A 100,965-nucleotide genomic window follows, 5' to 3' on the forward strand; every position below is an offset into this window, starting at 1 on the left:
CGGCATCTCAGCGAAGCGTACGCGATTCACGCCCGCCGTAAACGGCGGGATTCTCTCGCTGTATCAAGATAGCTTCCGTTCTCGAGCGATGCGGCCGGGAGCGAGCTACCGGTTCGGCGTCCACTCCTCGCAGGCGTCCATGTCGTCCATGGCCGTCTCGTGGCGGGCACAGTAGGGGACCATTCCCTCCGAGGAGCGAACGTACTCGAAGTGTTCGCAGTTCCCGCAGTAGCGGTCCGTCGGCTCGGTCGGGCCCGTGGACTCGGATTCGACGATCTCGGCGTCGCCCCCCTCGAGCGGCGAGGAGATGTCCGAGGCCGCCGAGCCGCCGTCGCTGGTCGCAGCGCCGACGGTTCGCCCGGTACCGCCGGTCGATCGCGACGCGGTCGCCGATCGGGTCGTAGTCCGGCCGTCGGCCGGGGCCTCCTCGTAGGACAGCGACGTGCCGTCCGCGTCGGCGTCCGCGTTGGTCTGTGTCTCGACGTCACCGTCGGGGGTCCCACCGAGGAAGCCGATCCCGCCCAGGCCGCCGTCATCGTTGCTCTCCTCGACTTCGACGACGGTCCTGTTGTGGCGGGTGACGTTCATCTCGAGGTTCCCGCCGGGATCGTTGCGCCGTTTGAACGTAGCGACGGCGGCGAACAGACACCAGATCGCGGGGAGGAGTCCGAGCAGGTAGACCACCGAGACCTCGAAGGTCAGTTGCTGGCCGTAGTTCCGCCAGTGGTGGGGGTAGGCGTACCAGAAGAGCGCGACCCCGAGCAGGCAGAGGCTCACGCTGATCGCGGCCGCGGCCTGCACGCGACGGCTGGCCGGCAAGACGATGAAGACGCCGACGAGGGCCGTCGGGACTGCGAGGCCGGCCAACACCCCCGCGGCGCGGACGGTCGCGTACTGGGCCGCCATCCCGCTCGAGAGAGCGGTTGCGTATCCGCCGACGAGGTCGGTCGTGGCCGCAAGGACGGCCACGACGGCCAGGATCGCACCGAGGATCACGAGCGTCGTGCCGGCGTACAGCCGGCGACTCGTCACCCCCGATGCGGTCCCGTCGTAGACCTCCGTCAGGCTAGTCATACGAGCCCGTTCGATGTCCTACCACAAAACGATACGTCAGACACCTTTCGGATCATAGAGGGATCGAGGGTCGTCGACGGATCGGCGGGTATTGTACGGAGTGGGTATCCAGCCGGGTCGCCAGGTGGCCATCCCGATCGCACCGCGTTCTGTCGACCTCCCATTACGGCCGTGTACCCGCTCCCGTGACCCGTGGAAGCGAAAGCTTGAATCACTGCGCTCGCAAACGACTGGCCATGAGCGACGACGACGAGGACGCGGAGCCAGCCGTTGAACTCGGATCACACACGCCCGTCGAGGGCGCACCGCTTGCCCGCGTGAGTTCGCGGCTGACCTGGCCCAAGGAGAAAAGCGAGGTAGAGCGAATGGAGGGCGAGTCGGTCGTTCGGACGCCGGACGGCCCCCGCGAGCTATCGACGATCCTCGAGTCGGTCGACGAAACGTACTTCCAGCGCAAACGGGAGTTCGAGGGCCACGTCCGGGACGTGATCGGGACCGGCCCGATTCCGACCGCCGACGAGTAACACCGTGGGATCCGAGTCTGATCGACGCGCTGTGCGCTGGCTTCGCCAGCGGTTGAGCCTCTCCTGGGTACAGAAGTCGTTACTGCTCGGGGCGCTCCTGACGGCCCTGTGGATGCGGTTCGTCCCCGACGGACTGGACGATCGACTCCTCGTGGACGGCGTCCTCCTGATCGGTGGGCCGCTCGCACTGGGGCTGTCCCACGGACGACACGTCGGGTGGCGGGTCGACCGGACAGCGGTCAGGAACGCGGCCCTGCTCGGACTGTTCGTGTTGCCGTTCTATCTCGTCGGCTCGACGTTGCCGACGATCCGCGCGTACTACCCGATCTGGGAGACGTCGGCCGCGCCGGCCGCGTTCGTCCCCCACGCGATCAAGCTGTTCGTCCTCGCACTGGCCGCCGAGACCTACTATCGAGGGCTGTTGTGTGTCGGGGTCAGGGAACTGGGTTTCGGTGCGGTGTTCATCAGCCCCGTCGTCTACATGCTTCACCACACGTCGAAGCCGCCGATCGAGTTCCTGCTGTCGGGGCCGACCGACGTCCTGTTCGGTGCCGTCGACTACACCTCAGACTCGATTCTCCCCTCCGTGGTCGCCCACGGCGGCGGGCTCGTCTTACTGGACTGGTTGGTGATTCACGAGCCGCTGTTCGATCCGACCCTGGTCCTGAACGTCCTCGAGGCACTCCCGCTCCCGATCTAACGATCCTTTCGCCGCGGCTAACAGTACAGAACACCAACACTTATGGCCGCCAGCCGTGAGGATTGCGTATGGACGCCCGGACGACGTTTTTCGCCCTCCTCGTCTCCATCCTTGCCGGCGTCGCCGCCCTGTTGGTCCGCCCGCTGCTCGAGTACGTCCTCGGTGCCTGCCTGCTCGCGGTCGTCCTCCGACCCGCGTACGAACGGCTGGCACCGCGGCTCGGCGAGCGTCTCGCCGCGCTCGCACTGACCGCCTTCGTGATCGTCGCCGGCCTCGTGCCGCTCGCGCTCGTCTCGCTCGTCGTCGTTCGAACGACTGCCTCGACGTTCGAGAACGTCTCGATCGAGGGGGTTACCGCGTACGGGAGCGAGATGGCACGTACCGAACTCGGTATGGAAGCGGAGTCGGTGGCAGTCGTCGAATCGGCACTGCAGGAACGGGTTCAGGAGATGGGGTCCAACGTCGTAGACGTCACGCTCGAACAGTCGGTCTGGCTCCTCTCGACGGCCGTCGACGTCGCGATCGGAACGGTCGCGTTCGTGTTTTTGCTGTACTATCTGCTCGTCGACGGGCCCGCATTGCTCGCCTGGCTGTGCCGGACGGTCCCGCTCGAGTCGGCCGTCCTCGACGAGTTGTTCGCTGAGGTCCACACGGTCACGTGGGCAGTGCTTCGCAGTCACGTTCTCGTGGCGGTGGTGCAGGGAACGCTCGGCGGGATCGGGCTGGCTCTGCTCGGCGTGCCCTCCGCTACCGTCTTGGCGGTGGTCCTGTTGTTCGCGTCGTTCCTGCCGACGGTCGGTGTCTGGCTCGTCTGGGGACCGGTGACGATCGCCCACGCGACCGCGGACGGGCCGGCAAGCGGGGCCGTCCTGCTCGGCTATGGGCTCGTCGTGCTGGCCGTCGCCGACTACTACCTCCGATCGATCCTCGTCGATCGCCGGTCCGGACTCCATCCGGCACTGGCCTTGCTCGGCGTCATCGGCGGGGTTTCGCTGTTTGGCATCGTCGGCCTGTTCGCCGGCCCGGTGATCCTTGGCGCGTTCGGTGCCGCATTGCGGGTCGCGAACCGCCGTCTCGAGCCGGTCTCGACCGAGTCCGGAACCGAGATCGAACGGGAGTCTCCGATCGTCGAGACGGAGCGATAAACGCGCTCAGTCGGCGTAGTGGGGCTGCTCGCGCCGACTGGTCGTCGGCACGCCCAGACCGGAAAACGCCATCACGAACAGCACGAGCGGCGACAACAGCCCGAACAGGTAAAACGGCGCGTACTCGAGGGTCGGGACGCCGGTCGCGGAGGCCATGAAGACGCCGCCGGCGTGCCAGGGGAGCAAGGCACCGGTCGGCGTCCCGGCGGCCTCGACGGCCCGCGAGAGTTCCTCGCTGTCGAGGTCGAACTCCTCGTAGAGGTTCCGCAGCGTCAGCCCCGGCAGGACGATGCTCATGTACTGTTGTGCGGTCAGGACGTTGACGAGGATCGCCGACGCGCCGGTGCCGGCGATCAGGCTCCCGGAACTGCGGACGCCCTGCGAGAGGCGATGAGCCAGCACCGCGAGGACGCCGGTCCGCTCGAGGAGGCCGCCGAGCGAGAGCGCGGCGACGACGACGGTGATCGTCCAGGCCGAGCCGGTGAGCCCGCCGGTCGCGAGGAGGTCGTTCACGAGATCGGTCCCGGTTTCGGGAGCGGTTCCGCTCATGAAGACTTCCCAGGCGGCGACGAAGCCGGTGCCCTGAACTGCGATCGAGGTGATGACGCCGGCGAAGACGCCGGCGACGAGCGTCGGGAGCGCGGGGTAGCCATAGAGGGCCAGTCCGAAGGTGACCACGAGCGGCAGGAAGACGAGGACCGAGAGGTCGTACGCGCCCGCGATCGCGGTCTGGATCTCGACGACGCGGTCGGTCGGGATCTCGCCGGCGGCCTGGAGTCCGAGAACGGCGAACCCGGCCACGGAGAGGCCAAAGGCGACGGCCGTTCCCGTTCGCATGCGACGGATGTGGTCGTACAGCGGCGTGTTCGTCACGCCGGCCGCGAGGTTGGTCGTATCGGAGAGCGGGGACTGCTTGTCGCCGGCGTAGGCGCCCGAGATGACCGCGCCGACGGTCATCGGTGCGGGGACGCCCAGCCCCGCGCCGATTCCCACGAACGCGACCCCGAGCGTCCCGACCGTGGTCCACGAGGAGCCGATCGAGAACGCCACGACGGCCGCCAATATCGCCGCGACAGGCAGGAAGACCGATGGCGTGAGCAGTTCGAGGCCGTAGTACATCATCGCCGGGATCGTTCCCGCCTCGACCCAGGTGGCGATCAGCGCGTAGATGGTAAAGATTATCAAAAGCGCCTGGATCCCCATCAGGAGGCCGTTTGCGACGCCGTCGGAGAGTTCGGGCCAGTCGTAGCCGAGATAGATGCCGAACGCGCCGACGAAGACGATACTCCACAGCAGCGGGACGTGCGGATCGAGCCCGAGGACGGCCGATCCGACCCCGAGGAAGGCGACGACTGCGAAGACCGGAACGAGCGCGAGCGCGAACGACGGCCGCCGTTCGGGCGCGATGTCGTCGATCGTCGTCGGTGTGAAGTCGAATGTCATCGGCCGAGTTATGCATTTGGGGCATAAAAACTGAACGATTCATTACTACAGAGCATGCACAATGCTACCAGCGACCACATTCAGCAGCTGCTATAAGTCACGTTCACAGTTATTTTCGGGACGGCAGATCGAACGATGGGATCGCGTGCGCTCGCTCACATCGATACGAGAACCGCCCCGTGACGATCGCCGGTCGAGAACCGCGCTGTTCGGCGCTCAGGTTCGACTCGAGAAGGCGCTCAGGTTCGCCTGCAGTCCGGCCGCGAGTTCGGACTTGCGGCGCAGTCGGGCGAGCGACACCGGCAACTGCGTCGCGACCTCCGAGACCGCGTCGTGGAAGGTTTCGGCCTCGCCGTACTGGCCCTCGAAGGCGTTGCGGACGCTCTCGCGGACCTGCCAGACGCCGACGGGAGCCCAGTAGTCGTCGCTTACCTCCCGCAGGACGAGACACTTCGCCTGCCGGCCGATCGACTCGAGGTACTCCAACACGCCTAGCCGGGCCGCGTAGTAGGCACCGGCGGTCTCCTCGACGTAGCTCGAGCGGCCCTCGTACCCCTCCGAGGCGCTGGCCATCCAGAGGTCGTCTTCGGGGTTGGGGTTCCAGATGCTGCCCGGCGCTTTCATCTCGACGAGTTCGAACTCCCAGTTACCGGGCGCGAGGACGATCCAGTAGCGGTTACCGACGTATTCGTTGGCCCAGACCTGCACCTCGTCGATGCTGGGCGCGTTGCGGATGCGCCCGCGGAGGAACTTCCCGACGGTGTCGTCGACGGCCGTAATCGACCACCGCGTCGGGACGAGTCGGCGCTGTTTCGTCTGCCCGAGCGCGCCCGCCGAGAGGATCGAGTTGATCTCGTAGACGTCGAACCCCCGGCGATAGAGGTAGGTCATCGCCCCCTCGGCCTGCCAGTCGTCGTCCTCTAAGGTCTTCTTGACCGGCCGCGGAACGTGGGGGTTCTCGGTGAGATCCGCGTTCCGGGCGTTGGCTCGGGGACCGCGCGGCGTCGCCACGTCCGTTCCCGCGTCCAGTCCGAGGTCGGGCGTGTCGTCCAGTCCGATCTCGAGGTCGACCGGGCGATCGGCGATGGCGACCTCGCGCTGGACGCCGACGAAGCCGTCCCACGTGTCGTGGACCGAGGGGGTCAGCCGGCTCGCGATCGACGGCGAGTCGACGTTGGCCCGCTTGTTGGAGTTCAGGAGGCCGGTCCGGCGCTGGAGGACGTCATCGATCGCGTACCCCTGTCGGTACCAGTCGCCGTCGGTGACGTACTCCTCGGCATCGCCCTCGTTGCCGACCGGCGAGAGCAGCCCCACGGGGATATCGGGGTAGTTCGACCGCCCGACGAAGATCGAGGGCGCGGTCGAGCCCACGAGCGTATCGCCGCTCAAGGCGTCGTCGAACTTCCGTTCGAACTCCGCCAAGTGGTCCGTGATCGCGTAGGATTTCTCCTTCGCGAGGCGGCGACGCTCGGCCTCCTCGTCGGGCTCTAACTCCTCGATGTAGTCGTCGAGGCGCATTCAGTCGACGTAGGGCCGGCACCGGTTTGAATGTTCGTCGTTCGGGCCGGCGGTCGGCACGCTTTCGATGACGTGTCCGAACAGAATGTCAGAGGCAGAGGTTCGGTCGGGCGTCGAGTAACCGAACCTCATCCCAACCATCACACGGGGACATAAAATAGCCGCCAGCGTATTTTCAGGATCGGAAAACGCTACGGCGGGGTCGGACGCCGTTCCGAACCGATTTGTGGGGCATGGTATCGCTTGCCAGTCAACGAGGAACGTGGAAAGACAACCGTTAAAAACGGCGGGCGGGAAAGGATGGATATGAGTACGACCGACGACCGAGAGACGCGTTCCTGCGTCTCCTGTGGGCTCAACATCGCGGGCACGAACGCCGCCGCGTTCAAATGCCCCGACTGCGGCGAGCAGATCTACCGCTGTGCCAAGTGTCGCAAGCAGAGCAACCTCTACGAGTGCCCCGACTGCGGGTTCATGGGTCCGTAACAATGGGTAAGGTAGCCGCCAAAATCAAGGTCATGCCGGACAGCCCCGAAATCGACCTCGACGCGCTCCAGGAGCGCCTCGAGAGCGCCCTCCCCGAGGGTGCGAAGATCAACGGCGTCGAACGCGACGACGTCGCGTTCGGGCTCGTCGCGCTCTACCCCACCGTGATCGTCCCTGACGGTTCGGGCGGCACGGAGACCGTCGAGGAGAACTTCGGCGACGTCGACGGCGTCGAGAGCGTCGAAGTCGAAAACGTCGGCCGGATATAACCGGTCACTGGCCGATTTTCGGCTGTTTTTGTCAGTCGCGAGCCACGGCACCGTCGATTTCTCCGTCCGAGACGGGGACCGGCAGCGCTCGAGCCGACGCCGGCGAAAACGGTGTGAAAACGGACGACAGCGGAGCGGCAGTGCCGGGTTCGACCGCCCTTACTGCTCCTGCTCGCGGTTCGCACCGAGATCGGCCTCCGAGACGATCTCCGCGCCGATCGGCGAGAGGTCGACGGTCACGTCCTCGGTGACGGCCTTGCTGATCTCGTCTAGGTTCCCCGCGAGGACGGTCAACACGTCGTCGGGGTTCGCATAGAGCAGCATGTTCCCGTCCTGACCCTCCGCGACGAGTTGCGTGTCGTTCAATACGACCTGATCGTTCTGGATCGTCGCCGAAACGACCGGCAGCGCCGCGGGTTTGCCCGGTTCGTCGTCTTTGACCCTGCGGATGTGGACTTCGTCGAGGTCGATGACCTCCTTGTGTTTCTTGATCTGTTCGGCGCAGTTTACCATATCATTGAGCAGGGCCGTCCGCTTCTCGTTGCCGTGATCGCCGTCGAGACAGTGCTGGCAGACGCGGAGTTCGAGTCGCATTGGGCGTCCCTACGCGACCGACACCGATGAGAATTCCGCTTCGGTCCCTCGAGCCCCGTGTAACGACCCGATTCGGGTCCGATGCGGTCGCCTTACGCTCGCAGTTCCTCGTGGATCTCCCGAATCCGCTCGGTCCCCCGATCCACGTAACCGCCGTGAAAGCACACCACGTGGTCGATCTCGCGATCGGCCAGCCGCCCGACCGATTCGGTCGCCTGCTCCATCTCCGGCGTGAAGTGGGGTTTTGGCCCGGATAGCGGCTCGTCACCGTCCGCGACGAGCGCGTCGCCGGCGATCAGCAAGTTCCCCTCGGGGAGGTACAGCGAGACGTGGCCGGGGGCGTGGCCCGGTGTCGCCACGACCTCCATCGGCCCGGCCAGCGTCGGGAACCGAACGCCATCTGCTAGTTCGATGTCGACATCGGCCGGCGGATACCGGTCGCTGTCGCCCTTGATCGGTTCGCGCTCGCCGCACACGTACGGCGCTTCCGCCCGATGGGTCGCGACGACCGCATCGACGTCTTCGAGCAAGGCCGCGAGGCCGCCGGCATGATCGCCGTCGTGGTGCGTAACCAGAATCAGCCAGACGTCCGTCAGTTCGTAGCCGAGCGACCGCAGGTGCGTTCGAATCCCCTCGCGGGCCCCCTCCGGGCCGGCGTCGATCAGGATCGGACCGCGTTCGGTCTCGACGAGCGTCGGCGTGATGGTGATCTCCCGACCGCCGTACTCCACCGTCAGTGGCAGCACGTGGACGCCCGCGTCGCGTTCCTCCGTGGTCATACTCGAGTCGTCGACGGCGACCACGAAAGGGCTGTTCGTCTCTCTCCACCCGGTGCAGTAAATTCTAATTAGTAATAATTAGCAATAAAATATTTCAGAGCAGAGAGACGAGTATCGACAATGTCACGAGAGACGATGGCGTCCGCTCTCGAGGTCGAGTCGGATCCGTTCGCTGACGCGCTTGAACACACCCTTTCACTGGGCGTTCGACCGTGGGCCGACGCCTACGACGAGCGGATCGGCGACCGTGACCGGTCGACGTGGCTGTGGTTCGACGCGGTCGAACCGGCGTTCCGACTGTCCTGTGTCGACGACGGGGCCGGACAGCGCGTCCACGATGCGAAGGTCCTCGCGACGATGTTCATTACGGTCATCGACGATGTCGCCGAACGCCACGGCGACCGCGCGACCCTCGAGGAACTCCGCCTCGTGCCGTTCGACGCCCGGGCTGCCGACCCGTCGCGAGCGGATGTCGACGGCGACTACGTCCGGTTCCAGCGGGAGCTCTGGGACGCGCTCTGCAAGCAGTTTCGGGCGGGTCCGCGCGCCGCCGAGTTCGAGGCCCTGTTTCGGTTCGACGTTCGACAGGCGCTCCAGTCGGTCGACTACTCGGCGCTGCTGGCCCGCCAGCCCGGCCTCGCCAGCGAGCGCGAACTCCTGACCTACGACGTCTACAACATGATGCTCTTTCCGTTTGCCGATATCGACATCGCGAACGCGAGCGCGTTCGATCCGCGCGATCTCTCGACGCTCCGGACCGTCGTCGCTCACGGCCAGCGAATGGCACGGATCGGTAACTGGCTCGCTACCTGGGAGCGGGAACTCGCCGAAGGAGATTACAGTTCCGGCGTCACCGTCCGGGCTCTCGAGTCCGGACTCGTCTCACCCGCGGAGCTTCGGGCGCTCCGGAACGAGCCGACCGACGCGGCCGTCGCGGACGTGACCGAGCGGATCCGCGAGTCCGGTATCGAGACCGCCTTCGTCGAACAGTGGGACCGCGAGTTCGAGACCGCGCTCGACGCCTGCGGCGACGCCGAGTCGTTCGACGCGCGCGCCTACCTCGAGGGGTTCGAACCGATCTTCCGCTCGCAACTCGCCCGGCGGGCCCGGTCCGGGGAGTAGATACTCAAGCGAGTGCGGCGTCGATCGCGCCCTCGAGGTCGGCGATCAGGTCGTCGACGTGTTCGATTCCCACGGAGACGCGGATCAGGCTGTCCGAGAGGCCGGCCGCGAGCCGTTCCTCCCGCGGAATGGCGGCGTGGGTCATCGGCGCTGGCTGTTCGATCAGGCTCTCGACGCCGCCGAGACTCTCCGCGAGCGTGAAGATCTCGGTGTTCGAGACGACCTCGCTCGCTTGCTCGAGACTCGCGTCGAGTTCGAAGCTCAGCATGCCGCCGAAGTCGTCCATCTGCTCGGCGGCGATCTCGTGGCCGGGGTGGGACTCGAGGCCGGGGTAGTAGACCCGCTCGACGTCGGGGTGGTCGGCGAGCCACTCGGCGATCGCGCGGGCGTTTTCGCAGTGCCGATCCATCCGGACGGGCAGGGTCTTGGTGCCCCGGAGGACGAGGAAGGACTCGAAGGGGCCGGGCGTCGCGCCGACGGAGTTCTGGTAGAAGCCGAGTCGCTCGTCGAGTGTCTCGTCGTTGGTCAGGAGGGCGCCGCCGACGACGTCGGAGTGGCCGCCGAGGTACTTCGTCAGGGAGTGGGAGACGATGTCGGCACCGAGATCGAGGGGCCGCTGGAGGTACGGCGTCGCGAACGTGTTGTCGATCGCACACAGCGCGTCGTGATCGTGGGCGATCTCGGCCGCCCCCTCGATGTCGACGATCGACATGAGCGGGTTCGTCGGCGTCTCGAGCCAGAGCAGTGCCGTCTCCTCTCGGAACGCCGCCTCGATCTCGTCGAGGTCGGTCATATCGACGAAGGAAAACTCGAGGTCGTAGTCCTCGTAGACCTGCGTGAAGATGCGGTGGGTCCCGCCGTAGACGTCGTTGCCGGTGACGACGTGGTCGCCGGCCTCGAGCAGGTTCAGGACGGTGTTGATCGCGGCCATCCCGCTGGCGAAGGCCCGGCCGTACTCGGCGTTCTCGAGGCTCGCGAGGTTTTCCTCGAGATCGGTACGCGTGGGGTTCCCGGTACGGGAGTACTCGTAGCCGCGGTGGTCCCCCGGGGCGTCCTGCTTGTACGTGGAGTTCGCGTGAATCGGCGACATCAGTGCGCCCGTCTCGGAATCGGGCTCCTGACCGGCGTGGATGGATCTAGTCTCGATCCGACTGTCGTGGTCGTCGTCCATACTCCTACGAGTGCCCCGCGGTCGGATCACTGTTATGGACGCCGTTGCTCGCAGTCGGTTGCAGAAGCGAGGTCGCTTGTCCGCTCGCGGCTGCTCGAGGCGGTGACACCCCACAGAACCAACGCTACCGGCTTACTGGTTTTGCTCCTGTTCGCGTCGTCCCACGAACGTCTGGTATTTGAGATCGTCGTCACGCAGTTCCTCGAGGATACGCTCGACGAGGATCTCGTCGGGATCGTGCAGCCCCGAGACGCGCTCGGACAGTTCCTCGAAGCTCTCGAAGGGCTTTCGCTTTCGCTCGTCCAAGATGCCGTTGCGGAGTTTCTTCCCGATCCCCGGCAGTAGGTTCAGCTGGTGGAGCCGCAGCGTGATCGGCTGGGCGTCGTTGTAGAAGTCGACGAACCGCTGTTCGTTCTCCTCGACCAGATCCTGGACGACGTACTCGAGTTCCGACTGCGCGCCCGAGGAGAGGTCCTCGTACTCGACGCGGTGACACTCGGTGACGATGTCGCGCTCGGCGGCCGGTTCGACGACGACCTCGCTGCCGATCGTGAGTCGTTCGTCCTCGTCGAAGGCGACCTGATAGAGCTGAAAGTCCTCGATTCCGACGGCGTACCCTGCCGGAGACTTGGCGTACTGCGGTCGGCCGTCGTCCGACAGCCCGTGTGCGAGGTAGTCCAACACGACCGCCCGACGAACGTCCATCTCATCGCGATCAGCTTCGCTCATTGGTTTACGGTACGGCGAGGTCGTACTTAAAGAGTCGGCCCACTTTCACGACGTTGCTCGGGGGAACGGAAGGCGCGTGACGTCGCGGTCGGGGTCGCGGTGCGACGCCGTCGCGGTCAGTCGATGACGCCGAACCAGAGGACGATCCCGACGACGACGGCCAGCGTCCCCAGTGCCAAACTCGTCAGTTCGACGCTCGCCAGCAGCGCGAGGTTCGAGCCGATCGCGAGCAGCGGCACCCAGGGCACGCCCGGGACTCGGAACCGCCGCTCCCGGTCGGGTTCCTTCCGGCGGGACCGAATCAACGCGACGTTGACGAACACCAGCCCGCCCAAGAGCATGACGTCCGCGAAGTGAGCCAGCGACTCGAGGCCGAGCAGGGGGTCGTGGGCACCGCCGCCCCCGACCGGAGACGCGCCGAAGACGACGCCGAACAGCAGGAAGAAAACGAGGATGAGACAGCCGGTCAGCACCACCGCGACCGTCGGGACGCCGGACTGTGGGTTGATCCGCTGGACCCGCTCCGGAAGGTGATCGCGTCTGGCCATCGCCAACTTCACTCGAGAGCCGGCCAGCACGGTCGCGTTGGCGGCCGAGATCATCGACAGCAACGCGCCGACGATGAAGACGTAGAAGCCGGCGTCGCCGAGGTAATACTGGGCCGCCCGCGCCATCGCGACCTCGCCGCGTTCGGCGACGAACCCCGTGGCAGTGCCGGACGACGATAGCCCGGCTCGCTCGGCGAGAAACGAGAGGAAGCCGCCGTCGTTGATCGCAAGCACCACCACGACGATTACCAGGACATAGAGGACGGTGACGACGGCGATGCTCAGGAAAATCGCCCGGGGAACGGTCCGCTCGGGCGCTTCGATCTCGCCCTCGCTCGTGGCGATCGCTTCGAACCCGAAGAACGTGATGAACACGAGCGCCGAGGTCAGAGCGATGTCGTCGAACTGCGTGGCGTTCGCCGCGAGCGACGACGCAACGACGTCCGCGTCGAACGCGCTGAGACCGCCGACCAGGAACAGCCCGATAAGCGCGATCTTCAGCCCGGTCACGACGATCTGGAATCGACCCGTCTCCTCGGCACCGGCGAGGTTGACTCCGACGAGAACCGCGAGGACGACGACCCCCGGGATCCAGTACGGGAGCGCCTCGGGGAGCGCGATCTCGGGCCGTACGAATCGGGCGAACCAGTTGGCGAAACTCGCGAGGTAGAAGGCCGCGCTCGCGGGGTAGCCCAGAATCAGTAGCCAGCCGACCACGTACGACCAGTCGGAATCGAACACCTCGGCCACGTAGGCGTAGCCGCCGCCGTCGACCGTGTAGATGGTCGCGAACTCGGCGTAGGTCAGCGCGGTGAACGACGCCACGATCGCCGCCAGCCCGAACGAGACGATCGCCGCCGCGCCGACGTTTGCGACGGCGAGTCCCGAGAGGACGAAGATACCGCCGGCGATCATCGTTCCCGTTCCGATCGCCGTGGCTCCGAGAAGGCCGATGTCCCGTTCGAGCGAGTCGGTTTCGTGTGTCCCCATCGGTTCGGTCTCCGCCTCAGCGCTGTCCACGACCGACACCACCTACCCGGATTCCTCGTCCCCCTTCCACGGAAAGGCGACGGGAAATACCAGTCGACGGTAGTTACACGAGGATTGAAAACGACGCGGAAACGCGGCCTCGAGCGCTGACGCTAGTCGCGATCGTCGAACGCCGGTCGTCGCTGGCGGGACCGCTCCGAACGGAAACGGCGAACTGCGTTCAGGCGTACTGCGCGACGACGTTGAGAATCTCGTCGAGTTCGTCCCCCGACAGCGAGTAGCGCTGCTTTGCGTATACCGACCGGAGTTCGTCCCGGTCGCGCGGCAGGAGGTTGGCGATCTTGTACGCGGTCGGCTCGTCGACCTTCTCCAAGTCCTGGAGGTCGTCGACCAGCGCCTGGGCCTCCTCCGGCTCCAGGACCGCGAACCGGTTTGCGTGTTCGATCGCTCGCGCGAGTTCGTACCGCAGCTCGCGGTCCTCGTCCATCGCGCGTTCGGCTTCGATGTCGGCGAGCAGCTCCTTCGTCTCCGAGACCGTCAGGAACTCCTCGTCGACGATCTCTTTGAAGATCGTCATCCTGCTTAGATCCGGCTCTTTTCCTGGTTCTGTGCGCGCATGTGGGCCGCGGCGACGAGCAGGGTCTTGTCCTTGCCGCCGTCGTTGATCGCGACCTTGAAGACGCTACCCTGTTTGCCGACGACTTCGCCGGTGCGACCGTCGAATCGCGGGTGGAAGCGACCGTCGGCGACGCTTGGGTCGATCTTCAGGTGGACTTTCTCACCCTCCTCGTACTCCTGAATCGCGCGCTGTGGCGGCGACGTGCCGCGGTCTCGAGGATCGTTCGCGAGCTTTTTCCGGGTTCCCTGACGGGGGCCATTAGATTTCGGCATAGTCGTACGCCCGCTTTGTCCGGTGACGGTTATAAAACACACGTATTCCACCCACCGGTTTTCTCGGGCCGCGGTCGACGGCGCTGTCCGCGAACCCCGCCCGTTCACGGGCCGACGGCCCGTTGCACGTCAAGTGGGGACCGTTTTCCGCACTGCCAATGGGCGTCCGAGACGGTGCGTTTACACCCGGCCCGACCGAAGCGCCGGCAATGAGAGACCCAGACGGGCTGATCGCCCGAGCGGGCGTGCGGGGCGATCCGGACCGCGATCAACACTTCCTCGTCGACGATCGGGTGCTGGACCGGCTGCCGACCTACCTGGAAGCGATCGATGCGGACACGAGTCAGTTACTCGAGATCGGCGGCGGGACGGGGGCGCTGACCGATCGACTGCTCGCGGCCGGCGACGAGGTGACCGTCGTCGAGCGCGACCGCGACCTCGCCGAATTCCTGCGCGAGGAGTTCGCCGACGAGATCGCGGCCGGCGAACTGACCGTGATCGAGGGCGACGCCCTCGAGGTCGACCTCCCCGACTTTACCGCGTCAATCTCGAACCTCCCCTACGGCGTCTCGAGCGAGATCGCGTTTCGGCTCTTTCCGGAGAAAAAGCCCCTCGTGTTGATGTTCCAGCAGGAGTTCGCCGAGCGAATGGTCGCCGAGCCCGGAACGTCGGAGTACGGCCGGCTCTCGGTCTCGAGCCAGCACTATGCCGATGTCGAACTCGTCGAGTCGATCCCCAAAGAGGCGTTCGACCCACAGCCCGCCGTCCAGAGCGCGGTGGTCCGGGCGGTCCCACGCGAGCCCGATTACACGGTCGCGGACGAGGACTTTTTCCTGCGGTTCGTCAAGGCCGTGTTCACCCAGCGCCGGAAGACGGTCCGCAATGCGATCCGGAACACGGCCCACATCTCCGGACTCGGCGAGCCGGACGCGGTCGTCGAGGCGGCCGACGAGGAGCTGCTCCGCAAACGGCCCGACGCGATGGCACCGGCGGAGTTCGCCGCACTGGCCGGGCTCGCGTGGGACGTCGGCGAACCGGAGACGTAGTCTGCGAGATCGAGACGTAACGTCGGACGAGGCGGCTCGAGTCGGCCGTTCGGTGGGCCTACAGCGGCCACACAACCGGGGCGAAGTAACCAACGAATACTCAAAGCTGCACGGCCGAGAACTCGGGAGACGAACGCATGTCTGTACTGACGCGGCTCGACTGGCTCTCGGAGGTGTTTCCGACGGTCCCGCTTCGGCTCGCGGTGTCCCTCGTCGCAGTCGGGCTCGTCTTCGCCGTCCTGCTCTCGTACCGGCGGCTACACGGGCGCGTGGCAGAGCGAACGCGACCGCTATATGCGGATGTCGTCTCGGTGGCAGTACTGATCGGGGCCTGTGCGGTCAGCGCCGGCGTTGTTCTGGGCGTTTGGGACCGCACCGACGAGGTCCGCCAGCTCTTCGTGGGGCTCGACCCGGGTGGCGACACCGTTCCGCGGGCGGTCTTTTCGTTCATCCTGCTCGTACTGACCGTCATCGTCACGCGGTTCGTCCGACGGATCATCGAGGAGGTGATGGACTCGACGACCGCGGTCACCGAACACCAGCGCCAGATCACCCATCGACTCTCGCAGGTGATCATCTGGACCGTCGCGCTGGTCGTCATCCTCGGTATCTGGATCGAGGATCTGGGCAGCCTGCTCGTCGGGGCCGGCTTCCTCGGGATCGTGCTGGGCATGGCGGCCCGCCAGACCCTCGGGACGATGCTGTCGGGGTTCGTCCTGATGTTCGCCCGACCGTTCGAGATCGGCGACTGGATCGAGGTCGAAGGCGACGAGGGAATCGTTACCGACATCTCGATCGTCAACACTCGCGTCCGGTCGTTCGACGGCGAGTACATCATGATCCCCAACGACGTCATCGCCTCGAGCATGGTGACGAACCGCTCGAAGCGGGGCCGCCTGCGGATCGAGGTCGAGGTCGGCGTCGACTACGGGACCGACGTCGACCGGGCCGCGTCGCTCGCCGAGTCGGCGATCGGGGACGTCGACGAGGTGCTGACCGCGCCGTCGCCGCAGGTGGTCGGGAAGTCCTTCGGCGACTCGGCGGTGATCCTCGGCGTGCGCTTTTGGATCGACAAGCCGAGCGCCAGACGCTACTGGGAGGCCCGGACCGCCGCGATCGACGCGGTCAAGCGAGCCTTCGAGGACGAGGGGATCAAGATCCCGTTCCCGCAGCGGGAACTCTCGGGCCGCGCCGAGACCGGCGGGTTCCGGATCGCCGACGACGCCGACCGTGAACGGAGCGAGGAACACCGTATGCAAACACCGGAGGAACGATAGATGGGACTCGAGGAGCAACGCGACGTCGAAACGGACGTCTACCAACCGGCCGAGGACTCGCAACTGCTCGCCGAGGCGGTCTGTGAGCGACTCGAGGGGGCCGAGCGCGTCCTCGAGGTCGGCACCGGCTCGGGCTTCGTCGCCGGGCGGATCGCCGACGAAACCGACGCCCGCGTGATCGCGTCGGACCTGAACCCCCACGCCGTCCGGCAGGCCCGGGGCGAAGGCGTCGAGGCGGTGCGTGCGGATCTCGTCTCGCCGTTCCGCGACGGCAGTTTCGACGCGGTCGCGTTCAACCCGCCCTACCTGCCGACCGACCCGGAAAACGAGTGGGACGACTGGATGGAACACGCCCTCTCCGGCGGCGAGGACGGCCGGGCGGTCATCGATCCGTTCCTCGAGGCGGTCGGGCGGGTCCTCGCGCCCGACGGCAGCGTCTACCTGCTCGTGAGCAGCCTCACTGGGGTCGACGAGGTGGTCGAGGAGGCCGGCGAACAGGGTTTCAGCGCCGTCGCCGTCGCCGACGAGTCGTTCCCCTTCGAGACGCTGACGGTACTCGAGTTGCTCCGGTAGCGAGACCCGTCATCCGAAGATACTTTTCGACAGCCTGTGAAGTCCCCGCTCGATGGTCCCCACGAGACGAGCGTTCTTAGCGGGTGCCGGCGCCGCGAGCGCGGCGCTCGCCGGCTGCTCGATGCTCTCGAGCATTCGATCCCCAGCGCCCGACGAGCCGCCCCCGTCCGGGATCGACGAACCGATCGAGACGGATCGTCACGTCGCCGGCGCGACCGGCGACTGGTCGTCGTTCGGCTGTAACGCCGCCAATACCCGCGAAGTCGCCGACGGAAAGGCACCCGTCGACGGCGTCACCGAGCGCTGGCGGGTCGACGTCGCACAGCTCTCGTATCAGGCACCCGTCGTCGCGGGCGATCGAGTGTACCAGATCGACGGCGGAACGCTTCGGACCCTCGACGCCGCCGACGGCGCGGAGCTGTGGACGCACTCGGAGGCCGAGACGCCGCCGTTGGTCCGGGACGGCGTCGCCTACGTGTCGACGGGAACCGCGATTTACGCGCTCGAGGCCGGAACCGGCGATGAGTTGTGGAACCGTACGTTCGAATCGCGCGGGAGCGTGACGACGCCGGCGACCTACGCGGGACGGCAACTGATCTGTGGGGTCGGCGAGGAGGTCGTCGCGCTCGATCCCGAAGACGGGGCCGTCAGATGGCGTCGAGATGTTTTCGGGCAAGTGCTTAACCACGCGGCGTTTTTCATGGGATACGGAATCGTCGTCGCCACTGAGGCCGGACTGATCTATCTGCTCCGCGAGGACGGGATCGGCTGGCGGCGGTGGCAACTGCCGGCACGGCCGATGTGTCCGCCGAGCGCCGATACGGACTCGATATACGTTAACTGCGAGAACGGGACGACGTACGCGCTGATGGATGACGGGGATTCCGAGCCACGGATCAACTGGACGGCCGACACCGGCTGGGCCGACCGCGGTCTCGCCGTCGTCGACGGACTCGTACTCGTCGCGAACGGACGGGAACTCTCCGCCATCGACGCCGAATCCGGTGATCGCCACTGGGAACACGACATCGGCGACTGGCGACACACCGCGCCGGCGTACGGTCGGGACACCGTCTTCGTCGGCGGCGACCGCCTCTACGCGCTGGACCCGACTCCCGGTGACAGTCCGGACGGCGGCCCCGCGGCCCGGTTCGAGCGCGAGTTCGCGGGCCGCGTAGGTCCGGGGCCGGTCCTCGACGACGGGACGATCTACGTGGTCGCGGAAGTCGAATCGGAGACGTACGCCCTGCTGGCACTGGAGTGACGCCGCGACAGTCCATCGCGGCTCTCGGACTCGAGTCGGCTCACCGATCGGTCGGGGGCCGTCTCGATCCCGTTTCCGACGGTTATTCCACCGGTAGCCCCTGTGTGTCGGGTGTTTACGTCCACCTTGGAGTCCCTCGTGGGGAATCGGTCGAAACTCGAAAAAATAACCTCGGTGCATTAGATTGGATGGAAAATATTAAGCGTCGGTATAGCCTAGTCGGGGCTACGATGACTGAGTACGTTTCGACCACGCCGGGGCTGTATCCGCTCCCGGACTGGGCGAAAGACGACCTCTCGGATCTCAAGGGACACCAGAAACACGACCTCATCAGCGGCGACGAAGGTGAGGAAATCACCGCGACCTACGAGGAGGCCCGCGAGGAGGTCATCGGCGTCCAGACCGAGGCCGGTCTCGATCGGATCGTCGAGGGGCAACTGCGCTGGGACGACATGCTCGCGCACCCGCTGGCCGTCGCCGACGCGGTCGAGACCCGCGGGATCGTTCGCTACTACGACAACAACAACTTCTACCGGGAGCCGGTCGTCACCGACGACCTCGAGCCCACCGGCGACGTCGCCGCGGAACTCGAGGCGGCGACCCAGCTGACGGGCGGCGAGGACCTGCAGGCCGTCCTCCCCGGCCCGTACTCGCTGTTCGATCTCGCGACCGACGAGCGCTACGGCGACGACGCCGAGTTCCTCGCCACGATCGCCGACTTCCTCGCGGGCGAGGTCGAGGCCTTCCCCGATGTCGAGACGCTGTTCTTGCTCGAGCCCTCGCTGGTTGAGTCCGCGCCCGGTGACGGGCTGGACGAACGCGCCAGCGAGGCGATCGATCGAGTCGCGAGCGCGACCGACGCCGAGGTCGTCGTCCAGCCCTACTGGGGCGCACTCGAGGAGAAGGTCTACGCGCACCTGCTCGACGCCGATATCGACGCGGTCGGCTTCGACTTCGTCGCGAACCAGGACGACAACGTCTACAACCTCCAGGAGTACGGCGCGACCGACGACGTCGCGCTCGGGCTCGCCGACGGCCAGAACACGCTCGTCGAGGACCCGGAAGCGATCCGTGACCGGGTCGAGTGGGTCGAGGGCCAGCTCGGGGTCACCGACTTCGAGACGGTCTACCTGACGACCAATACCGAGACGTTCTACCTGCCCTACCGCAAGTACGTGGAGAAACTCGAGGTCCTTGCCGAAGCCGCGGACCTCGCGGAGGTGACCGCAGCATGACCAACGAGAACAAAGACCAGTTCCGACCGGCCGATCACGACAACGACCACTTCCTGCTGACGACCGTCGTCGGCTCCTACCCCAAGCCCAAGTGGCTCAACCGCGCGAAGGACCTGTACGAGGACGAGGACAGCGACTTCGACGAGGACAACTGGCAGGAAGCCAAAGACGACGCCGCCCGCCTGATTACGGCCGAACACGAACGCGCCGGCTTGGACGTCGTCGTCGACGGCGAAATGCGGCGCAACGAGATGGTCGAGTTCTTCGCCCACCGGATCGAGGGCTACGAGTTCAACGGGCCCGTCAAGGTCTGGGGCCACAACTACTTCGACAAGCCAAGCGTCGTCAGCGAGGTCGAGTACGACGACTCCTGGCTCGTCGACGAGTACGAGTTCACCGCCGATGCCACCGATCGACCGGTCAAGGTCCCGATCACGGGCCCCTACACGCTCGCGAACTGGTCATTTAACGAGGCCTACGAGGACGACGACGAACTCACCCTCGAGCTGGCCGACCTCGTCAACGAGGAGATCGAGAAGCTCGTCGACGCCGGTGCGCGCTACATCCAGATCGACGAGCCCGCGCTCGCGACGACACCGGACGACCACGCCATCGTCGGCGAGGCGCTGGAACACATCGTCGCGGACATCCCCGAGGAGGTCCGTATCGGGCTTCACGTCTGTTACGGCGACTACTCCCGGATCTACCCCGAGATCCTCGAGTTCCCCGTCGACGAGTTCGACCTCGAGCTGGCAAACGGCGACTACGAACAGCTCGACGTCTTCAAGGACCCCGAGTTCTCGAAGGACCTCGCGCTCGGCGTCACCGACGCCCACGTCGCCGAGGTCGAATCGGTCGAGCAGATCGAGGAAAACATCAAGAAAGGCCTCGAGGTCGTCCCGCCGGAACAGCTGGTCGTCTCGCCGGACTGCGGCGTGAAGCTGCTGCCGCGTGACGTCGCCTACGGCAAGATGGCGAACATGGTCCAGGCCGCCCGCAACGTCGAGGAAGACCTCGACGAGGGCAACATCGATATCGAGCGCGGCGCGCCGACGCCGGCCGACGACTGACAACTCGGCCGAACCGCGCCCCTTCTGTTTCCGCCGTCTCTCGTCCAGTCGAGGCCACCGGCACGGATCTCCGAGCCCTCCGATCAGGGGAGATCGATACCGGTGAGCCCCTCACTGCTCCCGACGACGATCGTTCCGTCGCGGCGCACGACGATCCCGTAGCCGAACAGGGTCAGCTCGAAGACCACGTCATCGGCCCCTCCCCCGTCGCTCCTGAGCGGTTCCTCGACGGCGAACGTGACCGACTCGGTCCTCGGCGCGTCGTCCGCGATCGCCGCGAGCGCCGCGGGCGGCACGTCCTGGATCGCGCCCGCGACGGTAAACGCGAGGACGTCGGGTCGCACGTCGGTCGAATCGGGGTCGTCGTCCGCTGACGGCTGGAGCGTCGCGATCCCGTCTGCGATATCGTCCGGGTCCGGCGTCGTGACGCCGATGTCGACGTCCTCGAGGCGAAGCGCCGCCGACGCCGTCAGATCGATCTCGACGGGATCACCCTCGGCCGACACGGCGACGCGAACGGGGTTCAACGTCGCGCCCTCGAACTGGGCGAGCAACGCCTCGGTCATCGTCAGTCTGCCCTGCAAGGTAAACTCGAGTCGGTCCGGCGGCTCCGTTTCGACGGTGTTCTCGGTCAATCGAACGCTTTCGTTGTCGGCGACCCGAACTGTGACACTCATTGGCCCCTCCTGACAGCCGGATACGTCCCCGACCGGGGAAACCGTATCGTGCGGTGCGGAAGTGATCCGGCCTCGCGACTGCCGACCCACGGCAAAGCGCTAACTATCGGGCCGATGAACGGCCGTCCATGACCCTCGAGGTCGGCGTCCTCGGCTATCGGTTCATGGGGAAAGCACACGCGAACGCGATGGCGCGGCTCCCGATGTTCTTCCCCGATGCACCGGCGATCGAACGCAGCGTGCTGGTCGGCCGCGACGAGGCGGCGCTGGAAGACGCCGCCGAACGGCTCGGCTTCGCCTCGATCGCGACCGACTGGCGCGACGTCGTCGCCGACGTCGACGTCTTCTACAACCTCGGCCCGAACCACGTTCACGCCGAGCCGTCGATCGCCGCCCTCGAGGCCGGGACGCCGGTCTTCTGCGAGAAACCGCTCGCACCGACGCTGGACGACGCCGAGGCGATGGCCGCGGCGGCCCGCGAAGCCGGCGACGACGTGCCCGCCGGCTGTGCCTTCAACTACCGGTTCGTCCCCGCGATCCAGTACGCCAAGACGTTGCTCGAGGCGGGCGACCTCGGCGAGATCCATCACGTTCGCGGGCGGTACTTACAGGACTGGCTGGTCGACCCCGACGCGCCGTGGTCGTGGCGCAACGACGAAGAAATGGCTGGGTCGGGCGCGCTGGGCGATCTCGGCGCGCACACGGTCGATCTGCTGCGATTCCTGGTCGGGACGGACGATCTCGCGGGGCCGATCGAGCGGGTCAGCGGCCACTTGGAGACGTTCGTGGAGGAACGACCGGTCGAGGACGCCGGCGAGGGCGGGGATCTGGAGACCCGCCCCGTCACCGTCGACGACGCCTACACCGCCCAACTCGCGTTCGCGAACGGCGCGATGGGCACCCTCGAGGGGTCGCGCTTCGCGACGGGGCACAAGAACGACCACACCATCGAGATCCACGGCTCGAGGGGGAGCCTACGGTTCTCGCTCGAGCGGCTGAACGAACTCGAGGTCCTCCGGGCGGGCGACCGGGGCTACGAGACGATCCTCGTGACCGACGCGGACGACCCCTACGTCGACCACTGGTGGCCGCCGGGCCACGTGCTGGGCTGGGAACACACGTTCGTCCACGAGAACTACGAGTTCCTGAGCGCGGTCGCGGACGGCGAGTCGTTCGCGCCGAGTTTCGCGGACGGGCTGGCGGCCCAGCGGGTCCTCGACGCGATCGAACGCAGCGACCAGCGGGGGGAATGGGTCGCACTCGAGTGAGTTCGGCCGTGGTCATTTCCTCGAGCGGTTCGGTAGGCGGTCGGCCTCGAGATAGGCAAGTTGTGTTTTGGGTCGGACCGCCACAGCCGACGTGCGGTGGCGCACGCTGTCGACTGCTCGAGTGAGAACGAGAGCAGTCGACGACACCGTGCGAGGGATGAGTGAACGCCGCCAGGCGTGAACGAATCGGTTGGGGAGGGTGTGGAGACTCCGTGCAGCCACGATAGCAGAACGACTCTCTTCTTCCCAACATCGCAGTCGATACGGACTTCCCTGCTATCGTGGCAACGGGGAATGACCACGTCCTCCCTAGCCGATTCGCTCTCACCTTTCAGTCGGTCGCTTATCCCTCACACAGAGTCGTGTCGCGGTTCGTTACTCACTCACCGCGACACAGCGCGCGTCACCGCACACCGTGTGGTCGGTTCGGCACGAGACGTCGCTCGCGGGCTTCGAAAACGGCAGTTCGAATCGTACGCCGACGAACTGCGTAACTCGAGCGGCCGACCGAGTTCGCAACCTATTCGCCGTGGCACCGCTTCTCACTGATCGATGGCGGCCTACGAGACGACGGTCGACGTCAGGACCGATGACCTCGGGCGCAGCGGCCACGTCAACAACTCGAAGTTCGTCGCTTACACCGACCTCGCGCGGGACCGCTACCTCGCGAGCCACGGCTACGGCCCCGACGAACTCGATCATCTGGTCGTCCGCCTCGAGGTCGAGTACGAGCGGGCGCTCGCGTCGCTGGACCCGGTTACCGTCGGAATCGACGTGACCGATGTCGGCGAGACGAGTGTCACCCTCGAGTACGAACTCCGGGACGCGGAGGGGGTCGTCGCGACGGTCACCACGGTGGCCGTCACGGTCGACGGGGAGGGCTCGATTCCGATTCCGGACCTGCTGCGCCGGGGGCTCGAGGCCGACCTCGAGGGAACGACCTGATACCGGCCACTGCGGGGCTCGATTGGTTTGTGGCCCGTCTCAGCGGTGACTATCGCTCTCGATCGTCCCGACCGTGTGGATCTCGTCGTAGCGGACACTGCCCGCGTCGAGCGACTGGCCGTCGATCTCGAGATAGCCCGGTTCGAACCCCGTCACGTCGCCGACGACGTCGGTCCCGTGGTCCTCGGTCCGTTCCTCGCTCCGGACCTCGACGGTGTCACCGATCTCGAAGTGGTCCTGCACGAGGGCTTTGATGCGATCCGTGTCGGCGTCCGGGGGAATCGTCAGGTCGGTCATCGTCCGTCGAGACGCCGACGGCCACGCGGGTAGTCGTTACACCGGTATTCGCAACCCCGCTTGCGGCGTCCGGACGGCTGTCGGGGGCCGGACGATCGTTTTTGTACGTTCAGGCCGAACTCTCGCGCCAATGAAGACGATCAAGGACAGCGTTCACGACCACATCCGGATCGACGGCGTCGCCCGCGACCTGCTTGACACGCCGGCACTCCAACGGCTGCGACGCATCAGCCAACTGGGCACCGTCTCGCTCGTCTACCCCTCGGCCAACCACACCCGCTTCGAACACAGCCTCGGCGTCTATCACCTCGCCTGCGAGGCCCTCGAGCAACTCGGCGTCGAGGGCCGGGAGGCCCAGCGGGTTCACGCCGCCGCCATGCTCCACGACGTCGGTCACGGGCCATTTAGCCACAACCTCGAGTCGCTGACCCACCGTCGGACGGGCCGGTATCACGACGATGTCCACGACCTACTGGCCAACGGGCGGGTCGGGGCGGTGTTGCGATCACACGGCTTAGCGCCCGATCGGGTCGCGGATCTGGTCGCCGGCGAGGGGCGGTTCGGACAACTCGTTTCCGGGGAACTCGACGTCGACCGGATGGACTATCTGGTACGGGACGCCCACCACACGGGGGTGCCCTACGGGACGATCGACCACGGCCGGCTGGTCCGGGAGCTGACCTTCGTCGACGGCGAACTCGTCCTCGCGGAAGGCAACGTCCAGACCGCCGAGAGCCTGTTGGTCGCCCGGGCGCTCATGAACCCGACGGTCTACAGCCACAGCGTCGCCCGCATCGGCAAGGCGATGCTCCGCCGGGCGGCCGAACGGTTGCTCGAGTCGCCCGAAACAGATGTCGATGCAACGACACTCCAGCGGATGGACGATCCGGATCTGCTCGTCGCGTTGCGCTCGTGTCCGGCGACGAGCGAGTTCTCCCGCCGTCTCGATCAGCGCGATTTGTTCAAGCGGGCGGTGTGGGCGGAGATGGACGACGTGCCCGGCGGAATCATCGAGGCCGATCACGGGACGATCCGAGAGTTCGAACGCGAGATCAGCGATCGGGCCGGCGTCGACCCGGAGCGGGTCATCCTCGACGTGCCGAGTCGCCCCTCGATGACCGAGTCCACCTCGCGGGTGATGGTCAACGGCGAGATCAGGCGATTGGACGAGCAGTCGCCGCTGGTCGCGGCCCTGCGGGCGTCCCAGTACTCCCAGTGGCGGCTCGGGGTGTACTCGCCGGCCGACTTGCGCGACCAGGTCGGCCGGGCCGCCGTCGACGTCCTCGGCCTCGACATCGACGGAGCCTTAGTCAGCGAGGTCCGGAACGGCGTGGACGCGACGCTGGACCAGTTCGTCGAGTAGCGGCGCATCTTCGCTCACTGGACTCGACGGAGTTCGAGACGACTCGAGCGACGGCGAACGCAGCCCCCGACCGATCTCGGGTCGGAACGGTTGAAAGGGCGGCTCCCGAACTGCCCCGTATGGAACGAACGGGAACGATCCTCCGCGGCCGCGAGTTCGAGCCCGTCGAGGGGCGGGTCGTGATCGGCGATGACGGCCGCATCGAGGCCGTCGAGGAGACGGCAGTCGAGAGCGACGATATCATTCTGCCGGCCTTTGTCAACGCTCACACCCACATCGGCGACTCGATCGCCAAGGAGGCCGGTGGCGGCCTCTCGCTCGAGGAACTGGTCGCGCCGCCGGACGGGCTGAAACACCGACTCCTGCGGGCGGCCTCGCAGGACGAACTCGCCGCCGCGATGCGACGCTCGCTGGGGTTCATGCAGCGGGGCGGCACGGCGGCCTGTCTGGAGTTTCGCGAGGGCGGCGTCGAGGGGGTTCGGACGCTCGAGCGGGCGATCGAAGGCCTTTCGATCGACGCGCTGTCGTTCGCGCGGGGGTCGATCGATGCGATGCATGCGGGCGATGGCTTCGGGGCCAGCGGGGCCAACGACGACAGCTTCGATCGGGAACGGACGGCGACCCGCAAGGCGGGCAAGCCCTTCGGCATCCACGCCGGCGAGGTCGATTCGAGCGACATCAATCCGGCCCTGGATCTCGATCCCGACTTTCTGGTCCATATGGTCCATCCCGAACCGGTCCACCTCGACCGGCTCGCAGACAGTGAGATTCCGGTCGTCGTCTGCCCGCGGTCGAACCTCGTCACCGACGTGGGGCTGTCGCCCTACGCGGAACTCAACGAACGGACGACACTCGCGCTGGGGACGGACAACGTGATGCTGAACTCGCCGTCGATGTTCCGCGAGATGGAGTTCCTCGCGAAGCTGTCGGAGCTGTCTGCCCCCGAGATCCTCCGGATGGCGACGGTCAACGGGGCCGAGATCGCCGATCTGGAGTACGGTTTGGTCGAGCCCGGGCGGGAGGCCCGCCTGCTGGTGCTGGATGGCGACTCCGATAACCTCGCGGGCGCTCGCGATCCGGTTCGAGCCGTGGTCCGGCGGGCCGGCGTCGACGACGTGCGAGAGGTTCTCTACGGAACGGGCGCGACCGCGGCCGGCGAAGGCGACCGCTGAGGGACGGTCAGTCCAGCCGTTCCGACGTCTCGGCGTGTTCCGACGCGAGTTCGACGTACCGGTCGGCCGTCGCCTGCAGGTGGGCGTCCTCGATCTCGGTCTTCGGCTCCGCGGGGGTGCCGGCGACCAGCGTGGACTCGGGGATCTCGGTGCCCTCGGTGACGACGCTGCCGGCGGCGACGACCGATCCCTCGCCGACGTGGGCACCGTCCAAGACGACCGCGTTCATGCCGACCAGCGCGCGCTCGGCGACGGTCGCGGCGTGGACGATGGCGCTGTGGCCGACCGTCGAGTACGGCGCGAGTTCGGCGTCCTCGTGGAGGACGGCGTTGTCCTGGACGTTCGCCCCCTCGCCGACGACGATCCGGCCATGATCCCCGCGGATCGTAACGTTCGGCCAGACGCTCGCCTCTTCCTCGATGACGACGTCGCCGATGACGACCGCTGCGTCGTCGACGTACGCGGAGTCGGCGACCTGTGGTTCGGTCCCGTCAAACGATCGTAACATGGCCGTTCCTGTCTCGAGGACGGTCTTCAACCTGCCCATCCCGACTCGCATGCACGCCGTCGACTCGAGCGGTCTCGACGTGAGGGAAATCGGCTCGACCGACCGGCTCCGAGCGCGCAGCGCCGTAAGGGGGACGATGCTGCCGACTCGCTGGATTCGTTCGTCGCGAGGCCCAATACGTTTTGGCAGTAGGGCTAATGCCGAGACTTCCCAACGTGGGGATGGCGACACGCCATCGTCGCACCGACGGCCGCGTGTCGCCTGTCATCCCCCCGAACCCACCCGCGGTTCGGTACTTCCCCTTTCCGTTTCGTCCCCTCCACTCACCCGTCCGCTGGCGCTACTCGTCGGGCAACCGCTCGGAGAGTCGGTCGAACCGCTCCCGGGCGGACTCCCGACGCGCCCCTTCCGCGTCCGCTCGGTAGGTCGCCTCGAGCAGCGTTCCGTCCGTCTCGACTCGAACGTCGAAGACGGCCCCCTCGTGGCGGCCCTCGGCCGGCAGGGTGTCGACGCCGACGACGAGTTCGTCGACGACTGTCGGCCGTCCGGCCTCCGTTCTGTCCCTGGGTTCCTCGCCAGGCACGTTCTCGGCCGCCCCGTCGTCGTCACCATCGTCCTCGAGCAACAACACCGCTTGCTCCCCGTCGACGATGCGGTCGAGGACCCCGGTGTAGGTTTCGCTCATCGGGGGAGCGTACGGGCGGGAGTGCTATCAAACGAGGGCCGGACCTCGTCGGCGCGCGGGCGCTCGCCTCCGTTCGGTTCTGTCGCGAGCGACGACTGCGCATCGGCTTTCCGCTCGAGCAGCGCTTCGGGATCGGTCGGCCCCTCGCGTTCGGTCGCAACGTCGATCTCACTGCCGTCGGTCGCGAGAACGACGGTCCCGTGGACGCCGGTCCAGTAGGTCTCGACGCCACGGTCGGCAAAGGCCGCCAGCACCTCGTCGTGGGGGTGGCCGTACCGCGAGTCGAGCGGACTCGAGACGACGGCCACCTCGGGGGCGACCGCGTCGAGGAACGGATCGGTCGAAGCGGTCGAGGAGCCGTGGTGGCCCGCCTGGTAGGCATCGGCGGCGAGGTCGTCGCCGCGTGTTTCGACCAGTCGGCGTTCGGCCCGCTCGGCGATGTCACCGGTTGTCAGGTAGGAAAAATCACCGTACTCGAGTGCGAGGACGACGCTGTTGGCGTCGGTGTCGTCACCGGTCCCGTCTTCGGGCGGGTTCAGGACGGTCGCCTCGAGGCCGTCGCTCTCGAGCGGGAGGGTATCGCCCGCCGCGACCTCGTACAGCGTCACGTTGTAGGCCTCGATCGCGTCGAGATACGCGTCGTAGGTCGCGGTCGTGTGCGGAACCCCGGAGTCGTAGACCGCGCCGACGCCCTCGCCGTTCGTCTCGAGGTACTCGATGACGGCGGGGTGGCCGCCGATGTGGTCGGCGTGGCCGTGGGTCGAGACCAGGTGGTCGATCCGGTCGATGTCGTGGGCCTGGAGGTAGTCGACGACCGTCGCACCGTCGTCGCGGTAGTCACCGGTGTCGATCAGGATCGTCTCGTTCGACGGCGTGATCACGAGCGTCGAATCGGCCTGCCCAACGTCGATGTGGTGGATCTCGAGGTCGCCGCCGGTACCGGCCGTGGCGGTCCCGTCGCCGTCCACGCCGCCGAACCCGCCGCTACACCCGGCGAGAACGAGCAGTCCCGCGACCACGACGACCGTGCTGGTTCGACCCATTCGTATCGTGACGGACGGCCACGGGGACAATGTGCGTTCGGACCCCTCCGATCACGGAACTGCTTGGACGGCTGACCGGAACGGGCAAGCGCCTACGGGGGCAAAACGGGAGTGGCGGCCGTGGAGCCGGACTGTCCTCAGAACGCGTCGCCCTCGAAGCTCGTCTCCGCGTGCAGCCCGTCTTTGAGCGCGTCGTGGACCTTGCAGAGTTCGAAGGCCCGCTCGAGGATCTCCTCGCCGGTGTCGTCGTCGACGTCGGCCGCGACGCGGATATCGAAGCTGATCGACTCGAGTTTGTCGTCGTCGTTGAGTTCGCCGTCGATGTCGATCTCGATCCGGCCGAGATCGTCGGCCCCGCGCTGCTGGCCGCCGACCCGCAACGCCGGTACGTAACAGGAGCCGTAGGCCGCAAGCAGCGTCTCGAGCGTTCCCGGGGCGTCCTCGCCGTTGGCGTCGATGGTCGTCTCGAAGTCGCGGATCTCGTTGGTCGCGCTGTACCCCTCGTCGGAAACGGTGGTGACCTGCTTCGCCATAGCACTCGAGTCGTCTACGAGCGATGGTGTAAACGTTTGGTCGTTGGCTCCGTGAGTCGGGATCGCGGCGTCTGGCCTGCACCTGCAGCGTGGATCGACTTGCCGGTCGCGGGCCAACGTCCGCGGACGAACGATGGTATCTCTCGACAGACGGTCGATCAACAGGCTCAGCGTCCTCTCGACGCTGATCGACAGCGCGCTGGAGTTTCGACGGGGGCGGCCGAAGAGCGGACTCCTGCTTCTCGGCGCCGCCGCGCTCTCCGCACGGCTCCCGGGCATCGGAACGGGCGCGTCGCTGGCCCTTCGAGCAATACGGCGGCTCCGCTAGCGGGTGATTCGATGGTCGATGTCACCGGTCACCTCGCGATGGCGCTGTTGTTCGCTGCCCCAGCGTGGCTCGTCTGGGGTCGCCGAGCGGCGCTTTCGTTCGCCGGCTTCACGCTGGTGACGGCCATGCTCCCGGACACCGATCTCGTCTTGCAGGGCGTTCTTCCGATCAGCCATCACGGCGTGACCCATACCGTGCTGTTCGTGGCGCTGAGTAGCGTCCTCGTCGGCGCGGTCGCGGCCCGCTATCTCACCGACTGGTTCAACGCTACCCGCTGGATCCGAAGCACCGACATCGGGAGCGAGGCGGTCTTCGTGTTCGCGACAGCGGGGCTGCTTACCGGCGGTATCAGCCATCTGTTTGCCGATGTCCTCTCCGCGCCGGACATCGCGCCTCCGCTCTCGCCGTTCTGGCCGGTCTATTCCGACCCGGTGATCGTCGACGTCATCTACTACGACTCGCCAGTGTGGAACTTCGGCCTGTTCGGCGTCGCCGTTGCCCTCCACTTGTTGCTCGTCCGGGACGATCGGTATCCGCTCGAGACGCACTACCGAATCGGAAGCACCGAGCCGTCCGCTACCGGTACTGACGACTGATTGCTCGGTCGGGCCAAGAAAAGGCGATCGCGGGTCGCATCGACCGACTCGCTCGTCGCGGCCCTCCGCTCAGCCCTCGAGTTCGAACGGCTCGTCGGCCTCGATCGTGTGGACCTCGGCGTCGCTACCGGTGCCCGTGACTTCGCTGGCGAAGTCGTCGGGGTCCTGTTCGATCGGCGGGAAGGTGTCGTAGTGCTGCGGGAAGGCGTGGTCGACGTCGAGCCAGTCGACGGCGACGGCGGCCTGCATCGGTCCCATCGTGAAGTGGTCGCCGATCGGGACGATCGCCGCGTCGGGCTCGAGATAGGGGCCGATGACGTCTTTCATCTCGCTCATCAGGCTGGTGTCACCGGCGTTGTAGATCGTCGTCGACTCCCCGTCTTCGACCTGCGTGGGCTTCGTGTCCGAGATGACGAAGCCGGCGGGCATGCCGGCGCTCATATCGTTCTCGGTCATGATCCCGTTGGTGTGGTCAGCACGGGTCATGGTGACGTAGGCGTCGCCACACTCGACGGTGCCGCCGAGGTTCATCCCCATCCCGCCGACGGCGTCCTCGAAGCCGAACTCGTCCTCGCAGTAGGAGACGAGTTCCGGCGTCGCGACCAGCGTCGCGTCCGAGAACTCGCCCGCGTGAGCGATGTGGTCGGCATGGCCGTGTGTCAACAGCACGTAGTCAGGCTGATCGACGTCTGCCGGCTCCAAATCCGTCTTCGGATTGTCGAAGAACGGATCGATCAGCAGCTCCGTCTCCCCCACGGTGACGTGCCACGTCGAGTGGCCGTGCCAGGTAAGTTCCATAGCATCCGCCCGATTCGGGCGAATGTAACTTAAAAGTGGGCGAGGCGGACGACTCCTCGAGCTGACGGCGTCGGCGATGTCGCGGTCAACGGGTGCCTGACCCACCATCGGGGACCGTCGGCCCGCCGTCCCCGAAGTGGACGATCACCATAATTTATGCCTCCGCTCTTGCTACGCCAGCAAGCCGCAGGCGAACTGACACACCACGCATGCGGCGGTGATCCCCGTGGCCGGCCCTGACGGGTCGTTGCGGGGATCACTGGCTTTCGGCAACTGCCGGTCGACCGGCGATGCCGTGGCGTTTTTTAGCTCCGGTCCGTACGGCGACTATGCTCGCGCTTACGCTCGAGGAGTTCATGGTAGAGTTGAACGACGGTGCGATCAAGAACGTCGGACCGAACAACAAGGCGGCGACGGCCAAGCTGTTCGACGTCGAGTCGGCCGAAGCGCGGGAGTTCGGCGACAAGCGCGTCAAGCTCGTCTTCGAGGACGAGGACGACAACGAGATCCAGATCTCGCTGTTCCCGGAGGACGTCCGTAAGCTGGTCGACGACGTCGAGGCCCTCGAGGAGGAGTCGCCGGTCTTCGACTGAGACGCTTTGCTGTCCCGATTTCCCGGTGGGACCACAGGGTGGTCGCGGTCCCACTGGCAATGACGGACAGCAGACCGTATGACGCCGGCCCGCGGACCGGGTTCGGCTGGCGAACGCATTCCGACAACCGTTTTAGGGCGAAACTGCTTGGTCCGAGTAGATGGGTAACTGTATCATCTGCGGCACACCCGTTGATGGCGAGATCTGCGAGAGCCACGAGGAGGACGCCGTATTCGAATTCCGCGGCACCGCCGCCTCACAGCTCACCCCCGGTCGGTACTACCGGGGTACCGTCGACGGCTACGCCGACTTCGGTGTCTTCGTCGACATCGGAGATCACGTCACCGGACTGTTGCATAGAAGCGAACTCGACCAGCGACTCGAGAGTCTCGACTGGGAACCGGGCGACGACGTCTTCGTTCAGGTCCTCGACGTTCGGGACAACGGCAACGTCGACCTCGGCTGGTCGATCCGCCAGCGCGAACGCGAGTTCCGCGGCAAGCTGATCGAAACCGAGGACGACGAGTTCCAGCCCGACGACCTCGAGGACGATGCCGACGCCGAGAACGGCGACGACGGCGCGACCGAGTCGTCGACCGACGACTCCGACGCCGCCGAAGAGACAGAAACGACGACGACCGACGACCGCGCCGCGAAGGCCGGCGAGTTGCAAGCCGCCGCCGAGGAGACCGAAACCGAAGCCGAAACGGTCGACGAGCAGCCCGCGGCCGCCGAGGCCGCCGGCGCTGTCACGAGCAGCGGCTCGGTCGCGACCGAGTCCGCCGCCGCCTCGACCCCGGCCACCGACGACGCGGCCGACGCCGAACCCGAGGCCGAGGACGAACCCGCGCTCAAGCGGACGACCGTCGAGGCCATCGAGAACCAGGTCGGTAGCGTCGTCCGCCTCGAGGGCGAAATCACCGGCGTTCGACAGACGAGCGGTCCGACGGTGTTCGAACTGACGGACGAAACCGGCAGCGTCGAGTGTGCGGCCTTCGAGGAGGCCGGCGTTCGCGCGTACCCCAACGTCGAGATCGACGACGTCGTCGCCCTCGAGGGCGAGGTCGAACACCACCACGGCGATCTGCAGGTCGAGACCGAATCCCTCGACGTTCTCGAAGACGACGACCGCGAGCGCGTCGTCGACCGCCTCGAGACGGCGATCGAACGCGAGGCCCGTCCGGCCGACGTCGCGCCGCTTGCCGACCACGAGGCCGTCGCGGCCGTCGAGGACGGCGTTGCCGACGCGGCGACCGCGATCCGACGTGCCGTCATGGAGGCGCGGCCGATCGTCGTCCGCCACGGTGCGACCGCCGACGGCTACGTCGCCGGTGCAGCGATCGAACGCGCCGTCCTCCCGCTGATCCGGGAGAAACACACCCGCGACGACGCCCAGTATCACTACTTCGAGCGCCGCCCGCTCGACGGCCGCGTCTACGACATGGACGCCGCCACGGGCGATGTCACCTCGATGCTCGAGGCCCGCGACCGCCACGGCGAGCAGCTGCCCTTAGTCGTACTGGTCGACGCCGGCTCGACCGTCGAATCCGTCGACGGCTACGACCTGCTCTCGCTGTACGACGCCGACTCGCTCGTGATCGACGACAGCCGAGCCGACCAAGAGGTCACCGACGCCGTCGACCTCGCCGTCGCGCCCTCGCTCGCCGGCGTCGACGTCTCGGACGTGACCTCGACGGCACTGGCGGCCAACGTCGCCGCCCACGTCAACGACGACGTCCGGGCCGATCTCCAACACCTCCCCGCGGTCAGCTACTGGGAGGACGCCCCCGAGGCCTACCTCGAACTCGCCCGCGAGGCCGGCTACGACGAGACCGGCATCTCCGAGCGCCGCGAGGCCGTCGCCTTGCAGGCCTACTACCAGTCCTACAAGGACAAGCGCGAACTCATCATCGACCTGCTGTTCGGCGACGGGGACACCGAGCGCCCCCGCGACGGCGACCTCGCCGCCCACGTCTCCGAACAGTTCCGCGACAAACTCGAGACCGAACTCGAGACGGCCCGCGAGAACCTCTCCGTGCGGGGCATCGACGGGGTCACCATCTCCGTCCTCGACACCGACGCCTTCACGCATCGGTACAACTTCCCGACCACGATCCTGCTGCTGGACGCGCTCCACCGCAGCGAACGCGACCGTGCCGACCCGCCGGTCGTCACGCTCGGCGTCGGCGACGACGAACTCCACGTCCGCGCGACCGAATCGGTCGACGTTCGCGAACTCGGCGATGCCATCGCCGAGGCAGTTCCCAACGGCGGCGTCACCGTCGTCGGCGGTCAGGACGGCCACGTCGAGTTCCTGCCCGGCGAACGCGATGCGGTTCGTGAGGCCGCGCTCGAGGCGCTCGGCGAGACGCTCGCGTAAGCCCCGTTCTTCCTCCGTCGTCCGCTTTCACCACGAGCGACAGCGACGCCGTTCCGTGAACGATCGATCGGGAGTCCGTTCGGCTCGCCGATCGGCGATCCCCTCGGACCACCAACGTATTTCCGCTCCACATCGAATGTATCCGTATGAGCGGACTCGAGGGGAGCAGCCACAAACCGGGCGATGACGATCCGTGGACCCGACTCCGTGAGAACGCCACCGGGATCGTCTCGTTGCTCGTGACGGCGATCTGGATGGGAGCGATGTTCACCGGTCAGGACTGGTGGCTCGCGGCGTTGCTCGTCGGTTATATCGCCGTCGTCCCGGTCGTCGCGATCCTGTTCGGCGACGAGGATGACATCGAGGAGTGGGCCGACGAGTTCCGTTCGTCGGCGGAGACCGAACGAACCGAGGCGACGACCGACACCGCGACGGACTCGCGTGACGCCCTCGAGACGCTGCGCGAGCGCTACGCCGCGGGTGAGTTGAGCGACGAGCAGTTCGAGCGCAAACTCGAGCGCCTGCTGGATACGGAGTCGCTCGAGGACGCCCGGGAGTGGACACGAGAGCGCGATCGGACCGGCGACGGGGTTCCTGAACGGGACCTCGAGTACGACCGGTGACGGGGGAGACGGACGGCTGACAGTCGCTTTCGGTCCGTCCGCGACGTCCTGCGATCGTACTGGGGACCCGTTCTAACGGTCCGGCTCAGTCGTCGGTCGGTTCGGCTTCGTCCGTTCGCTCGACGCGGTCGGGGCGTTCGACGGCGTCGGGATCGGGCCAGGTGACGCTTCCGAGGAACGGCACGCCGATCTGTTCGGCGGCCCGGGCGATCATGTGGGTGCCCGTCGGCACCGTCAGGAACAGGAAGCCGATCCCGATGAGGGCGGTCAGCCCCTCCGATCCGGGGCCGAACTCGACGAAGCCGGCCAGGAAGATCGCGGCGGTGCCGAGCGTCGTGGGCTTGCTCGTGGCGTGCATCCGGTTGTAGACGTTGGGCAGGCGAAGCAGCCCGATCGTCCCGACGGTCAGGAAGAAGACCCCGATGGCGATCAGGCCGACGACGACGGCGGTGTGGATCATTCGATCACCTCCCCGTCGGTGACGAACTTGGCGACGGCGACGGTCGCGATGAAGCCGATGATCGCCAGCACGAGGCTCACCGTGATGAAGAGGCCCCGACCGGTCAGCAGCGCGAAGAGGACGGCAATCGCGATGACGTTGGTCGCGATGGCATCGAGCGCGACCACTCGATCCGGGTTCGTCGGCCCACGGATCACCCGGTAGCCACAGGCGACACAGAGGCCACTGACGACCACGAGCGCGGCCCGGATCGCCGTCTCGAGGACGGCGGGATCGCTTTCAGTCATCGCCGACACCTCCCCGTTGGCGGTCCGCCGTACTGTCTCTTTCCCCGCCGGAGACGACGATCGGCCGCGGCTCGTCGTCGGGCGAGGCGTCCTCGGCGAATATCTCGAGCGCGTAGTCCTCCCAGGTACGGATCGGTTCGGCGATGGCCTCGGGGTTCCGGCCGTTGACGCCGTGGACGTACAGGGCGTTGGTCTCGTCGTCGTAGTCCAGGGTCACCGTGCCGGGCGTGATCGTGATACTGTTGGCGATGACCGTGACCGCGACGTCGGACTCGACACGCAGCGGTACCAGGATCACCTCGGGTTCGATCGGCATGCCCGGCGAGAGGACGCGGTAGGCGACGTCGACGTTCGCCCACAGGAGTTCCCGCGTGAACGCCCCCAGATAGAGCCCGGCGTAGGGGAGCGCACGAACCCCGCGGCCGAGATCGAGTCGCCGACCGTAGAGGCGGCGGAACACGTACGCGATCGGCAATCCGACGATCAGTCCCGAGAGGAAGCCCCGAAGCAGCGAGATCGGCGTCAGCGGCTGGCCGACGACGAACACCCACAGGACGGCGAAGACGACGCCGACGACCGGCCAGGTGCGAACCCGCATTAGTGATCACCCCCGCTCGAGCCGCCGAGGTCGCTCGCTTTCTGCGGGTCGACCGCGTCGACGTAGGTATCGGTGTCGAGGGCGGCCTCCGCGGCCGTTTCCGCGAACTCGTAGACGGGATCGAAGCCGACCCCGACCACGACGATCGTCGCCGCAAGGACCACGAGGACGCCCACTTCGACGGGATCGATCGTCGCCGCGTCGACGGCGTCGGTTCGAGCGCCCCAGAAGCTCCGGTTCCACATGCGAGTCGCGTACGCGATCGTCAACAGTGAGCCGACGAGCAGGAGGACGAGAACGGGGCCGGCCCCCGCCCGCGCCGCGGCGTCGAAGACGAGGAACTTACCGAAAAAGCCCGACAGCGGCGGAATGCCGACGAGCGCGAGCGAGGCGATAAAGACCGCGATGGCAAGCGGTGGCGACCGGCCCGCCAGCCCGCCCAGATCGGCGAAGCGGCTCGTCCCCGTCGCCGAGCGAACCGTTCCGACTGCGAGGAAGAGCAGTCCCTTCGCCAGCGTGTGATTCAAGGCAAACACCAACGCGGCGATGATCGCGAACTCGCGAAGCGTCGGGTCGACCGTCGACGCCGCGATCGCGACCGGAACGGCGATGAATCCGACCTGGCCGATGCTCGAGTAGGCGAACACGCCCTCCATGGTGTCGCGGCCGACGGCCCCGATGCCGCCCACGAGGATGCTGCCGGCGCCCATGACGAGCAGCGCCGCACCGACGAACGGCAGCGGCGAGTCGCCGGCGATCGTGGCGTCGACGACCGGTAGCGGGAGGTCGACGGCGACCTCGGCACCGGCGAAGACGGTAAAGGAAAGCCGGATGATCGCGTAGATGCCGACCTTCTTGGTCGCGCCGGCGAGCAGGGCGGTGATCTGGGGCGGTGCGGCCCGGTAGGCCGTCGGGATCCAGAACTGGAAGGGGACCAGCCCGGCCTTGATCGCGAACACCGACAGGAGCATGCCGAGCAGGCCGACGACGGGAACGGGCTCGAGGCCGTAGGCTGCCGGCTCGGCGAGCCGTTGGGCGAGATCCGCCATGTTGAGCGTGCCGGTCGTCGCGTAGATCCCGCCGACGCCGAGCAGGAAGACGGCGCTTGCAAGCAGATTGAGCGCGACGTACCAGAACGCGGCGCGGGTGTGTTGGGGGCCGCCGCTGTAGGCAACGAAGACGTAGCTGGCCATCAGCATGACCTCGAACCAGACGAAGAGGTTGAAGAGGTCGCCGGTGAGGAACGCTCCCGTCACGCCCAGCGCGAGGAAATGAAAGAGCGGGAAGTAGTAACTACGGCCCTCCCCGCCGGGGAGGTGTCTGGTCGAGTAGACTAGCGATCCGATGCCGAGGACGGCGACCATCGTCAGCATGAACGCCGAGAGGCCGTCCGCGACCAGCGTGATCCCGAAGGGGGCCGGCCAGTCGCCGACCTGGTAGGTCGCGATCCCCGGTGCCGACGGCGCGAGGACGATATACCAGTCGATCGCCGCCACCGCGAGCCCGTAGCCCGCGCCGGCTGCGAGGCTCACGGCCGCTCGAGCCCGGGGGTGGCGGCCGAGAAACAGCGTCGCGGCGGCCGCGACCAGTACGATCAGCATCGGCGCGATCACGAGCTGTGACTCGGTTCCGACCGGCGTCGCGGTCATCGTCGTCATCGTCATTTCCGATCACCCAGTTCCGTTACGTCCAACGTGTCGTGTTCCTCGTAGACCCGATACGACAGCACGAGCGCGAAGGCCGTCATGCCGAAGCCGATGACGATCGCGGTCAACACCAGCGCCTGGACCAGCGGATCGGCCGTCTCCGGGACGTGGTCCCCATGACCGGCGAGTACTGGCACCGAGTCGGCTGTCGCTGGCGCGATCCCGCCCATCGCCAGCAGGTAGACGTTCGCGGCCTGACTGATGATCGCCAGCCCCCAGACGACCCGGATCAGGTCCCGCCGCAGGAGCAGGAAGGTCCCGAGGGCAAACAGCGCACCGACCGCGGCCGCCAGAACGATCGCCGTCATTCGGCTCCCACCACCGAGAGGATCGTGAGCAGTCCGCCGACGACCACGCAGTAGACCCCGAAGTCGAAAGCCATCGCGCTCGCGACCTCGAGGTGGTCGTAGATCGGCACCCCCTCGAGCATGACGAACGTCTGGGTCAGGAAGGGCCGATCGAAGACCAGCGGGACGAGTCCGCTGAGGACCGCGATCGCGAACCCGTAGGCGAACAGGCGGCGATACGCCAACACGACGCGGTCCCGGGAGGGTTCCTTGCCGGGATCGACCTCGCGGCCGAGGACGCCCCGCTCCAGGAAGTCGAGTCCGAACGCCATGTAGACGATCCCGAAGGCCGTCACCGTGAGGACGCCGCCGATGAACCCGCCGCCGGGCAGGTTATGGCCCTCGAAGAACAGCGAGATCGCGACGACAAGGACGATCGGGACGATCGCCCGCGCGGTCGTCCGCATGATGACCGTCGTCACGCGTCCTCACCTCCGCTGGGGCCGCCGTCGGTGCTGGCGTCGGCGGCGGTCGGTCCGTCGCCGCTCGAGTCGGCGGGCGATCCGTCGTCGCCGGCGGGACTCGCGTCGCCGCGACCGCGCATGACGATCAGCGTCAGGATCGAGATCGAAGCGAGCGCGATCACGGCGAGTTCGCCGAGCGTATCGAAGCCGCGGAAGTCGACGAGGGTCACGTTGACGATGTTAGTCCCGCCGCCGCCCGGAACCGCCCGCTCGGCGTAGGCGCGGGCGATCTCGGTCGGCCCGTCGGGCCGAGCGTCGGTCGTGACGAGGATCGTCACGAACACGGTCACGCCGACGGCGACCGAGAGGACGGCATCGCGGGCGACCCGCCCGACCTCGATCTCGTAGCGTTCGGGGATCTCCTCGACGACCAGCAGGAAAATCACCAGCACGAGCGTCTCGACGACCAGTTGGGTCAACGCGAGATCGGGCGCGCTCGCGAGGATGTAGAAGATCGCGATCATAAAGCCGAGGATCGAGAGGGTGAGGATCCCGGCGATGTGGCTGTCGGCGCGTGCGACCGCGACCGCACCGACCACCGCCACGAGCAATACGAGGGCGATGGGGATCGTGACCTCGAGTCCGATCGTCGCCGGGACGATGGCACCGGCGGCCACGAACCCGGTGAGCGCGAGCGCACAGGTCGCCGCCAGCGTCCACGTCGCGTACGTCCGGAGATGGCCGTTGTGGACCCACTCGGCGAACAGCCGTCCCTCGTCGGTGAGTCCCTCGACGATGCGGTCGTACCACCAGTTCGCGCGGATCGGCGGGACCGCTGCCAGCCCCGCACGGATGCCGTCGTGGATCCGTCCGTAGGCCGGATACGCGAGGACGCCGGCCCCGATCGTGACCGCGCTCATGCCGACCGGCGTCGAGTACGAGGTCGGAAGGCCGACGTGCATCGCGTGGGGGTCGACCGCCGTCGCCTCGAGTCCCGACTGAACGACGAGATCGACCGCTCGCTGCGGGTCGACGCTGACGATCGCGGCCAGCAACGCGAGGACGGCCGGCGGGACGAGCAGGCTCACGTTCGGCCGGTGGACGTGGCCGAGCGCGTCGGGGCGCTCGCCGAAAAACAGCGAGAGGAACTTCAGCGAGTAGAGGACGGTGAAGATACTGCCGAAGACGGCGACGGCGGGGTAGAGCCATCCCAGGAGTCCGATTTCGTGGTAATGGCTCGCCTCGACAGCGGCCTCGAAGAGCAGCTCCTTGGAGTAAAAGCCGTTGAAGGGCGGAATACCGGCCATGCTGAGCGCGACGACGCCGGTGATCGCCGCCGTGACGGGGAGATCGTGACGGAGGCCACCCAACTCCCGGATCTCGCGGGTCCCCGCTTCGTGGGCGATGATACCGGCGACGAGAAAGAGCGCGGCCTTGAACAGTGCGTGGTTGAGGAGGTGGAACACACCGGTCTCAGCGCCGTAGACGGAGGTAAAGCCGAAGCCGGCGACCATCAGTCCGAGGTGACTCGCAGTCGAGTAGGCAAGCAGTTCCTTGATGTCGGTTGCGGCGACGGCCATGATCGCACAGACGGTCATCGTCGTCAGCCCGAGCGTCGCAAAGAGGAAGAGCCACTCCTCGCCGACGAGCATGGGTCGGACGCGACCGATGAAGTAGACGCCGACCTTGACCATCGTCGCCGAGTGGAGAAACGCCGAGACGGGCGTCGGGGCCGCCATCGCGTTGGGCAGCCAGAAGTGGACCGGCACCTGTGCGGACTTGGTGCCCGCACCGATCGCCAGCAGGCCGAGAACTGGGAGGAACAGGCCCCGCTCTCGCAAGGCATTGCTCATGGTCTCGGGGTTTTCGAGCATCGTGGCGAGGTCGAACGCGGCCCCCGGGCCGAGGACGTCGCCGGCGACGATCGAGAGCAAGAGGAGGCCGACGAGCAGGAACAGGCCGCCACCGACGGTAATGAACATGGCCATCCGGGCGGCGTACTGCGAGGAGTCGTCGGCGGTGTAGTAGCCGATCAGGACGAACGAACAGAGGCTCGTGAGTTCCCAGAAGAGGAAAATTGCGACCAGATCGGCGGCCAGCGCGACGCCGACGATCGAGCCCATAAACGCGAGCAGGGCGGCGTAATACCTCGGGAGACCGGCCTGACCGTGCATGTATGCGGGGGAGTACGTGAACACGAGCGCGCCGATACCGGTGGCAAGCATCGCGAACAGCAGTGCCCAGCCGTCCACGTAGAACTGGAGTGCGATATTCAGCGACGAGATCCACTCGAGGGAGACGCTGCCTTCGGTGCCGTACTGTGTGGCGAGCAGGCCAAACGACGCCAGCGAGACGACGGTTCCGACGAACCCGGTCGTTTCGCCGAAGAGACGGAAGACGAGCGGCGTCAGTGCTGCCGCGACGAACGGCAACGCGACCGCGGCGACGACGACCGCCAGGTCGGGAGACATTCGGTACGCCGAGGATAGGGTGAGACGTCCCTTAAGCGATTACCTTTCGGAAGCCCGACTGATAGACGGAACCGTTACACACGGACTGGACGTCGCGGTAGTAGCGGCCGGATCGAAGAGTCCGACACGCTTATTCGCGAACGGCGACCATTCGTACGTAGTGAGTACCGAGACGCCCGAACCGACCGAAACCGAAGCGTTCGAGCGGGTCTGTGAGACGCTCGTCGAGCGGATCCTCGCCGGCGAGATCGAGCGCGACGAGGTCGAGAAAGCGAAGCTCGAGGCCTGCTCGGAACACTCGGCACCCAAAGTGCCGAAGAACTCCGAGCTACTGGACTACGCGCCCGAAGAACACCGCGAGGACCTGGAAGCGGTGTTACAGCGCAAACCGGTCCGAACGGCCTCCGGCGTCTCGCCGGTCGCGATCATGACCTCGCCCGAGCGCTGTCCCCACGGAAAGTGTCTCTACTGTCCCGGCGGCCCCGACTCGGAGTTCTCGAGTTCCCAGAGCTATACGGGCGAGGAGCCCGCCGCCGCCCGCGGCGTCCAGAACGACTACGACCCCTACGGGCAGGTCACGCTCCGACTCGAGCAGCTGCGCCAGATCGGCCATCCCGTCGACAAGGTCGAACTCATCCTGATGGGCGGGACGATGACCGCTCGCAGCCACGACTACCAGGAGTGGTTCGTCAAGCGCGCCCTCGAGGCGATGAACGACTACGACGTCGACAAGGAGCCGGAGCCGGCTCAGGGCGTCAGCTTCGCCGAGGACCCCGAGGAGTACGAGTGGCAGTACCTCGAGGACGTCATCGCCGAGAACGAGACGGCCGACGTTCGCAACATCGGGACGACCTTCGAGACCAAGCCCGACTGGTGCGATCCGGAACAGATCGACCGAATGCTCGAGCTGGGCGGGACGAAAGTCGAGGTCGGCGTCCAGACGACCTTCGAGCGGATCAACCGGGAGATGCACCGGGGCCACGGCGCGCAGGCGTCGATCGACGCCAACCGCCGGCTCCGGGACTCGGCGTTCAAGGTCGGCTTCCACATGATGCCCGGCCAGCCCGGAATGAGCAAGGAAATGTGTCTCGAGGACTTCCGGCGGCTCTTCGAGGAGGAGCAGTGGAAGCCGGACTACCTGAAGATCTATCCGACGCTGATCGTCCGGGGAACGGCGACCTACGACTGGTGGCACAACGGCGAGTTCGAACCGCTGGGCAACGACGAGGCCGCGGAACTGATCGCCGAGATCAAGGACATGATTCCCCGGTACACGCGACTCCAGCGCGTCCAGCGGGACATCCCCGCGGACTTCATCGATGCCGGGGTCTGGAAGTCCAATCTCCGCCAGCTCGCCCGCAAGCGCATGGACGAACACGGCTGGTCTTGCGACTGTATCCGTTGTCGCGAAGCCGGGATGAACGACGAGGACGCCGAGAACGTCGACCTCGACGTGTTGACCTACGAGGCCTGCGGCGGCACCGAGCATTTCATCTCCTTCGAGGACTTCCAGAAGGACCTGCTGGTCGGCTTCTGTAGGCTCCGGTTCCCCAACGACCCTGTCCGCCCGGAACTCGAGAACGCCGCGTTGATCCGGGAACTGCACGTCTACGGCTCCGAGGTCGCCATGGGCGACGAGAGCGAGACGGATCAACATCAGCATCAGGGCTACGGCCGCCGGCTAATGAATCGCGCCGAGGACCTCGCGGCCGACGCCGGCTACGACAAACTGAGCGTCATCTCCGGCATCGGCGCGCGGGAGTACTACCGGAACAAACTCGGCTACCATCAGGACGGCCCGTACGTGAGCAAACGTCTCTAGGCCGTTCGTGTGTGGCCGGACCCGCTCGAGGGCCGATCGGGACCGCTGCCGGCCGCTCCGACTCCCGACTGCGACGAATCGAGACACGAAATCGCGTCGCGCTTCGCATTTTTCTGCGGAAATGATTCGTCTTCTGAACGCGAAAAATTTATTACCCTATATGGTGTATACTCGCGTGCCGACAATCGTCGGCACCGTTGTCATCCCCTCCACCCCCCATCCCACTCCGACAGCGGCACACCGCACTGTCCCGCGAGCGCGCCGGCACCCATCCCGTCGCTCGACTCCCCCTAGGGCGACACCGGCACGCTCGGTTTCCGTTCTCGCAGCTCGTTCAAGGCGACGCCACGCTGCCGTGATCAGTACGGCGGCTCCGTCAGCGGCTCGCGATTTCGCGCAGGTATCCCGTCCGAACCTCGTAGAGGAGAGCCGTCAGGAGGAGTCCGGTCCCGATCCCCCAGAACAGCCGCCGCTCCGCGTCGGTACCGGCGGTCCCGAACAGCAGACAGAGACCGCCGCCCAGCAGCAGGGCCATCCGGATCCGAGTCGGCGCCGGCACCGCCTCGTCGCCGGTGGCCGCCAGGTACAGTTGCGGCCCGACGATCGGGGATCGCGATCACCACCACGAACGCGTAGATCGGTCCCTCGAGGCCGAGGGCCGCACCGAGCAGGAAGGCGGCCAGACAGAGGGCGAACGCGACGGCGAGGACGCTATTTTCGCGGGAAACCATACGTTCATGTGGCTCCGGTGACGTATGTTTCCTTTGACCCGTAGGCCGGTGGACGAGACACCCGGTCAGACCGCGAGGACGGTGTCGACGAGCAGCATGACCGCGAAGCCGAGGACGAACGTCGCCGTCGCGGTGTCGGCGTAGCCGTGGCCGTGGCTCGAGGGGACCAGTTCCCGGAAGACGACGGCGATCATCGCCCCCGCGGCGAAGCCGGCGGAGAGGGGGAAGAGCCCGGAGACGACCGCGACGAGCGAGAAGCCGATTGCGGCGGCGATCGGTTCGGGGACGCCGCCCGAGAGCGTGGTATAGAGGAGCGTTCGGGGGGCGGAGACGCCGGCCCGGACGGCCGGCACCGCCATCGCGAACCCGTCGGGGACGTTCTGGACCGCGATCGCCGTCGCAATGGCGAGGCCGAGCGCCGTCTCGCCGCTCGCGAAGGCGATCCCCACCGCCAGCCCCTCGGGGACGTTGTGGATGGTGACGGCGCCGCCGACCAGTGCGGCGCGACGCAGGTCGTCGGCGTCGTCGCCGAGCGGTTCGAGGTCGCCGTCAGCCTCGGCCGACGGTAGCTCGCCGGCGGGGTCGAATTTCGGTCCCGTCCCTTCGACCCGTTCCCCGCGAAAGAGGAGATGCAAGTGCGGGAGAACGGCGTTGACGACCAGCAGGAAGCCGCCGCCGGCGAGGAGACCGGCGGTGACCTCGAGCGGCGACCCCATCTCGAGGCCGGGCAACACGAGGGCGAAGACCGCGGCTCCGACCATGATGCCGGCCGCGAGGCCGAGCGACCCGTCGTAGACGCGGTGGCTGATTCGGTCGGTGAGCAGGAGTGGTAACGCCCCGAGCCCGGTGGTACAGCCGGCGATGGTCGCGATGACGACGACTTCCTCGAGCGACGACATACGGGTTCTCTCCGAGGCCGGCTCGAAAACGGTTGCGGTCGGATACCGCGGCGCCCGTCCTCAGTCGATCGAAACCTCGAGTTCGAGCAGTCCCAGATGTGGCGGCGCACCGCCGCCGTTGGTCCGGAACTCCTGGGGCGTCGAGTTGACGACGCTGTAGAAATCGTCCTGACTGGTCGGCACGAGCGTGCTGCCGTCGTCGCGCTGGAGGAAGGCGGGCGTATCGGTTCCCTCGATGAGTTCCAGCTGTTCCTGCCAGTCCTCGTCGGCATAGATGAACGTGCCAAAGGAGAACCGGCCGGCGGCGAGGGCGTCGTGTTTCGAGAGGAACATCCCGGACTCCTCGGCGTTGTACTCCTCGTCGCTCACCCAGGCGATCGCCGCGATCCCCTCGGCCTGAAGGAGATAGAAGTCCCACGAGAGCGTCGCGTCGAAGACCGCCCAGACGCTTCGGGGGCCGACGGTGTGGAGTTCGACGCTGAACGCGGGCCGAAGTCGCTCACCTTCGGGCTCGGGGACGAACGTCGCGTCGTAGCCCGGCGAGCGAATGCCCCGATCGTGATAGACGACGCCGTCCATGTCGACGTCGGCATCGATCCGGTCGACGATCCCGCGGACCGTCGCGCCGCCCTGTTGCTCGAGATGATCGAGAAAGTCCGGGAACCGGGAGACGTCGGTCCAGGGCGGTTCCTCGCCCGCGCTCATCGGGTCGCCCCCCCGTTCGTGACCGTCCGCGTTCGGTCAGTGCCCCCTCGCAGTCGCGCGTTCGACTCACGGGTGACGCCACCCACGGCCTCGTACATGCCCCGTACTGAGTGCCCGCGGGGATTAGATGTTCCGACAGCGACCGACGGGTGGGACGGTCGCCCGTCCTCGCGGACGCTCGCCGACGCGATCGACCGTCTCCGGAGCGACATCCCTTTTTGACCGGGCCGGGCAGTGTGTAGTATGGATTCGAAGCGGGAGCTGACAAGCGTCGACCTCGCGGCCCTCGTCGGGGAATTCGGCACCTACGAGGGAGCGAAAGTCGACAAGGCCTACCTCTACGGCGACGATCTCGTCCGCCTCAAGATGCGGGACTTCGACCGGGGCCGACTGGAACTGATCCTCGAGGTCGGTGAGGTCAAGCGGGCCCACACGGTCGCCCCCGAGCGGGTGCCCGACGCCCCCGGCCGGCCGCCCCAGTTCGCGATGATGCTCCGGAACCGACTGTCGGGAGCGGACTTCGCGGGCGTCGAACAGTACGAGTTCGACCGCATCCTCGAGTTCGTCTTCGAGCGCGACGACGGCACGACCCGGATCATCGTCGAACTGTTCGGGCAGGGCAACGTCGCGGTCACCGACGGCGAGTACGAGGTGATCGACTGCCTCGAGACCGTCCGACTCAAGTCCCGAACGGTCGTCCCGGGCTCGCGCTATGAGTTCCCGGATACCCGGACGAACCCACTGACGGTCTCCCGCGAGGCGTTCGACCACGAGATGGACGACTCCGACACCGACGTGGTCCGGACGCTGGCGACCCAACTCAACTTCGGCGGCCTCTACGCCGAGGAGGTCTGTACCCGCGCCGGCGTCGAGAAGGGGCTGGACATCGACGACGCCGACGAGGACGTCTACGACCGGATCTACGAGGCCATCGAGCGGCTCGCGCTCGACATTCGCAACGGTAACTTCGATCCGCGGCTCTACTTCGCGGGCGACGACGAGGCCGACGGGGACGACGAAAGCGAGGGAACCGACGCAGGCGACGGTCCCGTCGTCGACGTCACGCCGTTCCCGCTCGAGGAACACGCGGACCTGCCCGCCGAGGGCTACGACTCGTTCCTGTCGGCCCTGGACGACTACTTCTTCCGGCTCGAACTCGCCGAAGAGGAAGAGCCCGATCCGACCGATCAGCGGCCGGACTTCGAGTCCGAGATCGCCAAACACGAGCGGATCATCGAGCAACAGCAGGGGGCGATCGAGGGGTTCGAGCAGGAGGCCGAGCAGCTTCGCGAGCGGGCGGAGTTGCTCTATGCCGAGTACGGACTCGTCGACGAGATCCTCTCGACGGTCCAGCAGGCCCGCGAGCAGGACCGCGCCTGGGACGAGATCAGGGAACGGTTCGAGGAGGGGGCCGACCGCGGTATCGCGGCCGCCGAGGCGGTCATCGACGTCGACGGCAGCGAGGGGACCGTGACCGTCGACCTCGACGGCGAGCGGATCGAACTGGTCGCCGATCGGGGCGTTGAACAGAACGCCGACCGGCTCTACACCGAGGCCAAACGCGTCGAGGACAAAAAGGAGGGCGCGCTGGCGGCCATCGAAAACACCCGCGAGGACTTAGAAGACGCCAAGCGACGCCGCGACGAGTGGGAAGCCCAGGACGCCGCGAGCGACGACGAGGACGAGGCGGACGACGAAGGGCCGAAACGGGACTGGCTCGCCGACCCCTCGATTCCGATCCGCGAAAACGAGCCCTGGTTCGATCGCTTCCGCTGGTTCCACACCAGCGACGACTACCTCGTGATCGGCGGCCGCAACGCCGACCAGAACGAGGAGATCGTCAAGAAGTACCTCGAGCCGGGCGACAAGGTCCTCCACACGCAGGCCCACGGCGGTCCCGTCACCGTGCTGAAGGCGACCGACCCGAGCGAGGCCTCCTCGAGCGACATTGAACTCCCCGAGTCGAGCATCGAGGAGGCGGCCCAGTTCGCGGTCTCGTACGCCTCGGTCTGGAAGGACGGCCGCTACGCGGGCGACGTCTACGCGGTCGACGCCGATCAGGTCTCGAAGACCCCCGAGAGCGGCGAGTACTTGGAGAAAGGCGGGTTCGCGATCCGCGGCGATCGGACCTACTACCGCGATACCCCGGTCGGCGCGGCGGTCGGGATCCAGTGTGAGCCCTACACGCGAGTGATCGGCGGCCCGCCGTCGGCCATCGAAGACCGGACGGAGACGACGATCGAACTCGAGCCCGGGCAGTACGCCCAGGCGGACACGGCAAAGCGACTCTACCGTCGGTTCCGCGAGCGCTTCGAGGACGAGTCGTTCGTCCGCAAGATCGCCAGCCCGGACCGGATCCAGCACTTCATGCCGCCGGGCGGTAGCCGGATCAAAGAGGAGTAGTCGCGCCGATCCGCACGCGATGGCCGCGGATCACCGTGTCGAGTAGGTGTCGGACCGGACCCCATCCTCGCCGTCGTCGAAATACCGGAAAATTCACCGTTGAATACGCGTGCCAACCCGCTCGAGGGACTGCTCCCAGTGACGCGGACGACTACTGCGAGACTTCGAGTGCGGGTTCCGTCGGCCGCTCGAGCGCCTCGAGATACGCTTCGGTGTCGAGGGCCGCCATACTGCCGGTTCCGGCGGCGGTGATCGCCTGTTGGTAGTTCGGATCGGCGACGTCGCCGGCGGCGAAGACGCCTTCGACTGCGGTCTCGGTCGTCGCGCGGCCGGCGTCGTCGGTTCGCGTGTGGAGGTAGCCGCTCTCGTCACGGTCGACGGCGGTTCCCGCGAGGAAGTCGGTGTTGGGCGTGTGTCCGATCGCGTAGAACACGCCGCCGACGTCGACCGTCTCGCGCGTCACGTCGGCGCCGTTCGCGGCTTGCTCGAGGGGATAGCCCTCGGGGTGCGAGACGAGCGTCGCGCCGGTGACACCTTCTTCTTGGGAGCCCCGCAGCGCCTCGAGTTCCGTGTTCCAGCGGAACTCGATGGTCTCGTTGTCGCGGGCACGGTCGGCCATGATCTCGGACGCGCGCAGTTCCTCGCGGCGGTGAACGACGGTCACGCTGTCGGCGAACTTCGCGAGGAAGAGCGCTTCTTCCATCGCCGAATCGCCGCCGCCGATCACGAGGACGTCGTCGCCGCGGTGGAACGCGCCGTCGCAGGTCGCACACGTCGAGAGGCCATACCCCATCAGTTCGGCCTCGTTTTCCGCGCCGACCCAGCGAGCGCTCGCGCCGCTCGCGACGATCAACGAACGCGTTCGCAGCCGATCGCCGTTCGAGAGTTCGAGTTCGAACGGCCGGTCTCCGAGCGTCGCGTCCTCGACGGTCCCGTGTTCGAATTCGGCACCGAAGCGCTCGGCCTGGTCCTTGCCGTTCCCGATCAGCTCCATCCCGCCGACGCCCTCGGGGAAGCCGAGGTAGTTCTCGACGTCCGTCGTCAGCGTCAGCTGGCCGCCCGGTTCGGGTCCCTCGAGTACCAGCGGCTCGAGGTCGGCCCGCGCGGCGTAGACGGCCGCCGAGAGACCGGCGATGCCGGAGCCGACGATCACGACGTTACGAACGTCCGCGGTCGCGTCGGTTGCCTCGTTCATTCGGTGTATCTCTCGATCAGGGCTCGGAGTCGGTTTTCCGGTAACACGCCGGACTGCTGTTCGACCTGCTCACCGTCCGCGAAGAGGACGAGCGTCGGCACGCCGCGAACGCCGAACGACCCCGCGAGCTGCTGGTGTTCGTCGACGTCGACCTTGGCGATCACGGCGTCGGTCGTGTCGGCCAGCTTCTCGAGGACGGGATTGAGCATCTGACAGGGGCCACACCAGTCGGCGTAGAAGTCCACGAGAACGACCTCGTGTTCCGCCGTGACGTCCTCGAGGTGACTTCCGCCGTCGATGTAGAGCGGTTCGTCCAGCGATCGTGCCGAAACGTCGTCGCGTGCATCAGTTGCCATCACCACTACGTATGGACCGACACCGCTTAAAGGTTTTGTACATAGTGTACAATATAGTGGCAGCTATTCTCGGGCGATCACTCCCGTTACACGGAGTACGTGGTTCGACGGCTGTGAGAAGTACATGCGTGGCCGTCTTCGGGATTGGCGGCGGGGTGAAAACCGGTTCCACCCCGTTCGGTTCGGTACGAGTAGTTTTGTGCATATACCTAACAACCGTTCGTTCAACGAGGCGGCCGCTCCGCGGCACTCGCGTCGAAGCGGGCGAAATACCCCGCTCGCGTCCCGACGCGACCGTTGAACGTCAATCCGCGTCGTTCGGCGCGGCGTCGTAGCCGTTCGAACCCGACGAAGTGCGGGTCGGGGAGCGATTCGCCGACGACGAGTCGGCCGTCAGGCTTGAGGACCCGCTCGAGTTCGTCGAGCGCCCGCTCCTGGTCGGGAACCTCGCCGAGGACCAGGACCAGATACGCGGCATCGAACGTGTCGTCCGGATACGGAAGCGCTCGTGCGTCGCCGCGGACCGGTTCGACGGGCAGGTTACCCGCCGCTCGCGTCCGCGTCCGGAGGTGTTCGACCATCTCCGATTGGACATCTACGGCGTGTACCGTCCCCGACGGCTCGACCGCCCGCGCGACCGTCCCCGTGTAGTAGCCCGTTCCCGGCCCGACCTCGAGAAGACGTTCTCCGGGCCGGGGCTCGAGTACGTCACACAGCCTCGAGCGAGTGATGACCGGACGCGGCAGATCGATCGCGTGGCGCTGGGCGTACGGACACGGTGACGGGTTCGACCGCCACCGGAGGGCGTATCCGAGTCCGGCGAGCAACACGAGCCCGAGCAGGGCGGCGACCGCTCGCGAGAGACGGCGAGAACTCATAGGAGTACAGTCTCCACGGACGGACTACTGTCTTCCCCCGAACCGACGCGAGCCCTGCGGGCTTGCCGTTGCTACCCCAACGACGATCACGATCGAAATCGACCGTCTACTATGTCCGACACGCTTCGCACGCGAACGGACGGCGAGTTCGACGACGTCGTCGCGGAAACGATCAACGCCCTCGAGGACGAAGGATTCGGCGTCCTCTGCGACATCGACGTTCGGGAGACGCTGCAGCAGAAACTCGACGAAGACTTCCGACGGTACCGGATCTTGGGCGCGTGCAATCCGGGGTTGGCCCATCGGGGACTCGAGGACGACCTCGACCTCGGGACCGTACTCCCCTGCAACGTCGTCGTCTACGACGATGACGGCGGCGTCGTCGTCAGCGCCGTCGACCCGCGACGGCTGATCGGCGTCACCGAGAACGACGACCTCGACCCGATCGGTGACGACGCGTACGAGCGCTTCGAGCGGGTTCTCGAGTCCCTGTAACACCGCGGTTCTAAGCGTACGGCACCACGATCTCCGCTCGTGTCGTGGCGCGTTCCGGTCGCCACTACCGGACCACGAGAACGGGAACCGGTGATCGTCGAACGACGGTTTCCGCGACGCTCCCGAGCAGGACGCGGGAGACCCCCTCCTTGCTGTGGCTGCCGATGACGATCAGATCGACCGATTCTTCCGCCGCCTGCGCGACGATGCGGTCATCCGGTTCGCCCGTGACTATGTTCGTTTCGAGACTGCGACCGTACTCGGTTGCGAGGTCCGTCGCTGTCTCGAGGACATCGGCTGCGTGTTCCTCCGCTTTTTCGGAAACGGGTACTTGCAGTTCCGGTCCCAGGAGTTGTGCCCACCGCCCGTCCGGCACCTCGATGACGTACAGCGCGATGACGGTCGCATCCGGGAATTCGTCGAAGGTCAATTCGAGGGCTTCCGTCGCCTGCGGCGTCCCGTCGTAGGGAACGAGAATTCGGTCGGCCATGACGAATGGTTCGACAACCCGGTATAAAGTCGTCACGCCGATCTCATGGCTGAAAAATAGATCTGAAGGGCGCTGTCGGACGTTCGCCGTGTCCTCCGTTCCGTGAACTTCGGTCAGTTTCGGCTCAGTCGCTGACGCGTCGAGGGGGACCTCTATAGTCAATGGCACCGAATCGCACGACAACGCTGTGATCAGTGTATCCGATCCAGCGGCTTCGACAGCAATGAGTGTCCGCTATCCACTGTGGCAGTACCACACTGAACGGAACGGGTGAAACCGGCCACGGAGTCGCCTGCTGACACCGTCTGGCAGTGATCCCGTGTCCGACGCTCGCCGGCGAATCAGGCCGCGCAGTTGTTGGGGCCGAGTTCGAGTTCCGTCGCCTCGGACTCGTCATCGGGGGGCTCCGTCCCCGTGTTGATCTCGATCACGCGCTCGTAGTTCGGCGGTTTTTCCGGGTCGTTCTCGACTATCCGATCTACGAACTCGTCTTCGTCCAATCCGAGCAATTCGAGATCGTCGCGGAGATCGCCCAGACGAGCGCCGATCAGTTCGCCCGGCGAACCGACCTCGTATCGGTTGTCCGCCGTGACGGATACGTGTCCCGGGAGGATTCGCGTCTCGTCCGGTAACTCGAGAACGGTGTCGTGGAGCGATTCGTACAGTAGTTCGGCGCCGTTGGCCGCGTCCTCGTCACCGAACTGAAGTTCCGTCCGGCCGACGGACTCGACGAACAGCGTGTCACCCGTCAGCAGCGCCTCACCGTCGACGAGATAGTTGACCATCTCGGTCGTGTGTCCCGGCGTCTGTAGCGTCTCGATTTCGACGTCGCCGAGGGCGATCGTCTCGCCGTCGGCGAGGGGTTCGTAGTCGTATTCGACGCCCCGCTCGCTCGCACGTTCGCCGAGATGGTAGGGAACGTCCAGCTCGGTCGCCAGTTTTCGCCCGCCCGAGATGTGGTCGGCGTGGACGTGGGTATCGAGGACGCGCTCGATCGCGAGTCCGGCCTCCTCGGCGGCGATCTTGAACTGATCCGTCTGTCGGGTCGGGTCGACCACGACCGCCGACTCGGCGGCCGTCGAGCCGACGACGTAGCCGAGACAGCCCTTTGCCCGGCGCTGTAGCTGCAGGACGACGAGATCCTCGTTTGCCGTCTCGACGGGAACGACCTCGAACACCTTGCTCCAGTCTTCCATCCCGCCTTTCACGACGGCCACGTCGTCGTAGCCGCGTTGCTCGAGTTCGAACCCGAACGGCGTCGACGTGAGCCCCTTCCCACAGATCGCGACGATCGAGTCGCCGTTGCTCGCTGCCTCGATGCGTTCGGTTTTCTCGTCACCGAACTCGTCGCGCGGGTCGAACGGAACGTTTTCGGCACCGTGAATCCGCCACCCCTCGTAACTGTCTTCGGGGCGCGTATCGACGAGCGTGAACGACTCGTCCGAGTCGATCATCTCCGCGAGCCGTTCGGGAGATAGTTGGGTCACCATTGGAATCACCTTGCAAGACTCATACTGCGAGCCCGTTGATAGGTATCGTCCCTGCACAGGCACCCTCGACGACCGGGACGGGGTTCGACCGACTCGAGGACGTGTCTCGCGGCCGATCGGCTCGCTTCGGGACACGCTTGGCCGCCGCTATCGGAGCCGCTGAAACGAATGACAACGCTGTCGTGCGGTCGGGTGTGCAACGATTGTCAGTGGCTACGAGACGATCCCGGCAGGTCGGTGGCGACGTTCCCGTTCCAGTGATAGTACGGCCTCCAATAATAGGGGGACTTTTAGCCAGCGCATCGTCGGGGACCGTATGCAGGACCCTCGATGGCTGCAACTGAGCGAGGACGAAATAAACGAATTCCTCGGTCGCGGCGGGACCGGCGTCATCTCCTTCGCCACGGATCCCGACGAACCACCGGTTTCGATCCCCGTCTCGTACGGGTACAGCGCGGACGTAAAGCGGTTTTACTATCGACTCTCGATCCCACAGGACAGCAGAAAGGAGGACCTCGTGGACAACCCCGTCTCCTTCGTGACACACGACGAGACCGACACCGGCTGGCGAAGCGTCGTCGCCACGGGACGGCTTTCGGATACGGCCGATGCGCCGTACGAGTCGACGGAAATTCAGGGGATGTGGGGGATCCAGATCCCGATCGTCGACGTGTTCGAGCGACCGCCGAGGGAGATGACGTTCCGCTATTTCAGCCTCGATCCGGACGAGATAACGGGGCGGAAAGAGGTCCGGACCGATGCGTAGCGAGCGGATGTCCATCAACGGCTCATACGGGCAACTGTCCCGATTCCCCGTGCAATCGCGGGACGGTCGGGTCTCGTCGGAACTGACGGACGGCAGTCCGTGTGATACGGTAACGCTGTTGGGCAGAACGGCGTGAAGATCGGGCGCTCTGCTGTGGCCGTCGCCGGTAGGCCGCGAATTGGCGACCGACTTCGTAGTGACTTCTGTCCGACAGTGTAAGCGACGGGCGTGTTCCGTTATCGGACAATCGTCACCGGGACTGGGGAGCGCCGCGTGACGGTTTCGGCCACGCTTCCGAGCAGGACACGAGTGACGCCGGACCGACCGTGACTTCCCATGACGATGTGATCGACGTCGTTTTCGTCGGCGTACTGGACGATCGTTCGAGCGGGCGGTCCAGTTTCGACCGCGGTGTCGATCGTGGTCGTCTCGAGAACTCCCGCTTCCTCCGCTCGGTCGCGCGCGTCTTCGCCGAGTTCGTTGCCCCGTTCGACGGCCTGATCGTGGATCTGTGGATCGTAGTAGCCGCCGCCCCCGTAGTCGCTGTAGACGCCAGCCATCGGATCGACGACGTGTAACGTCGTGATTCGCCCGCCGTCGTGATTCGAGACCGCGTGATCGAACGCGGCCCACGCTTGCGATGAGCCGTCCAACGGGACGAGTACGTGCGTTCCCATACGGGAGACACGTCAGCAACGCACAAGAAACCCGCCGGAAACGGCCCGCTCGCGATCGGTTCGAGCGCGACCGTCGAGGACTCGAGTACGGTCGCGTGACGGTCGTACCGACGAGAGAGTCCGCCGTCGTCACACTTGGGCCCCGAGACTAAGACGTCTCGCGTGGTCGGCCTAGCCGGTGTCCTCATGCCGATCGATGACTTAGCCCGCAGCGATGTCGTAACGGCCGCACCCGACGCGTCGGTCGCCGAACTCGCGGCGATGATGGACGAGGAGAACGTCGGGAGTATCGTGATCATCGACGACGATGCGCCGGTGGGTATCGTAACCGACCGCGACCTGACTGTGCGCGTCCTCGCCGACGGGGCCGACGCCGAGCGGACGGCAACGGACGTAATGACCGAGGATCCCTGTACGATCGAACGGGACGGCGGGTTCTACGAGGCGACGGATCTGATGGCCGAACACGGCGTGCGCCGCCTCCCGGTCAGCGACGGCGGCCAGCTCGTCGGCATCATCACGGCCGACGATCTGACGGAACTCCTCTCCGACGAGGAACAACAGCTCGCGGACGTCATTCGGGCTCAGCGACCCGAATACTGAGTCCCGGCGATCTGTGGCCCGTCACCGTTCGCCGTCGCGAGGCAACTCCGTTGGCGTGCGGCCGGCCTCGGTGACGACCGTGACACACCGACTCGTCCGCCGGTCGCTTGACGGTCGCCGGTGACGGCGTGTTCGACTGCCGATCGTCCGGCAGTTCCGAACGCTCGAGCGCCTCGGACGGCCTCCTTTTCGGAGCGCTTGTGTGTGCTTGGGACAAGTCTACTATCCGATTCCGTGGCCGGTGACGGCGCGCCCGCTTGCGACCGGTGCATGGTGAGGTCGCCGTAGACGACGGCCCGCTGACGAGCAGTGCTGCACCGAGTGCGATCGCCGGGTTCGCCGTCTCGCGGTTCCAGCGTTCCCGGTACGCCCCCGGTCTCGCGAACGGCAACCACGATCGAGCCGAGCAACAGCGCGGTGCCGGCGTCGATCTCGTGGTGGTTCCGTGCGGACGGCTGCACACTGTTTCGTCGATTGGACCAGACTCCACTTATCGGTCGCTACCCAAGGACGCACATGGACGAATACCACGGGAGTGACGGCGAACGAAGCGTGCCGCGTCGAACGATCCTCGCCGGATCGGCCCTCACCGGACTGGCCGCGCTGGCCGGGTGCCTCGACGGTGACGAGGCGAGCGGTCCCGACCCGGTCACGATCGAGGACGGGACGAACTGTGACAACTGCACGATGCCGATCGTCGACTACCCCGGACCGGTCGGGGAAGCGTTCTACGACGACGCCGAGGCGTTGCTCGACGAAGACCGTCCGGCACAGTTCTGCAGTTCCCTCTGTACGTACGCGTTCACGTTCGAACACGAGGACGATCAGGAGCCGAGCGTGACCTACGCGACCGATTACTCGAGCGTCGACTACGAGATCGATACCGACGGCGACGCGCCCGAAATCACCAGCCACGTCGAGGCGGACGACTTCGCGCCGATAACCGACCTCACGCTGGTCGTCGACAGCGAGGTCGAGGGCGCGATGGGGCCGTCGATGATCGGCTTTTCCGACACCGACGACGCGGACGCGTTCCAAGCGGACTACGGCGGCGACCTCTACGAACACGGCGACGTGAGTCGCGACCTCGTGATGTCGATGATGTAACGACCGATCCCGCGATCGCGTCCGAAACGACGGTTACCGATTCATCGCCGCGGTTGCGACGGCGAGGGAGCCGATCGTCCACACCGTGAGTCCGACCAGACTGGCCACTGGCGAGGCCGTCTGTGGCCCGGTTCCCGCCGCCGTTATCACGACGGTTTCGAAGACGAGTCCGCGGTACGCGCTGAGCGGACTCGCCGCGAGCGCGTAGACGAGCGACGACTCGCCCAGATAGCCGCTTGCGAGGCCGTAGACGAGCGCGAGATCCAGCCCGACCAACACGACGACCAGCGCGACGACGGACAGCGCGAGGGCGCTTCGCGTCCCGCTTACGAGCGCCGAGATCGCGATCGCGACGGCGAGGATCGATAGCGCGAACAGCGCGGTCAACACGACGAACCGCGCGAACAGGAGCGGGGAGTCGGCACCGGCGTGCGACGCGTACCGGCTGAACGGTTCCTCGCGACCGACGACGACCGCGCCGCCGACGAGCAGAAGCGACGCGACGACCGTCCCGAGGAGCCCGACGGCCCTGCCGACGAAGACGCCGACGACGTGTTCGCGCGGTGCGATCGGATACGTCTCGAGGACGTCGAGTTCGCCCCGTCGGCGGTCGCCGAGGATCGCCCGGTAGCCGAACGCGACGGCCACGATCGGGACGAGCAACTCGAGCGGGGTCAGGAGATCGACGATCGTCGGGACGTAGCCGGCCCCGACGCCGCCACCCACCCACGCGATTCCCAGCAGGACGGCTGCGAACGCCGCTCCGAGGAGGACGAACGTCCGGGTCCGGGAGAGGGTTCTGAGTTCGCGGACGACGACGCGTTCGATCCGGCGGGTCGGCTTCGGCGCACGGTCGGCCGACCCTGAGGGCTCGAAGTCGGTCTCGTCGTCGGTCGCCGTCGGCGAGTCGCCGTGTACCGAGCGTGGCGCGCCGGTCACGCGGTCTCACCCCTGACTCGAACACGACGGAGATCGCCGGTGATCGACGCCTCGTAGACGTTCTCGAGCGACTCGACGCCGAGGCGATCGCAAAGCGCCATCGGGCTCCCGCGTTCGACGACGGCGCCGTCGTCGAGGACGACCACCTCGTCGGCCGTCCGCTCGACGAGTTCGAGATCGTGCGAACTCACCAACACCGCGGTTCCGGTGGCGGCGAGTTCGTCGGCCACCGCGAACACGTGCTTGCTCATCCCCGGATCGAGTCCGGACGCGGGTTCGTCGAGGGCGACCAGCGGCGGGTCACCGATCGTCGCCTGTGCGATCCCGACGAGTCGCGTCATCCCCCCGGAAAGCGCCTCGACCCGACGCGTCGCGGCGTCTTCGAGTCCGACGCGCTCGAGTCGTGCCATCGCCTCGTCGCGTCCACCGCCGACGAGCGACGCGTAGAACGCGAGCGTTTCGCGGACGGAGAACCCGGGCCGAAACTCGGGCTGCTGAGGGAGATACCCGACCTCGCGGGCGGCCTCCGGCCCGTGATACGCGACGGACCCGCCGGTGGGTTCCTGGAGTCCGGCGAGCGTGCGAAGCAGCGTCGTCTTTCCGGTCCCGTTCGGACCGATCAGGGCCGTCACCGCGCCCGGTCGGACGGGGACGGATACGTCCTGTAGGATGGTCACGTCTCCGTACGCGAAATCGACGTTCGATGCCTCGAGTAGGGGTTGGGCTGTCGTCATGGTTCGATCGTGAGTGAGCCGTCACAAGCCGTGGCGCGGTCGGCGTACTCGGTCCGTTCGAGCAGTTCCGGGTTGTTCGGTTCGCACGCGGGTTCCGTGTCGGTGACACTACCCGTCCGCATTCCGGACACCGACGCTTCGAACCCCGAGAGCGCGTCGAGCGCCGGCGCTCGGGCGAGCGTCGCCGCGCCGTCGGTGCGGTGCATCCGGCCGTCGACGGTGTCGGTCGGTGAATACGACCGGGACGGCGGGTCGCCGTCCGCGATACTGGTGGCTCCTTGCCAGTAGTTCCCGCGACCGTCGTACGTCCAGACGCGCAACGGTCCGGCGCCCGCGGTGGCGTGGTCGTCGTTGCCGACGAAGTCGTTCTCGACGACCCGGTTCGTCGGCAGTATCACCCGATCGTTGACCCCGACCCGGTTCCCCGCGAAGACGTTTCGCTCGTAGAGCGAGCCGGACGCCGCAAGCTCCAGTCCGACATCGTTAGCTTCGAGGACGTTCTCGGCGACGTACGTGTCCGAACCGCCGATGTAGGCGCCGACCTGTGAGCCCCTGATCTCGTTGCCGACGACCGCGTTCCGCTCGGGCCCCGTCATGACGTAGATCCCCGTATCGATGACGCCGTTCAGTCGGTTGTCCGCGAGTAGCGTGCCGTCGGTGTGCATCAAGTGGATTCCCAGTAGGCTTTCGTCGATCGTGTTCTCCCGGATCACGATCCCCTCGGATCGGTACGCGTAGATCGCGTCCCGCCCGTCGACGATCGTCGTTTCCTCGATCACGCCCGGCGACCGGAACGCCATGATTCCGGCGAACCCGTCCTCCCACCGTTCGTTGCCGCGGACGGTCGCGTTCCGAACGACCGTCTCCGGGCTCTCACGAAGGATGATCCCGTTCGAGGGCGTCTCGATCGTCACGTTCTCGACCGACAGCCCTGCGGCGACGTGGGCCGAGATCCCGGCGTCCGCACCGGTGTAGTACGTCAGGAACTTCTCGTCCCAGGCGTCGTCGTCGATTGCCTGTCCGGGGACGTCCTCGGCACCGGAGGTCAGCGGCCCGACGCCGGTGATCTCGAGGTCACGGATCCCGACCCGCGGTTCGGTGACGGTCACGACCGAGCCGTTGCCGTCGCCGCTGATCGTCGGCGTTCCGTCCCCGGCGAGCGTGATCGGCCGGTCGATCTCGAGGGTCTCCTCGTAGGTCCCCTCGGAGACCAGAACCGTGGTGTTTGCGGGCGCTTCGTCGATGCCCGCCTGGACGGTATCGACGACCGTGACGTTGGCGGGATCCCCGTCGATGCGCTCCCGAACGACGTCGGCGTCCGCTCCGACGACGGTCGAGACCGGCCGATCGGTGCGGGCCTGCGTCGACTCGACGGTCGCATCGGCACGGCGGTCCTGCTCGGAAACGCGGTCGCGGACGCCGGTCACGTCGTCGGTGTCGAACGACTGCTCGAGGGTTTCGTCCCACGAATACACCTCGCCGCCGTGAGCCGTCGCGAACGCCGCCGCGTCCGCTCGGTCGGCGAACGAAACGACGGTCTCGCCCGACGGCGTTCGGGCCTCGCTGCCGACGACGAACCACGCGTCAGTGGCGTCGATCCACGGGAGCTGTCGGTCGGTGACCGGATATCCCTCCTCGTTCAACTCGACCGCCGCGTCGCCGTAGTCGGTGACGTACACCGCCAGCGGATAGCCAAAGCGCTGTTCGTGTCCGTCCTGCCGCTGGGCCTCGACGAACGTCTCGACGCCGTAGTAGCCGACGACGTACTGATACTGCGAGTAAAACGCCTGCGCTCGCGGGAGCGTGACGTTCTCGTCGAGTCGCTGTTCGTTCTCGAGCGTGAGCCCTACGGAAACGGTTTCGTCGAACGGGGCCGGTTCCGGGGGCGCCGGATCGGCGTCACCGACGAAGAGGCCACCGAGTCCGACGGTGCCAACGAGTACAATGGCAGCCAGTACGATCTCTCGAGACGGCCGGGACACAGGTATCCTTGGATCGTCGGCGAAAAAGCCCCTCTGGTCCGTCTATCGAAAGATCCCGGCAACAGCCGTGACACGGATCAGACGGAAGTCGGTTCCCTTCGGGGCGGCAGCTGCCCCCGGATTACGGATGTCCGGGTCCGGTCTCATACGGACCGTTGTCCGTCGGTTCCGGTGCAACGGCGACCGTCCTGCGGTTACACTGCGAACTCGGGACGACGGTCCGTGTGAGCGGGCGATTCCGTTACCACTCCGGTTGCAGGGACTCGAGCAGCCGATCGACTTCGTTCTCGGTGTTGACGGCGTGGACGGACGCCCGAATCGCGTTCGGGGAAGGGAGGTCCCGCAGGACGATCCCGTCGGCGGCCAGCCGCTCGACCGTCGCCGCCGGATCGTCGACATCGATCGTCACGAGCCCCGACTCCGGCGTCGACGGACTGAGCAGACGATCGGCGGGGACACCGTCCGCCAGTCGGCCGGCGAGACGGCGAACGCGGTCTTCGGTCTCGACGTCGTCGATCACATCGATCGCTTCCCGGAGCGCGACGTGCGGTGCCGGGTTCGCCGATCCGACTTCGAACCGGCGCGCGCCGGCCGCGTACTCGTAGGGGTCGGCCGACGGCGTCTCGACGCTTCGGTAGCCGACCGTCCGCGGCTCGAGACGCTCGGCGACGTCGCGGGCGACGTAGAGGAAGCCGCCGCCCCACAGCCCGAGCAGCCACTTGTGGCCGGCGGCAGCGACCGCGTCGGCACCCCACTCTCGGACGTCCATCGGCAACTGTCCGGGGACCTGCACGGCGTCGACGAGGGCGAGCGCACCGGCGTCGTGGGCGATATCGACCATGTCCGCCACGGGAAGCCGCGTCCCATGGGTCCACGTGACCGCGCTGAAGCAGACGACGCTGGCGTCCGCGACGGCCGCAGCGAAGCGCTCGAGATCGACGCGACCGGCCTCGGTCTCGACGACGCGAACCTCGACGCCGTTCCGCTCGAGGCGTTGCCACGGGAGGACTCCGGCGGGGTGTTCGAGGTCCGTCCGCACGACGACGTCTCCGGGCTGCCAGTCGATCGCGTTAGCGACGGCGTTGATCCCGGCCGTCGTACTCTCGGTGAGCGCGATCTCGTCCGCGTCGGCGCCGACGAACGACGCGACTCGCTCTCGAGTGCGGTCGAACGCTCGAAACGCCGTCTCGTAGGGGTGGTCCCCGATCGGCGACTCGTACTCGTGTTCGCGGACGAACTCGTCGGCAGCGTCGACGACGTATTTCGGACTCGGCCCGTGAGCGCCGAAGTTGAGGTAGGTCCCCTGCTGGAGGGCGGGGATATCCGCCCTGAGTTCGGCGGGCGTCGTCGTCGTACTCGGTTGCATACTACTTCCTACGGACTCGTGTGGTAATAATATTGGGTGTGGGGCGAAATACTACCATGGGCGGTCGGACGCGTCTTGACACTGGGTCTCGGTCACCGTCAGTCGGTCGTCGATCCGCCCGTCGTCCGTTCGAACAGCAGTCCGTAGTGATAGGGTGGGAGTTCGATCCGCTCCGCGAGGGAAAACGCCCCGCCGTCTAGCACGGCAGCGGCCGCGTCGTCGGGCGGCAACCGCAGGTCGGTCGGCGGTCCCCGCGGCTCGCCCGCGACGGTGGTCGTCTCGCGCGGCCGATCGTGCCAGTTGACGACGGCGAGGTACCCGCTCGGTCGGAGTGACTCCGCCGCCTCCTCGACGAACGCCCGTTTGTCGTCGATGCCATGGAACGTGTTCGCGAGCAGGACGACATCGACCCGCTCCGGGAGCAATCGGGCCATTCGCCGCGCGTCGCCGTGAACGGGGACGACGTTCTCGATTGCCTGGCGCTCGGCGAGGCGGGTACACTCCTCGAGCAGCGACTCCTCGAGGTCGAGCGCGTAGACCGGTTCGGGAGCCGTGATCCGGGCGGCGGGAAGCGCGAAGTAGCCGTTCCCGCAGGCGACTTCCGCGACCGTCAGGTCGGGGGCGATCCCCAGACGACGGAGCGTCGCCCCCGGCGTCGGCCACAGCCTTCCCCACCAGTCCCAGTCGGGCTGGCCCGTATTTCGAAATCGTTCCGCGTCCATGGGTGGGGTTACGAAGACGTGTCGACGCCCAGAATCCGGTACAGGAGACAGGTTCGAGTCAGCGCCGTTCCGACCAGGACGCCCCCGATCAACAGCGCGACGGCACCTACTGCCGTCCCGAACTCGAGCGCGCCGACGAGCGTTGCGACGCCGACGGCGGCCAGTACCGCACCGCCGACCGCACGGACGTTCCGGTCCATCGTTCCGATATTGTGCTTCATGTCCACAAGTACGCACAGAACACCCTTAAACGTTTCTCGACTTCCGAGTTCCGGCGAGCTGTCGTAGCCACTGAAACGGTTGCCACACCGATCGCAACACTGCCGTGCGGTCGGGTGGGCAACGACTGTCAGTGGCCACTATGGCCGGACGTCCGCCCCGTCGGCCGCGGCCGCCCACCGTTCGGGGAGGCGCGCGTAGATCGTCGCGTTGCCGACGAGCGCGTCGACGGTCGTGTACTCGTCGATCGCGTGGACGGTGTCCGTCCCGAGCGCGAACTCCACCGTCGGTACGCCGGCGTTGCGTAGTTTCTTCGCGTCGCCGCCGCCGGTCGCACTTCTGCGGTACACCCGCTCGCCGGTCGCCGCTTCGGCGCTCGAGGCGACGGCCTCGACGAGCGGGCTGTCGATCGGTTCGGCGGTGCCGACGCTCCAGGCAACGTCGGCGACCGTGACTCCTTCGCAATCGGCGACGCACTCCCGAATCTCCGAGAGGAGATCGGCGGTACATACGCCCGCGGTCACTCGGATATCGATCTCAGCGCGAGCCGTCTGTGGGACGCTGTTGACCGCGTCCCCGCCCTCGAGGACGCCGAGGTTGATCGTCGGGGTCTCGAATAGGTCGCGGGCGGTCTCGACACCCATCGTCGGCCCGTAGAACGCGATCGATTCCTCGAGGATCGGCTCGATCGCGGGATCGAGATCGAGTCGCCGCCGCCCGAATCGCTTTCGCAGCGTTCCGACCGCGTCGTAGAGGCGGTCGATCGCGTTCTCGCCCAGTACCGGCCGCGAGCCGTGTGCGGCCTCGCCGGTCGCCTCGAGCGTCAGCCAGATGCTGCCCCGATCGGCGACCGTCACGGAGTGGCGCCGCTCCTCGCAGGTCGGTTCGCCGATGACGCAAGCGTCGGCCTCGAGGCGGTCGTCCTCGAGCAGCGCCGGCAGCCCGGCATCGCCGCCGACCTCTTCGTCGCTGACGAACGCGAACGCGAGGTCGACTGGCGGTTCGATCCCCGTCTCCGCGAACGCGCGGATCGCGAACAACATCGCGGCGACGGCTCCTTTCATATCGGTCGCGCCGCGGCCGTAGAGTCGGTCGTCGACGCGCTCCCCGAGGGGATCGTGCGACCAGGCGCCGCTGTCGAACGGCACCGTATCGAGGTGCCCGTTGTACAGCAGCGTTCGGTCGCTCGCGCCCGGCAGCGTCACGAGGAGGTTCGGCTTCGCGGGATCGACCGCGACCCGCTCGACGTCGACCGGATACTGCGACAGGTGTTCCTCGAGCAGCGAGACGATCTCGCGCGTGTCGCCGGGCGGGTTCGCCGTGTCGATCGCCAGCAGGTCGAGCGCGAGGGCGGCCAGTTCCTCGCGGCGGTCGGCGACGAACGCCTCGAGTTCGTCGGTCATCGCCGTCACTCGAGGTTCCCCGAGAGGACTTTCGCCGCCGTCAGGATCGGGTCCCAGACGGGACTAAACGGCGGCGCGTAGGCCAGGTCCGCGTTCTGCAGTTCGGTCACGGTCATGTCGGCCGTCAGCGCCGTCGCGACCGTGTCGATCCGCTTCGCGCCGTCGCGACCGACGACGCTTCCCCCGAGGAGCCGGCCGGTGTCCCGATCGGCCAGCAGGGTGACGGTGAGTTCCGCGCCGTCGGGGTAGTAGTGTGCGCGCGACGACGCCGAGATCGTCACCGAAGCGGGATCGAAGCCCGCCTCGCGGGCCCGCTCCTCGTCGACGATTCCCGTCCGGGCGGCTCCCAGTTCGAACGCCTTCACGATGGCCGTCCCCGCGATGTCGCCGACCGGCGTGGGATCGCCGGTGACGGTCTGGCCGATCGCCCGGCCCGCGCGGTTGGCGGTCAGCGCCAGCGGCACGTGGTCCGGCTCCCCGGTCACGACGTGGGTCGACTCCGCGCAGTCGCCCGCCGCGTAGACGTTCTCGTCGTTCGTCCGACCGAACTCGTCGGTCGCGACCGCGCCAGTCGGCCCGCGTTCGATCCCGGCCGACTCGGCGAGGTCGGCGTTCGGGGCGACGCCCACGCCGACGATCGCGATGTCCGCGTCGACGGTGTCGTCCTCGAGTTCGACCCCGTCGATCCGCTCGTCGCCGACGAAGCCCGACACGGCGGTCTCGAGGTGGAGATCGACCCCCTGCTCGCGCAGGTGGTCTTCGACGACCTCGGCGACCGGCTCGCCGAACGGCTGGAGGACGTGGGGCAACATCTCGTAGAGGTGGACGTCGGCCCCGCGGGCCGACAGCGCTTCGGCCATCTCGATCCCGACGTAGCCGCCGCCGACGATCGCGGCGGTCTCCGGGCCCTCCTCGGTGACGTAGTCCTCGATGGCGTCGGCCTCGTCCATGTCGTGGATCGTGAACACGCCCTCGAGGTCGAGTCCGTCGAATGGGGGTTCGATCGCGCTCGCACCGGTCGAGACGAGGAGGTCGTCGTAGGACTGTTCGTACGTCCCGTCGTCGGTCTCGACCGTCACCGTCCGTCCCTCGCGGTCGATGTCGACGACCTCCGCGCCGGTTCGCAGGTCGATGTCCCGTTTTTCCCTGAACGCCTCGGGCGTCACGGTAACGAGATCGTCGAGGTCGTCGACCGCGCCTTTCACGTAGTAGGGCATCCCGCAGGCGGCGTAGGAGACCCACTCCCCTTTCTCGAAGACGATCACCGCTCGGTCGGGATCCTCGCGCTTTGCCTTGCTCGCGGCGCTCATTCCCGCTGCGTCACCGCCGATAACGACGAACGTCTCGTTCATATTCGGCGGTAGGGTCGCCGTGCGTAAAGTATTTTCCAAAATTCCCAATATTATACAAGTATGGTGGGCTATCCGAACGGGGTCTCCTCGAGCCGTCGCCGGACGGAACGCTCGCCCGCGAGGGCCGTCCAGAGATCGACGACGAACGCCGCCCATGCGGCGGCGAGCAGGAGATAGCCGCCGAGCGTGAGAAGCGATGCGACGCCGTCGGCCAGTGGCACGGCCGTCAACCAGAGGAGGAGCATCCCCGCGTTCGCGCTCCCGACCTGTATCCAGGACGGCTGTGGCCCCGTCTCGGCCGCCGTCGCGATCGCGTCGACGAACTCGACCGAGTCCCGTCCGGCCGCGACCGCGACGACCGGGAGGAAGGCCATCGCCAGTTGCAACAGCCAGCCGAAGACGAGTCCGTTGATCGCCGCGCGTTCGATCGCGGCGGCTGGGACGGCAGTCGGGAACAGCAACACGAACGGGGCGATCGGGACCGGAACCAGCAGCCAGAAATACGCGCCCAGCACGAGCGCGATCCGGCTGTCCCGCCGGCGCTCGCTGCGCCGGTACGTCCCGACGACGGACGCGAGCAGCGCGCCGGTCCCGACCACGTAGATCACCAGTCCGCCGATCGTGAGTTCGTGCCGGGCGGTCCACGGCCCGACGACCAGCCCCGCCGCGCCGATCGTGAGTCCCCAGTACGTGATCGTGCGAGCGCGAGGGAATCGACGGTCGGTCCCCAGCAGTTCCGGGAGTACCGTCAGGAGGACGCCAGCGACGACGAGCGCGAGGAACCCCCAGACGTTGGCGTGGACGTGCGCCTCGAGCGACCCGAAGTAACCCCCCGGTCCGTGAACGCCGAACAGCATTCCGAGCGCGGCCAGGATGCCGACGACCAGAAACCACGGTGCCGTTCGGAAGTACCGCGCCGAACCGGCGGTCGCGGTCGACGGCGACCGCAGCCGAACCACCGTCACCAGCAACGACAGGAGCGCGCTGAGAACGAGAATCGCACCGGCCCCGGCGGTGATCGTCGACCCCGTCGACATCCCCACCAGCAACAGCGGATAGCCGGCGTTCACCGACACCCATTGCAGCCATCGGCTTCGGCCGGCGGACGATCGCCGACCGGTCGAATGCGCCGCGACGAACGTCGGCAGGACGCCGAACACCGCCTGGGTCAGCCCGCCGATCGTAACGAAGTGAACCGTCACCCACCGGAGGCGGGGGAGCGGCTCGAGGAGTCCGGCCTCGACGGTCAGCGTTCCGATCGCGGCGAGCAGGCCGACCGTCAGGTACACCCCTGCCATGAGGATGAACGGATCGTTCCGCGTCTGCATGTTCATAGTTGTGTCACTACTCTCGTGTTCGCCTCCCCGTCGCGTAGGCGTTCGGCCGTACGGGTAGCCCCGTCGCGAACATATAGTTCTGCCATTAATATGTTAGCAGAGAACGTAAAAGGGAGCGACGAGTCAGGTCCTGTATGCCACGAGCCACGCTCTCGATCTCGTTGCCGGACGGGATCTGGATCCGAGACGTCTCGAGGACGCACTCGGAGGCGGTCTTCGAGATCGTCACCGCACTCGCGGGAGAGCAGGCGGGGATCGCACTACTCAACCTGACGACGGACGACCCGCTCCCGATACTGACGGCCATCGAGCAACGGTCCGACGTCGTCGACGTGGAACTGCTCTGGAAGCAGGAGGAGACGGCCCTCCTCCAGGTCGAAGCGACCAGTCCGCCGCTTCTCTTGCCGCTGTGGCAGGCCGGAGTACCGATCAGACTGCCGTTTTCGATCCAGAACGGCGAAGCCACGTGGGAACTGGTGACGTCCTCGTCGCGATTTTCGGCTCTCGGGGAGGCCCTCGAGGCCGCCGGGATCGAGTACACGCTCGAATCCGTCGCCGAAATCGGGACGACACAGGCGGACCGACTGCTCACGGACAGACAACAGGAGGTGATGGCGACAGCACTGGAAGCCGGCTATTACGCGACGCCGCGGGAGGCGACGTTGACGGACGTTGCGGATCGGTTGAACGTCTCGAAAGCGACGTGTAGCGACGTGCTACATCGGGCCGAGGGGAGCATCATCTCGTGGTTCGCCGACGAACAGTTCGGGCCGGCATCGGAGCCGCGATCACACCTCGAGCGGTGAACGACGGGAAGGGACGACAGGCGCGGCCGGTTCGGTTTCCGCGGGTTCGATTCAGGTGTCACAGTCCGAACAGCGGGTCCGAAACCGCAGTCCGATCCCGATCACGCCGAGCGTGACGAGGGTGACCGCCAGTTGCACGACCCCGCTGCTCGCGTTCCCGGCCGCGGCTCCGCCGGCGACGGCAGCGGTCCCGCCGACCACCAGACCGCCGGTTCCGAGACAACAGAGGCTCGCAACGCCCGCGAGTCCGAGAAGCGACCGTCGGGAGGCCGAGTCGGAGTCCATGCGTCGGTTTTCGATCAGGTGTGCGTAAATGTATTGGGGCGTTTTTCCGCCCTCGCGGACGGGACGGGGGTCTCGGAACGAGCGAAGCAGCGGACCGTCGATTCGGTGACTCTCGACGAGGCGTCGAGACCGTGCCCCGGTCGGGAGGCGGCCTCGACACGCCGACACGCGCCGAGCCGTTTTCGTGTGTGGAGACGAGCCGTCGAAAGGCATTTGTCTTAAACGCCCAATACTCCACACAATGGCGTTACCCATTGACCCGAGTCAGATCGATCCGGACGACATCGGTGCCACACAGACGACCCTCGAGATGGACCACGAGGAAGCCATCGAACACGTCCGCGAGGTGTTCACCGACGCCGGCTTCGGGGTCCCCGTCGAGTTCTCCCCGTCAGAACTGTTGAACGAGAAGGTCGACGCCGACCGCGACCCCTACTACGTCCTCGGGGCGTGTAACCCGGCAGTGGCCGACCGGGCGCTCGAGGCGACCGACGGGAAGATGGGCGGACTCTTCCCGTGTAACGTCGTCGTCCGGGAGGAAGCGCCCGGCCGCCAGCTGGTCTATCACGTCTCGATCATGCGGATCGCACGGCTCGTCGGGATGGCGCCGGACGATGACGAGATGGCCGATATAATCGCGGATACCGGCGAAATCGTCGACGACGCTTTCGAGGCCCTGTAACCGTGGGTCACCACACGTTCGACTCCGAGCGAGCGGACAAGTTAGAGGAAGCCGAGCAGCGATACCGGTTCGTGTCGGCCGAGGAACTGCTGTGGGCGCTCTCGCTGTCGCCGGACGATACGGTCGCCGACCTCGGGAGCGGGACCGGCTTCTTCACCGACGACGTCGCTCCACACGCTGGGGCGGTCTACGCGGTCGACCTGCAGGCGGCGATGCACGAGTACTACCGCGAGAAAGGCGTTCCGGAGAACGTCGATCTCGTGACCAGCGACGTGAGCGACCTCCCGTTCGACGACGGCGACGTCGACGCCGCGTTCTCGACGATGACCTACCACGAGTTCGCGAGCGACGAGGCGATCGCCGAGATCCGGCGCTCGCTCGCTCCGAACGGGCGACTCGTGATCGTCGACTGGGCGGCGACCGGCACCGGCGAGGCCGGTCCGCCGGTCGAGGAACGGTACAGTGCCGACGAGGCGGCGGATACGCTCCGCGCGGCCGGGTTCGAGATCGAACACGCGGCCGTCCGTCCGGAGACGTTCCTGTTGATCGCGACGCTCGAGTGAGCCGGCTGCTCACTCGAGCGGGTCGTGACTGGGAGGCACCCGTTTCAGTCCGTCACCTCGGGTGGTCCATCGGCTCCCGTCGCTCGAAGCCAGCCCTTGATCAGTTCGTTGACGTTGTGGAAGACGATCCCGACCGACAGGAGCGTCGTCGTCAGATAGACGACGAACCCGGGCGGGCCGCCGACCGTCGCGCCGAGGAGGCCGCCGGTGATCCCGACGACCGTCAGCTCGAGCCACGTCAGCAGGACTCGAGAGCCGAGCCGGGGTTGCCGTCCGGTCGTCGTCCGGTCGCCGGTGCGGCCGTCGTCGCGAGCCGCGGGTCGACCATCATCGCCGTCGGCTGCCATCAGTACGACTCACCCGTTTCGATCGGCCCGCTGAACACGGTGTAGAGGACCGCGAAGTAGACGAACACGAGCGGCAACAGGACGGCCGCGCCGACGGACATGAGATTGAGCTGCAGCGTCGAGACGATGGCCGTCTCGACCGTCAGTCCGGTCGCTCGATCGATGGACGGGTACATCAGGCCGGCGACGATGGCGACCAGCGCGAAGACCAGCCCCGCGGCCGCGCCGAACGCCGCGTAGTAGCGGTCCGCCCGCGTCGCCGCCGCGTACGCGCCGGCGAACGCGAGCGTCGCGAGGACGAGCGCCAGCACCGGTGCCGAGAGCAGGGCCGACCGCAACGCCGGTTCGACCGCGTACACGGAGCCGAGCGCCGTGACGACGAGGACGAGGTACGCGCCGAGCGCGCGGTAGCCGTCCGTCTCGAGGTCGTCGCGTAAGTCGCCTCGGGTCTTCAGTCGGAGGAAGGCCACGCCGTCGACGACGGTGAGCGCGACGACGGCGAGGCCGACGACAAGCGCCGGGAGAGTGACGATCGACGTCGCGCCGGTCACCCAGTTCGCGGTGAACATGCCCAGAAAGAAGGGGGCGGTGAGGCTGCCGACGACGAACGCCCGGCCCCACCAGCGCTGCCAGCCGTCGTCGTGGCGCTGTTCGTACATCTCGGGCGCGAGCCCTCGGACGATGAGCGCGCCCAGAATTGCGAACATCAACAGGTAGTGGCGGCTGAAGAGGTTGGCGTAGACCGACGGAAAGGCCGCGAACAGCGCGCCGCCGAAGACGACGAGCCACACCTCGTTGCCGTCCCAGAACGGCCCGATGGCCGCCAGCAACCGTTCGCGTTCGTCGTCGTCTTCGCGCGTCGCAAACAGCGCGCCGACCCCGAAGTCGAAGCCGTCCAGAAAGAGGAACATCGCGAGAATGAAAAACACCAGCCCGAACCAGAGGTCGGCCAGCGGGAGACCGAACAGCGGCTCGGTCGCGAGCGCGGCCGGCTCAGTCATCGGCGCTCACCTCCGACGCGGGCCGTTCCGACGCGTCCCGCGTCGCGAGGTCGTCCCCGTCCGGCGGACCGGCCCGAACGATGCGGACGACGACGTAGGTGTAGAGGGCCAGGAGGCCGAGGTAGACGATCGCGAACCCCACGAGCGTCACCGTCGCCTCGCCGGCGGTCAACCCCGGCGAGACGCCGTCTGTCGTCCGCAAAACGTCCTGGATGACCCACGGCTGGCGGCCGACCTCCGTGACGATCCAGCCCAGTTCGACCGCGACAATGCCGAGCAGCGTCGAGAGCATCAGGGCCTTGTGAAGGAGATCGTCCTCGAGGAGTTCGCCGCTCCACCAGCGGTAGCCGCCCCAGACGGCCAGCAGGACGAACCAGAACCCGAGCCCGACCATCATCCGGAACGACCAGAAGACGATCGCCACGGGCGGCTGTTTTCCCTCGAACTCCTCGAGTCCCTGAATCGTCGCCTGCGGATCGCCGCCGCTTGCGAGCCACGACGCGCCGCCGGGGATGCCGATGCCGAAGATCTCCTTGGCCCGCGGATCCAGCAGCTGGTCGAGGCTGGTCGGGAACGCGACGATGTACTCGGGGACGTAGGAGTCGGTCTCCCAGACGGCTTCCATCGCGGCGAACTTCTGGGGCTGGGTCTCGACGATGTGTCGCGCGTACAGGTCGCCGTGTAGCACCTGCAACGGCGCGGTAACGAGCAACGCGATGAGGCCGAACTTGAGCGTCGTCTCCCAGAACGCGACGTTCTCGACCGGGTACTCCCAGACGTGGTGTCTGAAGACGAAATACGCGCCGAGCCCGGCCATAAACAGCGCGACGGACTCGACGGCGGCGTTTTGCATGTGGACGAACATCCAGGGGAACCGGGGGTTGGCGTAGGCCGCGACCGGATCGACCAGTTCGACGATCGTGTGGCCGTTCGCCGTCGTCAACTCGTAGCCCCGCGGGGTCTGCATCCAGGAGTTGGCGATCAGGATCCAGACCGCCGAGAGCCACGTCCCCAGTCCGACCGCGACCGCCGACACCATATACAGCGCGTTCCCGACCCGCTCGCGCCCGAAGACGAAGATGCCGAGAAACGTCGCCTCGAGCATGAACGCCATCATGCCCTCGAGCGCGAGCGGGCCGCCGAAGAGTTCGCCGGCGGTCGTCGAAAACGCCGCGAAGTTGGTCCCGAACTCGAACTCGAGGACGATACCGGTCACGGTGCCGACAACGAAGCTGACGGCGAAGATCCGGGTCCAGAACCGGCGCAACTGCTCGTAGATCGGCTCGCCGGTGCGGATGTCCTTCCACGTGAAGTAGACGAGGAAGGGGGCGAGCCCCATGCTCATCACCGGGAAGATGATGTGAACGATCGTGGTGAGCGCGAACTGCAGCCGACTGCCGAGGACTGGGTCGATCATGGCTGTTGGGGTCGGAACCTGTTGTCGGTCGTCCGTCCGTTCTCGTGAACCGCGAGCGGCGTCGATTGGATCTCGGTCCTGCCGGGAAGTAGGGCTTGGGGTACGAACGTCGAAACAGCGCCTGACGCGGCCGTTTGCCGACGCAATGCCGATAGCCCGGACGACTACCGATCCCGTCGGACGGATGCCGGATCCGACGCCGTTCGGTGCTACGCGTCCCTGACCCGTTCGATCGCGTCGTCGAACCGTTCCGGCGGCTGGGCACCGGTGAGCGATCCCGCGGCTTCGGACTCCGGGTCGAAGACGACGAACGACGGCGTGCCCGAAATACCGAACTCGGTCGCCCGTTCCGCATCGGCTTCGACCGCGGCTTCGAACTCCGACCGTCGGTCCTCGAGACACGACTCGAGGGCGTCCGCGTCGACGCCGTCGACGGAACGGGTGTACTCGAGGAGGTTGTCCGTCGACGCCCACCCCGAGTTCTTCTCGCCCTGTTCGTCGAACACTGCCGTGTGCCAGTCCCAGTAGGCGGCCGGCTCGTCGTTTCGGACCTGCTCCCAGACGCACTTGCCGGCGACCGCGGCGGTCATCGAGTCCGCACCGAAATAGGGCACCGAGACGAAGACGATGCGAACGTCGCCCGGTTCGACGTACTCCCGAACGAGATGGGGGAGCGTCTCCCGCTCGAACTGCTCGCAGAACGGGCACTGGAAGTCGGTCCAGTAGTAGATCTCGAGCGGTGCCGCTCGCGAGCCCATGATCGGCTTGCCGCCGAGATCGACGCCGAACGCTGACGTCTCGTCGCTCGAGTGAAACGACGGGGAGAGATGCTGTGCGGTGTCGTCGGATCGCGTGAGATAGTAGGCGCCACCGGCGCCGAGTGTCACGACGGAGCCGGCGAGGAACGCGCGACGGGATGGCTGATCGAGTGACATCGGTGTTGCCGAGCGTTTCTGGTCCGTGTTCCTAACGGAATCGCCGATTTGCTGGGTCAGCAAATCGGAGTTGGTGATTTCAGGTCGTCTCCCGTCGATCCGATCGGATGACTATGCGCGCCGCGGGCCGGGAGTATCTGACGAACCTCATCGCAGCGGTCTCGTATCCGTTCGAAACGTGGCGGGGGACGATCGGTTTCGTTGCCGTCGCGGCCGCCACCTACGTCCTCTTACTCCTGAGTACGATGCCGGCGTTCTCGCTCCAGATGCTCGGCGACGGCCTCCACTGGTTCGAGTACGTCGTCGTCTCACTTACGGAGACGGTGTACCGCACCGACGGCTGGACCGGACTCGGAATCATCGTCCTCTACGCACTGCTGTCGGGGACCGCTGTCGTCAACGCCGTCACACAGCTGCGAACCGTCGGCGTCTCGAGTCTCGCCGACCTCTCCGGGATCGTCCCCGGACTTCTCGCCTCTGGCTGTGCGAGCTGTGGTGCCGGTCTCCTCGGTTTTCTCGGGTTCGCCGGAGGCCTCGCGACACTCCCGTACGACGGCGCGGCGCTTCGCGTCGCCGGGCTCGTGCTGTTGCTGTTCTTCCTCGGACGGGCGGGCCATCCCGAACGGTGTGCCATCGCGACGGAGGGGGCGAAATGACGGGCCGGGGATTCCTCCGACCGATCCGCTCGGATCGCCGGGCGATGGGGTACGGAGCGGCCGCTGGAATCGGCGTGTTCCTGCTGTTCGGACTTGTCACCGGCTTGCTCCCGAACCCGCTCTACGTTCGGATGGTCCCGCGGACGCCGATCGACTACCTGTTCCTGACGTCGACCGCACTGCTCGCCGGCGTGTACACCGCACAGCGGCTGGCGACCGAGCGAGTCGGACCCGGGCTCGAGGACGGCGACACGAGCGGCGAAGATCGCCTGGCGCTTGGCGGTCTCGTCGGCGGGTTTCTGGCAGTCAGCTGTCCGATCTGTAACGTCGTTTTGCTCGCGTTGTTCAGTTCCTCCGCGATCATGACGTACGTCGATCCGTTACGACCGGTTTTCGGGGCCCTCTCAGTGGTCCTGCTGCTCGGGCTGATCTACGTCCGCCACAGCCGGACGTGTCCGACCTGTGCCGTCTGATCGGTTTTGAACTGCGTTCGAACAGCCGTCGGCCCCGACGAGTCGCTATGACGGCATCTCACCGACGCCGCTCGAAGGGCAATACAAGACGGTTGCGGTGATTTGCCGGGTCAGCGAATCGTGGCCTATTTGCCGCTGAACGAGAGGGTCTCTCGTGTGCAACCCGGTGGTTCCTCGGACTCGGCGGCGATCTTCCAGCTCCTCGCGGACGAGTACGCACGGAAGATACTCCTCGCCGCCGATCGGGGCGGACCGAAGACAGCGAAGACGCTCAGCGAGGAGTGTGACGCCTCGCTGACGACGGTTTATCGCCGTGTGTCGACACTGCAAGAATACGACCTCATCGAGGAATGCAGAACCGTCGACGCGGACGGCTCTCACCGAAGCGAGTTCGAAACCACACTCGAGGAACTCCACGTCGACGTCACCGACGGACAGCTCTCGCTGACGATGGAGACACGCGACGAACTCGCCGACAACTTCACCGACCTCTGGCGCGGGATCCGGGGTGACGAGTAATGGACGCGTCGTTCCTCCTCGCCAAACTGATTACGCTCGCTTTGAGTCTCGTCGTCGCGTATCTGGCGTTTCACGGCTATCGCCGGAGCGGACGGACGCCGATGCTGTACGTCTCCGGCGGATTCGTCTTCATCGGTGCCGGGGCGATCTGTGAGGGACTCATCTATCACGTGTTCGGGACGACGATCGCGTCCGCTGCCCTCGTGCAGGCAGTCATCGTCTCGAGCGGGATGGGGCTCGTTTTGCTCTCGCTGACGAAGTGACGTTGCCCCGAATCTAGAAGAACAGTGCCGGCACGGTGTTCCGGAAGATGTTAAGCGAGATGACAAACAGGAGTCCGACGACGAACCAGTCGAACGTTCGCTCGTCGAACTCGAAGCGCCGGAGGTACGTACCCAGCAACAACCCGACGATGGTAACCACTGCGATCATCGAACCGAGCCAGAGCCGGTAGGTCGTCAGGAGATCGGTGAACAGCGCCATTTGGACGAGACGGACCGTAAAGATCGTCCCGAGTACCATCGACAGTCCGCCGATGTATCGCTCGGTGTCGCGTTCGAAGGTGTGGAAGTACGCCGGGAGGAGCGGCCCGAGGTTCGCGAACGCAAGCAGGAAGCCCTGAAAGAACCCGGCGGCGCCGAGGGCGAACGGGTGGTGGGCTTGCTCGACCGTGACGAAGTTCTGTACGAACTGAAAGGCCACGTAACCGAAGAGGACGAGACCGATGACGAACGCGACGATCGGGCCGACGCTGAACGTCGCGAGCGCCGCAACGCCGACGATGGTCCCCGCAATCGCGAGTACCAGCAGCGTCCACTCCTCGCGAACGAACGCCCGTCCCGTCCCGGTTTCGGCGATCTGGAACATGTTGAGCATCCACGGCGGGATCGCCAGGACGACGACGGCGACGGTCGGATCGATCACCGACGCGACGATCGGCGTCATGATGAGCGAGTAGCCGAACCCGGTCATGCCCTTGACGGCGCCGGCGACGATCGCGACCAGGACGATCCCGGCGAGCAACCCGACCGAAAGGTCGGACTGGACACCGTTCCCGACGTTCTCGAATCCGGGGAAGAAGACGACCGCGGCGACGAGAACGGCCACCGTCGCGCCGACCATCGTCACTTCCCGGTATCGGAACGCGAGGAGGTTGGTGAGAAACTGTTCGACGTCGACTCTGGATTCGGAGGCACTCATGCTAGTTCGAAGGTAAGTAGAGACGGCGCGTACCGTCGTTTGCAGTCAATTACCGGGCCCGACGTATTCGACTGTGCGATACGGCGAGATTCATCATCGCTCGAGTCACCGGTAGTCGACTACAGTCTCGGACCGGGCCTTCTCGAGGGCATTCACGGGCATTTCACGGAAATACCCGCGTCATAGATGGCAGAGATATTCACCGCCTCCTCCGCCGACGGCAGCCCGTCACCGTTGACCACTTCTCATCAGTGGCTCGGTCTAGCAAGAGCAACTAGTATTGTATGGTGGCCACAAAACACTGAAATGCGTTCGGGGCCTACCAACAGTGATGACCGACTCAACGCCGCCGGAGTCAACCGGCAACGGCCCCACGACCCGAAGCCCCGTCCAGTTGACCGACGGGACCGACTACGACGAACTGCTCGCGACACACGACCTCGTCTTGCTCGAGTTCGTCACGTCCGGCTGTGGTATCTGTGCGTCCATGGAGCCGGTACTCGGTGTGGTCGCACGCAGCGCACCGGGAGTCGTCGCGACGGTCAACGCCGGTCACGTCCCGGATCTCACCGCCGAATTCGACGTTCGGAGCGTCCCGACGCTCGTCGTCCTGCGTGACGGCGAGGCGGTCGCTCGCTTCGACGACGGCTTCCAGCAGGCCGACACGCTCGTCGACGCGCTCGAGACACACGCAGTGCAGTAACGCGGCCGCAGTCGGCCGACCGCTTCGCTTCTCCGTCGCCGTCTTCGGTCCCGACTCGAGACTGACGCGGTTCACTGGTCGGTCTCGTCGATGCGTCGAGCGACTGTCGTCGGACCGACCCGATCTTTCTCAGAAACGCCATACTTAGGCTATCGCGGATCTCGGTTCGTCGGTCGGATCCGTCGAGTATCGTACTCCCGACCGGAAAGTCCCGTCCCTTGTTTTCTCACGAGGGGCGTCCGCTGCCGGCGGCCGGACCGGAGACGGGGTCGAATCGAGCGTTCGATTGCTACTTCCGCTACAGCCGCGGGCTTTCGCGGGGCTACTGCTGTGAGAAGACACGTATAATTAGCGGATATCGACCGGGAGACGGTTAGCTCTGGGCAGGAATCTCGGTATCGGCCTCCGCATGTTCGTACTTGTCCTCGAACTCCTGGATGAGTTGCCCCATCTTCGCGTACCAGTCGTTTAGTTTTCGCTGCATGTCGTTTGCGATCTGGGTCGGATCCGTCGGGTAGTAGACGTGATAGTACCCGCCCTGATCGTAGTTGATCTGCTCTTTTTGGATGAACCCGCTCTTGAGCAAGCGCTGGATCGATCGGTACGCGGTCGAACGCTCGCGGTCGACCCGATCGGCGACCTCGTCGATCGTCAGCGCTTGCTCGCTCTCGACGAGGACGCGAAAGCAGTCCTTGTCGAGTTGCTTGAGTCCGTGGATACACTCCAGTAACCCCTCACACTCCATGTCCTGCTGTAGTTGCTCTGCCATCGAGTTTGCCATGTTACTATCCGATGATAGGGGCCGCATCGCTATAAGGGTTGTGTGAATATCGTGCAATCTCGATGAACTGCGATGAAACGCAACGAGCGGCGGAGAGCGTCCTCAGTCCGCCGACGGTACGGACGCGTTGGCCTGTGCGCGCATCTCCGTCACAGTGCTGTAGATCACGGCCCCGCTGACCATGAACGCCGAGAGCAGGATCAGGGCGAAGCCGACGGTGTTGAAGATCTCGATGGCGAAGTAGTCGCCGGCCTGCTGGAACGCCACGGCGATCGACCCGCCCAGGAGCATCAGTCCGAAGTAGACCTTGATGTCGTCTTCGTTGACGATGCTGGTCGCGGCCGAACCGATCCGAGCGCCCAGTGCGCTCCCTGCGAGCAGCGGCGCGACGATCGAGAGGTCGACGCCGCCTTCCATCCCGTAGAGGAACGACCCGATCCCGCCCGAGAACACGATCTCGAAGAGGTCGGTCCCGACCGCGACGGGAACGGGCACCCCGATGAGGTAGAACATCGCGGGCATCCGGATGAAGCCGCCGCCGACACCCAGGAAGCCCGACAGCAGTCCCGTCGCGAACGCGACGCCAAGGACCATCCACAGCGAGACCTGGATGCCGCCCGCGATCGTCATCATCGGCGGGACGCGGTAGGACTGGATCTTCTTCGCGATGTCGGGGATCGCGTCCGGATCGATCTCGTCGTCGGCCGCGTCGTGGTGGCCGCCACCGGACCCACTACTGCCGTCGTTTTTGAGCGCGTTCCGCGTGACGAACACGCCGATCGCGCCCAGCAGGACGACGTACGTGATACCGATGACACCGCTGGCGAGGCCGAGATCCTCGAGGTAGAACACCCCGATTCGCCCGACCTCGATACCGACCGATGTCCCGACGATCATCAACCCGCCGAGTTTGTAGTCGACTTGGCCCAGGTCGTGGTGCTTGAGCGTCGCGATGACTGCCGTCCCGAAGACGAAAGCCATCCCGCTCCCGACGGCGACTCTGGCGGGATACCCCATCACGAGCAACGCGGGCGTGACGAGGAACGAGCCGCCCATCCCGAAGAAGCCGAACAGGACGCCGACCATGAAGCCGAAGCTCACGAACAGTACGAGCGTCGTCAGTGCGATTCCAAACGGTTCCATTATGCGTGTTTGATCCGTTCAACGACCGGCGTTGCGACTCGCTCGAGCGCGCCGTACCCGACGTAGAGGACGAACGCCTCGAGGAGGACGGCACCGACGAGGGCGCCTGCCTGTACTGCTGACGAAGACGTGGCGAGATCGATCATCGGGATCGACCACCGCCGTTCGGTTGTGTACTTCTCATGGGTTTCTGCTCAGTACTGTCTACCCGGAGGACGACTATAACGCTTTTGGGAATTCCACACAATATTACTGCGATCTATCTCACGGCTATCCTACGAAGATATGCGAATAACTTACGAGAATATACGGGTCGGGCCAGGACCCATCCGTGCGGTTCGCGCGCGGTCAAAACGGTCGAATCGGGCGGTTCCATCGGTCACGCCCTTGTCGTCTTCTCGGTTGACACTTGCGGAGTTCGAGTCACTGTCCGCCCGTCCACGACCGCGTTGCCGACGCCGGTATTGGTAGCCGGAAACAATATAGTGTCGTCGGCCCTACGAGTAGTATGAAAGCGATCTGTGCGACCGACCTCTCCGCCGCCAGCGAGGCGACGATCGAGAGCGAGACCTGCCTCGAGTGTCTCGGCCGAATCGGCGTCGAGGAGATCCATCTCGTGACCGTGATTCCGTCGAACGTCCACGCGGGCATGCCCGGGATGAACTTCGAGAAACGCCGCGAACAGGCGCTCGAGCGCTACCGCCGCGTCGTCGAAGACGCGGGCTTCGATGTCGAGACGCACGTCGTCCGCGGGACGCCCCACCGACGAATCAACGGCATCGCCGAGGCCGTCGGTGCCAGCCTCACGGTCGTCGGCTCGCGCGGGAAGAGTCCGCTCGAGAACCGCGTCATCGGCTCGACCGCGCGCAACCTCGCGCGCACGACGGTCGTGCCGTTGCTGGTCAACCGGATCGAACGCGAGGCGGACGAGCCGGACGTCGTCCGCGAACACCTGTTCCAGCGGGTGCTGTACGCGACGGACTTCTCCGAGAACGCCGAGCGGGCCTTCGAGGCGTTCTCGTACCTCCGTCACGCGACCCAGGAGGCAACGCTGGTCCACGTCGAAACGCCGAAGGACCCGGGACTGTCGGAGGACGACGATCCCGAAGCGCGACTGACGGAGCTAGCGACGCGACTCGAGGACTGGGGGATCGAGACGCGAACCGTAGTCCGACGGGGCGATCCCGCCGACGAGATCCTCGCCGCGGAGGCCGAGTACGAGCCGACTACGACCCTCGTCGGCTCGCGCGGGCACAGCCGACTCCGCCGACTGTTGCTCGGGAGCGTCTCCGAAGACATCGTCGCACGGGCGGACGGGAACGTCATGCTGATCCCGCCGAACCGAGCGGCCTGACCGGCGATCCGAAACCGAGCCCGGCTTGCCATGCAGCGACACGAGTGCCGACGCGACCTCCGTCGCCGTCGCCTCGCGGGTACCGCCGTCGTCCCGTCCTCGAGAGCGGTAGCGACGACGTCGAACCCGACAGCGACGGCAGACGGGCGAGTGACCGGTCGTCGGCTTCTCCCACTGCCAGGAGCCACACGTCCACGCCGACAGCGGCGACTCACGCCCGGTGAACGCGGACGGCCCGAACTCGCTGTGAGAGGCGGGGTGACCAGTTATCCCGTCGTTCGTCCCAGCGCTTTCGCGAGTGCGAGCAGAAAACCGATTCCGGCCTGAGTATCCGGATCGCGCAGCGCTTTGGCGACGCCGACCGGACCGACGGGGTCCGCAGGCTCGGCCCCGGCCTCGCCGACGGCCTCGAGCAGGTCCCCGAGCGTCCGAGCCACGTCGTCGTCGGCCGCCGTGTCGGCCACCTCACCGAGACGTGTTCCGGTCGCCGCGAGGTCCGTGACCATGTCGTCGTCCATCGCCGACGACGCGAGCGCGAACAGGTCCGCCAGCGCCAGCAGGTCGTCGAGCGTCCCCGACCGCTGGAGGCGAGCGAGCGTCTCGATCGCGTCGGCCAGGTCGTCGGCGTTCTCGCCGGTCGCCTCACCGAGGCGCGCGGCGTCGGCTGTCGCCAGTCCGTCGGCTGCCGCACCGAGGTTCGTCGCCGTCCCGGCCACCTCCTCGACCATCCGGTCGTCCATCGCGGCGGTCGCGAGATCCGCCGTATCGAGCAGTTCGTTGACGACCCCGAGGCGCTCGATGAACCGTGCGACCTCGTCGGGGTTTTCGGCGACGAGGTCCTCGAGCGGCGCTGCGTCCTCGGCGGCCTCCGGCGCGGGTTCGGATTCGGACATCTACAGCAACCCCCGTGCGGTGAGCCAGTAGGACTCGTTGTAGCCGAGCTTCGCCCAGTGGAGCGGTTTCGACGGTTCGCGGACGTACGGTTCTTCACCGTACTCGAACTCGATGAACGTCGCCTCGTCCATGCCGGCCTCGAGGAAGCAGACGGTCTTTCCGTCGTAGGTCGCAGTCGGCGTTTCCCCGCGGGCGCGGCTGGCGATCCGATCGGCGACGGCGCCCGCCTCGTAGTGGGCGACGCTGCCGGCCTTGCTCGTGGGAACGTCCGCGACGTCACCGATCGCGTAGACGTCCTCGGCCGCCGTCGCCTCGAGCGTGTGCCTGTCGACGTCGACCCAGCCGTCCTCGCCCAGCCCCGCGTCGATCACGAGATCGCTGCCCCGGTGGGGTGGAATCGCCACGAGCAGGTCGTACTCGAGTTCGTCGCCTTCGACCGTCTCGATGACCTCCGCGTCGGGGTCGACCTCGTCGACGTTGAAGAACGTCTCGAGGGCGATGTCGCGTTCCTCGAACAGGTCGGTCGCCCAGTCGGCGACCGACTCGAGGCCGTGGGCGCGGTTGATCGGGTACGTGTAGGTGATCTCGATGTCCTCGCGCCGGCCACGCTCGCGGAGCCAGTCGTCGACCATCAGCGGGAACTCCACGGGCGCGGCCGGACACATGTGTGGGACGCCGACGACGCTCAACACGAGGTGGCCCTCGGTGAACTCGGCGAGTTCGTCTCGGAGTCGCGTTGCGCCGTCGGGGCCGTAGAAGTGATGGCCGCCCTCGGCGAGTCCGGGGACGGCCTCGGGCTCGAGGTTCGCGCCGGTCGCTAGCACGAGCTGGTCGTAGCGCAGCGATGCCGTCCGGTCGGCCAGCGACAGGCGATTCCGGTCGGTATCGACGCCGACGACTTCGTCGATCGTCAGCGAAACCCGGGAGTCGACCAGGTCCTCGATCGGCCGTTTCGCGTCGTCGACCGTCTTCTTCCCGAACGGCACGTACAGGAACGTCGGCTTGTAGACGTGGTTCGGATCGGCCGTGATCAGTCGGACCTCGACCGTGCCGGCCTCGATTTCGGACTGTAGCTCGTCCGCGAGTCGATTCGCGAGGACCGTTCCGCCCGTTCCGCCGCCGACGATAGCGATTCGGTGCATTTCAGTTGACCTCCAGGTAGATGCTCCAGTACTCGTCGCGCTCCTCGATCTCGAGTAAGTCGTGGCCGGCCTCCTCGAGCCACTCCGGAACGTCCGTCGTGGAGTTCCGTGCGGTGGTCTGGAGTTCGACCACGGTACCGGCGTCGAGTGTCTTCACCTTCCCGATGAGGTCCATCAGCGGGCCGGGACACGATGCGTCCTTCGAGTCGATCGTCACGTCCGGATCGTCTGTGTCAGTCATTGGTCTACGATTGCAGGTTGCGTCGTCGTCGTTCGAACTCGTCCGTCGAGAGTTCCCCGCGGGCGTAGCGCTCGCGGAGTTGCTCGAGCGCCCGGTCGGATCGGTCGGCGCGATCGATGCGGTCTCCCGGGCGTCGACTGCCGGCCCAGACGACCAGCAGTGCGAGCAGCCCGAGTAGCAGGACCGGCCAACGGAACAGCCAGCCGCCGACCGCTCCCCAGCCGCCCATCGATCCACCGGCGCTACCGCCGTGGGGCTGCGCGGACGCCGTCGTGGCCGCGGCGACGAGGAAGACGACGCCGAGGGCCGTCGCTCGTCCCGCATACCGTTCGATCGCGTCGCGTGGGTCGGTCATCGTTCGATCACACTCGGAGAGAAGTATTGTATAGTAATGGCATTATTGAGAAAGCCACCTGTTCAGGAATCAGCAGTGGATATATATGTGACGACCGTCCTCGTCCGGTTTCTCGGTCGTCGGCCCGAACCCTGCGATCTCCAGAGAGCGATAGAAACGGATCCTTCCCCCGAAAATCCGCTCCGAAGGTGTTCTACCCATTCGACTCGGTGCGACTGCCGCGACCGTCGATCGGTCGGTCACGTCGTCCGCGAAGAGCGGTTTCGGCCGTTTCGTCGAGCCAATATTGCTCTAGAAGTACAAAATCATTATAATCGTGGAGTCCCTACTGGTAGCCGATGAGCGAGTCCATCGACGACGAACGACAACGGATCCGCGAGCGGAAGAAACAGGAGTTGCGGGAACGCCTCGAGAACGGTGAGAGCCTCGACGCGGCCGACGCCGGCGAGGGTGTCGACACGCCCGACGAGCCGATCGCGATCACGGGCCAGGGTCACCTCGACGACGTCGTCGAGGAGTACGACGTCGTCCTCGTGGACTGTTATGCCGACTGGTGTGGTCCCTGTCAGATGCTGGAGCCGACGATCGAGGCCCTCGCAGCCGAGACCGACGCCGCGGTCGCGAAAGTCGACGTCGACGCACATCAGCGGATCGCCCAGCAGCTGGGCGCTCGCGGCGTGCCGACGCTCGTCCTCTACGCCGACGGCCAGCCGGTCGAACGCATGGTCGGCGCACAGGACCGCGGGACGCTCGAGGGGCTGATCGCACAACACGCGTAGCGACGCAGCGGCAGCGACCCAGCAGTCGTCCTGACTGTTCGAACAGTGTCTCTCCTCGTTCGTGAACACCGAGCGACGGCAGCTCGAATCCCGGTGGGCCGTGTCAGTCACCAGTGGCGCTTGCGACGGCGATCCGGCAGACGATCGTCCCGGTGATAGCGACGACGGCGCGCCCATTCAGCCCCAGTGAGATGCCGGCAAGAGACGTGAACGTACTCAGCAACGAAAACAGAACGACGACGGGCAGTACCCAGCTGACGGTCATCACCCACGGCGTGGCCAGCGCGTCCAAGCGGCCGGCACCAGCGCTGAACTCCTCGATTGCCTCCGTCCGCAGGATCCACCCGGCGATCGCGAGAAACGCGAACAGCCCGACCGACAGCATGATATCGACGAGCGGTCCGGAGACGAACCGGAAGACCGAACTCGCGAGTGCCAGTCCGCCCCCGGTCACTGCGATCAGGAGCGAGACTCCCACTGTCGCCCGTCGGCGCGAGACGCCGTACTCGTCGACAAGTGTTGCAACAGGTGTCTCGAGGAGGCTGATGCCACTGGTCACGGCGGCCAGCAACACGGTTGCGAAGAAGACCGTCGCGACGACGGTACCGCCCGGCAGCGAGCCGAACACCGACGCGAGCGCGACGAATAGCGCCCCCGGACCGCCCTGTCCCGGATCGATACCCTGTGAGAACAGCAGCGGGATCACGATCAGTCCGGCGAGTACCCCGATGACCGTATTCGAAATCGCGATGACGAGCGTGGCACGCGGAAGCGACGCATCGTCCTCGAGGTAGGACGCATAGGTAAGCATCGCACCGGCGCCGAGCGAGAGCGTGAACAGCGCTTGTCCCGCCGCCGGGCCGAGAATACTCACGAAGTTTGCAGCGAGGTACTCGCCGTCGAAGCCGAGATAGAACGCGTAACCGGCGGCAGTATCCGGCTGCGTCATCGTCCACGCCGCGAGACCGATAAGGAGTACCACGACGGCCGGGAGCATGACCTTCGAGACCCGTTCGATGCCGCGGCTCACACCGAAGAAGACGATCGCGGCGATGATAGCGAGAAAGGCCAGATGGAACCCCACTGCCTGCAGGCCGTAACTCATCTGCCCGAAGTACTGCGCTGGCTGGCCGAAATACGCACCAACCGGCGAAACCAGTGTATAGCGGAGGATCCAGCCGCCAACGACCGAGTAGAAAGAGAGCATCACGATCGTCGTGACCACGTTAAACGACCCCAGCGCCGGTCCCTCGGGGGAACCGATGAGCGAGCGAAGGGCCCCGGTCGGCGTCTGTTTTCCGCGTCGCCCCAGCACGAATTCGGCAAGGAGGCCCGGTACACCGACGCCGATGATCAGCAGTAGATACATCACGAGGAACGCACTCCCACCGTTCTCGGCCGTCAGCCACGGGAACCGCCAGATGTTCCCGAGTCCGGCGGCGCTGCCGACCGCAGCGAGAACGAACCCCAGATTCGAAACCCACGAGTCACGAGTAGCCATCAGTGTGGACGCTCGTTAAGGGAGAGATAAGTCGGTATTGATTCGGCCGGTTACACGCTGTTCGCCGTCCACGACCTCCCACGCTGGATCCGGACGCGGTAGTGCCGAGCCGACGCCAGTACTATCGTCGCTCTTGAAAGTCACTGCACACCCGATCGCAGGACAACGTTGCGACCGGTGTGGAAATCGTTTCAGGAGCTACTATCGACCTCGAGTTCGGTACCACAGTCCGGGCATTCCATCGCCGGCTCCCCGTCGACCATCGTGAACTCCATGTACTCGCTTTCGCCACAGTCCCGACACGGCACTGCGACTCGGATGTCGGTCGACTCCTGTGGCGTGCCGAGCGCGAGCGCCCGGAGGGGCTCGTCGGCTTCGTTTCGCCCCTGCTGGTACTCCCCCGCATCGAACCGGATCATCTCGCCCTCGCTGACCGTGACGGTTTCGCTAGCCGCCCCTAGCTCCGTTTTCGTCTCGAACGTGGCCTCCCCCTCGAGGACGAAAAACGTCTCCTCTTGATCGAGATGTGTATGGAGGCTGCCGGCGAACTCCTCGCCCGACTCGAGTGCGTAGTAGTTCATCGAGAAATCCGTGGCGTCGAGCGGGTCCGATACGCTTCGTCGCTTCTGGCCTCCCGATTCCGGCGTCATGTCGTCGAGATTTATTTTCTGCATGCAACCATGGATAGCAATCTCGAGGACGAAAAGGATACTGCGACTCGCAAGCGGTATCCCGGTGTCCGTCACCCCTCGAGAACGCATGGACGACCGCGACAGCGACCGGGAACTGACCGAAACGGGCCAACTCGAGGAGCCGACCGCGTCTGCCCGCGACTCAGAGTTCCAACAGCAGCATCGCGCCGTAGCCGAGTCCGAACGCGAGTCCGAACGACCCGACCCACGCGGCGACGGTGAGTCCCAGCTTACGGGGGCTGACACCGTCCCCACCGGTGACCGCGAGCCCGCTACCGATGATGGCACTGACGATGATCTCGTTGAACGAGACCGGGACCCCCAACAGGACCGCGGTCTGTGCGATGAGAAACGACGGGACGAGCGTCGAGATCGAGCGGCGCGGCCCCAGCGACGCGTACTCCTGCGAGATCGACTTGATCATGCGGGGTGCGCTCGTCCAGGAGCCGACGAGGATCCCGACCCCGCCGCCGAGCAACACCACCAGCGGCGAGACTGACGGCACGGCCTCGAGGAGCGGGAACAACGGACCAACCGCCAGCCCGACCTGACTCGCGCCCGCCGAGAACGCCACGAGCGAACCGAGCGCGAGCAGGAACCGACGCAGACCGCCGGCCTGATCGCGACCGACGTCCCAGCGAACGACGGCCGCGGCGATCGCTCCGAAGCCGAGCGAGATCGCGGTCGCGGTGGCGACGCCGTCGACGGGAACCAGCGTGGCCCCGGCCGCGGCGAGCGTCCCCCCGACCGACGAGAGAAACGAGAACTCGAGGTTCGCGACGACCGTGCCGACGATCCCGGCGAGGATCGGGACGCTGACGTCCTCCGGGACGTCCGGTCGCGGGAGGATACTGGCGAGGCCGTAGGCGATCCCGCCGCCGACGAACGGCGTGAGTAGCCAGACCGCGCCGATCTCGACGTACTTCCCCCAGGCCGGATCGCCGCCGAGCGCGAAGCCGACGCCGATGACCGAGCCGGTCACGGTGAACGCGGTCGCGATCGGGTAGCCGGTGGAGATGCCGATCGCCATCAGGCCGGCGCCGAGCAGCAACACGACGATGACGCCGGTGGTCGGGAGCGTGACGCCCTCGACGAGGCCGCTCCCGACGGCTTCCGAGACGCTCGCGCCTTGTGTCACCGCGCCGGCGAACCCGAGGATACCGACGAGAAACGCCGCGCGCATCGTCGAGATGGCGTTCGCCCCGACGGCCGGGGCAAACGGCGTCGCGCCGCTCGAGCCGGCGCCGATCACCCAGGCCATAAACAGGCTCGCGAGCGCGGCGGCTGCAAACAGTAGTATCGTTCCTGGATCCATTAGTGTATGAACCGCCTGTCTTTCAGGTTGTGAAACACGAGCTGTGAACGGCGTTAGTCGGCACCCGCGGGGGCCGCGTCGGCCGCGGCGCGCTTGCTTCGCCAGGCTCCCTGCAGGTACGCGCCGACGAACATGCCGGCGAGCGCCCACAGGATGGAGACGTTACCGATCCCGAGGCTGGCGTAGGCGGCACCGGGACAGATGCCAGAGAGGCCCCACCCGACGCCGAAGAGCGCGCCGCCGATCAGGACGTTCCGGTCGAAGGGCTTCAGCCGGCGTTCGTATCGATCGCCGGTCAGCGGCGCGCTATCGCGGAGTCGGGGCATCACGGCGAACGCGACCCCCGAGACGATCGCCGCGCCGAACATCACGAACAGCAGTCCGAAGTCCTCGAACTGCAGGAAGTTCAGCACGACCTCCGGACGCGCCATCTGGCTGAACCCGAGCCCGAACCCGAAGATCAGGCCGCCGACGAGGATCAGCGGCATGAACAGGGGATGGCGATCGCCGCTCACGGGCCGTCACCTCCCTGCTCGCCAACTCGAGCGGTGACCGTCTCGCTCATGGCGACACCCCCAGTGCCGAAACGACCTGTGCGGTCACGATCGCGACCGTCAGGAACGTCGCCACGCCGACCAGCGACGTCTTCGACGCCGAACCGACGCCACAGACGCCGTGACCGGACGTACACCCTTTGCCAATTCGGGTACCGATCCCGACGAACACGCCGCCGACCAGCAGTCGCCAGGGCTGTACGTCGGTCGACCAGAGCGTCACGCCGCCGACCTCGTACAGTTCGCCGGTGGTCCCGGGCTCGTAGAGCGAGGTCGTCAACACGCCCGACTGGACCGTCGCCGCGAACGCGAACGCGCCCAGGATGATACCGAGCGTGAACACGACCCGCCAGTCTCGCGACGAGACGTACTGCTGGAACCGGGACTGCCCCGAGACGTACGACAGCGTCGACTCGAGGAACGTACTCGCCCCGGCCGGGATACCGGTCCCGACGTAGATCACGACCGTGCCGAGACCGACGAGCAGTCCGCCGATGGCGTACCGGCTGATCCCGTTGGGGAACAGCTCGGCGGTCAGTTGGAGCGCGATTGGATCAGCTACCATGTGGCGTTAGTCACCGGCGAGCGACTCCTGGCTCGCCGCGCAGTTGTTCGGGCCGAGTTCGAGTTCGAACGCCTCCTCGTCGTCGGCCGCTTGCTGCCCGAGGTTCGTCGCGATGATGGCCTCGTAGTTGGCCGGTCGGGGCGGCATGTCCGAGAGGATCAGCTCGACGAACTCGTCCTCGTCCATCGTCAGGGCGTCCATCTCCTCGACGAGGTCGCCGATCGGCGCGGTGTAGGTGCCGTCGGCGGCCGGGACGGCGGAATCGCTGAAGTGAGCGCCGCCGATAAGGGTCTCGTCGGGCAGGGTGAGGACCCGCTCCTGGAGCGACTCGTAGAGGGTTCGGGCCGCGTCGGGGGCCCCGTCGTCGCCCTCCTCGAGGTCGGGGCGGGCGACGCTCTCGATGAACAGCCCGTCGCCGGTCGCGAGCAGGCTCGCATCGAGCAGGTACGAGGTCATCCCGGTCGTGTGGCCGGGCGTCGCGATCGTCTCGATGGTGGCGTCGCCGACCTGGAACTGGTCGCCGTCCTCGGCCTGGGTCAGCTCGTCGGCGTAGGTGACCCCGCGGTCGACCGCCGCTTCGGGGATGACGCCCTCGACCCCGTCGTCGTCGAGGTCGCGGACGCCAGAGATGTGGTCGGCGTGGATGTGCGTATCGAGTGCGTACTGCAGGTCGACGCCCAGCTCCTCGGCGTCAGCGAGGTAGCGATCGGTAAACGCCCGCAGCGGATCGACGACGGCGGCCTCACCGCCGTCGACGAGCAGGTACCCGAGACAGCCCGAGGAGGGGCGCTGGTACTGGTAGAGCGTTCCCGAGCCGTCGTAGCCGGTAACCTCGACGCGCTCGTAGATGCGCGCCCAGCCGTTCATCCCGTCCTCGAGGTGATTGACATCGTACCCGCGGTCCGCGAGCGTGCCTGCGACGAACTCGCTGGCACCACCCTTGGCACAGAGGACGGTTACCTCGCGGTCCTGGGGGATTCGTGCAAGGACGTCGTCGTCGATTTCGTCCTCGAGGAACTCGAAGTACGGGACGTTGATCGACTCGACGGTCTCGCCGTCGACGTGCCACTCGTCGTAGTCCGATTCCATACGCGCATCGAGGAGCGTGACGTCTTCGCCCGCGTCGATGCGGCTCTTCAGCGTGTCCGGCGTGATCGTTTCGACTTCTGCGTCCGGGGTCGGGAAGTCTTCTGGGTTCATTGTCGTACATCCCTCTGTATTGGCTGGTCGCATAAAAGGATTTGCATAGTAGTTCCTCGTCCGCACAATATAGCATCGGCGAGACGCGGCGAATTACCCTCAAGCAACCACGAACACAATCTAGAGGTTGTATTGCGCCTGTATGCGGTATCGGTTGTTTGCGCATTCCACAATAATCGACATCCTTTTAACCCCGAGGCCAATATTGTGTAGTAGCTCCAATACAGATACGGAGTATCCAACTATGAGTGACGAATTCGACATCACGGAGACGCTCGACGTCAAAGGTGCATCGTGTCCCATGCCAGTCGTCAAGACCAAGTCCGCCATCGACGACCTCGACGAGGACGACGTCCTCGAGGTCGTAGCGACGGACTCGGGTAGTATGAGCGACATCGACGGCTGGGCGACCGGGACCGATGGCGTCGAACTCCTCGAGCAGGTCGAGGACGGCGACGTCTACAAACACTACGTGCAGAAGACGGCGTAAGATGAGTACGGACACACCGTCGGCGACGGACGGCGAGCCGATGACCGAGGAGGAGCTGCGGACACAGGTCGCGGAACTCGAGGAGAAAGTCGCCGCGCTCGAGACGGCGGTCGGCGACGATCAGCAGAAGATGACCATCGTCGCCACGCAGGGCAGTTTCGACATGGCGTATCCGCCGCTGATCCTCGCGAGTACGGCGGCCGCCTTCGGCTGGGACGTCGTCGTTTTCCACACGTTCTGGGGGCTCGACATCCTCCACGAGGAGAAGTCGAAGGACCTCAAGCTGAGTGCCGTCGGCAACCCGAGCATGCCGGTCCCGAACGCCGTCGCTGCGCTGCCCGGGATGGACATGATGGCCACGAAGATGATGCAAAAGAAGATCGACGAGAACGGGACCGCCACCATCGAGGAGTTGATCGATCTCTCACTCGAAAGCGGCGTCGACCTGCAGGCCTGCCAGATGACGATCGAGTTGATGGACTACGACGAGGACGACTTCTACGACGGCGTCACGACGGGTGTGGGTGCAGCCACTGCGTTGCAACACATGGCCGAATCCGACATCCAGCTCCTCGTCTGATCGCTGACCGACACCGAGTCTACGTTTTCGAAGCCGTGCCTTCCGTCCTCGAAGCGAGTGCCATCGGGGCAGCCCGGATCCCGCCGTCAGCTACGGGCCACCCTCCCGCTGGCCGGTGGCTGCATCTGCCGGCCCCACGACTACACCGCGGTTCGTGGACGCGACCACCATGGTCGATATCGATACCGACACCGATTCGGACCCCGAACTCGGGACCGCGACGATCGTCTACGAGACGCCCGGCGAGACCGACGAACGGGCCACGGTCGACAACGACCGCATCGCTTACTTCCAGGATCACTGGCTGTTCGCCTACGGAACCGACGACGACGGCAACGACGTCGTTCGCCGGGTCCCCAAAGAGCGTGTCCACTACGTCGAACGATCCGTCGAGGAGATCGAGGCGACCTTCGAGTCCGGCCTCGAGAAGGCCAAAGGAAAACTCGAATCGCTTCGGGACTGATGAACCCGCTCTGGCAGTGTCGTCCGCGTCTACCGGTACTCCGAGGCCGGTTCGTCCACGTGTGATTCCCGGATCGAGATCCTGATGTCGGAGCCATCCTCGAGTTCGCCCGACGATCGGTCGGTACCTCCGGGTTCGGACGAGTCGCGCTCGACGGTCCGCATCCGTTCGCGTTCGGACGCGTCGTACGCCGAACTCATCGCGATCAGGAACCCGACCATCGCCGTCACGAGCGCCACGACGCCGATTGCGACGGCACCGATCGAGGCCACGGTACCGGAGAGGACTTCCCCGGAGACCAGAAGCGAGACGGCCGTCACGACCGCGATCAGGGTCAGGAGCCGGGCAAGTCGGCCGGTGTCGAGCCCCCGGTAGCTCTTCTCACCGGTCGTATCGGCCAGCACCGACAGGATGCCGTCGTAGGAGTCGTCGGTGCGGGCGTTCCCCAGCGAGTGGGTCGACTGTGCGACCCAGACGCCGGCGGTGAAGTTCAGGAACGCGACGAACGACACGAGTCCGATCTGGCCGTCGATGAACAGTCCCGACACGATCGCCCCCGCAAACGTCGTCGCCATGATGGCGTGAGTCACTAACGACCGTGTTCCGAAGTCTTCCAACCGAGCCATGTGTCCCAGGTTCATACGTGAACGAGGACCGCAGCGCGGATAGCCTCGCGCCCTTACTATGTTGAATGATGACAATTAACACGAAAACCTCTGTCGACTGATACGACCGTCGATTCCCGCGTCGCGGCGGCTCGCGGGCGGTCCGGGACGAGAACCGCCGGACGACCCGATCGCAGTCCACTTACCGCCACCCCGCGAACGACCGGCCATGCAGATCAAAGACCGGGAGCAGGTCGAAGGCGGCCGCGAACGGGTCACGGTCGTCCCCGAGAGCGTCGACGACCTCTGGCACCTGCAGTACGTCTTAGAGCCCGGCGACCGCGTCGCGGGCGATACGACCCGGCGGATCCAGCGCAACGACGACCAGATGCGCGATACCGGCGGCGAGCGCGAACACATGTGGGTCGCCATCGCCGTCGAGGACGTCGAGTTCCACAAGTTCGCCAACCGACTGCGCGTCGGCGGCGAGATCGTCGCCTGCTCGCGCGAGGACCAGCTGAACTTCCATCACACCCTCAACGTCGAACCACGCGACGAACTCTCGATCGAGAAACGGTTCAAACCCGACCAGGAGGCCCGCCTCGAGGAGGCCGAAGAGGCGACCGAAAACCCCGACGTGGCCATCGCGACCGTCGAGGAAGGACAGGCCCACGTCCACACGGTCGCCCAGTACGGTACGGAAGAGCGGGCGACGATCACCGGCACGACCGGCAAGGGCGAGTACGCCCGCGGGCGCTCGGAGTTGTTCGAAGAACTCGGCGAGGTTCTCAAACGGCAGGACGTCGACGCGATCATCCTCGCCGGCCCCGGCTTCACGAAACAGGACGCCTACAAGCACCTCGAGCAAAACGAGCCCGAGGTCGCCGAGACGGTCACGATGGTCGATACGGCCGCCGTCGGCGACCGTGGTGTCCACGAGGTACTCAAACGGGGCGCGGTCGCGGACGTCCAAGAGGAGACCCGTATCGAGAGCGAGGCCGAGTACATCGACGAACTCACGCGGCGCATCGCGGACGGTGCCAAGGCGGCCTACGGCCCCGAACAGGTCGAAAAAGCCGCCGAATTCGGCGCGATCGAACACCTGCTCGTCCTCGACGACCGCTTACAGAAAGAACGCGGTCCCGACGGCGAGTGGGCGATCAGCGTCGACGACGTCATCCGGACGACCGAGCAGAAAGGCGGCGAGGTGACGGTCTTCTCGAGCGAGTTCCCACCCGGCCAGCAGCTGTCGAACCTCGGTGGGATCGCCGCCCTGTTGCGGTATCGACTCGAGTGAGTCCGTCGGCTTCGCCAACGGGCGCTTAGTCGCCCCTGACCTCGTCGCTGGCTTCGATGAGTTGGATCAGCACCGAAGCGAACACCGACTCCGAACTCCAGATCGCCGTTTCGCCGCTCTCCCCGCCGAGGACGCTCAACAGGATGCTGTCGTCGTCAGCGACGGCGATACGGCCGGAGCGTTGATCGTCCCCCCGGTGGCTCGGTGGGGTGTCGACGACGATCCCCTCATGGTCGGCGAACCGCTCGTGGATCGCCGGCGTCCTGCTGACGATGACGACCGAGACGCCGGCCGCCGCCCGCTCGGAGAGGGTCCGTTCGATCGAGTCGGTCACCAGTTCCGAGAGGCGCGTCCCGAAGATGATCCGATCGTCGGCCTTCGAGACGAGTTCGATGATCCGGTCGGTAACGCGGTCGCGACCGCGGACCGTCCAGATGTCCTCCTGGGTTTCCTCACCCGAGGGTTCGTTCTTGACCGTTTCGACGTACTCGAAGGCCCGGTCCTGTTCGCGTTCGAACTGATTCCGGAGCGTCTCCCGGGCGGTGTCGACGCTCACCGGCCGGTATCGGATCGGGTTCGACTGCTGGACCTCGAGCAAGCCCTTCGATTCCAAACTCTCGGCGACGCTGTAGACCTGCGACCGGGGGACGTCGGTGACGTCGGCGACGTCGCGGGCGGTCCCCGCGCCGAGCCGGTGCAAGGCGATGAAGACCTTGGCCTCGTAGCTGGTCAGCCCCAGCGTTTCGAAGGCGTCGACGGCCGCGTTCTCGTCGCTCACTCGTTGCTCCCTCCGTCGTCGGTCGGTTCGCCGCCGTCACTGGCGGTCGGTGCGGAGCCGGTGGCGCCGGCCGTATCGAACGAGACGTCCGGGCCGAAGTACCGCGTCCACACCACGAGCAGCGACGGGAGGACGACGACGCTCGCGAGGAACGCGTACGTGATCGTCAGCCCGGTGATGATCCCGAACTGCTGGAGCGCGGGGAGGATCGCGAAGGCGAGCGTCCCGAACCCGCCGACGGTCGTCGCCGCGCTGCCGAGCAACGCGCCGCCGGTGCCGGTGACGGTCGTCCGCAGCGCCGACCAGACGTTGCCCTGGCGCTCGAGTTCGAGCCGGTAGCGTTCGCTGATGTGAATGCTGTAGGCGACGCCGAGTCCGACGGTGAGACTCGTGATCATCCCCGTGAGGACGTTGAAGGGCATCCCGATGAGATACATCGTGCCGAGGATCCAGGCCACGGAGAACGCGACCGGGAGCAGGGTGATCGCCCCCAGCGACGCGCTGTTGCCGGCCAGCCAGTAGGCGGCGGTGAGGAACAGGAACACCGCCACGAGCGTGATCAGCAGACTCTCGAGGACGGTGTCGAGCAGGTCCTGTTCGACGATGTGGCTGACGACCGGATCGCCGGTCGCGATGGCGCTCCACTCGCCGTCGCCACGATCCTCGAGATCACCGGCGATGGCCCGCATCTCGTCGGTCGTCTCCGCGCTTGAGGCATTACCCTGAACGCCGACGATCAGCCGTGCGGACTGATACTCGCCGCCGTCAGTTCGGTGAATGACCTGACTCGCGGCGTCCTCGTCGATCTCGAACAGCTGGTCGTACAGCGCCGAGACGTTCTCGTCGGGGACGCCGTCGCCGTCCGTATCGGCCGCGGTGAACGACTCGTTGAACGATTCGTTCTGGCCGGCGACCCGTTCCATCGTCGAGAGCGGCCCCTGGATGTCGGCGTCGCCGGTCGCGAGCGTGTAGGCAACACCGCCCTCAGCTGCGGCGTCGTCCCGTGCCCGGTCGGTCGCGTTCAGGAACTCGTCGTCGGTAACATCATCCTCGACGAGGATCTGTGCCTGACTGTTTTCCGGCTGGAAGTGTTCGTTGACGTACTCGAGGTTGTCCTTGGCGTGGTACTCGCCGGGAGCCATCCCGCCGGGCAGGTTCTTCGTCCAGTCCGGCGGGCTGTCGGCGAGGAAGTCCTCCTGCTGGAAGCTGGTGTCGACCTGCGTCGCCCCGTAAGCGCCGCCGGCGGTGATCAGCGCGACGACCAGCAGGACGGCAAGCGGGAACCGACGGGCGGCGGTCGAGCCGACCGTCAGCACCTCGCTGAAACGGCCGCCGCCGGTCCCGAAGGCCCGTTTCCGTCGGTCGAAGCCGTGGGATTCGAGGAACTCGTCGATCTCGACCTTGGCGGCGGGGATCAACGCGCCGAAGACGATCAGCGCGGCGACGATACCGACGGAGCTGACGACCCCGAACTCGCGGATGGGGCCGATCGGACTGACGAGGTTCGAGAGGAACCCGATGACGGTCGTGGCCGTCACCCAGACGAGGGCGGCGCCGACGCCGGCCAGCGCGACCGTCATCGAACCGCGGACGGTCCCCTCGGCGCCGTCGGCCTCGCGCTGTTCGCGGTGGCGCATGAAGACGTGGATCGCGTAGTCGATCGAGAGCCCGATCAGTAACACCGGGACCGCGACGAACATCTGGTTGAACGCGATATCGGCCCAGCCCATGAAGCCGAACGTCCAGACGAGGACGGCGACGATGCCGGCGACCCCGAGGACGATATCGAGCAGGTCGCGGTAGGCGACGAGCAAGGCGACCACGACGAACAACAGCGCGAGCGGGCCGACGATAGCGAGGCTGTCGCCCATCGAGCGGTCGATCTCGTCGGTGATGACACCGGCACCGAAGACGAGATAGTCCTGATCGTGTGACTCCGCTATGTCGCGGATCTCGAGTTGGTTATCGAGGATCTCGTCGCTGATCATGCCGCCTTCGATCCCGCCCGCACTGCCACCCGCGGTCGACTGCGTGATCGCCGTCATTCGCGTTTCGGCCTGCGTCGAGCCGGGTTCGTACGACGACGGCATGAATCCGATCGCCAAGTTGTCCTCACTCTCGCCCGACAACGTCGACTCGAGGGTTCGCTCGAACTCCTCGTCGTCGAGGCTCTCGAGGGCCTCGATCTGTTCCTCGAGCGGCGGTTGCTCGCTGCTCTGGAGGGCGGCGTACTCGGCCTCGAGGACGCCGACGGTTCCGTTCCGATACGCTTGCTGGCGTTGGGCCGAGAGTCGCTGGTACTCGGGATCTTCCGCCGGCTCGTCCGTCTGTGACCGAATCTCGTACTGCTGTGACTCGATCTCACGGACTTCCTGAACCGCAGCCTCGTACCGTGCGGTCTGGGTCTCGGTGAGGCCGACCGTCGCGTTCTCGACGGTCGCGTTGAGTTGGGCCTCGAGTTCGGCGGCCTGTCGCTGGTACTCCGGATCGGACTCGTTGTACGACTCGTTCAGTTGCCCGTACTGTCGCTGGATTCCGACGGTCGTGTTGAGTCCGTCGCTGAGCCGCGACCGCGTCGCGTTGAGTTCGGCCGCCTGTTCGTTTTTGATCACCGATGTCGCGATGACGTTCTCGACACCGACCATCGACTGGTTCTCGACCAGCGTCTCGTTGATCGACTCGTCATCGCGGATCTCCTGTTGTAACTCTAAAGAGTCGAGCAGCGACTCCTTCGTGAGAACGTTGTCATCCTCGCCACCCCGAACGATCAGTTGGACGGTAGTGGCGTTTTCCCGTTGCTCACTGGTGAAGTTCTCATCGATGCGCTCGAGGGCTTTCGCTTCGTCGGACTCGCTCTCGAACTGGGAGAGCGAAGAGTCGTCGTCGACCATCGGCATACCCGCGCCGACGAGCGCCGTCGCGAGCAGAAGGACGACGAGAACGATTCGCGTGTGGGACATGAGGGCGTCCGCGAGTCGATCGGGAACGCTCATGCGGTCACCTCCCGGTTCGGTCGTCTGGATTCGTACTGAACCATTCTGTTGTTACGATCCTACAAACTCTATCGTATAAACGTGTTCGGAATTCCTGTCAGCGGGCTCTCAGTCACTAGGCGGTCGTCTCGGGGACTCATCACTCCGATACTGCTGCCTGAGGGGTAGAATAGAACGATCGCGACGACGTCGTGGTCGTCGGCCGGCCGTCACTCGATCGAGATCGTCTGGAGGTCTTCGGCGAACCGAACGTCGCCGTCGTAGTGGGCTCCGATCGACTCGAGCATTTCCTCGTGCTGGCCCTCGGTGTGGGGGTAGAGGTGGGTCAGGTAGACCCGGCCGATCTCCCGGCCAGCCAGTGCGCGGCCGAGGCTGTCGGGCGTCGGGTGGTTCGAGACGTCGACGCCGTCGGGGAACGAACAGTCGTGGGCGAGGATCGCCGACCCCTCGGCGAAGTTGGCCAGTCCTGCGAAGGCCTCGCTGTCGCCGCTGAAGGTAAACCGGTCGTCGAACCGATAGGACAGACACGGCAGCGAGTGGCGCGTCTCGTAGGCCGAGACGTCGAACCCGGCGACCGAGAACTCGCCGGGGACGACCTCCCGGACCTGCAGGTCGATCTTGTCCTGCATGTACTCGTGGACCGCGAGCAGGTCGTCGAGCAACGCCTTGGTTCCCTGCGGCCCGACGACCTCGAGGTGGTCTTCGCCGGCGAGCCAGCGGGCCTTCACGAGCGGGAGCAGGTCGGAGACGTGATCGAGGTGGTGGTGGGTCAGCAGCACCGTCGAGACGCCCTCGTAGCCGACGCCGGACTGTTGGAGCCGCTGGAGGGCCCCGGCTCCGCAGTCGATCAGGACGGTCCGTCCGTCCTCCTGGACGAGGATGCCCGCCTGAAACCGTTCGCCAGTGGGCAACGCCGAGCCCGTTCCGAGAAAGGTGACACGCATACGCTGGAGTGGCACGTCCGCCCCGATAAGGGTACCTCTCGCGAGCGCACCGGTCGGGTCCGAACGGATCACAGCGACGACCGACGAGGACGCGACCGGTTTCGCGGTCAGCAGGTGTTCCGACTCCGTCCCGAGGACACGAAGATTCAAGCGGTTCGACGCCACATCGTCGGTATCGATCGATGGCATCGCTTCCGACGGCCCGCAGTCACGGACGCTCGAGCGGCGACGTGACCGCCGTCGCCGACGACGGTGATCGACCTCCCGATCGGACGGTGAGCCGATGATCGAGGGCCTCGAGGACACGCTCCCGCCGGCGGTCACGAGGGCGACGCTCTATCGGATCGCCGGCTGGCTCCTGCGGCTCTACGTGGCCGGCTGTTTGCTCCTCGGGTCCTACAGTCTGCTGTGGGTCCTCGAGGTCGGCGGCGTCCTTCCCAACCGGTGGCTGTCGACGGCCTGGATCGGCATCGCCGGGCTGGGGTCGGTGTTCCTCGCATTCGCGATTCCCCTGTTCTATCTCGCTCGCGGCGCGGACGGGTGATCGAACGCGATCGGGGGCTTTACCCTCTCGCCGTCCCGACGGGACGACGAACACCATGACGGTCGTCCTCGCCGGCGTCGGTGCCGATAGCACGAACCTCGGTGCCCTGGCCCCGCTGTACGACGACGGGCGGTTCGAGTACGTTCCGATCCCGGAGAAGACCCGCGAGACGGCCGAACCCGAAACGCTCGGCTCGTGGAAGCTGCGGGCCGGTGACGGCGTCGCCGCGGACTTGACGACCCGTATCACGCCACAGCCGGTCCACGACGGGAGCGAGACCGTCGCCGGCGACGCCCTCGAGTCCTGGCCGCTCCATCGTGACCCCAACTTCGCGGCGCTGACCTACGGCGAACACCGGACCAGCGGCTACGTCTCGCGGCTGCGTGCGCTCAAGCCGGGCGACGTCGTCGGGTTCTACGCCGGCCTGCGTCGGCCCGACGGTGACCGCGCCCACCGCTATCTGATCGGGTACTTCACCGTCGCGGACGTAGCGGTCGTCGGTCCGGACACGCCGCCGGCCGAGCGGGCGGCGATCCTCGACGCCCATCCCGAGAATGCCCACGCGAAACGCGCACAGAACGGGGATCTCTACCTCGAGAAGCCGGTCGTGATCGTCGACGGCCGTGAACCCGGCGGGCTCTTCGAGCGGGATCCGATCCGGCTCAGCGACTACTACGTCAAGCCGGGCAACGAGCGGGCACAGTACTACCTCCGCGAGGAGATCGCCGCGGAGTGGAACGTCCGGGCCGGCGGCGAGAACATGATGTACAAACCGGCCTATCGCTGTGCCCGCTCGGGGTCGTCCTTTCGGGACCTGATCGGGGTTCCGGGCGCGCGGACGGCCGCGGAACGCGACCGCTGGAACCCGGATCGCTCTCGGCAGCCGTAGGCAGCGGCTGGCGGCGGATCGACTCCTGCCGTCAGGACGAGACCGTTTCGATCCCGTCGAGAAACGGTGCAACGTCGTCGAAGTTCGATCCGGTCGTCACCGTCGCGTCCGACCGATCGTACTCGACGACGTCGTGATCGTCGAGTTTCGGCAGATAGTAGTGGATCAGCTCGACGGTGACCGCACGACGATCAGTCCATCCGGCGGAACTCTCTTCGAGGGAGCGATCCGACGCGGCGAGGCGACGACCGAGTTCGTCGGGCGACGCCGGCTCGCCCGCCCGAAGCGCCTCGAGGACGGTCCGGTGTGTTTCGTCCGCGAGCAGTGCGTAGATGGTCTCGGTCTCGAGGGCGGTCTGTCGGGAACGGGACATAGCGGTGGATCAGTTCGGAGCGCAACAGCAGTATCCCCTTACTAGGTGGGCACCTAGCGATAGTCACACGCGGTTCCGCATCGCTCGGTTTCATGTGCCGACGGCTCGAAACCGCGATCCAGTGACGGGTTCCGACGATACGACGCCACGACACGAGCGCGTCGAACGCCACGCGACGCCCGGGCCGCGCAACTCGCTGGCCCACTGGACGGCCGCCCGCAACCCGCTCCGGGTCGCGATCAACTACGTCGTCGTCTGGCTGGTCCGGATCTCGCCGAGTCTCAAACTCAAGCGCTGGCTCCTGCGTCGGATCGGCGTCACGGTCGGCGAGGGTGTCTCGTGGGGGCTCGAGGCCACGCCGGACGTTTTCTGGCCGGACCTGATCACCGTCGAGGCCGACGCGATCGTCGGCTACGACGCGACGATCCTCTGTCACGAGTTCCTCTACGAGGAGTACCGGACCGGCGAGGTCGTCGTCGGCGAGCGGGCGATGATCGGCGCGGGCGCGATCGTGCTGCCCGGCGTCGAGATCGGAGCGGGCGCTCGGGTGGCGGCGAACTCGCTGGTGACTCGTGACGTCCCACCGGGGACGACGGTCGCGGGCGTCCCCGCGGAACCGATGGGCGAGGCGACCGGTGACGGATCGACAGACGAACGGCCGGACTAGGGCGTACTCGCTCGAGCGGGCAAGAAAACGGACTCTCGAAGTCGGGGCGTCAAAACCGAGCTACAACGACGACCAGGACTTGCGGGCCTCGTTCCAGGAGGTGATGTCGGCGATCCAGCGGGCGGCGATCATCTTCTTCAGGTTCTTGGCCGGGATGCCGCCGAAGGTGTCGACGGGCAGGGAGATGCCGAATGCGGGCTTGACCTCGTGGGCGACGGCTTCGTCGCCGACGGAGATGACGGTCCCCTTGTCCTCGTGTTCCCAGGTCTTCAGCGGGCGGTTCTGGATCGCGCGGGCGATGTTCTCGCCGGCGACTTCGGCGGCCTGCCAGGCGGCCTGTGCCGTCGGCGGTGCGGGCTGGTCGCCCTGATCGATGATCGCCGAGTCGCCGATGGCGAAGACGCGCTCGTCCGAGGTCTGGAAGTTCGCGCTCGCGTTGACGCGGTTGTGTTCCTTCTCGAGGGCGGCGTCGTCCATCGCGTCGCGACCCGTAATGCCGCCGGTCCAGACGAGGACGTCGTGATCGAGGGGCTCGCCCTCGTCGAACTCGATGTGGTCTGCGGTGGCTTCGGTGATCGGGTCGTCGGTGTGGATGTGGACGCCGGCGTCCTCGAGGAGGTCCCGCAGGGCCTGCTGGATCTCGGGGTCGTTGCCGGGGAAGATCTCCTCGAGCGCCTCGACGAGGTGGATCTCGATCGGCGCGCGGTGTTCGTCGCGGAACTCGGCGATCTCGCCGGCGGTCTGGATACCCGAGAGGCCGGCACCGCCGATGACGACCTGTGCGGGCTCGCCGCGGGTCGCCTCTTGGCTTGCCTCTTTGACCGCTTCGTGGATCTCCAGCGCGTCGTCCAAGCTCTTCAGGGTCAGGGAGTGTTCCTCGAGGCCGGGGATGCCGTAGTAGGCAGTCTGACTGCCCAGTCCGACGAGAACGTAGTCGTACTCGACGTCGTCGGTGTCTTCGAGTTCGACGACCTGCTCGTCGACGTCGAGGCCGACGACCTCGTCCTGAATGAAGCGGGTCGCAGGGTCGGCGATCTCCTCGACGGGGAAGGTGATGTCCGATCGGACGCTGGGATCGCGGATGACGCGGTGGGATTCGTGGAGAACGAGGTGATAGTCGACATCGGCGATCCAGGTCAGTCGCGCGTTGCCCCCGAGTTCGGATTGGAGCTTCGTGATCGCACCGGTTCCGGCGTAGCCGGCTCCGAGCACGACGACGTTCTCAGTCATACGGCATACTGAGAAACACTATGATACAAAGCTGTTGAAACCGGTTGCCCCACGAACGATGTTGACAAACGTCTCGTTTCGTAGAGCGGGCGTCGACGACTGGTCGGTCAGAAGATGCGCTTGCCGAACGTACTCGCGGTCAGTTCGGCTGCCAGCGTCGCCGTCTCGTTGCCCTCGTCCAGGATCGGATTGACCTCGACGACGTCCATCGATCTGAGGACGTCGTCCGCGCGGTCGCGCCGCGAGAGGGCCTCGAGGGCGGCGTGGGCCTCCCGGTAGGTGACGCCGCCGCGGACGGGAGTGCCGACGCCGGGCGCGGTCTTGGGATCGAGCCAGTCGAGGTCGAGACTGACGTGGACGCCGTCGGTCCCGTCGGTCGCGACGGCGAGCGCGTCCTCGACGACGGACGAGACGCCCCGCTGATCGATGTCGGACATGGTAAAGACGGTCAATTCGCTCTCCCGGAGCAGTTCGCGTTCGCGATCGTCGATGCTCCGGAGACCGACGTACGCGATCGAAGACGCCCGGAGCCGGGGGGCGGGAGCCCACTCCGTCTCGCCGAACGACCCGTGGCCAAGCGCCGCGGCCAGCGGCATCCCGTGGACGTTGCCGCTGGGCGAGGTCTCGGGCGTATTGATGTCGGCATGGGCGTCGAACCAGATCGCGCCGAGGTCGGCCTCGCGTGCCGACCCCGCCAGTGAGCCGATTGCAACCGAGTGGTCGCCACCGAGAACGAGGGGGAACTCCCCGTCCGCGAGCGTCGCCGCGACGCGGTCGCTCACTCGCCGACAGACGTCTTCGACCTCCCGGAGGAACTTCGCGTTCCCGTCGGTGGGCTGGTCGGCGTCCGGATCCCGTTCTTCTGCTCGGGGCATCGTCAGGTCGCCGTCGTCGACGGGTTCGACGTCCGCCTCGGCGAGTCGGTCGGCCAGATCCGCGTACCGGATCGCGGACGGTCCCATGTCGACCCCCCGGCGGTTCGCCCCGTAGTCCATCGGCGCGCCAATGATCCTGACGGTTCGGTCCATATCCACGATAGAGGGTCGACCGGCTTGGTCGTGGCGATCCCGCGGCGTTCTCGGGGGCGACAGGTTTAGGGTTAGACCCGTCTAATTCCGGGACAGCATGATGCTGAGCGACGTGATGGAGGACTACCTCAAGGCGATCTACCAGCTCCAACGCGGGACCGACGAGCGGATCCGCACGTCCGAGATCGCCGGGGAGTTAGACGTCACGTCGCCGACGGTCACCAGCATGCTCGACAAGCTCGAGGAACGGGAACTCGTCGACCGCGAAAAGTACCGCGGCGTCACGCTGACCGACGAGGGCGAGACGGTCGCCCTCGAGATCGTTCGCCACCACCGCCTGCTCGAGGCCTACCTCACCGAGCATCTCGACTACGACTGGTCGGAGGTCCACGCCGAGGCCGACCGACTCGAACACCACATCAGCGAGGATTTCGAGGCCCGCGTCGCCGACGCGCTGGGCGAGCCCACGGTCGATCCCCACGGCTCGCCGATCCCGGGCGCCGACCTCGAGCCGCCCGAGCGGCCCGCAGGCAAGGCCATCTCCGAGTTCGAGGAGGGGGCGGTCGTCACCGTCGCGGAGGTTGCCGACCGCGACCCCGAGGTTCTCTCCTATCTCGCCGACCGCGGCGTCGAACCCGGCGTCGAACTCGAGATTCTCGAGGTCGCCCCCTTCGGCATGGTGACTGCTCGCTCGAGCGAGAGCGAGGAGCCGGTATCGCTGCCCGAAACGGTCGCACACCACGTCCGCGTCGTGACCCCGGCAGAGCCGGATCCACAGGG

114 protein-coding genes are annotated in these 100,965 nt (G+C 66.4%); 46 read left to right on the forward strand and 68 right to left on the reverse strand.

Features of this window, described 5'->3' with window-relative positions:
• Window positions 1-105: 105 nt before the first annotated feature.
• Window positions 106-1,074 (reverse strand): hypothetical protein, encoded by a 969-nt coding sequence (locus tag ACERIM_RS15970; protein WP_006650450.1) that lies wholly within the window; start codon window positions 1,072-1,074, stop codon window positions 106-108.
• A 236-nt stretch (window positions 1,075-1,310) separates the two neighbouring features.
• Between ACERIM_RS15970 and ACERIM_RS15975 the strand changes: the two genes are divergently transcribed.
• From ACERIM_RS15975 to ACERIM_RS15985, 3 genes are all read left to right on the forward strand, one after another.
• Complete coding sequence (locus ACERIM_RS15975) at window positions 1,311-1,598, forward strand: DUF5789 family protein (RefSeq protein ID WP_006650451.1); 288 nt, start codon at window positions 1,311-1,313, stop codon at window positions 1,596-1,598.
• A gap of 4 nt (window positions 1,599-1,602) precedes the next feature.
• The gene (locus ACERIM_RS15980; RefSeq protein WP_373633426.1) at window positions 1,603-2,298 is read left to right on the forward strand and encodes a type II CAAX prenyl endopeptidase Rce1 family protein; all 696 of its coding nucleotides are present in this window, start codon (window positions 1,603-1,605) and stop codon (window positions 2,296-2,298) included.
• Between the two features lie 68 nt (window positions 2,299-2,366).
• The gene (locus ACERIM_RS15985; RefSeq protein WP_373633427.1) at window positions 2,367-3,443 is read left to right on the forward strand and encodes an AI-2E family transporter; all 1,077 of its coding nucleotides are present in this window, start codon (window positions 2,367-2,369) and stop codon (window positions 3,441-3,443) included.
• A 6-nt stretch (window positions 3,444-3,449) separates the two neighbouring features.
• Here ACERIM_RS15985 and nhaC read toward each other — a convergent pair whose 3' ends face one another.
• Together nhaC and nreA are read right to left on the reverse strand one after the other, a co-directional pair.
• Window positions 3,450-4,886 (reverse strand): Na+/H+ antiporter NhaC, encoded by a 1,437-nt coding sequence (gene nhaC, locus ACERIM_RS15990; RefSeq protein WP_373633428.1) that lies wholly within the window; start codon window positions 4,884-4,886, stop codon window positions 3,450-3,452.
• Window positions 4,887-5,102: 216 nt separating this feature from the next.
• Window positions 5,103-6,404: a DNA repair protein NreA gene (nreA, locus tag ACERIM_RS15995; protein ID WP_373633429.1), complete on the reverse strand. Its 1,302-nt coding sequence runs from the start codon at window positions 6,402-6,404 to the stop codon at window positions 5,103-5,105.
• A gap of 306 nt (window positions 6,405-6,710) precedes the next feature.
• Between nreA and ACERIM_RS16000 the strand changes: the two genes are divergently transcribed.
• A complete protein-coding gene (locus ACERIM_RS16000; protein ID WP_006179492.1) occupies window positions 6,711-6,890 on the forward strand; it encodes an HVO_2753 family zinc finger protein in 180 nt (59 codons plus the stop codon).
• Window positions 6,891-6,892: 2 nt separating this feature from the next.
• Window positions 6,893-7,159 (forward strand): elongation factor 1-beta, encoded by a 267-nt coding sequence (locus tag ACERIM_RS16005; protein ID WP_006179491.1) that lies wholly within the window; start codon window positions 6,893-6,895, stop codon window positions 7,157-7,159.
• A 159-nt stretch (window positions 7,160-7,318) separates the two neighbouring features.
• Here the strand turns inward: ACERIM_RS16005 and ACERIM_RS16010 are convergent, their stop codons facing one another.
• A complete protein-coding gene (locus ACERIM_RS16010) occupies window positions 7,319-7,753 on the reverse strand; it encodes a hypothetical protein (RefSeq protein ID WP_006650455.1) in 435 nt (144 codons plus the stop codon).
• Between the two features lie 92 nt (window positions 7,754-7,845).
• The gene (locus tag ACERIM_RS16015) at window positions 7,846-8,532 is read right to left on the reverse strand and encodes an MBL fold metallo-hydrolase (RefSeq protein ID WP_373633430.1); all 687 of its coding nucleotides are present in this window, start codon (window positions 8,530-8,532) and stop codon (window positions 7,846-7,848) included.
• Between the two features lie 120 nt (window positions 8,533-8,652).
• On the opposite strand from ACERIM_RS16015, the gene ACERIM_RS16020 reads away from it, so the two are divergent.
• Window positions 8,653-9,654, forward strand: a complete 1,002-nt coding sequence (locus ACERIM_RS16020; protein ID WP_373633431.1) for a hypothetical protein — start codon at window positions 8,653-8,655, stop codon at window positions 9,652-9,654.
• Between the two features lie 4 nt (window positions 9,655-9,658).
• On the opposite strand, the gene ACERIM_RS16025 is transcribed toward ACERIM_RS16020, so the two are convergent.
• From ACERIM_RS16025 to ACERIM_RS16045, 5 genes are all read right to left on the reverse strand, one after another.
• Window positions 9,659-10,825: a cystathionine gamma-synthase gene (locus ACERIM_RS16025; RefSeq protein WP_373633432.1), complete on the reverse strand. Its 1,167-nt coding sequence runs from the start codon at window positions 10,823-10,825 to the stop codon at window positions 9,659-9,661.
• A gap of 132 nt (window positions 10,826-10,957) precedes the next feature.
• Window positions 10,958-11,554: a DUF655 domain-containing protein gene (locus ACERIM_RS16030; RefSeq protein ID WP_006179486.1), complete on the reverse strand. Its 597-nt coding sequence runs from the start codon at window positions 11,552-11,554 to the stop codon at window positions 10,958-10,960.
• A gap of 116 nt (window positions 11,555-11,670) precedes the next feature.
• The gene (locus ACERIM_RS16035; protein ID WP_373633433.1) at window positions 11,671-13,131 is read right to left on the reverse strand and encodes an APC family permease; all 1,461 of its coding nucleotides are present in this window, start codon (window positions 13,129-13,131) and stop codon (window positions 11,671-11,673) included.
• Between the two features lie 181 nt (window positions 13,132-13,312).
• A complete protein-coding gene (locus tag ACERIM_RS16040; RefSeq protein WP_373633434.1) occupies window positions 13,313-13,669 on the reverse strand; it encodes an RNA polymerase Rpb4 family protein in 357 nt (118 codons plus the stop codon).
• Window positions 13,670-13,674: 5 nt separating this feature from the next.
• Entirely contained in the window at window positions 13,675-13,983 is a 309-nt protein-coding gene (locus ACERIM_RS16045; protein ID WP_006179483.1) for a 50S ribosomal protein L21e, read from the reverse strand.
• Window positions 13,984-14,192: 209 nt separating this feature from the next.
• On the opposite strand from ACERIM_RS16045, the gene ACERIM_RS16050 reads away from it, so the two are divergent.
• The 6 genes from ACERIM_RS16050 to ACERIM_RS16075 all read left to right on the forward strand — a co-directional run bounded on the left by ACERIM_RS16050 (window position 14,193) and on the right by ACERIM_RS16075 (window position 20,448).
• Entirely contained in the window at window positions 14,193-15,029 is an 837-nt protein-coding gene (locus ACERIM_RS16050) for a 16S ribosomal RNA methyltransferase A (RefSeq protein ID WP_373633435.1), read from the forward strand.
• Between the two features lie 137 nt (window positions 15,030-15,166).
• Complete coding sequence (locus ACERIM_RS16055) at window positions 15,167-16,306, forward strand: mechanosensitive ion channel family protein (protein ID WP_373633436.1); 1,140 nt, start codon at window positions 15,167-15,169, stop codon at window positions 16,304-16,306.
• Entirely contained in the window at window positions 16,307-16,879 is a 573-nt protein-coding gene (locus tag ACERIM_RS16060; protein ID WP_373633437.1) for a HemK2/MTQ2 family protein methyltransferase, read from the forward strand.
• Window positions 16,880-16,931: 52 nt separating this feature from the next.
• Complete coding sequence (locus ACERIM_RS16065; RefSeq protein WP_373633438.1) at window positions 16,932-18,143, forward strand: PQQ-binding-like beta-propeller repeat protein; 1,212 nt, start codon at window positions 16,932-16,934, stop codon at window positions 18,141-18,143.
• 230 nt (window positions 18,144-18,373) lie between these two features.
• On the forward strand, window positions 18,374-19,378 hold the full coding sequence (locus tag ACERIM_RS16070) for a 5-methyltetrahydropteroyltriglutamate--homocysteine methyltransferase (protein WP_373633439.1): 1,005 nt from the start codon (window positions 18,374-18,376) through the stop codon (window positions 19,376-19,378).
• The gene (locus tag ACERIM_RS16075; RefSeq protein WP_006650465.1) at window positions 19,375-20,448 is read left to right on the forward strand and encodes a methionine synthase; all 1,074 of its coding nucleotides are present in this window, start codon (window positions 19,375-19,377) and stop codon (window positions 20,446-20,448) included. Before ACERIM_RS16070 ends, ACERIM_RS16075 begins: the two co-directional genes overlap by 4 nt.
• A gap of 83 nt (window positions 20,449-20,531) precedes the next feature.
• Here the strand turns inward: ACERIM_RS16075 and ACERIM_RS16080 are convergent, their stop codons facing one another.
• Window positions 20,532-21,125 carry a hypothetical protein gene (locus ACERIM_RS16080; protein ID WP_373633440.1) on the reverse strand — a complete coding sequence of 198 codons (594 nt, stop codon included), beginning with the start codon at window positions 21,123-21,125 and terminating at the stop codon, window positions 20,532-20,534.
• A gap of 128 nt (window positions 21,126-21,253) precedes the next feature.
• Here ACERIM_RS16080 and ACERIM_RS16085 point away from each other — a divergent pair, with 128 nt between their 5' ends.
• Together ACERIM_RS16085 and ACERIM_RS16090 are read left to right on the forward strand one after the other, a co-directional pair.
• On the forward strand, window positions 21,254-22,393 hold the full coding sequence (locus ACERIM_RS16085) for a Gfo/Idh/MocA family protein (protein WP_373633441.1): 1,140 nt from the start codon (window positions 21,254-21,256) through the stop codon (window positions 22,391-22,393).
• A gap of 552 nt (window positions 22,394-22,945) precedes the next feature.
• A complete protein-coding gene (locus tag ACERIM_RS16090; protein ID WP_373633442.1) occupies window positions 22,946-23,338 on the forward strand; it encodes an acyl-CoA thioesterase in 393 nt (130 codons plus the stop codon).
• A gap of 39 nt (window positions 23,339-23,377) precedes the next feature.
• Here the strand turns inward: ACERIM_RS16090 and ACERIM_RS16095 are convergent, their stop codons facing one another.
• The gene (locus tag ACERIM_RS16095) at window positions 23,378-23,635 is read right to left on the reverse strand and encodes a hypothetical protein (RefSeq protein WP_006650469.1); all 258 of its coding nucleotides are present in this window, start codon (window positions 23,633-23,635) and stop codon (window positions 23,378-23,380) included.
• Between the two features lie 130 nt (window positions 23,636-23,765).
• On the opposite strand from ACERIM_RS16095, the gene ACERIM_RS16100 reads away from it, so the two are divergent.
• Together ACERIM_RS16100 and ACERIM_RS16105 are read left to right on the forward strand one after the other, a co-directional pair.
• Window positions 23,766-24,998, forward strand: coding sequence for an HD domain-containing protein (locus ACERIM_RS16100; RefSeq protein ID WP_373633443.1), 1,233 nt, complete (start codon window positions 23,766-23,768; stop codon window positions 24,996-24,998).
• Between the two features lie 119 nt (window positions 24,999-25,117).
• Window positions 25,118-26,170, forward strand: a complete 1,053-nt coding sequence (locus ACERIM_RS16105; protein WP_373633444.1) for an amidohydrolase family protein — start codon at window positions 25,118-25,120, stop codon at window positions 26,168-26,170.
• A 7-nt stretch (window positions 26,171-26,177) separates the two neighbouring features.
• On the opposite strand, the gene ACERIM_RS16110 is transcribed toward ACERIM_RS16105, so the two are convergent.
• From ACERIM_RS16110 to ACERIM_RS16125, 4 genes are all read right to left on the reverse strand, one after another.
• Window positions 26,178-26,678, reverse strand: a complete 501-nt coding sequence (locus ACERIM_RS16110; protein WP_049804830.1) for a gamma carbonic anhydrase family protein — start codon at window positions 26,676-26,678, stop codon at window positions 26,178-26,180.
• A gap of 340 nt (window positions 26,679-27,018) precedes the next feature.
• Complete coding sequence (locus ACERIM_RS16115) at window positions 27,019-27,363, reverse strand: DUF3006 domain-containing protein (RefSeq protein WP_373633445.1); 345 nt, start codon at window positions 27,361-27,363, stop codon at window positions 27,019-27,021.
• A complete protein-coding gene (locus ACERIM_RS16120) occupies window positions 27,360-28,406 on the reverse strand; it encodes a ComEC/Rec2 family competence protein (protein ID WP_373633446.1) in 1,047 nt (348 codons plus the stop codon). The genes ACERIM_RS16115 and ACERIM_RS16120 overlap by 4 nt, the downstream gene beginning before the upstream one ends.
• 137 nt (window positions 28,407-28,543) lie before the next feature.
• On the reverse strand, window positions 28,544-28,939 hold the full coding sequence (locus ACERIM_RS16125; RefSeq protein ID WP_006650478.1) for an OsmC family protein: 396 nt from the start codon (window positions 28,937-28,939) through the stop codon (window positions 28,544-28,546).
• A gap of 133 nt (window positions 28,940-29,072) precedes the next feature.
• Between ACERIM_RS16125 and ACERIM_RS16130 the strand changes: the two genes are divergently transcribed.
• A complete protein-coding gene (locus ACERIM_RS16130) occupies window positions 29,073-29,267 on the forward strand; it encodes a hypothetical protein (protein ID WP_006650479.1) in 195 nt (64 codons plus the stop codon).
• An 11-nt stretch (window positions 29,268-29,278) separates the two neighbouring features.
• Entirely contained in the window at window positions 29,279-29,863 is a 585-nt protein-coding gene (locus ACERIM_RS16135) for a metal-dependent hydrolase (RefSeq protein WP_373633447.1), read from the forward strand.
• Between the two features lie 69 nt (window positions 29,864-29,932).
• Here ACERIM_RS16135 and ACERIM_RS16140 read toward each other — a convergent pair whose 3' ends face one another.
• On the reverse strand, window positions 29,933-30,661 hold the full coding sequence (locus ACERIM_RS16140; RefSeq protein ID WP_373633448.1) for a metal-dependent hydrolase: 729 nt from the start codon (window positions 30,659-30,661) through the stop codon (window positions 29,933-29,935).
• 329 nt (window positions 30,662-30,990) lie between these two features.
• On the opposite strand from ACERIM_RS16140, the gene ACERIM_RS16145 reads away from it, so the two are divergent.
• The 3 genes from ACERIM_RS16145 to ACERIM_RS16155 all read left to right on the forward strand — a co-directional run bounded on the left by ACERIM_RS16145 (window position 30,991) and on the right by ACERIM_RS16155 (window position 34,257).
• On the forward strand, window positions 30,991-31,254 hold the full coding sequence (locus ACERIM_RS16145; protein ID WP_049966446.1) for a hypothetical protein: 264 nt from the start codon (window positions 30,991-30,993) through the stop codon (window positions 31,252-31,254).
• A 160-nt stretch (window positions 31,255-31,414) separates the two neighbouring features.
• A complete protein-coding gene (locus ACERIM_RS16150) occupies window positions 31,415-33,634 on the forward strand; it encodes a DHH family phosphoesterase (protein WP_373633449.1) in 2,220 nt (739 codons plus the stop codon).
• 146 nt (window positions 33,635-33,780) lie between these two features.
• Complete coding sequence (locus ACERIM_RS16155) at window positions 33,781-34,257, forward strand: SHOCT domain-containing protein (RefSeq protein ID WP_373633450.1); 477 nt, start codon at window positions 33,781-33,783, stop codon at window positions 34,255-34,257.
• A gap of 85 nt (window positions 34,258-34,342) precedes the next feature.
• Here the strand turns inward: ACERIM_RS16155 and mnhG are convergent, their stop codons facing one another.
• The 7 genes from mnhG to mbhE are packed head-to-tail and all read right to left on the reverse strand — an operon-like array spanning window position 34,343 to window position 40,530.
• Window positions 34,343-34,717, reverse strand: coding sequence for a monovalent cation/H(+) antiporter subunit G (mnhG, locus tag ACERIM_RS16160; protein WP_006650484.1), 375 nt, complete (start codon window positions 34,715-34,717; stop codon window positions 34,343-34,345).
• Window positions 34,714-35,004 (reverse strand): monovalent cation/H+ antiporter complex subunit F, encoded by a 291-nt coding sequence (locus ACERIM_RS16165; protein ID WP_006179456.1) that lies wholly within the window; start codon window positions 35,002-35,004, stop codon window positions 34,714-34,716. The genes mnhG and ACERIM_RS16165 overlap by 4 nt, the downstream gene beginning before the upstream one ends.
• On the reverse strand, window positions 34,997-35,602 hold the full coding sequence (locus tag ACERIM_RS16170) for a Na+/H+ antiporter subunit E (protein WP_006179454.1): 606 nt from the start codon (window positions 35,600-35,602) through the stop codon (window positions 34,997-34,999). Before ACERIM_RS16170 ends, ACERIM_RS16165 begins: the two co-directional genes overlap by 8 nt.
• The gene (locus ACERIM_RS16175; protein WP_172704588.1) at window positions 35,602-37,251 is read right to left on the reverse strand and encodes a complex I subunit 5 family protein; all 1,650 of its coding nucleotides are present in this window, start codon (window positions 37,249-37,251) and stop codon (window positions 35,602-35,604) included. The genes ACERIM_RS16170 and ACERIM_RS16175 overlap by 1 nt, the downstream gene beginning before the upstream one ends.
• A gap of 11 nt (window positions 37,252-37,262) precedes the next feature.
• On the reverse strand, window positions 37,263-37,616 hold the full coding sequence (locus ACERIM_RS16180; protein WP_006650486.1) for a sodium:proton antiporter: 354 nt from the start codon (window positions 37,614-37,616) through the stop codon (window positions 37,263-37,265).
• Window positions 37,613-38,077 (reverse strand): MnhB domain-containing protein, encoded by a 465-nt coding sequence (locus ACERIM_RS16185; RefSeq protein WP_006650487.1) that lies wholly within the window; start codon window positions 38,075-38,077, stop codon window positions 37,613-37,615. Before ACERIM_RS16185 ends, ACERIM_RS16180 begins: the two co-directional genes overlap by 4 nt.
• Window positions 38,074-40,530, reverse strand: a complete 2,457-nt coding sequence (gene mbhE, locus ACERIM_RS16190) for a hydrogen gas-evolving membrane-bound hydrogenase subunit E (protein ID WP_373633451.1) — start codon at window positions 40,528-40,530, stop codon at window positions 38,074-38,076. Before mbhE ends, ACERIM_RS16185 begins: the two co-directional genes overlap by 4 nt.
• Before the next feature lie 160 nt (window positions 40,531-40,690).
• Here mbhE and ACERIM_RS16195 point away from each other — a divergent pair, with 160 nt between their 5' ends.
• Window positions 40,691-42,352 (forward strand): tRNA uridine(34) 5-carboxymethylaminomethyl modification radical SAM/GNAT enzyme Elp3, encoded by a 1,662-nt coding sequence (locus tag ACERIM_RS16195; RefSeq protein ID WP_373633452.1) that lies wholly within the window; start codon window positions 40,691-40,693, stop codon window positions 42,350-42,352.
• 376 nt (window positions 42,353-42,728) lie between these two features.
• Here ACERIM_RS16195 and ACERIM_RS16200 read toward each other — a convergent pair whose 3' ends face one another.
• Window positions 42,729-42,911 carry a hypothetical protein gene (locus ACERIM_RS16200; RefSeq protein WP_373633453.1) on the reverse strand — a complete coding sequence of 61 codons (183 nt, stop codon included), beginning with the start codon at window positions 42,909-42,911 and terminating at the stop codon, window positions 42,729-42,731.
• A gap of 13 nt (window positions 42,912-42,924) precedes the next feature.
• On the opposite strand from ACERIM_RS16200, the gene ACERIM_RS16205 reads away from it, so the two are divergent.
• Window positions 42,925-43,104, forward strand: coding sequence for a hypothetical protein (locus ACERIM_RS16205; RefSeq protein ID WP_373633454.1), 180 nt, complete (start codon window positions 42,925-42,927; stop codon window positions 43,102-43,104).
• 44 nt (window positions 43,105-43,148) lie between these two features.
• Here the strand turns inward: ACERIM_RS16205 and ACERIM_RS16210 are convergent, their stop codons facing one another.
• On the reverse strand, window positions 43,149-43,982 hold the full coding sequence (locus ACERIM_RS16210; RefSeq protein ID WP_373633455.1) for a ZIP family metal transporter: 834 nt from the start codon (window positions 43,980-43,982) through the stop codon (window positions 43,149-43,151).
• Between the two features lie 60 nt (window positions 43,983-44,042).
• Complete coding sequence (locus ACERIM_RS16215; RefSeq protein WP_373633456.1) at window positions 44,043-44,687, reverse strand: hypothetical protein; 645 nt, start codon at window positions 44,685-44,687, stop codon at window positions 44,043-44,045.
• Between the two features lie 243 nt (window positions 44,688-44,930).
• On the opposite strand from ACERIM_RS16215, the gene rqcH reads away from it, so the two are divergent.
• Complete coding sequence (rqcH, locus tag ACERIM_RS16220; RefSeq protein WP_373633457.1) at window positions 44,931-47,090, forward strand: ribosome rescue protein RqcH; 2,160 nt, start codon at window positions 44,931-44,933, stop codon at window positions 47,088-47,090.
• A gap of 151 nt (window positions 47,091-47,241) precedes the next feature.
• On the opposite strand, the gene ACERIM_RS16225 is transcribed toward rqcH, so the two are convergent.
• From ACERIM_RS16225 to ACERIM_RS16235, 3 genes are all read right to left on the reverse strand, one after another.
• Window positions 47,242-48,285, reverse strand: coding sequence for an NAD(P)/FAD-dependent oxidoreductase (locus ACERIM_RS16225; protein ID WP_373633458.1), 1,044 nt, complete (start codon window positions 48,283-48,285; stop codon window positions 47,242-47,244).
• Window positions 48,282-48,641, reverse strand: a complete 360-nt coding sequence (trxA, locus tag ACERIM_RS16230) for a thioredoxin (RefSeq protein WP_006650495.1) — start codon at window positions 48,639-48,641, stop codon at window positions 48,282-48,284. The genes ACERIM_RS16225 and trxA overlap by 4 nt, the downstream gene beginning before the upstream one ends.
• 224 nt (window positions 48,642-48,865) lie before the next feature.
• Window positions 48,866-49,519 (reverse strand): class I SAM-dependent methyltransferase, encoded by a 654-nt coding sequence (locus ACERIM_RS16235; RefSeq protein WP_373633459.1) that lies wholly within the window; start codon window positions 49,517-49,519, stop codon window positions 48,866-48,868.
• A 111-nt stretch (window positions 49,520-49,630) separates the two neighbouring features.
• Here ACERIM_RS16235 and ACERIM_RS16240 point away from each other — a divergent pair, with 111 nt between their 5' ends.
• Complete coding sequence (locus ACERIM_RS16240) at window positions 49,631-50,014, forward strand: DUF302 domain-containing protein (RefSeq protein WP_373633460.1); 384 nt, start codon at window positions 49,631-49,633, stop codon at window positions 50,012-50,014.
• Between the two features lie 64 nt (window positions 50,015-50,078).
• Here ACERIM_RS16240 and ACERIM_RS16245 read toward each other — a convergent pair whose 3' ends face one another.
• Both ACERIM_RS16245 and ACERIM_RS16250 read right to left on the reverse strand, forming a co-directional pair.
• Entirely contained in the window at window positions 50,079-50,504 is a 426-nt protein-coding gene (locus tag ACERIM_RS16245) for a universal stress protein (RefSeq protein WP_006650498.1), read from the reverse strand.
• 341 nt (window positions 50,505-50,845) lie between these two features.
• Window positions 50,846-51,994, reverse strand: coding sequence for a rhodanese-like domain-containing protein (locus tag ACERIM_RS16250; protein ID WP_373633461.1), 1,149 nt, complete (start codon window positions 51,992-51,994; stop codon window positions 50,846-50,848).
• Between the two features lie 316 nt (window positions 51,995-52,310).
• On the opposite strand from ACERIM_RS16250, the gene ACERIM_RS16255 reads away from it, so the two are divergent.
• Window positions 52,311-52,760, forward strand: coding sequence for a pyridoxamine 5'-phosphate oxidase family protein (locus ACERIM_RS16255; RefSeq protein WP_006650500.1), 450 nt, complete (start codon window positions 52,311-52,313; stop codon window positions 52,758-52,760).
• Between the two features lie 236 nt (window positions 52,761-52,996).
• Here ACERIM_RS16255 and ACERIM_RS16260 read toward each other — a convergent pair whose 3' ends face one another.
• Window positions 52,997-53,437, reverse strand: coding sequence for a universal stress protein (locus tag ACERIM_RS16260; protein WP_049966464.1), 441 nt, complete (start codon window positions 53,435-53,437; stop codon window positions 52,997-52,999).
• A gap of 186 nt (window positions 53,438-53,623) precedes the next feature.
• Here ACERIM_RS16260 and ACERIM_RS16265 point away from each other — a divergent pair, with 186 nt between their 5' ends.
• Together ACERIM_RS16265 and ACERIM_RS16270 are read left to right on the forward strand one after the other, a co-directional pair.
• Window positions 53,624-54,040, forward strand: a complete 417-nt coding sequence (locus tag ACERIM_RS16265; RefSeq protein WP_373633462.1) for a CBS domain-containing protein — start codon at window positions 53,624-53,626, stop codon at window positions 54,038-54,040.
• Between the two features lie 516 nt (window positions 54,041-54,556).
• Complete coding sequence (locus tag ACERIM_RS16270) at window positions 54,557-55,147, forward strand: nitrous oxide reductase accessory protein NosL (protein WP_373633463.1); 591 nt, start codon at window positions 54,557-54,559, stop codon at window positions 55,145-55,147.
• Between the two features lie 33 nt (window positions 55,148-55,180).
• Here the strand turns inward: ACERIM_RS16270 and ACERIM_RS16275 are convergent, their stop codons facing one another.
• The 9 genes from ACERIM_RS16275 to ACERIM_RS16315 form a co-directional block, all read right to left on the reverse strand.
• On the reverse strand, window positions 55,181-56,086 hold the full coding sequence (locus ACERIM_RS16275) for an ABC transporter permease (RefSeq protein WP_373633464.1): 906 nt from the start codon (window positions 56,084-56,086) through the stop codon (window positions 55,181-55,183).
• Entirely contained in the window at window positions 56,083-56,820 is a 738-nt protein-coding gene (locus ACERIM_RS16280; RefSeq protein ID WP_373633465.1) for an ABC transporter ATP-binding protein, read from the reverse strand. The genes ACERIM_RS16275 and ACERIM_RS16280 overlap by 4 nt, the downstream gene beginning before the upstream one ends.
• Complete coding sequence (locus ACERIM_RS16285) at window positions 56,817-58,802, reverse strand: NosD domain-containing protein (protein WP_373633466.1); 1,986 nt, start codon at window positions 58,800-58,802, stop codon at window positions 56,817-56,819. Before ACERIM_RS16285 ends, ACERIM_RS16280 begins: the two co-directional genes overlap by 4 nt.
• Window positions 58,803-59,043: 241 nt before the next feature.
• Window positions 59,044-60,168 (reverse strand): aminotransferase class V-fold PLP-dependent enzyme, encoded by a 1,125-nt coding sequence (locus ACERIM_RS16290; protein WP_373633467.1) that lies wholly within the window; start codon window positions 60,166-60,168, stop codon window positions 59,044-59,046.
• Window positions 60,169-60,266: 98 nt separating this feature from the next.
• Window positions 60,267-60,890, reverse strand: coding sequence for a class I SAM-dependent methyltransferase (locus ACERIM_RS16295; RefSeq protein WP_373633468.1), 624 nt, complete (start codon window positions 60,888-60,890; stop codon window positions 60,267-60,269).
• An 8-nt stretch (window positions 60,891-60,898) separates the two neighbouring features.
• Complete coding sequence (locus ACERIM_RS16300) at window positions 60,899-61,111, reverse strand: DUF2892 domain-containing protein (RefSeq protein WP_049966472.1); 213 nt, start codon at window positions 61,109-61,111, stop codon at window positions 60,899-60,901.
• A gap of 138 nt (window positions 61,112-61,249) precedes the next feature.
• Window positions 61,250-62,512, reverse strand: a complete 1,263-nt coding sequence (locus ACERIM_RS16305) for a M20 family metallopeptidase (protein ID WP_373633469.1) — start codon at window positions 62,510-62,512, stop codon at window positions 61,250-61,252.
• Between the two features lie 5 nt (window positions 62,513-62,517).
• Window positions 62,518-63,864, reverse strand: coding sequence for an FAD-dependent oxidoreductase (locus ACERIM_RS16310; RefSeq protein WP_373633470.1), 1,347 nt, complete (start codon window positions 63,862-63,864; stop codon window positions 62,518-62,520).
• A gap of 68 nt (window positions 63,865-63,932) precedes the next feature.
• Window positions 63,933-65,198: an NnrS family protein gene (locus tag ACERIM_RS16315; protein WP_373633471.1), complete on the reverse strand. Its 1,266-nt coding sequence runs from the start codon at window positions 65,196-65,198 to the stop codon at window positions 63,933-63,935.
• A gap of 137 nt (window positions 65,199-65,335) precedes the next feature.
• Here ACERIM_RS16315 and ACERIM_RS16320 point away from each other — a divergent pair, with 137 nt between their 5' ends.
• A complete protein-coding gene (locus tag ACERIM_RS16320; RefSeq protein ID WP_373633472.1) occupies window positions 65,336-66,007 on the forward strand; it encodes a helix-turn-helix domain-containing protein in 672 nt (223 codons plus the stop codon).
• A 51-nt stretch (window positions 66,008-66,058) separates the two neighbouring features.
• On the opposite strand, the gene ACERIM_RS16325 is transcribed toward ACERIM_RS16320, so the two are convergent.
• The gene (locus ACERIM_RS16325) at window positions 66,059-66,292 is read right to left on the reverse strand and encodes a hypothetical protein (RefSeq protein WP_049905950.1); all 234 of its coding nucleotides are present in this window, start codon (window positions 66,290-66,292) and stop codon (window positions 66,059-66,061) included.
• Window positions 66,293-66,533: 241 nt separating this feature from the next.
• Between ACERIM_RS16325 and ACERIM_RS16330 the strand changes: the two genes are divergently transcribed.
• A complete protein-coding gene (locus ACERIM_RS16330) occupies window positions 66,534-66,974 on the forward strand; it encodes a DUF302 domain-containing protein (RefSeq protein ID WP_049966477.1) in 441 nt (146 codons plus the stop codon).
• Window positions 66,975-66,976: 2 nt separating this feature from the next.
• Entirely contained in the window at window positions 66,977-67,537 is a 561-nt protein-coding gene (locus tag ACERIM_RS16335) for a class I SAM-dependent methyltransferase (RefSeq protein WP_373633473.1), read from the forward strand.
• A gap of 44 nt (window positions 67,538-67,581) precedes the next feature.
• On the opposite strand, the gene ACERIM_RS16340 is transcribed toward ACERIM_RS16335, so the two are convergent.
• From ACERIM_RS16340 to ACERIM_RS16355, 4 genes are all read right to left on the reverse strand, one after another.
• The gene (locus tag ACERIM_RS16340) at window positions 67,582-67,884 is read right to left on the reverse strand and encodes a hypothetical protein (RefSeq protein WP_373633474.1); all 303 of its coding nucleotides are present in this window, start codon (window positions 67,882-67,884) and stop codon (window positions 67,582-67,584) included.
• Complete coding sequence (gene cydB / locus ACERIM_RS16345; protein WP_373633475.1) at window positions 67,884-68,885, reverse strand: cytochrome d ubiquinol oxidase subunit II; 1,002 nt, start codon at window positions 68,883-68,885, stop codon at window positions 67,884-67,886. The genes ACERIM_RS16340 and cydB overlap by 1 nt, the downstream gene beginning before the upstream one ends.
• Window positions 68,878-70,302: a cytochrome ubiquinol oxidase subunit I gene (locus ACERIM_RS16350; protein ID WP_373633476.1), complete on the reverse strand. Its 1,425-nt coding sequence runs from the start codon at window positions 70,300-70,302 to the stop codon at window positions 68,878-68,880. Before ACERIM_RS16350 ends, cydB begins: the two co-directional genes overlap by 8 nt.
• A gap of 209 nt (window positions 70,303-70,511) precedes the next feature.
• A complete protein-coding gene (locus ACERIM_RS16355) occupies window positions 70,512-71,237 on the reverse strand; it encodes a thioredoxin domain-containing protein (protein ID WP_006650520.1) in 726 nt (241 codons plus the stop codon).
• A 107-nt stretch (window positions 71,238-71,344) separates the two neighbouring features.
• Between ACERIM_RS16355 and ACERIM_RS16360 the strand changes: the two genes are divergently transcribed.
• From ACERIM_RS16360 to ACERIM_RS16375, 4 genes are all read left to right on the forward strand, one after another.
• A complete protein-coding gene (locus ACERIM_RS16360; RefSeq protein ID WP_373633477.1) occupies window positions 71,345-71,893 on the forward strand; it encodes a hypothetical protein in 549 nt (182 codons plus the stop codon).
• Window positions 71,890-72,366 (forward strand): hypothetical protein, encoded by a 477-nt coding sequence (locus tag ACERIM_RS16365; protein ID WP_006650522.1) that lies wholly within the window; start codon window positions 71,890-71,892, stop codon window positions 72,364-72,366. The genes ACERIM_RS16360 and ACERIM_RS16365 overlap by 4 nt, the downstream gene beginning before the upstream one ends.
• Window positions 72,367-72,522: 156 nt before the next feature.
• The gene (locus tag ACERIM_RS16370; RefSeq protein ID WP_006650523.1) at window positions 72,523-72,885 is read left to right on the forward strand and encodes a helix-turn-helix domain-containing protein; all 363 of its coding nucleotides are present in this window, start codon (window positions 72,523-72,525) and stop codon (window positions 72,883-72,885) included.
• Window positions 72,885-73,148, forward strand: a complete 264-nt coding sequence (locus ACERIM_RS16375) for a hypothetical protein (protein ID WP_006650524.1) — start codon at window positions 72,885-72,887, stop codon at window positions 73,146-73,148. The genes ACERIM_RS16370 and ACERIM_RS16375 overlap by 1 nt, the downstream gene beginning before the upstream one ends.
• Window positions 73,149-73,161: 13 nt before the next feature.
• Here the strand turns inward: ACERIM_RS16375 and ACERIM_RS16380 are convergent, their stop codons facing one another.
• Entirely contained in the window at window positions 73,162-74,085 is a 924-nt protein-coding gene (locus tag ACERIM_RS16380; RefSeq protein WP_049966485.1) for a sulfite exporter TauE/SafE family protein, read from the reverse strand.
• A 331-nt stretch (window positions 74,086-74,416) separates the two neighbouring features.
• Between ACERIM_RS16380 and ACERIM_RS16385 the strand changes: the two genes are divergently transcribed.
• Window positions 74,417-74,788 carry a thioredoxin family protein gene (locus ACERIM_RS16385; RefSeq protein WP_049966486.1) on the forward strand — a complete coding sequence of 124 codons (372 nt, stop codon included), beginning with the start codon at window positions 74,417-74,419 and terminating at the stop codon, window positions 74,786-74,788.
• Between the two features lie 373 nt (window positions 74,789-75,161).
• Here the strand turns inward: ACERIM_RS16385 and ACERIM_RS16390 are convergent, their stop codons facing one another.
• From ACERIM_RS16390 to ACERIM_RS16400, 3 genes are all read right to left on the reverse strand, one after another.
• Window positions 75,162-75,569 carry a helix-turn-helix domain-containing protein gene (locus ACERIM_RS16390; RefSeq protein ID WP_006179413.1) on the reverse strand — a complete coding sequence of 136 codons (408 nt, stop codon included), beginning with the start codon at window positions 75,567-75,569 and terminating at the stop codon, window positions 75,162-75,164.
• Between the two features lie 102 nt (window positions 75,570-75,671).
• A complete protein-coding gene (locus ACERIM_RS16395) occupies window positions 75,672-76,712 on the reverse strand; it encodes a sulfite exporter TauE/SafE family protein (RefSeq protein WP_373633478.1) in 1,041 nt (346 codons plus the stop codon).
• On the reverse strand, window positions 76,712-76,858 hold the full coding sequence (locus ACERIM_RS16400) for a hypothetical protein (RefSeq protein ID WP_006650528.1): 147 nt from the start codon (window positions 76,856-76,858) through the stop codon (window positions 76,712-76,714). The genes ACERIM_RS16395 and ACERIM_RS16400 overlap by 1 nt, the downstream gene beginning before the upstream one ends.
• 362 nt (window positions 76,859-77,220) lie before the next feature.
• Between ACERIM_RS16400 and ACERIM_RS16405 the strand changes: the two genes are divergently transcribed.
• A complete protein-coding gene (locus tag ACERIM_RS16405; RefSeq protein ID WP_373633479.1) occupies window positions 77,221-78,066 on the forward strand; it encodes a universal stress protein in 846 nt (281 codons plus the stop codon).
• Between the two features lie 266 nt (window positions 78,067-78,332).
• On the opposite strand, the gene ACERIM_RS16410 is transcribed toward ACERIM_RS16405, so the two are convergent.
• Genes ACERIM_RS16410 through ACERIM_RS16425 form a run of 4 tightly spaced genes read right to left on the reverse strand, consistent with a single transcriptional unit; the run spans window position 78,333 to window position 80,698 of the window.
• Window positions 78,333-78,959, reverse strand: a complete 627-nt coding sequence (locus tag ACERIM_RS16410) for a DUF1641 domain-containing protein (protein ID WP_373633480.1) — start codon at window positions 78,957-78,959, stop codon at window positions 78,333-78,335.
• On the reverse strand, window positions 78,960-80,102 hold the full coding sequence (locus ACERIM_RS16415; RefSeq protein WP_373633481.1) for an NAD(P)/FAD-dependent oxidoreductase: 1,143 nt from the start codon (window positions 80,100-80,102) through the stop codon (window positions 78,960-78,962). It abuts the gene before it with no gap.
• 1 nt (window position 80,103) lies between these two features.
• Complete coding sequence (locus ACERIM_RS16420) at window positions 80,104-80,343, reverse strand: sulfurtransferase TusA family protein (RefSeq protein WP_006650532.1); 240 nt, start codon at window positions 80,341-80,343, stop codon at window positions 80,104-80,106.
• Window positions 80,344-80,347: 4 nt separating this feature from the next.
• On the reverse strand, window positions 80,348-80,698 hold the full coding sequence (locus ACERIM_RS16425; protein WP_006650533.1) for an SHOCT domain-containing protein: 351 nt from the start codon (window positions 80,696-80,698) through the stop codon (window positions 80,348-80,350).
• A gap of 338 nt (window positions 80,699-81,036) precedes the next feature.
• Here ACERIM_RS16425 and ACERIM_RS16430 point away from each other — a divergent pair, with 338 nt between their 5' ends.
• Complete coding sequence (locus tag ACERIM_RS16430; protein WP_006650534.1) at window positions 81,037-81,477, forward strand: co-chaperone YbbN; 441 nt, start codon at window positions 81,037-81,039, stop codon at window positions 81,475-81,477.
• A gap of 103 nt (window positions 81,478-81,580) precedes the next feature.
• On the opposite strand, the gene ACERIM_RS16435 is transcribed toward ACERIM_RS16430, so the two are convergent.
• From ACERIM_RS16435 to ACERIM_RS16460, 6 genes are all read right to left on the reverse strand, one after another.
• Entirely contained in the window at window positions 81,581-82,978 is a 1,398-nt protein-coding gene (locus ACERIM_RS16435; RefSeq protein WP_373633482.1) for a sodium-dependent transporter, read from the reverse strand.
• A gap of 191 nt (window positions 82,979-83,169) precedes the next feature.
• Window positions 83,170-83,652: a cupin domain-containing protein gene (locus ACERIM_RS16440; RefSeq protein ID WP_373633483.1), complete on the reverse strand. Its 483-nt coding sequence runs from the start codon at window positions 83,650-83,652 to the stop codon at window positions 83,170-83,172.
• 160 nt (window positions 83,653-83,812) lie between these two features.
• On the reverse strand, window positions 83,813-84,985 hold the full coding sequence (locus ACERIM_RS16445; RefSeq protein ID WP_049966492.1) for an inorganic phosphate transporter: 1,173 nt from the start codon (window positions 84,983-84,985) through the stop codon (window positions 83,813-83,815).
• 53 nt (window positions 84,986-85,038) lie between these two features.
• Window positions 85,039-85,500, reverse strand: a complete 462-nt coding sequence (locus tag ACERIM_RS16450) for a YeeE/YedE family protein (protein ID WP_373633484.1) — start codon at window positions 85,498-85,500, stop codon at window positions 85,039-85,041.
• Window positions 85,501-85,546: 46 nt separating this feature from the next.
• Window positions 85,547-86,104: a YeeE/YedE family protein gene (locus ACERIM_RS16455; RefSeq protein WP_006650539.1), complete on the reverse strand. Its 558-nt coding sequence runs from the start codon at window positions 86,102-86,104 to the stop codon at window positions 85,547-85,549.
• Between the two features lie 6 nt (window positions 86,105-86,110).
• On the reverse strand, window positions 86,111-87,304 hold the full coding sequence (locus tag ACERIM_RS16460) for an MBL fold metallo-hydrolase (protein WP_373633485.1): 1,194 nt from the start codon (window positions 87,302-87,304) through the stop codon (window positions 86,111-86,113).
• A gap of 244 nt (window positions 87,305-87,548) precedes the next feature.
• Between ACERIM_RS16460 and ACERIM_RS16465 the strand changes: the two genes are divergently transcribed.
• From ACERIM_RS16465 to ACERIM_RS16475, 3 genes are all read left to right on the forward strand, one after another.
• On the forward strand, window positions 87,549-87,794 hold the full coding sequence (locus tag ACERIM_RS16465; RefSeq protein ID WP_006650541.1) for a sulfurtransferase TusA family protein: 246 nt from the start codon (window positions 87,549-87,551) through the stop codon (window positions 87,792-87,794).
• Window position 87,795: 1 nt separating this feature from the next.
• Complete coding sequence (locus ACERIM_RS16470; protein ID WP_006650542.1) at window positions 87,796-88,374, forward strand: DsrE/DsrF/DrsH-like family protein; 579 nt, start codon at window positions 87,796-87,798, stop codon at window positions 88,372-88,374.
• Between the two features lie 169 nt (window positions 88,375-88,543).
• Window positions 88,544-88,837 (forward strand): hypothetical protein, encoded by a 294-nt coding sequence (locus tag ACERIM_RS16475; protein ID WP_015298865.1) that lies wholly within the window; start codon window positions 88,544-88,546, stop codon window positions 88,835-88,837.
• Window positions 88,838-88,866: 29 nt separating this feature from the next.
• Here ACERIM_RS16475 and ACERIM_RS16480 read toward each other — a convergent pair whose 3' ends face one another.
• A complete protein-coding gene (locus ACERIM_RS16480) occupies window positions 88,867-89,478 on the reverse strand; it encodes a hypothetical protein (RefSeq protein WP_084158312.1) in 612 nt (203 codons plus the stop codon).
• 193 nt (window positions 89,479-89,671) lie between these two features.
• Here ACERIM_RS16480 and ACERIM_RS16485 point away from each other — a divergent pair, with 193 nt between their 5' ends.
• Window positions 89,672-90,739: an mRNA surveillance protein pelota gene (locus tag ACERIM_RS16485; RefSeq protein WP_006179398.1), complete on the forward strand. Its 1,068-nt coding sequence runs from the start codon at window positions 89,672-89,674 to the stop codon at window positions 90,737-90,739.
• A gap of 25 nt (window positions 90,740-90,764) precedes the next feature.
• Here ACERIM_RS16485 and ACERIM_RS16490 read toward each other — a convergent pair whose 3' ends face one another.
• From ACERIM_RS16490 to ACERIM_RS16500, 3 genes are all read right to left on the reverse strand, one after another.
• The gene (locus ACERIM_RS16490) at window positions 90,765-91,517 is read right to left on the reverse strand and encodes a TrmB family transcriptional regulator (protein ID WP_006650544.1); all 753 of its coding nucleotides are present in this window, start codon (window positions 91,515-91,517) and stop codon (window positions 90,765-90,767) included.
• Window positions 91,514-94,510, reverse strand: a complete 2,997-nt coding sequence (locus ACERIM_RS16495) for an MMPL family transporter (protein ID WP_373633486.1) — start codon at window positions 94,508-94,510, stop codon at window positions 91,514-91,516. Before ACERIM_RS16495 ends, ACERIM_RS16490 begins: the two co-directional genes overlap by 4 nt.
• Window positions 94,511-94,719: 209 nt before the next feature.
• The gene (locus tag ACERIM_RS16500) at window positions 94,720-95,454 is read right to left on the reverse strand and encodes an MBL fold metallo-hydrolase (RefSeq protein ID WP_373633487.1); all 735 of its coding nucleotides are present in this window, start codon (window positions 95,452-95,454) and stop codon (window positions 94,720-94,722) included.
• A 283-nt stretch (window positions 95,455-95,737) separates the two neighbouring features.
• Between ACERIM_RS16500 and ACERIM_RS16505 the strand changes: the two genes are divergently transcribed.
• Both ACERIM_RS16505 and ACERIM_RS16510 read left to right on the forward strand, forming a co-directional pair.
• On the forward strand, window positions 95,738-95,998 hold the full coding sequence (locus ACERIM_RS16505; protein WP_373633488.1) for a hypothetical protein: 261 nt from the start codon (window positions 95,738-95,740) through the stop codon (window positions 95,996-95,998).
• Between the two features lie 55 nt (window positions 95,999-96,053).
• On the forward strand, window positions 96,054-96,887 hold the full coding sequence (locus tag ACERIM_RS16510) for a hypothetical protein (protein ID WP_373633489.1): 834 nt from the start codon (window positions 96,054-96,056) through the stop codon (window positions 96,885-96,887).
• Window positions 96,888-96,918: 31 nt separating this feature from the next.
• Here ACERIM_RS16510 and ACERIM_RS16515 read toward each other — a convergent pair whose 3' ends face one another.
• Window positions 96,919-97,260 carry a hypothetical protein gene (locus ACERIM_RS16515; protein WP_373633490.1) on the reverse strand — a complete coding sequence of 114 codons (342 nt, stop codon included), beginning with the start codon at window positions 97,258-97,260 and terminating at the stop codon, window positions 96,919-96,921.
• A gap of 121 nt (window positions 97,261-97,381) precedes the next feature.
• Here ACERIM_RS16515 and ACERIM_RS16520 point away from each other — a divergent pair, with 121 nt between their 5' ends.
• Window positions 97,382-97,927, forward strand: coding sequence for a DapH/DapD/GlmU-related protein (locus tag ACERIM_RS16520; RefSeq protein WP_006650550.1), 546 nt, complete (start codon window positions 97,382-97,384; stop codon window positions 97,925-97,927).
• A gap of 60 nt (window positions 97,928-97,987) precedes the next feature.
• On the opposite strand, the gene ACERIM_RS16525 is transcribed toward ACERIM_RS16520, so the two are convergent.
• Complete coding sequence (locus ACERIM_RS16525) at window positions 97,988-99,157, reverse strand: NAD(P)/FAD-dependent oxidoreductase (protein ID WP_373633492.1); 1,170 nt, start codon at window positions 99,155-99,157, stop codon at window positions 97,988-97,990.
• A gap of 107 nt (window positions 99,158-99,264) precedes the next feature.
• Entirely contained in the window at window positions 99,265-100,185 is a 921-nt protein-coding gene (rocF, locus tag ACERIM_RS16530) for an arginase (RefSeq protein ID WP_006650552.1), read from the reverse strand.
• 97 nt (window positions 100,186-100,282) lie between these two features.
• Here rocF and ACERIM_RS16535 point away from each other — a divergent pair.
• On the forward strand, window positions 100,283-100,965 hold a 683-nt coding region (locus ACERIM_RS16535), incomplete at its 3' end, for a metal-dependent transcriptional regulator (protein ID WP_006650553.1).

It is taken from the genome of Natrinema sp. H-ect1, assembly GCF_041821105.1.
Taxonomy (GTDB): domain Archaea; phylum Halobacteriota; class Halobacteria; order Halobacteriales; family Natrialbaceae; genus Natrinema; species Natrinema thermotolerans.

Bases quoted from the DNA above. Each gene is read 5' to 3' on its own strand.
- ACERIM_RS16075 (WP_006650465.1), top strand. From the start codon at position 19,375: ATGACCAACGAGAACAAAGACCAGTTCCGACCGGCCGATCACGACAAC.
- ACERIM_RS16135 (WP_373633447.1), top strand. From the start codon at position 29,279: ATGGTCGATGTCACCGGTCACCTCGCGATGGCGCTGTTGTTCGCTGCC.
- ACERIM_RS16365 (WP_006650522.1), top strand. From the start codon at position 71,890: ATGACGGGCCGGGGATTCCTCCGACCGATCCGCTCGGATCGCCGGGCG.
- ACERIM_RS16435 (WP_373633482.1), bottom strand. From the start codon at position 82,978: ATGGCTACTCGTGACTCGTGGGTTTCGAATCTGGGGTTCGTTCTCGCT.
- ACERIM_RS16515 (WP_373633490.1), bottom strand. From the start codon at position 97,260: ATGTCCCGTTCCCGACAGACCGCCCTCGAGACCGAGACCATCTACGCA.
- ACERIM_RS16145 (WP_049966446.1), top strand. From the start codon at position 30,991: ATGCTCGCGCTTACGCTCGAGGAGTTCATGGTAGAGTTGAACGACGGT.
- ACERIM_RS16510 (WP_373633489.1), top strand. From the start codon at position 96,054: ATGACGGTCGTCCTCGCCGGCGTCGGTGCCGATAGCACGAACCTCGGT.
- ACERIM_RS16250 (WP_373633461.1), bottom strand. From the start codon at position 51,994: ATGGTGACCCAACTATCTCCCGAACGGCTCGCGGAGATGATCGACTCG.
- ACERIM_RS16215 (WP_373633456.1), bottom strand. From the start codon at position 44,687: ATGAGCGCGGGCGAGGAACCGCCCTGGACCGACGTCTCCCGGTTCCCG.
- ACERIM_RS16495 (WP_373633486.1), bottom strand. From the start codon at position 94,510: ATGAGCGTTCCCGATCGACTCGCGGACGCCCTCATGTCCCACACGCGA.
- ACERIM_RS16210 (WP_373633455.1), bottom strand. From the start codon at position 43,982: ATGTCGTCGCTCGAGGAAGTCGTCGTCATCGCGACCATCGCCGGCTGT.
- ACERIM_RS16300 (WP_049966472.1), bottom strand. From the start codon at position 61,111: ATGAAGCACAATATCGGAACGATGGACCGGAACGTCCGTGCGGTCGGC.
- ACERIM_RS16175 (WP_172704588.1), bottom strand. From the start codon at position 37,251: ATGACCGCGACGCCGGTCGGAACCGAGTCACAGCTCGTGATCGCGCCG.
- ACERIM_RS16015 (WP_373633430.1), bottom strand. From the start codon at position 8,532: ATGACCACGGAGGAACGCGACGCGGGCGTCCACGTGCTGCCACTGACG.
- ACERIM_RS16060 (WP_373633437.1), top strand. From the start codon at position 16,307: ATGGGACTCGAGGAGCAACGCGACGTCGAAACGGACGTCTACCAACCG.
- ACERIM_RS16430 (WP_006650534.1), top strand. From the start codon at position 81,037: ATGAGCGAGTCCATCGACGACGAACGACAACGGATCCGCGAGCGGAAG.
- rocF (WP_006650552.1), bottom strand. From the start codon at position 100,185: ATGGACCGAACCGTCAGGATCATTGGCGCGCCGATGGACTACGGGGCG.
- ACERIM_RS15970 (WP_006650450.1), bottom strand. From the start codon at position 1,074: ATGACTAGCCTGACGGAGGTCTACGACGGGACCGCATCGGGGGTGACG.
- ACERIM_RS16400 (WP_006650528.1), bottom strand. From the start codon at position 76,858: ATGATCGATCTCGCCACGTCTTCGTCAGCAGTACAGGCAGGCGCCCTC.
- ACERIM_RS16405 (WP_373633479.1), top strand. From the start codon at position 77,221: ATGAAAGCGATCTGTGCGACCGACCTCTCCGCCGCCAGCGAGGCGACG.
- rqcH (WP_373633457.1), top strand. From the start codon at position 44,931: ATGGATTCGAAGCGGGAGCTGACAAGCGTCGACCTCGCGGCCCTCGTC.
- ACERIM_RS16480 (WP_084158312.1), bottom strand. From the start codon at position 89,478: ATGAACCTGGGACACATGGCTCGGTTGGAAGACTTCGGAACACGGTCG.
- ACERIM_RS16380 (WP_049966485.1), bottom strand. From the start codon at position 74,085: ATGAGTGCCTCCGAATCCAGAGTCGACGTCGAACAGTTTCTCACCAAC.
- ACERIM_RS16155 (WP_373633450.1), top strand. From the start codon at position 33,781: ATGAGCGGACTCGAGGGGAGCAGCCACAAACCGGGCGATGACGATCCG.
- ACERIM_RS16120 (WP_373633446.1), bottom strand. From the start codon at position 28,406: ATGGGTCGAACCAGCACGGTCGTCGTGGTCGCGGGACTGCTCGTTCTC.
- ACERIM_RS16265 (WP_373633462.1), top strand. From the start codon at position 53,624: ATGCCGATCGATGACTTAGCCCGCAGCGATGTCGTAACGGCCGCACCC.
- ACERIM_RS16445 (WP_049966492.1), bottom strand. From the start codon at position 84,985: ATGGATCCAGGAACGATACTACTGTTTGCAGCCGCCGCGCTCGCGAGC.
- ACERIM_RS16465 (WP_006650541.1), top strand. From the start codon at position 87,549: ATGAGTGACGAATTCGACATCACGGAGACGCTCGACGTCAAAGGTGCA.
- ACERIM_RS16500 (WP_373633487.1), bottom strand. From the start codon at position 95,454: ATGCGTGTCACCTTTCTCGGAACGGGCTCGGCGTTGCCCACTGGCGAA.
- ACERIM_RS16415 (WP_373633481.1), bottom strand. From the start codon at position 80,102: ATGCACCGAATCGCTATCGTCGGCGGCGGAACGGGCGGAACGGTCCTC.
- ACERIM_RS16240 (WP_373633460.1), top strand. From the start codon at position 49,631: ATGTCCGACACGCTTCGCACGCGAACGGACGGCGAGTTCGACGACGTC.
- ACERIM_RS16330 (WP_049966477.1), top strand. From the start codon at position 66,534: ATGGCGTTACCCATTGACCCGAGTCAGATCGATCCGGACGACATCGGT.
- ACERIM_RS16085 (WP_373633441.1), top strand. From the start codon at position 21,254: ATGACCCTCGAGGTCGGCGTCCTCGGCTATCGGTTCATGGGGAAAGCA.
- ACERIM_RS16010 (WP_006650455.1), bottom strand. From the start codon at position 7,753: ATGCGACTCGAACTCCGCGTCTGCCAGCACTGTCTCGACGGCGATCAC.
- ACERIM_RS16455 (WP_006650539.1), bottom strand. From the start codon at position 86,104: ATGGTAGCTGATCCAATCGCGCTCCAACTGACCGCCGAGCTGTTCCCC.
- ACERIM_RS16420 (WP_006650532.1), bottom strand. From the start codon at position 80,343: ATGACTGACACAGACGATCCGGACGTGACGATCGACTCGAAGGACGCA.
- ACERIM_RS16235 (WP_373633459.1), bottom strand. From the start codon at position 49,519: ATGAGTTCTCGCCGTCTCTCGCGAGCGGTCGCCGCCCTGCTCGGGCTC.
- ACERIM_RS16170 (WP_006179454.1), bottom strand. From the start codon at position 35,602: ATGCGGGTTCGCACCTGGCCGGTCGTCGGCGTCGTCTTCGCCGTCCTG.
- ACERIM_RS16385 (WP_049966486.1), top strand. From the start codon at position 74,417: ATGACCGACTCAACGCCGCCGGAGTCAACCGGCAACGGCCCCACGACC.
- ACERIM_RS16080 (WP_373633440.1), bottom strand. From the start codon at position 21,125: ATGAGTGTCACAGTTCGGGTCGCCGACAACGAAAGCGTTCGATTGACC.
- ACERIM_RS16325 (WP_049905950.1), bottom strand. From the start codon at position 66,292: ATGGACTCCGACTCGGCCTCCCGACGGTCGCTTCTCGGACTCGCGGGC.
- ACERIM_RS16125 (WP_006650478.1), bottom strand. From the start codon at position 28,939: ATGGCGAAGCAGGTCACCACCGTTTCCGACGAGGGGTACAGCGCGACC.
- mnhG (WP_006650484.1), bottom strand. From the start codon at position 34,717: ATGATCCACACCGCCGTCGTCGTCGGCCTGATCGCCATCGGGGTCTTC.
- ACERIM_RS16045 (WP_006179483.1), bottom strand. From the start codon at position 13,983: ATGCCGAAATCTAATGGCCCCCGTCAGGGAACCCGGAAAAAGCTCGCG.
- ACERIM_RS16390 (WP_006179413.1), bottom strand. From the start codon at position 75,569: ATGGCAAACTCGATGGCAGAGCAACTACAGCAGGACATGGAGTGTGAG.
- ACERIM_RS16360 (WP_373633477.1), top strand. From the start codon at position 71,345: ATGACTATGCGCGCCGCGGGCCGGGAGTATCTGACGAACCTCATCGCA.
- ACERIM_RS16425 (WP_006650533.1), bottom strand. From the start codon at position 80,698: ATGACCGACCCACGCGACGCGATCGAACGGTATGCGGGACGAGCGACG.
- ACERIM_RS15985 (WP_373633427.1), top strand. From the start codon at position 2,367: ATGGACGCCCGGACGACGTTTTTCGCCCTCCTCGTCTCCATCCTTGCC.
- nhaC (WP_373633428.1), bottom strand. From the start codon at position 4,886: ATGACATTCGACTTCACACCGACGACGATCGACGACATCGCGCCCGAA.
- ACERIM_RS16100 (WP_373633443.1), top strand. From the start codon at position 23,766: ATGAAGACGATCAAGGACAGCGTTCACGACCACATCCGGATCGACGGC.
- ACERIM_RS16460 (WP_373633485.1), bottom strand. From the start codon at position 87,304: ATGAACCCAGAAGACTTCCCGACCCCGGACGCAGAAGTCGAAACGATC.
- ACERIM_RS16440 (WP_373633483.1), bottom strand. From the start codon at position 83,652: ATGCAGAAAATAAATCTCGACGACATGACGCCGGAATCGGGAGGCCAG.
- ACERIM_RS15975 (WP_006650451.1), top strand. From the start codon at position 1,311: ATGAGCGACGACGACGAGGACGCGGAGCCAGCCGTTGAACTCGGATCA.
- ACERIM_RS16030 (WP_006179486.1), bottom strand. From the start codon at position 11,554: ATGAGCGAAGCTGATCGCGATGAGATGGACGTTCGTCGGGCGGTCGTG.
- ACERIM_RS16505 (WP_373633488.1), top strand. From the start codon at position 95,738: ATGATCGAGGGCCTCGAGGACACGCTCCCGCCGGCGGTCACGAGGGCG.
- ACERIM_RS16065 (WP_373633438.1), top strand. From the start codon at position 16,932: ATGGTCCCCACGAGACGAGCGTTCTTAGCGGGTGCCGGCGCCGCGAGC.
- ACERIM_RS16000 (WP_006179492.1), top strand. From the start codon at position 6,711: ATGAGTACGACCGACGACCGAGAGACGCGTTCCTGCGTCTCCTGTGGG.
- ACERIM_RS16310 (WP_373633470.1), bottom strand. From the start codon at position 63,864: ATGAACGAGACGTTCGTCGTTATCGGCGGTGACGCAGCGGGAATGAGC.
- ACERIM_RS16005 (WP_006179491.1), top strand. From the start codon at position 6,893: ATGGGTAAGGTAGCCGCCAAAATCAAGGTCATGCCGGACAGCCCCGAA.
- ACERIM_RS16260 (WP_049966464.1), bottom strand. From the start codon at position 53,437: ATGGGAACGCACGTACTCGTCCCGTTGGACGGCTCATCGCAAGCGTGG.
- ACERIM_RS16055 (WP_373633436.1), top strand. From the start codon at position 15,167: ATGTCTGTACTGACGCGGCTCGACTGGCTCTCGGAGGTGTTTCCGACG.
- ACERIM_RS16180 (WP_006650486.1), bottom strand. From the start codon at position 37,616: ATGACGGCGATCGTTCTGGCGGCCGCGGTCGGTGCGCTGTTTGCCCTC.
- ACERIM_RS16280 (WP_373633465.1), bottom strand. From the start codon at position 56,820: ATGACGACAGCCCAACCCCTACTCGAGGCATCGAACGTCGATTTCGCG.
- ACERIM_RS16020 (WP_373633431.1), top strand. From the start codon at position 8,653: ATGTCACGAGAGACGATGGCGTCCGCTCTCGAGGTCGAGTCGGATCCG.
- ACERIM_RS16130 (WP_006650479.1), top strand. From the start codon at position 29,073: ATGGTATCTCTCGACAGACGGTCGATCAACAGGCTCAGCGTCCTCTCG.
- ACERIM_RS16290 (WP_373633467.1), bottom strand. From the start codon at position 60,168: ATGCAACCGAGTACGACGACGACGCCCGCCGAACTCAGGGCGGATATC.
- ACERIM_RS16305 (WP_373633469.1), bottom strand. From the start codon at position 62,512: ATGACCGACGAACTCGAGGCGTTCGTCGCCGACCGCCGCGAGGAACTG.
- ACERIM_RS16040 (WP_373633434.1), bottom strand. From the start codon at position 13,669: ATGACGATCTTCAAAGAGATCGTCGACGAGGAGTTCCTGACGGTCTCG.
- cydB (WP_373633475.1), bottom strand. From the start codon at position 68,885: ATGACTGAGCCGGCCGCGCTCGCGACCGAGCCGCTGTTCGGTCTCCCG.
- mbhE (WP_373633451.1), bottom strand. From the start codon at position 40,530: ATGTCTCCCGACCTGGCGGTCGTCGTCGCCGCGGTCGCGTTGCCGTTC.
- ACERIM_RS16375 (WP_006650524.1), top strand. From the start codon at position 72,885: ATGGACGCGTCGTTCCTCCTCGCCAAACTGATTACGCTCGCTTTGAGT.
- ACERIM_RS16105 (WP_373633444.1), top strand. From the start codon at position 25,118: ATGGAACGAACGGGAACGATCCTCCGCGGCCGCGAGTTCGAGCCCGTC.
- ACERIM_RS16525 (WP_373633492.1), bottom strand. From the start codon at position 99,157: ATGACTGAGAACGTCGTCGTGCTCGGAGCCGGCTACGCCGGAACCGGT.
- ACERIM_RS16315 (WP_373633471.1), bottom strand. From the start codon at position 65,198: ATGAACATGCAGACGCGGAACGATCCGTTCATCCTCATGGCAGGGGTG.
- ACERIM_RS16485 (WP_006179398.1), top strand. From the start codon at position 89,672: ATGCAGATCAAAGACCGGGAGCAGGTCGAAGGCGGCCGCGAACGGGTC.
- ACERIM_RS16115 (WP_373633445.1), bottom strand. From the start codon at position 27,363: ATGAGCGAAACCTACACCGGGGTCCTCGACCGCATCGTCGACGGGGAG.
- ACERIM_RS16270 (WP_373633463.1), top strand. From the start codon at position 54,557: ATGGACGAATACCACGGGAGTGACGGCGAACGAAGCGTGCCGCGTCGA.
- ACERIM_RS16320 (WP_373633472.1), top strand. From the start codon at position 65,336: ATGCCACGAGCCACGCTCTCGATCTCGTTGCCGGACGGGATCTGGATC.
- ACERIM_RS16295 (WP_373633468.1), bottom strand. From the start codon at position 60,890: ATGGACGCGGAACGATTTCGAAATACGGGCCAGCCCGACTGGGACTGG.
- nreA (WP_373633429.1), bottom strand. From the start codon at position 6,404: ATGCGCCTCGACGACTACATCGAGGAGTTAGAGCCCGACGAGGAGGCC.
- ACERIM_RS16050 (WP_373633435.1), top strand. From the start codon at position 14,193: ATGAGAGACCCAGACGGGCTGATCGCCCGAGCGGGCGTGCGGGGCGAT.
- ACERIM_RS16470 (WP_006650542.1), top strand. From the start codon at position 87,796: ATGAGTACGGACACACCGTCGGCGACGGACGGCGAGCCGATGACCGAG.
- ACERIM_RS16070 (WP_373633439.1), top strand. From the start codon at position 18,374: ATGACTGAGTACGTTTCGACCACGCCGGGGCTGTATCCGCTCCCGGAC.
- ACERIM_RS16095 (WP_006650469.1), bottom strand. From the start codon at position 23,635: ATGACCGACCTGACGATTCCCCCGGACGCCGACACGGATCGCATCAAA.
- ACERIM_RS16355 (WP_006650520.1), bottom strand. From the start codon at position 71,237: ATGTCACTCGATCAGCCATCCCGTCGCGCGTTCCTCGCCGGCTCCGTC.
- ACERIM_RS16025 (WP_373633432.1), bottom strand. From the start codon at position 10,825: ATGGACGACGACCACGACAGTCGGATCGAGACTAGATCCATCCACGCC.
- ACERIM_RS16110 (WP_049804830.1), bottom strand. From the start codon at position 26,678: ATGTTACGATCGTTTGACGGGACCGAACCACAGGTCGCCGACTCCGCG.
- trxA (WP_006650495.1), bottom strand. From the start codon at position 48,641: ATGGCAACTGATGCACGCGACGACGTTTCGGCACGATCGCTGGACGAA.
- ACERIM_RS16165 (WP_006179456.1), bottom strand. From the start codon at position 35,004: ATGACTGAAAGCGATCCCGCCGTCCTCGAGACGGCGATCCGGGCCGCG.
- ACERIM_RS16150 (WP_373633449.1), top strand. From the start codon at position 31,415: ATGGGTAACTGTATCATCTGCGGCACACCCGTTGATGGCGAGATCTGC.
- ACERIM_RS16225 (WP_373633458.1), bottom strand. From the start codon at position 48,285: ATGAACGAGGCAACCGACGCGACCGCGGACGTTCGTAACGTCGTGATC.
- ACERIM_RS16475 (WP_015298865.1), top strand. From the start codon at position 88,544: ATGGTCGATATCGATACCGACACCGATTCGGACCCCGAACTCGGGACC.
- ACERIM_RS16255 (WP_006650500.1), top strand. From the start codon at position 52,311: ATGCAGGACCCTCGATGGCTGCAACTGAGCGAGGACGAAATAAACGAA.
- ACERIM_RS16395 (WP_373633478.1), bottom strand. From the start codon at position 76,712: ATGGAACCGTTTGGAATCGCACTGACGACGCTCGTACTGTTCGTGAGC.
- ACERIM_RS16340 (WP_373633474.1), bottom strand. From the start codon at position 67,884: ATGGCAGCCGACGGCGATGATGGTCGACCCGCGGCTCGCGACGACGGC.
- ACERIM_RS16090 (WP_373633442.1), top strand. From the start codon at position 22,946: ATGGCGGCCTACGAGACGACGGTCGACGTCAGGACCGATGACCTCGGG.
- ACERIM_RS16410 (WP_373633480.1), bottom strand. From the start codon at position 78,959: ATGTCCGAATCCGAACCCGCGCCGGAGGCCGCCGAGGACGCAGCGCCG.
- ACERIM_RS16350 (WP_373633476.1), bottom strand. From the start codon at position 70,302: ATGATCGACCCAGTCCTCGGCAGTCGGCTGCAGTTCGCGCTCACCACG.
- ACERIM_RS16245 (WP_006650498.1), bottom strand. From the start codon at position 50,504: ATGGCCGACCGAATTCTCGTTCCCTACGACGGGACGCCGCAGGCGACG.
- ACERIM_RS16140 (WP_373633448.1), bottom strand. From the start codon at position 30,661: ATGGAACTTACCTGGCACGGCCACTCGACGTGGCACGTCACCGTGGGG.